This window comes from Paraburkholderia sp. BL6669N2, from assembly GCF_003387275.1.
GTDB lineage: Bacteria > Pseudomonadota > Gammaproteobacteria > Burkholderiales > Burkholderiaceae > Paraburkholderia.
In genome coordinates this window covers 2,352,904-2,466,214 of sequence record NZ_QUNA01000001.1, presented here as the reverse complement: position 1 = coordinate 2,466,214, position 113,311 = coordinate 2,352,904, and the positions used below count along the sequence as shown (strand labels likewise).

Genomic DNA, 113,311 nt, shown 5'->3' with positions numbered 1-113,311 from the left:
TGACGCGGCGCACTGTATACGAACTGCGCAAGGCGCGTGAACGCGGCCACGTGCTCGAAGGTCTGGCGGTTGCACTCGCCAACATCGACGAGTTCATCGCGATCATCAAAGCCGCGCCGACTCCGCCGATCGCCAAGCAGGAATTGATGGCGCGTCCGTGGGATTCGTCGCTGGTGCGCGAAATGTTGTCGCGCGCCGAGACGGAAAACGCGACCGCGGGCGGTCGCGAAGCCTATCGTCCTGACGGATTGAATCCGTCGTTCGGTATGCAGTCCGACGGCCTCTACCGTCTGTCCGACACCCAGGCTCAGGAAATTCTGCAGATGCGTCTGCAGCGCCTCACTGGCCTGGAGCAGGACAAGATCATCGGCGAGTACCGCGAAGTGATGGCGCAAATCGCCGACCTGCTGGACATTCTGGCTCGCCCGGAGCGCATTACGGCGATCATCGTCGACGAACTCACGTCCATCAAAGCCGAATTCGGCGACGCGCGCCGCTCGAAGATCGAGCTGAACGCCACCGAACTGAACACCGAAGACCTGATCACGCCGCAAGAAATGGTCGTGACCATGTCGCACGCCGGCTACGTGAAATCACAGCCGCTGTCCGAATACAGCGCGCAGAAGCGTGGTGGCCGCGGCAAGCAGGCCACGGCCATGAAGGAAGACGACTGGATCGACACGCTGTTCATCGCGAACACGCACGATCACATTCTGTGCTTCTCGAATCGCGGCCGTGTCTACAGTGTGAAGGTTTATGAAGTGCCGCAAGGTTCGCGGAACTCGCGCGGCCGACCGATCATCAATATCTTCCCGCTTCAGGAAGGCGAAAAGATTACGGTTGTTCTGCCGGTGAAGGAATTCTCGGCTGACAAGTTCGTCTTTATGGGCACCGCGTTAGGAACCGTAAAAAAGACGCCGCTTGAAGCCTTTGGCCGCGTGTTGCGCAAGGGTATTATTGCGGTCGGTCTGGATGACGGCGACTACCTGATCGGCGCCGCCATTACCGACGGCCAGCACGACGTGATGCTGTTCTCGGATTCCGGCAAGGCGGTTCGCTTCGACGAGAACGACGTGCGCCCGATGGGCCGTGAAGCGCGCGGCGTGCGGGGCATGCAGCTCGAGGAAGGTCAAAACGTGATCGCGCTGCTGGTGGCCGGCGACGAGCAGCAGTCGGTGCTCACCGCAACGGAAAACGGTTTCGGCAAGCGCACGCCGATCACCGAGTACACCCGTCATGGTCGCGGCACGAAGGGCATGATCGCGATCCAGACGTCGGAGCGTAATGGCCGAGTCGTGGCCGCGACGCTGGTGGATCAGGAAGCGCAGATCATGCTGATCACCAATACCGGCGTGCTGATCCGTACGCGGGTCTCGGAAATTCGAGAAATGGGACGCGCAACCCAAGGTGTTACACTCATCAGCCTTGACGAAGGGACCAAGCTTTCAGGTCTGCAACAGGTTGCTGAGGCCGAGGCAGAAAGTGATGCGGAAGGCGACGCCGAAGGTCCCGCGGAAGGTGACAACGGTGGCGAAGAGGGCGGTGCGGCCTGATTCGCATCAGCGCCTTACAGTCTCAGTGATTAGTTGAAAGCTGCGCCGGGAATAATGGCGTGTCGGGCTGATACGTGTCCCGCGCGGCTTGCTGCTCAAGTTCATTTCTATTAGGGAGTAATGATGCAAAAACGATTCAAACAACTGATGTTGCTGGCTGCCCTCGTGCCGACCTTTGCCATGGCTCAAGCGCTTCAGAGCTCGGCTCCGGCGGCTCCGGCTACTGCCGCAGCACCGGTTGATCCGGCCAAGCAGGCTGCAATCAAGGACCTGTTGGACGCAATCGACGCGCAGAAGCTCGTCGGCGCGATCGGCAACAGCGCCCAGATGCAAGCCAAGCAGCTGGTTCCGGCTATCCTGTCGGACGCATTGAGCGAAAACAAGACGATGACGGACAAGCAGAAGCAGGCTTCCGTCCCGACGCTGCAAAAGAATGCAGTGCCGAAGCTGGTTGACGGCGCAGGCCAGGTGTTCGCCACGGACAATTTCCGTCAGGACGCCATGCAAGCTCAGTACGACGCTTACGCGAAGTACTACAGCACGTCGGAAATCAAGGATCTGACGGCGTTCTACAAGAGCCCGACCGGCCGCAAGTTCATCCAGGTGCAAGACCAGGTTGGCCGCGACGTCGTGAACGGCTTGATGCAAAAGTACATGCCGCAATCGATCAAGGCAACGCGTGACCAGGCCGACAAGGAAGTCGCTTCGGTCAAGCCGGCCAAGTAAGTCTGGTCGACAGACAAAAGGTCGAAAGGCTGCGCTGACATCGCGCCGGCCGCCGCCCGGTAGGTTCGCCTCGTAGGCTGTATGGCGCGCCGGGTTTGGCGGCATTGCGTTGACAATGCGATAATGGCCGTTTGCGCACACGCGCAGACGGCCATTTTCTTTTTCGGCGCGAAATGGTCCGAAATCCGCGTTAGAAAATCGCGCCGGCAAAATTGCGTGGTCAGCGTCATGGCGGTTGTTTCCTCGGCTGCCAACTTCGCCGATCTTTGCGCGCTCTTCTTTTTTTGCGCCTGCTTCCAGGATCTCACGATGCGCGTCTTTAATTTCTCCGCCGGCCCTGCGGCCATGCCCGAAGAAGTGCTGCGTCAAGCCGCCGACGAAATGCTCGATTGGCAAGGTAGCGGCATGAGCGTGATGGAAATGAGCCATCGCGGGAAAGAGTTCATGTCGATCCACGAGGAAGCGCTCGTCGATTTGCGCGACTTGCTCGACGTGCCGGCAAGCCATCGCATTCTGTTCCTGCAAGGCGGTGGTCTCGGCGAGAACGCAATCGTGCCGATGAATCTGATGGGCGCGAAGCCGCGCGCGGATTTCGTCGTGACGGGTTCGTGGTCGCAGAAGTCGTTCAAGGAAGCGCAGAAGTACGGTACCGTGCATCTGGCGGCGAGCGGTCAGACGGCTGACGGTTTCACGCGCGCACCCGCCCGCTCCGAATGGCAACTGTCGGACGACCCGGCTTACGTGCATCTGTGCACGAACGAGACGATCCATGGCGTCGAGACATTCGAGATTCCCGATCTCGGCGATATTCCGCTCGTGGCCGACGCCTCGTCGCACATCCTGTCGCGTCCCATGGACATCGCCAAATACGGCGTGCTGTTCGGTGGCGCGCAGAAGAACATCGGCATGGCCGGCGTGACGGTGGTGATCGTGCGCGAGGACATGCTGGATCGTGCGCAATCGATCTGCCCGTCGGCGTTCGAATGGAAGACCGTCGCCGAGAACAATTCGATGTACAACACGCCGCCCACTTATGCGATCTACATCGCCGGGCTGGTGTTCAAGTGGTTGAAGAAGCAGGGCGGCCTGACCGCGATCGAAGCGCGGAATGTCGAGAAGTCGAAACTGCTGTACGACGCGATCGACTCGAGCAGCTTCTATCTGAACAAGGTCGAACGTGGCTCGCGCTCGCGGATGAACGTACCGTTCTTCCTCGCGGACGAGTCGCGCAACGAGGATTTCCTGGCCGGCGCGAAAGCGCGGGGAATGGTGCAGCTGAAGGGCCACAAGTCCGTCGGCGGCATGCGGGCGTCGATTTATAACGCCGTCCCGCTCGAGGGCGTCAAAGCGCTTGTCGAATACATGAAGGAATTCGAACAGCGCAGCGCCTGAGCCACACTGGCTAGCAGGCGCGCGCATCCTTTCCAGCACGCATTTTTGCAGCAGCTACCGGCAGGGCCGTTTTCACGCATGGACGACGAACTCAATACCCGACTCAAACCGCTTCGCGAACGCATCGACGCGCTCGACGCGCAGCTGATCGCGCTTCTCAATCAGCGCGCCGCCGTGGCGCTCGAAGTGGGCGAGGTCAAGAAGCATTTCAACGCGCCGGTGTTCCGCCCCGAGCGCGAGCAGCAGGTGATCGCGCGCCTGCAGGACATGAGCGAGGGGCCGCTCGCGAGCGAGCATATCAGCGCGATCTGGCGCGAGATCATGGCCGCGAGCCGCGCGCTCGAGAAGACCATCAAGGCCGCGTATCTCGGCCCGGTCGGCACTTATAGCGAACAGGCGATGCATGAGTACTTCGGTCAGTCGATCGAAGGCCTGCCATGTCCGTCGATCGACGAAGTGTTTCGCTCGGTCGAAGCCGGCGCCGCGGAATTCGGAGTCGTGCCGGTCGAGAATTCGACCGAAGGCGCCGTGTCGCGCACGCTCGATCTGCTGCTGCAAACGCAACTCACGATCGGCGGCGAACTGGCTTTGCCGATTCACCACAATCTGTTGACGCTGAACGGCGGGCTCACGGGCGTGACGCGCGTGTGCGCGCATGCGCAGGCGCTCGCCCAGTGCCAGCGCTGGCTGTCGACCAACGCGCCGCATCTCGAACGCCAGGCGGTGTCGAGCAACGCGGAAGCGGCGCGCATGGCAGCGGAAGATCCGAGCGTGGCGGCGATCGCCGGCGATCGGGCGGCGACCCATTACGGCCTGCAAGTCGCGTATGCGTTGATTCAGGACGATCCGCACAACCGCACCCGCTTCGTGATGATCGGCAAGCAGCCCGCCGGTCCGAGCGGTTACGACCAGACTTCGCTGATCGTGTCGGTCGTCAACGAACCGGGCGCGATGGTCAAGCTGCTGGAGCCGCTGGCGCGTCACAGCGTGTCCATGACGCGCTTCGAATCGCGCCCGGCGCGCGTCGGTACGTGGGAGTACTACTTCTACATCGACGTCGAAGGCCATCGCGACGATCCGGCGGTCGCCGCCGCGCTCGCCGAACTCGGCGAGAAGGCCGCGTTCCTGAAGATTCTGGGCTCGTATCCGCGCGCCCGCTAATGATATTCACGCGGCGGCCCGCGGCATCGCGCAGCGGCCGTCGCGCATTCAATTACTCATCGTCGTTCGGAGATTTTCATGACAGCGCCTTTCGGTCCTTCCTACGTGCGCGCAATTGCGCCTTACACTGCAGGCAAACCGATTTCGGAAGTGGCCCGCGAGTTCGGTCTGGACGAAGCGACCATCGTGAAACTCGCATCGAACGAAAATCCGCTCGGCATGCCGGAGTCGGCGCAACGCGCCATGGCGCGGGCCGCGAGCGAACTGGGCCGTTACCCGGACGCAAATGCGTTCGAATTGAAGGCTGCGCTGAGCGAGCGTTACGGCGTGCCCGCCGATTGGGTCACGCTTGGTAACGGCAGCAACGACATCCTAGAAATCGCCGCGCACGCGTTCGTGGAAAAGGGGCAGTCGATCGTCTATGCGCAGTACTCGTTCGCGGTTTACGCGTTGGCCACGCAAGGCCTGGGTGCGCGTGCGATCGTCGTGCCGGCCGTCAAATACGGTCACGATCTCGACGCCATGCTCGCCGCCGTCACCGACGACACGCGCCTGATATTCGTCGCCAATCCGAACAACCCGACCGGCACGTTCATCGAAGGCCCGAAGCTCGAGGCGTTTCTCGACAAGGTGCCGCGCCACGTGGTCGTCGTGCTGGACGAGGCGTATACGGAATATCTGCCGGAAGAGAAGCGCTACGATGCGATTGCGTGGGTGCGCCGCTATCCGAATCTGCTGGTGTCGCGCACGTTTTCGAAGGCTTTCGGTCTCGCGGGTTTGCGCGTGGGTTTCGCGATCGCGCGACCTGAGCTGACCGATTTGCTGAATCGCGTGCGTCAGCCGTTCAACGTGAACACGCTCGCGCAAGCCGCGGCGATCGCCGCGCTGAACGATAAGGCGTTTCTGGAAAAGAGCGCCGCGCTGAACGCGCAGGGCTATCGCCGTCTGACCGAAGCGTTCGACAAGCTCAACCTGGAGTATGTACCGTCGCACGGCAACTTCGTGCTGGTGCGCGTCGGCAACGACGACGCGGCCGGCAACCGCGTCAACGTCGAATTGCTGAAACAAGGCGTGATCGTGCGTCCGGTCGGCAACTACGGTTTGCCGCAGTGGCTGCGCATCACGATCGGCCTGCCGGAAGAAAACGAAGCATTCATCGCGGCGCTCGAAAAGACGCTCGCCGCCGCGTAAGCGGTAACCTTGGACCCGCGCGCCTCGTCGGCATGAAAGGCGCGCTTTATTTGTGACCGACGTGGCCGCGTTTTCATTTAACAAGCTGGTAATTTTCGGTGTCGGCCTGATCGGCGGATCGCTCGCGCGTGCGTTGCGCGAACGTGGCGAGGCCGACGGCGCGCGCAAGGTGATCGGTGTGGGGCGTTCGTCCGCGTCGACTGAGCGTGCTCTGGAACTGGGTGTGATCGACGACACGGCCGCGCTAAACGACGACGCCGCGCTCAGTGAAGCGCTTCGTGGCGCCGACTTCGTGCTGCTGGCCGCGCCCGTCGCGCAGACGCAGCCGCTGCTCGAACGCATCGCGCCGTTCCTCGATGCCGCGACGATCGTCACCGACGCGGGCAGCACCAAGTCGGATGTGGTCGGCGCAGCGCGCGCAGCGCTCGGCGCGCGCATCGGCCAGTTCGTGCCGGGGCATCCGATTGCCGGCCGCGAAGCCAGCGGCGTGGAAGCAGCCTTGCCCGACCTGTATGTCGGCCGCAATGTGGTGTTGTGCCCGCTGCCTGAGAATGCGCCGGCAGACGTGGAGCGCGTCGCGGCGATGTGGCGCGCCACCGGCGCGCTCGTGCGCAACATGGCGCCCGAGCAGCACGACCGCGTGTTCGCGTCGGTCAGCCATTTGCCGCACGTGCTCTCGTTTGCGCTGGTCGAGCAGATTCTCAATTCGCCCGACGCCGCGCTGAAATTCTCGTTTGCCGCGGGCGGTTTCCGCGACTTCACGCGCATTGCCGCGTCGAGCCCGGAAATGTGGCGTGACGTGTGCGTCGCCAACCGCGTCGCGTTGCTCGACGAACTTGACGCCTACACGGCCGTGCTCGCGCGTCTGCGCGCGGCCATCGAAGCCGCCGACGGCGCCGCCCTCGAAGCCGTGTTCGCGCGCTCGCGCGTGGCGCGCACCGAATGGCAGGAACAGCGCGCGGCCGGCGTCGCGAATAGCGACGCGTCGAAATAACCGGAACTGGACTCAATCATGGAATTCCTCGATCTCGGACCGTTTTCCCGCGCGTCCGGCACGGTTCGTCTGCCTGGCTCGAAGAGCATTTCGAACCGGGTGTTGCTGCTCGCGGCGCTCGCCGAAGGCGAAACGACGATCACGAACCTGCTCGACTCCGACGACACCCGCGTGATGCTCGACGCGCTCGAAAAGCTCGGCGTGCGTCTGAAGCGCGACGGCGACACCTGCGTCGTGACCGGCACGCGCGGCGCGTTCACGGCGCGCACGGCTGATCTGTTTCTCGGCAACGCCGGCACGGCGGTGCGTCCGCTGACGGCGGCGCTGGCGGTCAACGGCGGCGACTACCGCATTCACGGCGTGCCGCGCATGCACGAGCGGCCGATCGGCGATCTGGTCGACGGACTGCGCCAGCTTGGCGCGAAGATCGACTACGAAGAGAACGAAGGCTATCCGCCGCTGCGGATTCGCTCCGGGCGGATCAACGCCGACGCGCCCATCACCGTGCGCGGCGACGTGTCGAGCCAGTTCCTAACCTCGCTGCTCATGACGCTGCCGCTTCTGCGCACCGAAAGCGGCGTGAGCACCGTGCAGGTGGATGGCGAGCTGATTTCGAAGCCGTATATCGAGATCACGATAAAGCTGATGGAGCGCTTCGGCATCAAGGTCGAGCGTCACGAATGGCATCGGTTCGTGGTGCCGGCGGGGCAGCGGTATCAGTCGCCGGGCACGATCATGGTGGAGGGCGATGCGTCGTCCGCTTCGTATTTCCTCGCGGCCGGCGCGCTCGGCGGCGGCCCGCTGAAAGTGGAGGGCGTCGGCCGAGCCAGCATCCAGGGCGACGTCGGCTTTGCCGATGCGCTCATCAAGATGGGCGCGAACCTGCAGATGGGCGACGACTGGATCGAAGTGCGCGGCGTCGGCCACGACAGCGGCAAGCTCGAACCGATCGACATGGACTGCAACCTGATTCCCGATGCCGCGATGACGATCGCCGTCGCGGCGCTGTTCGCGGACGGCGCGACCACGCTGCGCAATATCGCCAGCTGGCGCGTGAAGGAAACCGACCGGCTCGCCGCGATGGCGACGGAGCTGCGCAAGGTCGGCGCCAAGGTGCAGGAAGGCGAGGACTACCTCGTGATCGAACCACCTGAAAAGCTGACTCCGAACGCCGCTATCGACACTTACGACGATCATCGCATGGCCATGTGCTTCTCTCTGGTGAGCCTCGGCGGCGTGCCGGTGCGGATCAACGACCCGAAGTGCGTCGGCAAGACGTTTCCCGATTATTTCGAGCGCTTTACCGCGCTCGCCCAACCCTGATTCGATTTCGAATCGATTGACGTGCGACTTTTTCGATGAAACCGACCCGTCCCTTTCACCAGACGCCCGTCATTACGATCGACGGCCCGAGTGCCTCTGGCAAAGGCACCGTGGCCGCGCTGGTGGCCGCGAGCCTCGGCTTCCACTTGCTGGACAGCGGCGCGCTGTACCGTCTCGCCGCGCTCGCCAGCCTGCGCTACGACATCGCGGCCGACGACGCCGACGCCCTTGTAAAACTGATCGACGACCTGCACATCACCTTCCGCGAGGGACTGGCGCAGCTCGATGGCGTCGACGTTTCTGCTGAGATTCGTGCCGAGGAAGTCGGCGCCCGCGCTTCGGCGATTGCCGTGCACGCACCGGTGCGCACCGCACTGGTGGCGCGGCAGCGGGCTTTCCGTAAGGAACCGGGACTGGTCGCCGACGGCCGCGATATGGGCACGGTGATCTTCCAGGACGCCGTGCTGAAGGTGTTCATGACAGCCAGCGTGGAGGCCCGCGCGGCGCGCCGGCATAAGCAATTGATCCAAAAAGGATTTTCTGCTAATATAGATGACTTGCTCCGGGATTTGCGTGAGCGCGATGAGCGTGACAGTCAGCGCGCAGCTGCGCCACTCAAGCCCGCGGCGGATGCAAAGCTGCTTGATACCTCGGCATTGTCGGTCGACCAGGCGGTCGAGCAAGTGGTGCAGTGGTATGAAGCTTTAGTCCCACATGCCTGATGAAAGTACGCGTTGTGCTTCAGGCGTGGGCGCAGTAGAAGTCCGTTGTCAGTAGGTGCTTCGCGATCGTCGTGAAGCGTTGTGTTTAACCCTATAACCCCGCGTGGCATTCGCACTCTAGCCGAAATTGCTGACCGTCCGGCCAGCCGGGCACCGCGAGAACCATGCAAATTTTGATTTTTATGTCCGACCTGCAAACCTCTACCCCGAATACCGAATCTTTTGCGGCTCTGTTCGAAGAGTCGCTGACCAAGCAAGACATGCGCGCCGGCGAAGTGATCTCCGCCGAAGTCGTGCGTGTTGACCACAACTTCGTGGTCGTCAACGCTGGTCTCAAGTCCGAAGCCTACATCCCGCTCGAAGAGTTCCTGAACGACGCGGGCGAGGTAGAAGTGCAGGCGGGCGACTTCGTTTCCGTCGCGATCGACGCGCTGGAAAACGGCTATGGCGACACGATCCTGTCGCGCGACAAGGCTAAGCGCCTCGCTTCGTGGCTGTCGCTGGAAAAGGCACTCGACAACAACGAACTCGTGACCGGCACGATCACGGGCAAGGTCAAGGGCGGCATGACCGTCATGGTCAACGGCATCCGCGCGTTCCTGCCGGGTTCGCTGGTCGACACGCGTCCGGTCAAGGACACGACCCCGTACGAAGGCAAGACGCTGGAATTCCGCGTCATCAAGCTCGACCGCAAGCGTAACAACGTCGTGCTGTCGCGCCGTGCTGTGATCGAAGCGACCCAAGGCGAAGAGCGCGCAAAGCTGCTCGAAACGCTGAAGGAAGGCGCGATCGTGGAAGGCGTGGTGAAGAACATCACGGATTACGGCGCGTTCGTGGACCTCGGCGGTATCGACGGCCTGCTGCACATCACCGACATCGCATGGCGTCGTGTGCGTCACCCGAGCGAAGTGCTGTCGGTTGGCCAGGAAGTCACCGCGAAGATCCTCAAGTTCGATCAAGAGAAGAACCGCGTTTCGCTGGGTATCAAGCAACTGGGCGACGATCCGTGGGAAGGCATCTCGCGCCGTTACCCGTCGGGCACGCGCCTGTTCGGTAAGGTCACCAACATCACCGACTACGGCGCATTCGTCGAAGTCGAATCGGGCATCGAAGGCCTGGTTCACGTGTCGGAAATGGACTGGACGAACAAGAACGTTGCACCGTCGAAGGTTGTGCAACTGGGCGACGAAGTCGAAGTCATGGTTCTGGAAATCGACGAAGACCGCCGCCGTATCAGCCTCGGCATGAAGCAATGCAAGCCGAACCCGTGGGACGACTTCAGCCGCAACTTCAAGAAGGGCGACAAGCTGCAAGGCGCAATCAAGTCCATTACGGACTTCGGCGTCTTCATCGGTCTGCCGGGCGGCATCGACGGTCTGGTTCACCTGTCGGACCTGTCGTGGTCGGAAACGGGCGAAGAAGCAGTTCGCAAGTACAAGAAGGGCGACGAAGTGGAAGCGATCGTTCTCGGCATCGACGTCGAGAAGGAACGCATTTCGCTGGGCATCAAGCAGCTCGAAGGCGACCCGTTCAGCAACTTCGTTGCCATGAACGACAAGGGTTCGATCGTCGACGGCGTGGTCAAGACGGTGGACGCGAAGGGTGCAGTGGTTCAGCTGTCGACGGAAGTCGAAGGCTACCTGCGTGCTTCGGAAATCGCACAAGACCGCGTGGAAGATGCTCGCAACGTGCTGAAGGAAGGCGACAAGGTCAACGCGATGATCATCAACATCGATCGCAAGTCGCGTGGCATCAACCTGTCGATCAAGGCCAAGGATTCGGCTGAGCAACAGGAAGCGATTCGTGGCCTGGCTTCGTCGGACTCGAGCTCGGCTGCCACCGGCACGACGAACCTCGGCGCGCTGCTGAAGGCCAAGCTCGACGGCCAGAACCAGTAAGTCTGAGAGGTCTGCTGCAGTATGACCAAATCGGAATTGGTCGCCCAACTGGCTGCGCGATTTCCGCAACTTGTCCTTAAAGATGCGGATTTCGCGGTGAAGACGATGCTCGATGCGATGTCGGAGGCACTTGCCAACGGTCACCGCATCGAAATTCGCGGCTTCGGCAGCTTCGGCCTTAACCGCCGTCCCTCCCGCGTCGGGCGTAATCCGAAGTCGGGCGAGAAGGTGCTGGTACCTGAGAAGTACGTACCGCACTTCAAGCCGGGCAAGGAATTGCGTGAACGGGTAGATCGTCGCGCGGGTGAGCCGTTGAAGGCCGAAGAGCCGGATGACGATCTGTAAATGCTTCGCTGTGCCGTTTGCAGCGTGGCATCGGTAGCGTCAGCGGCCAAAGCCAGTCGGCAAAAGACCAGAAAAAGCGCCTTCGGGCGCTTTTTTTTCGCCTGTATGTTGGCGTTTTGCTCGGCGGCGTTTCGCCCCGGGCCGGCGCATGGCCGACAAGCGTGGCGCGCGAGCACGCCCGCAGCTCGTGTTTATGCGTAACGCGCAAGTGCAGCAACGCTTGCGCGGCGGCACACGTACCGCGAGCGCGCAAGCCGGCGTGGCAAACATGTATGGCGCGCGAACAGGCGGACAGACGCCCTCGCAGGTAAGCAAGACCCACCGCACGCCGCCACGATGATCCACATGCAAGCACCGCGCTGCCCGCAAGCACGCAAGCCAGCACGGCCCGCGAACACAGCCGCCGAGCACTAACCCACCGCCGCACCCGCTCACCTCCCGCCCAAACAAGCCAACCTCCCATAACCCCTCAATCCCCCACTTCCTGCCCAGCCGCGAGGGCTTCAATTACAATACGGGTCACTTCGGCGCGGGCAACACCGTGGCGCGACGCGTCATCAAGCCGGCGTCACCCCGCAACTGCCGTCAAGAGACCTATTCATGAAATTTATCGTCTGGCTGATCCGTGTGCTGGTGTTCGTGCTGCTGCTGGTGCTGGCGCTCGCCAATACACAACCTGCTACGCTGAATTTCCTCGCGGGCTACGCATGGTCGGCGCCGTTGATCCTGATCGGCCTCGCGTTCTTCGTGGTGGGGCTGCTGGCCGGGCTGGTATCGTCGATGCCGGCCATGCTGCGCTTGCGCATGGAAAATGGCCGGCTCAAGCGCGAGTTGCGGGTGGCGCGCGAAACCCCGGTCGTGGTCGAACAACCGCCTATGCCGCCGCTGATCTGAATGCCTTGCGCCGCGCGTTTTAAGCGCGGCTTTCCGTCTTCGCTTTTCCGCACATTTGCATTAATCGCATGGATCTAGACTTCTGGTGGCTGCTCGTCATACCCGTCGCGTTCGCGTTCGGTTGGATGGCCGCGCGCTACGACCTCAAGACGCTGCTGTCCGAAAGCGCCAACCTGCCACGCTCGTATTTTCGCGGCCTGAATTTCCTGCTCAACGAGCAGCCGGACCAGGCGATCGACGCGTTCATCGAAGTGGTCAAGCTCGATCCGGAAACAGTCGAGTTGCACTTCGCGCTGGGTAATCTGTTCCGGCGCCGCGGCGAAACGGATCGCGCAATTCGCGTGCACCAGAACCTGTTGAGCCGCGCCGATCTGCCTGTCAGCGAGCGCGATCACGCGCTTTACGAGTTGGGGCAAGACTTCCTGAAAGCGGGTCTGCTCGATCGCGCGGAAGAAACGTTCCGCTCGCTCGAAACCGGCGACTACGCGTTGGGCGCGCAGCGTGCGCTCCTCACCATCTACGAAATCGAGAAGGACTGGGTCAAGTCGATCGACACCGCCCGTCATCTGGAAACGATGGGCGCCGAGTCGCTCGACAAGGAAATCGCCCAATTCCACTGCGAACTCGCCCAGGAAGCGCTACAACAGAAGAAGCCGGACGAAGCCCGCCGGCAGCTCGGCTTCGCGCTGAAGGCGAACCCCACCAACGTGCGTGCCACGATCCTGTTCGGCGATGTCGACGCGGCCGGCGGCGCGCCGGAAGCGGCCATCGCCCAATGGCGCCGGGTGGAAGAGCAGAATCCGGCCTATCTGCCGCTGGTCGCGGAAAAGCTGATGACGGCCTACGAGGCGCTCGGCCGTCCGCAAGATGGCGCCGATCTGCTGACCACGTGGGTGGACCGCTATCCGACCAACGATCTGCTCGATGTCGCCTATCAGCACGTCGCATCGCTGCGCGGACCTGACGCCGCCCACGCGCTGGCGCGCTCGCAAATGCAGAAGTCGCCGAATCTGGCGGGCATGACGCGGCTGCTCGAGGCGCAGCAAGCCGTCGCGGAAGAACCGCGGCGCAGCGAACTCGAACTAATGCGTACGCTGATCCGTCAGCGCACCAAAAATCTGCCACGGTATACGTGCCAGAATTGCGGTTTCAGGGCGCGGCTTTTCTACTGGCAGTGCCCGGGTTGCAGCGGTTGGGAAACCTATGCGCCGCGCCGCGTCGAGCCGATCACCGCATCGAACTGATGCTCGCGCGGCAACGACGGCAACGCCGGTTTCCGGCGCGCGGTCGCGCCGCCGCCCGGCGTATGGCAACCGCCCCTGCGCGGGCGGATTTCGCAATGTGTTTCTGACCGGCTTCATCGCCGGGAATCCTCACCGGAACCCTCTACCGGAAAGCGTATGAAAATCACCATTATCGGCACGGGCTATGTGGGTCTTGTCACTGGCGCGTGTCTAGCCGAGATCGGTCACGACGTTTTCTGTCTCGACGTCGATCCGCGCAAGATCGAAATCCTCAACAGCGGCGGCGTGCCGATCCACGAGCCCGGTTTGCAGGAGATGATCGCCCGCACGCGCGCGGCACGCCGCATCACGTTTTCCACGGATGTCGAAGCCAGCGTCGCGCACGGCGACGTGCAGTTCATCGCCGTCGGCACGCCGCCGGACGAAGACGGCTCGGCCGATCTGCAATACGTGCTCGAAGCGGCCCGCAATATCGGCCGCACGATGAACGGCTTCAAGGTGATCGTCGACAAATCGACGGTGCCGGTCGGCACCGCGCAGCGCGTGCGTACGGTGGTCGAAGAGGAACTGGCTAAACGCGGGCTCGCCGCCAGCGCGCAGCATCGTTTCTCGGTGGTGTCCAACCCCGAGTTCCTGAAGGAAGGCGCGGCGGTCGACGACTTCATGCGCCCGGACCGCATCGTGATCGGCATCGACGAAGACGAACCCGGCATGCGCGCGCGTGAATTGATGAAGCGTCTGTACGCGCCGTTCAACCGCAATCACGAACGCACTTTGTACATGGACGTGCGCTCGGCCGAGTTCACGAAATACGCCGCCAATGCCATGCTCGCCACGCGCATCTCGTTCATGAACGAGATGTCGAATCTGGCCGACCGCGTCGGCGCGGATATCGAAGCGGTGCGCCGCGGCATCGGCTCGGATCCGCGGATCGGCTATCACTTCCTGTACGCCGGCTGCGGCTACGGCGGCTCGTGCTTCCCGAAGGACGTGCAGGCGCTGATCCGCACGGCGAGCGAGAGCGGCCACAATCTGCGCATCCTCGAAGCGGTCGAGGAAGTGAATCACAAGCAGAAAGACGTGCTGGTGCACAAGATCACAAGCAAGCTCGGCGACGATCTGAGCGGCCGCACGTTCGCCGTGTGGGGCCTCGCATTCAAGCCGAATACCGATGACATGCGCGAGGCGCCGAGCCGTCGCCTGATCTCGGAACTGCTGGCGCGCGGCGCCCAGGTGCGCGCGTACGATCCGGTCGCGGTGACCGAAGCGCGCCGCGTGTTCGCCATGGACCTGCACGACGCACCGGACCAGTTCGCGCGTCTCACTTTCACGGCCACGCAGGACGAAACGCTCACCGGCGCCGACGCCCTCGTGATCGTGACCGAATGGAAAGAATTCAAGAGCCCGGATTTCGTTCATCTGAAATCGGTGCTCAAGTCGCCGCTGATTTTCGACGGCCGCAACCTGTATGAACCGGACGCGATGACCGAACTCGGCATCGACTACCACTCGATTGGACGCCCTTATGCCCAACCCTCTGAACTTCCGGCCGTTGCCTGAGACTGCGCCGTGCGCCGTGCCGAGCACGCCCGCACCGCAGCTCACGGTAGTGCCGCGCGAACAGCTCGCCGCCGCGCGCGTGCTGGTGGTGGGCGACGTCATGCTCGATCGCTACTGGTTTGGAGACGTGAACCGCATTTCGCCGGAAGCGCCCGTGCCGGTCGTGCACGTGCAGCGTCAGGAAGACCGCCTCGGCGGCGCGGCGAACGTCGCGCGCAATGCGGTCGCGCTCGGCGCGCAAGCCGGCTTGCTGTGCGTGGTCGGCCATGACGAACCCGGCGAGCGCATCGTGCAACTGCTCGATGAAAGCGGCGTGAAGCCGCATCTCGAACGCGATCCGGCGCTGCTCACCACGATCAAGCTGCGTGTGCTGTCGCGCCAGCAACAGTTGCTGCGCGTCGATTTCGAGAACTCGCCGGCGCATGAGGTGCTGCTCGCGGGTCTCGCGCGGTTCGACGAACTGCTGCCCTTGCACGACGTGATTCTGATGTCCGACTACGCGAAAGGCGGCCTGACCCACGTCACGCAGATGATCGCGAAGGCGCACGTGGCGGGCAAGCCGGTGCTGGTCGATCCGAAGGGCGACGACTGGGAACGCTATCGCGGCGCCACGCTGATCACGCCGAACCGCGCCGAGTTGCGGGAAGTGGTCGGCCAGTGGAAATCGGAAGAAGATCTGATCGCGCGCGTGACGAAGCTGCGCGCCGATCTGCAGTTCAAGGCGCTGCTGCTCACGCGTTCGGAAGAGGGCATGACGCTGTTCTCGGATGACGGCATCCTGCACGCCTCGGCGGTTGCGCGCGAAGTGTATGATGTCTCGGGCGCGGGCGACACCGTGATCGCCACGCTCGCCGCCATGCTCGGCGCGGGTCTTACGCTGGTCGATGCGGTCGGGCTCGCGAATCGCGCGGCCGGCATCGTGGTCGGCAAACTCGGCACCGCCACCGTCGACTACGACGAACTTTTTCACTGATGCGGCCCGCCGGGTCCCTCGCTGTGCTTCTGTGAACGGCGTGCAAATGGGATCCGGGCGGCGTCGACTGAACCTGTCGATCGGAGCGAGCGCCACGCGCTGACTCCGATCCAATGCCAAGCTCACTACCGCAGGATCATCAATCATGACCCTCATCGTCACCGGCGCGGCCGGTTTTATCGGCAGCAATCTCGTGAAGGCGCTCAACGAGCGCGGTGAACAGCGCATCATCGCCGTGGACAATCTCACGCGCGCGGACAAGTTCAAGAACCTGGTCGACTGCGAGATCGACGATTACCTCGATAAGACCGAGTTCGTCGAACGCTTCAAGCGCGGCGACTTCGGCAAGGTGCGCGCGATTTTCCACGAAGGCGCCTGTTCGGACACGATGGAAACCGACGGCCGCTACATGATGGACAACAACTTCCGCTACAGCCGCGACGTGCTCGATGTCTGCCTCGCGCAGAACATCCAGTTCCTGTATGCGTCATCGGCGGCAACGTATGGCGGCTCGAGCCGTTTCGTCGAAGAGCGCGAAGTCGAACAGCCGCTGAACGTGTACGGCTATTCGAAGTTCCTGTTCGACCAGGTGATCCGCCGCGTGCTGCCCACGGCGAAGAGCCAGATTGCCGGCTTCCGTTACTTCAATGTCTACGGCCCGCGCGAAACGCATAAGGCGCGCATGGCGTCGGTGGCGTTTCACAACTTCAACCAGTTCCGCGCCGAGGGCAAAGTCAAGCTGTTCGGCGAATATAACGGCTATGCGGCGGGCGAGCAGACGCGCGATTTTGTCTCAGTGGAAGACGTGGTGAAGGTCAACCTGTTCTTCTTCGACAATCCGGACAAGTCGGGCATCTTCAACCTGGGCAGCGGCCGCGCGCAACCGTTCAATGACATCGCCAGCACGGTGGTCAATACGCTGCGCTCGCTGAACAACGAACCGGCGCTGTCGCTCGCGGATCAGGTGCAGCGCGGGCTGATCGAATACATTCCGTTCCCCGACGCGTTGCGCGGCAAGTATCAGTGCTTCACGCAGGCGGATCAGTCGAAACTGCGCGCGGCCGGCTACGACGCGCCGTTCCTGAGCGTGCAGGAAGGTGTCGACCGTTACGTGCGTTGGCTATTCGGCCAGGTGTAAATAATTCGGATCCCTCTTTAAACTGGAATCTCCCGGTTGGTGATGGTCGCCAACCGGTTGTACGAGGGAGATTCCATATGTTTCGAAAAATTCTGGTTACCGCGGCCATGCTCGCCGCTTTTGGCCACGCTTATGCGGCGGTCGACGTCAACACGGCTAATGAGGATGCGTTGCGCGGCATCAAGGGCATCGGTCCTGCCAAAGCGAAAGCCATTCTCGACGAGCGTGCAGCGCATGGTCCGTTCAAGGACCCGGCCGACCTCGGCAAGCGCGTCAAAGGCATGGGCGGGCATACCGTCGAGCGCCTGCAGGCGGAGGGTCTCGCTGTCGGTCCGGCTGGCGCGGCTGCTAACCCGCAGGCTGCGGCGGCTGCACAGACCAAAGGCGCGGCCGTTCCGGCCGCCCCGAAGAGCAACCCCACGGTGGCAGTGAAGAAATAGCCTGGCGCGGACTCCGCGCGTGGGTTTCGTGACCCGCGCGCGGAGCCTGCTCCTTCGTTTCCCCTTCATGGTCGGAGTTGGCAATAACGCTCCTTCAGCTGTCATGCGGATGACTGGCTCCCGCGGTACTCAGCCGCGGGCTTTTTGCGTTGCGGGCGCTCGCAGACGGGCGCCTGCATCCATGCGGGCAGAAGGGCCGCACGGCAGCGGCGGGCACGGTGGTTTAGAATCGAACGATTGAAGACTCCGCGCATCGACAGCTCCAGACCGATATGGCTTACAAAACGATTGAAGACACGATCGGCAATACGCCGCTCGTACAACTCGTCCGGCTTCCCGACGACGAGATCCGCAGCCGCAATAACGTGATTCTTGCGAAGCTCGAGGGTAACAACCCGGCGGGCTCGGTGAAAGATCGCCCGGCGTTGTCGATGATCAAGAAAGCGGAAGCGCGCGGGCGCATCAAACCGGGCGACACGCTGATCGAATCGACCAGCGGCAACACCGGCATCGCGCTCGCCATGGCGGCCGCGGTCCGTGGCTACAAGATGGTCTTGATCATGCCGGAAGATCTGTCGGTGGAACGACGTCAGAGCATGGCCGCGTACGGCGCGCAGATCGTGCTCACGCCGGTCACGGGCGGCATGGAGTACGCGCGCGATCTGGCCGAGCAGATGCAGCGCGAAGGCAAGGGCATCATCCTCGATCAGTTCGCCAACCCGGACAATCCGGCCTCGCACGTCGAAGGCACGGGTCCGGAAATCTGGCGTGATACGGAAGGGCGCATTACCCACTTCGTGTCGTCGATGGGCACGACGGGCACGATCATGGGCGTGTCCACTTATCTGAAAGAACAGAATCAGGCCATCGAGATCATCGGCGCGCAACCGGAAGAAGGTTCACGTATTCCAGGCATCCGCAAATGGCCCGAAGCCTATCTGCCGAAAATTTTCGATCGCAGCCGCGTGGACCGCGTCGAGAACGTGAGTCAGGCCGCTGCGGAAGCGATGGCGCGCCGCATGGCGTCGGTGGAAGGGATTTTTGCCGGCATCTCGTCGGGCGGTGCGTGTGAAGTCGCGCTGCGCGTCGCGCGGCAAGTCGAGAACGCGACGATCGTGTTCATCGTTTGCGATCGCGGTGATCGCTACCTGTCGACGGGTGTGTTTCCCGCGTAAGCGCGTCGCTCAAAGTCCTGCTCGCCAACGAAAAGCGCCGGTTCGAGACCGGCGCTTTTTTTCATCTCGTCGACCCGCCAGGCGCACCCGGCGACCGCATGGAAATTATTGCGATGCCGCAGCCGGTGGCGCCGCGTTATTGCCCGCGTTCGTCGCGTCGCCGGCTTCCATCTGCGCCTTCACCCGCTGACCCAATTGATACACCGCGAGCGCATAAAAGAAGCTGCGGTTATAGCGCGTCAATACATAGAAGTTCTTCAAGCCCAGCATGAACTCGGTTCCGCGTCCCGGTGAAGGCAGGTCCACCACGGTCACCGGCGTGCCGGCTTCCGACGCCACATCCACACCCGGTTCGTTCAGCAGCAAGCCCGCGCGCAGCAATTGATCGAGCGGCCAGTGCGGTTCCGGTTGACCGTCCGCGGCCGCTTGCGCGACGCCCAGGCTGCCGGCGTCCGAGCCGATCTTCCACACCACCGGTCGGCCGTTTTCCCAGCCGTTCTGACGCAGATAATTCGCCACGCTGCCGATCGCATCCGCCTGGCTCGTGCGCAGATCGATCTGCTTGTTGCCGTCGTAGCTCACCGCGTATTGCACGATGCTGCTCGGCAGGAACTGCGGAATGCCGATCGCGCCCGTATAGGAGCCGAGCACCGTGGTCGGATCGATCTGCGAGTCGCGCGTCCACACCAGGTAGTCTTCGAGGTTCTTGCGGAAGGTCGCCTGGCGATCCGCGCGATTGGCGGTGCTCGGATAGTCGAAGCTGAGCGTGGTCAGCGCATCGAGCACGCGGAAGTTGCCCATGAAGCGCCCATAGATCGTCTCGACGCCGATGATGCCGACGATCACTTCCGGCGGCACGCCGAACTCTTCATAGGCGCGTTGCAGCGTGGCCTGATTCGCGCGCCAGAAGCGCACGCCGGCATTGATGCGGACCTGGTCGAGGAAGCGCGATTGATACACGCGCCAGTTCTTGACCGACGGCGAGGGCGACGGCGTCACGAGCTTGACCGCGGTGGCCGAATAACTGACGCGGGCAAAGAGCGAGTGCAGCGAGGCTTCGTCGAAGTCGTAGCGCGCGACCATGTCGTTGATGAACGCATTGACGTCGGCATTGTTCGCGTAGCGCTGCGGGATGATCTCTTCTTCAAACGTTTGCCCTTGCGGCACGGCGGGTTGCGGCTGGCCTTGCGCGAGCAGCACCGGCGGTTTTTTGCCGGCGCTTTGCGCGCTCGCCGGACTGGTTGCCATGAACATGCACGATGCGACGGACAGTGCGGCGGCCATGGTTCTGATACGTAGCCGGTTTCGTGCAGACAGAGCAAGCTTGACGGTCATAGTGAGCTAAAGGCGCGTGGCGCAGGAGACAAGGGAAAGACGGGGAAAAACCGATCGGGGCAGTATACCCGACGCCTCCGGCAAAACTGTGCCTGACGCGTCACAGCCGCATCGTGTGGTAACTTGATGAATGTTGGCGCGCCGAGGGCGCGCGCCCCTGGATGGAGACATGCCGCGCGCGCCTCGAAGGCGTGACGCCGCAGAAAGAGAATCATGGCAACAGGCTTCTATTCCCACGCCGACTGTCTGCTGCACGACATGGGGCAATGGCATCCCGAATGCCCCGCGCGTCTGCAGGCAATCGAAGATCAATTAATCGCGAGCCGCATCGACTCGCTGATCGAACGCGAGTCGCCGCCGCTCGCCGACGATGCCGCGCTGCTGCGCGTGCATACGCAAGCCCACGTCGACTATATCCGCAGCCGCTCGCCCATTGAAGGAACCGCCGAAATCGATCCCGATACGACGATGAACCCGCATAGTTTGCAAGCCGCGTTGCGTGCGGCGGGCGCCGCAGTCGCCGCGACCGATGCGGTGATCGAAGGCCGTTACGACAACGCTTTCTGCAGCGTTCGGCCACCCGGCCACCATGCGGAGCCGGCGCGCGCCATGGGCTTCTGTTTCTTCAACAACGTCGCGATCGCCGCGCGTCATGCGCTCGAAGTGCATGGCCTCGCGCGTGTCGCCATCATCGACTTCGACGTGCATCACGGCAACGGCACCGAAGCGGCTTTCTCGGGCGACTCGCGTGTGCTGATGTGCAGCATCTTCCAGCATCCGTTTTACCCGTTCACCGGTGCCGACAATCAGGCGCCCAACATGTGCAACGTGCCGATGCCGGCGCGCTCGAAAGGCATGGCGGTGCGCGAAGCGGTGGACCTGCTGTGGTTGCCGCGCCTGCATGAGTTCAAGCCGGAGATGCTGTTCATCTCGGCGGGCTTCGACGCGCATCGCGAGGACGACCTCGGCAACATGGGTCTCGTCGAGGACGATTACGCCTGGATCACCGATCAGATGCGCGAGATCGCCAAGCGTTATGCGCACGGACGGATCGTCAGTTGTCTCGAAGGCGGCTACAACCTGTCCGCGCTCGGGCGCAGCGTAGTCGCGCACGTGCGCTCGCTGGCGGGGATCTGAGGCGCTAAGTCGCGGCCATCCACTCTAAACGCGTTAGGACCGAGCCATGAATGCCGATGCGGGCAACGCTTCACTGATCGAGATCGAACACGGCGCGTACGGCGTGCCGGGCGTCGTGCGTGTGACGATGAACCGGCCCGATGCCTTCAACGCGCTCTCAGAAGCTTTGCTCGACGAGCTTCAGACGGCATTGAGCGAAATCGCGCGGTCGGATGCTCGGGTAGTCGTGATCACCGGCGCGGGCCGGGCGTTCTGCGCGGGACATGATCTGAAGGAAATGCGCGCGGCGCCGTCGCTGGCTTATTACCAGGCGCTGTTCGCCCGCTGCACGAAACTCATGATGACGATCCAGCGCTTGCCGCAACCGGTGATCGCGCGGGTGCAGGGCATTGCCACGGCGGCCGGCTGTCAGCTCGTCGCGATGTGCGATCTGGCGGTCGCGGCCGACACGGCGCGGTTTGCCGTTTCGGGGGTGAACCTCGGGCTCTTCTGCGCGACGCCTTCCGTGCCGTTGTCGCGCAACCTGTCGCGCAAGGCAGCGCTTGAAATGCTGCTCACCGGCGATTTCATCGATGCCGCCGCGGCAAAGCAGCAAGGTCTCGTCAACCGCGTGGTTCCAGCGGATGCACTTGACGCGGAAATCGTGCGGCTCGCCACCAGCATCTGCGCGAAACCCGTCGAAGCCGTGAGCGCCGGCAAAGGCCTCTTCTATCGTCAGTTGGAGATGGGTGTCGAGGCGGCTTACCAACTCGCCGGCCAGACCATGGCCTGCAACATGATGGACGAGTCGGCGCTCGAAGGCGTGCAGGCTTTCATCGACAAACGGCCGCCCGCCTGGAAGGCGTGACGCTAACTAGCCACGCGTGACTCAGGCTCTATCGGATCACCAGCCGTTTTTCAATCCACTCGATCAAGGCGCCGATCACCCGATCGCGGTCGAGGTCGTTCATCGTCTCGTGATAGCTGCCTTCGTGCAGCGTGAGCGTTTTGTCCGGCGAGCCTGCATGCTGGCCGAATTCGCGGCTGCCTTCGGGTTCGGTGAGCTTGTCGGCGGTGCCGTGATAGACCAGCAGCGGTACCCGTAAGCCCGCACGGCCGCGTTCGATGCGCGCCATCGCCAGCAGAAGTTCCGCGCCGGTGCGCGCGGGAATCGCGCCGTGATGCACGAGCGGATCGTTGCGATTGGCGTTCACCACGGGCTGAAGGCGTGAGAGCAAAGCCGCGTCGATTTTCATCGCCGGGAAACTGGGGTAGAGGCGGCTGATCACCTGGCTCAGCTTGAGCATCCAGCGCGGCACGTCGCGGCCGGGTGCGAGCGCCGGGCTCGACAGGATCAGGCCATTCAGGCGCCGGCCGCTCGCGTCGAGGCGTTCGATCGCATACAGCGCGGCCACAGCGCCGCCCATGCTGTGGCCCATCAGGAAGAGCGGGGCGCAGCTTGGCGCGGCGGCGTCGAGCAAAGCTTGCGCATCGAGCAGATAGTCGTCGAAGCGCTTCACATAGGCGCGCTTGCCGGGCGCGTGGCCGTGGCCGCGCAGATCGATCGCCACCAGTTCGATGCCGGCCGCGTTCAGCCGCGCAGCGAGCGCTGCGTAGCGGCCGGCGTGCTCGGCGAGACCGTGCAGCAGCGCGACCGTGGCGCGCAGTGGCGCGGTTGCCGCCCAGCGGTACAGCGGCAAGTCGACGCCGTCGGAGGTCGTCACCGAGGCGCGCTGCGGTTCGCCGGCGTTGCCGTTGCCGCTGCCGCTGCGTTTGCCCGCGCCGGGCCGCACGTCGCTGCTTTGGGATGATGTCTGCATAACCGCCGCTTATCCTGATCTGGTTCCGCCCGATCATAGTCGCAGCGACCATGCGGGCGCGAGGGTCTTGCACTGAGCATGCCTCTAATGCCCACAGGTTATGAAAAGATCGTAATTGATTATTAAAGGGAATGACGGCGCTGCGGTAGAATTGCGGGCTCAAATCCCAATAAAAGCAACGGCGGCCGCTTGTCGGGAGCACACAACGCTCGCCGGCAGACTCCGCCGTTTCGTTTTTCCATGATCGAAATACGCAATATCTCCCAGCGGTTCGCCGGGCCCCGGGGCTGGGTCGAGGCGCTGCACAACGTCAATCTGTCGATTCCGGCGGGCGAGGTGTTCGGCATCATCGGCCGCAGCGGCGCGGGCAAGAGTACGCTCGTGCGCACCCTGAACCTGCTGACGCGCCCGAGCGAAGGCAATATCGTCGTCAACGGCCGCGATCTGACGACGCTGCCCGCCGCGCAATTGCGCGAGGCGCGCCGCGAGATCGGCATGATCTTCCAGCACTTCAATTTGCTGTCTTCGCGCACGGTGTACGAGAACGTCGCGCTGCCGCTCGAACTCGCCGGCATGAAGCGCGACGAAATCGAAGCGAACGTGCTGCCGCTGCTCGAACTGGTCGGCCTGTCGGCACAGAAAGATCGCTATCCGGCGCAGATCAGCGGCGGGCAAAAACAGCGCGTCGGCATCGCGCGCGCTTTGGCCAGCAAGCCCAAGGTACTGCTCTCCGACGAAGCGACCTCCGCGCTCGATCCCGAAACCACGCGCGCGATTCTCGACCTGCTCAAGCGCATCAACCGCGAACTGAACCTGACCATCGTGCTGATCACGCACCAGATGGACGTGATCAAGCAGGTCTGCGACCGCGTCGCCGTGCTGGATGCCGGCCGTGTGGTCGAAGAGGGCAAGGTCATCGACGTGTTCCTGCAACCGCATCACGAAGTCACGCGCGCGTTGATCGGCGACGTGATCGCGCAGGAATTGCCGCCCGCCATGAAGGCGCGTGTCGCGGAACGCCTGAAGACCGGCAGCGGCCACTTGCTGAGGCTCGCCTTCACCGGCTCGGGCGTCGATCAACCGATCCTGTCGGAGACGATTCGCCGCTACGAACTCGATTTCAACATCCTGCACGGCCAGATTGACGAGATCCAGGGACAGGCGTTCGGCTCGCTCGCGGTGCTCGCGGGCGGCGAACCGGCGAAGGTGGCGCAGGCGCTGACGTATCTGCGTGAACAGGGCGTGGTGGTGGAGGAGCTCTCGTATGTTGAGTGAAATGTTCGATATGTTCGTCCAGTCGTTCTGGGAAACGCTCGTCATGGTGGGCATTTCCGGACTGGTCGGCGCCTTGGTGGGTTTGCCGCTCGGCGTGCTGCTGTATCTGACGGATCGCCAGGGCGTATTGCAGAACATCGCCGTGAATCGCGTGATGGGCGTAGTCGTCAATGCGGTGCGCTCGACGCCGTTCATCATTTTGCTGGTTGCGGTGATTCCGTTCACGCGTCTCGTTGTCGGTTCGTCGATCGGTACGGCGGCCGCCGTCGTGCCGCTGACGATCGCCGCCGCGCCGTTCATCGCGCGTCTGGTCGAGACGGCGCTGCGCGAAGTGGATCGCGGCCTGATCGAAGCGGCTCAGGCGATGGGCGCGACCACCAGCCAGATCGTCTTCAAGGTGTTGTTGCCGGAATCGCTGCCGGGCGTGGTCGCCGGCTTGACGATCACCTTCGTCTCACTGGTCGGTTATTCGGCGATGGCGGGCGCGATCGGCGGCGGCGGTCTCGGCGATCTCGGCATTCGCTACGGGTATCAGCGTTTCCTGCCGGAAGTGATGTTGACGGTCGTGGTGATTCTGATCGTCTTCGTGCAGTTGGTGCAGTCGTTCGGGGATTGGCTCGTGCGTCGTTTGAGCCATAAGTAAAACAACAAAGTCGACAGGTTTGGAAAGGTCCATCATGCAACGTCGTTTCATTCTTAAGCTGGCTGCCGCGCTCGGTGCCGCATCGCTCGTCGCCGCCAACGCGGCTTACGCCGAAGACACGATCAAGGTCGGCGTGACCGGCGGTCCGCACGCACAGATCATGGAAGTCGTGAAGACGGTCGCGGCGAAGAACGGTCTGAACATCAAGATCGTCGAATTCTCCGACTACGTGCAGCCGAACGCGGCGCTCGCCGGCGGCGATCTGGACGCGAACAGCTACCAGCACGACCCGTATCTGCAGGCGCAGGTGAAGGACCGCGGCTACAAGCTGATCCGTATCGCGGACACGGTCACGTACCCGATGGGTATCTATTCGAAGAAAGTGAAGACGCTCGCCGAATTGCAGCCGGGCGCGAAGATCGCGGTGCCGAACGATCCGACCAACGGCGGCCGCGCGCTGCTGTTGCTGCAAAAGCAGGGTCTGCTGAAGCTGCGCGCGGACGCGGGCCTGAAGGCGACGCCGCTCGACATCGTCGACAACCCGAAGAAGCTGAAGATCGTCGAACTCGATGCCGCGCAGATTCCGCGCTCGCTGAATGACGTGGACGCGGCTGCGATCAACACGAACTTCGCGATGGAGGCGGGTCTGAAGCCCAAGCAGGACGCCATCGCGATTGAAGACCCCAAGGGTCCTTACGTGAACGTCATCGCGATCCGCGAGGCAGATAAGAACAAGCCGTGGGTCGCCAAGCTGGTCGCGGCGTATCATTCGCCGGAAGTGAAGCAGTTCGTCGAAAGCAAATTCGGCGGAGCGGTCATCACCGCCTGGTGAGACGGCGGCCTGCAGAGCAAGCAGAACACGACGGCAATGCAAATTTAGAGTCGTAGGGCTTAACCCGGGGTTGTCGCCCGGGTTTTTTCGGGATTAAAATAGAACGACCGTTCGATATTGCCGTCACGCCATTGAGGAGCGATATCCTCCTGCTAAAGCACCCGCGACCGGGCTGCCGTGAGGGCAGTCGTTATAATGTTCGTTGGGTTGACGTATTCGTAACTTTGGAGCGTGTGCATGAAAATCCTGGTGCCAGTCAAAAGAGTGGTCGATTACAACGTGAAAGTTCGAGTCAAGTCGGACGGCACGGGCGTCGACATCGCGAACGTGAAGATGTCGATGAATCCGTTCGACGAAATCGCGGTTGAAGAAGCCGTGCGTCTGAAGGAAGCGGGCGTGGCGACGGAAGTGATCGCCGTGTCGGCGGGCGTGACGCAATCGCAGGAAACGCTGCGCACGGCGCTGGCGATCGGCGCGGATCGCGCAATCCTGATCGAGTCTTCGCAGGAACTGCAGCCGCTGGCCGTGGCCAAGCTGCTGAAGGCGCTGGTTGACAAGGAGCAGCCTTCGCTGATCATTCTCGGCAAGCAGGCTATCGACGACGATTCGAACCAGACCGGCCAGATGCTTGCTGCGCTGGCTGGTTTGCCGCAAGCCACGTTTGCATCGAAGGTGGTTGTTGCTGACGGCAAGGCGACCGTTTCGCGCGAAGTGGATGGCGGCGCGGAAACGCTGTCGCTGACGCTGCCTGCTGTCGTCACGACCGACCTGCGCCTGAACGAGCCGCGCTACGTCACGCTGCCGAACATCATGAAGGCGAAGAAAAAGCCGCTGGAAGTCCTCAAGCCGGAAGACCTCGGCGTCGATGTCACGCCGCGCCTGAAGACGCTGAAGGTTGTCGAGCCGCCCAAGCGCTCCGCCGGTGTGAAGGTGCCGGATGTGAAGACGCTGGTCGAGAAGCTGAAGACCGAAGCCAAGGTGCTGTGAGGGAGACAGAGCAAATGACGAATCTGGTAATTGCGGAACACGACAACGCGTCGATCAAGGCCGCGACGCTGAACACGATCGCAGCGGCACAGAAGATTGGTGGCGACATTCACGTGCTGGTGGCAGGGCACAACGCGCAAGCCGCGGCGGATGCAGCAGCGAAGATCGCAGGCGTGAGCAAAGTATTGCTGGCTGACGCGCCGCAACTCGAAGCGGGCCTCGCGGAAAACATTGAAGCGACGGTGCTGAACATCGCGAAGGATTATTCGCACATCCTCGCGCCGGCAACGGCCTACGGCAAGAACATCACGCCGCGTATCGCAGCGAAGCTCGACGTCGCACAGATCAGCGATATCACCGCGGTGGATAGCCCGGACACGTTCGAGCGCCCGATCTACGCCGGCAACGCCATCGCCACCGTGCAATCGGCTGACCCGATCAAGGTCATCACGGTCCGCACGACGGGTTTCGATGCAGTCGCAGCTGAAGGCGGCAGCGCAACGGTCGAGAAAATCGAAGCCGCGGCGGACAGCGGTATCTCGTCCTTCGTCAACCGCGAAGTGACGAAGCTGGACCGTCCGGAACTGACGTCGGCGAAGGTCATCGTCTCGGGCGGCCGCGGTTTGGGCAACGGCGAGAATTACACGAAGGTCCTCGAACCGCTGGCGGACAAACTGAATGCAGCACTCGGCGCATCGCGTGCCGCGGTCGACGCGGGCTTCGTACCGAACGACTATCAAGTGGGACAAACCGGCAAGATCGTCGCGCCGCAGCTGTACATCGCCGTCGGCATCTCGGGCGCGATCCAGCATCTGGCCGGGATGAAAGACAGCAAGGTGATCGTTGCGATCAATAAAGACGAAGAGGCGCCGATCTTCAGCGTCGCCGATTACGGACTGGTGGGCGATCTGTTCACGCTCGTGCCCGAGCTCGTTAGCGAACTCGGCTAAGCGCCGTAACGCCGCATAAAAGGCGTCTGGCAGCACAGGAAGGGCGCGGGACCGATCGAGTCCAGCGCCCTTTTTTTATATCAGAAGCGGGAGGAGAACTGAAATGAGCTATACGGCGCCCATCAAGGACATGCTGTTCGTGATGAAAGAACTGGCCGGTCTCGAAGACATCGCGAGCTTGCCGGGCTTCGAAGACGCGAACCTCGAAACGGCGCAAGCCGTCCTCGAAGAATCGGCGAAACTGTGCGGCGGCGTGCTGGCGCCGCTGAATGTCGAAGGCGATCGCAATCCGAGCAGCTGGAAAGACGGCGTGGTCACCGCGACGCCCGGCTTCAAGGAAGCGTTTCGCCAGTTCGGCGAAGGTGGCTGGCAAGGCGTGCAACATCCCGTCGACTACGAAGGCCAGGGCCTGCCGAAGCTGATCGCGACGCCGTGCGTCGAAATGCTCAACGCGTCGAACCTGTCGTTCGCGCTGTGTCCTTTGCTGACCGACGGCGCGATCGAAGCGCTGCTCACCGCCGGCACGGAAGCGCAAAAACAAACCTATGTGCCCAAGCTGATTTCCGGCGAATGGACCGGCACGATGAACCTGACCGAGCCGCAGGCCGGTTCCGATCTCGCGCTGGTGCGTACGCGCGCCGAGCCGCAGGGCGACGGTTCGTTCAAGCTGTTCGGCACGAAGATTTTCATTACGTGGGGCGAGCACGACATGGCGAAGAACATCGCGCATCTCGTACTGGCGCGCACGCCGAATGCACCGGAAGGCGTGAAAGGCATTTCGCTCTTCATCGTGCCGAAGTTTCTCGTCAACGAAGACGGTTCGCTCGGCGAGCGCAACGACGTGCATTGCGTGTCGATCGAACACAAGCTCGGCATCAAGGCGAGCCCGACCGCGGTGCTGCAATTCGGCGACCACGGCGGCGCGATCGGTCATTTGATCGGCGAAGAGAATCGCGGTCTCGAGTACATGTTCATCATGATGAACGCGGCCCGTTTTGCTGTCGGCATGCAAGGCGTCGGCATTGCGGATCGCGCTTACCAGAAAGCGGTGGCGTACGCGAAAGATCGCGTGCAAAGCCGTCCCGTGGATGGTTCCGCGAAGCAATCAGTCGCGATCATTCAGCACCCCGACGTGCGCCGAATGCTCGCGACCATGCGCGGCCTCACCGAAGCATCGCGCGCGCTGGCTTATGTGGCCGCGGCGCACTGCGACATCGCGCATCGTCATCCCGACGAAGCAAAGCGCGCGGAGCATCAGGCGATCTATGAATACCTCGTGCCGATCGTGAAGGGCTGGAGCACGGAGTTGTCGATCGACGTCACGAGCCTCGGCGTGCAGGTACACGGCGGCATGGGCTTTATCGAAGAAACCGGCGCCGCGCAGTACTACCGCGATGCGCGCATTCTGCCGATCTACGAAGGCACGACCGCGATTCAGGCCAACGACCTGATCGGCCGCAAGACCGTGCGCGACGGCGGCAAGGTGGCGAAGTCGCTGCTCGCCGAAGTGGCTGCGACAATCGAGGCACTCGGCGCGCAGCAAGGCCCGGCGTTCGACTCGATGAAGAAGTACCTCGCGCAGGGCCATCAATCGTTAGGCGCGGCGGTGGATTTCGTTGTCGCCAATACGAAGGGCGATTCGAACGCGGTGTTCGCCGGCAGCGTGCCGTATCTGAAACTCGCGGGCGTCGTGCTGGGCGGCTGGCAGATGGCGCGTGCGTTGCTGGTGGCGGCTCAAAAGCGCGACGAAGACCCTTCGTTCTACGGCGCCAAGATCGCGACCGCGCAGTTTTACGCCGAGCATGTGCTGCCACTGGCGTCGGCGTTCGAGGCGTCGATTGTCAACGCGAAGGGTGGAGAGAGTGTGCTGGCTTTGTCGGAAGATCAGTTCTGACGCGGCTTTTCACTACGCTTGAAAAAAACAAACGGCGCCTTGACAGTCGCCGTTTGTTTTTGTGGCGCTGGTTTGTGAGATCACGAACCAGCGCTACCGTTCTGGTGAAGCGTCGCTGCTAAAACTTAGGCATAAGCCGGGCGATGCGCGGCACCCACTTCGCCGAGATAGCGATGCACCGACAGATCGTCGGCCTTGATGGCCGGTTGCTTACCCGACATCACGTCGGCGAGCAGTTGGCCCGAACCACACGACATCGTCCAGCCCAGCGTGCCGTGGCCCGTGTTGAGGAACAGGTTCGGCACGGGAGTGCGGCCGACGATCGGCGTGCCGTCCGGCGTCATCGGGCGCAGACCGGTCCAGAAGGTCGCCTTCGACGTATCGCCGCCGCCCGGGAACAGATCGTTCACGCACAGTTCCAGCGTTTCGCGGCGCGCCTGGCGCAGCGATTTGTCGAAGCCGACGATCTCGGCCATGCCGCCCACACGAATCCGGTCGTCGAAACGCGTGATCGCGATCTTGTAGGTTTCGTCGAGCACCGTGGACACCGGCGCCGACGCTTCGTTGACGATCGGCGCGGTAATCGAATAACCCTTGAGCGGATAAACCGGAATCTTCACGAGACCGGACAGGAAGCCGGTCGAATACGAGCCCAGCGCGACAACGAACGAATCCGCGCGCACCAGTTCTTCGCCGCACTTCACGCCGGCGATGCGGTCGCCGGCCATTGCGAGTGCGTCGATCGGCGTGTTGTAGCGGAATTTGACGCCCAGTTCCTCAGCCAGCGCGGCGAGGCGCGTGGTGAACATCTGGCAGTCGCCGGTTTCGTCGCCCGGCAGGCGCAGACCGCCGGTCAGCTTGTGCGACACCGCGGCGAGCGCCGGTTCGGCCCGCGCGAGTTCGGCCGGCGACAGCAATTCATACGGCACATTGGCTTCCTGCAGCACGGCGATGTCTTTCGCGGCGCCTTCGAATTGCTGCTGGGTGCGGAACACCTGGAGCGTGCCGCCGGTGCGGCCTTCATATTGAATACCGGTTTCGGCGCGCAGCGCTTGCAGGCAGTCGCGGCTGTATTCGGCGAGGCGAACCATGCGCCCCTTGTTCACCGCATAGCGCGACGACGTGCAGTTCTGCAGCATCTGCCACATCCATTGCAACTGGAATTGCGTGCCGTCGAGGCGGATCGCCAGCGGCGCGTGTTTCTGGAACATCCACTTGACGGCCTTCAGCGGCACGCCAGGCGCGGCCCACGGCGACGCGTAGCCCGGCGAGATCTGGCCGGCATTGGCGAAACTGGTTTCGAGCGCCGGGCCGGCCTCGCGATCGATCACGGTCACTTCGTGTCCCGCGCGCGCCAGGTAATACGCGCTGGTCACGCCGACGACGCCACTGCCCAAAATGACGACTCGCATAGATGCTCCAGGTATTCAAATGAGGTCTGAGGACGGTGCGCTTGTCGATTCGGTGGAATTCGTTCGATTAACAAGGTGTATCGCGGATCGCCCAGTGTTAACCGCTATACTATTAACAGTCAGGCAGGTTTTGTTATTGTATTTTCAAGATTTTCAGCAAAAACACCATGCGTACACAGCGCCAACCGGTCCGGGCCCTCGACAAACTCGATCGCAAGATCCTGCGGCTGCTGCAGCAGGACGGCCGCATCGCCATGAAGGACCTGGCCGAACAGGTTGGACTGTCGGTCACGCCATGTATCGAGCGCGTCAAGCGGATGGAGCGCGATGGCGTGATCACCGGCTACCACGCGCGCGTGAATCCGCCGGAGTTGGGCGCGGCGCTGCTGGTATTTGTCGAGATCACGCTGGATCACAAGAGCGGCAACATGTTCGACCAGTTCCGCCGGGAGGTGCAGAAGATCCCCGAGGTGCTGGAATGCCATTTGGTGTCGGGCGATTTCGACTATCTGATCAAGGCGCGCATCGGCGAAATGGCCGATTACCGGAAGCTGCTAGGCGACATCCTGCTGCAACTGCCCGGCGCGGTGCAGTCGAAGAGCTACGTGGTGATGGAGGAGATCAAGGAAACACTGACGATTCCGGTAGGGGATTGATCCGCGCGACAGCACTCGGCGGGGCTCGACAAACGGCGTAAACACTGTATATTTGTACAGGTGTTTTGCGCCGTTTTTCCATTTTGCGTTTTTATGTGTTCCGGCCGTGACCGACTCCGACCCCCACTTCGTCAACGAATTTCCGATCGCGCCGCCCGCGCCTCGCAAAGGCCGTGGCGCGGTGACGAACCTGCAAGGCCGCTACGAAGTCGACCAGCGCGAAGCGGTGGACGACGGCTGGCTGTCGGCGCCGGAAGACGATGACGAGCCCAAGGTCTTGCGCACGCAGGTCTTCGAAGAACGTGCCAAGACCATTCTTACGCACAATGCGTCGCCGGATATTCCGTTCAGCGTGTCGTTGAACCCGTATCGTGGGTGTGAGCACGGCTGCATTTACTGTTTTGCGCGGCCCACGCACGCTTATCTGGGACTGTCGCCGGGCCTCGACTTCGAAAGCCGGATCTACGCCAAGATTAATGCGCCGGAGTTGCTCGAGCGGGAACTGTCGAAGAAGTCCTATGTGCCGGAGCCGATCGCGTTGGGCGTCAATACGGACGCCTGGCAACCCGTCGAGCGCGATCTGCGGCTCACGCGCAGGGTGATCGAAGTGCTCAGCGAACGTCAGCATCCGTTTGCGGCAATCACCAAGTCGTCGCTGATCGAACGCGATCTCGATCTGTTGGCGCCCATGGCGGCGCGCGGGCAATTCATGGCGGCCATCACCATCACCACGCTGGACGCCGAGATCGCTCGCACGCTCGAGCCGCGCGCGGCCACGCCGTCGCGGCGCTTGCGCGCTATCCGCATGTTGAGCGAGGCGGGCATTCCGGTCGGCGTCAGCATCGCGCCGGTGATTCCGTTCGTCACCGAACCGGACATGGAGCGCGTGCTGGAGGCCTGCGCGGAAGCCGGCGCGAGCAACGCGAGCTACATCGTGCTGCGTCTGCCGTGGGAAGTCGCGCCGCTTTTCAAGGATTGGCTCGCGGCGCACTTTCCAGATCGTGCCGATCGGGTGATGAGTCGCGTGCGGGACATGCGGGGTGGGAAGGATTACGACTCTTCGTTCTCCACGCGCATGAAAGGTGAGGGCTTGTGGGCGGATCTGCTCAAGCAGCGATTCCACAAGGCGGTGCGCCGTCTGGGGTTGAACCGCCGGGACCGCGGCATTCTCGATATGTCGCACTTTCGGCCGGTCGACGTGCCGCGTGCCGATAAGCCGGCACACGACGATCCTCAACTGAATCTTTTCTAGCGCGACGCGCGGCGGATCATTGCGAGAGCGCTTTGGCCGCCTGCACCTGGCTTTCGAAGTACGTCTGGAACGAAATGGCGAGACCTGTCATCAGCAGGAAGGCGCCGATCAGCAGCGAAAAGATCACGATGAAAATGACCGTCCAGCCGGAGCGGCTTTTGCGCTGGGTCTGGGCGTTGAATTGCGCGTCCCACTTTTCGTCCGGACGCAGCCCGTAGACGATCGCGGCAAGAAACGCGGCGAGCAGCGAGATCGCGCCGGGAAAGGCCAGCACCCAGCCGAGCATCGAAGCGCGTTCGCTCGCCACGAGGAGCATGGCCCCCGGAATGCCGATCAGCGTGCCGAGCACATGTGCCCATCCGAAGATGTCGCGCATGCCGTACAGATAGAACCGGTGAGCGCCGAGGCTACCGAAGAAGAACGCCAGTGCGGCGGTAATCGTCTTGGATCTGAAACGCGGGGAAGTCGAGACAAGGGTGGACATGTAGGCCAGAGCAGAGTGACAGGCGGTCGAAAGGAGCGGCGCGCAGCGCGCGCGGACCGACGCGCATTCTACGCCCGCCATGGGCCGCCGGTCACGTGACGGGTAGTCGCGGCAGGGTCGAAGGCGCTCTCTGCCGCAGGGTGAAGGGTAGGGCAGCCATGGGCGGGGCCGCGTTGACCACGAGTCCTAGGGGCGTGATTATGGCGGCGGTGCGGCGGCTGATCAGGCTGGCTTGGCGAGTGGCGTGACGAGCGCCGAACCCGGCCGGATAGGTGGCGTGGGTGCCGACGCTCGATTCTGGCCAGACTTCTCGAGCGCACGGCGTCTGACGCTGCTTGCCACGCGAAGCGGGCTACGGCGCCGAGTAGGTAACGCGATAGACAGCGCCGGCGTAGTCGTCGCTGATGAGTAGCGAACCGTCGGGCAGTGGCAGCACGTCGGCGGGACGTCCCCACTCGGTTTCGCCGGATTGCAGCCAGCCTTCGGCAAACACCTCCTGGCGGGCATTGCTGCCATCCGGATTCGTAACCACGTGCACGACGCGATAGCCGACCTTCTTGCTGCGATTCCACGAACCGTGCTCGGCGATAAAAATACTGTTCCGGTACGCGGCCGGAAACATCGGGCCGTCGTAAAAGCGCATGCCGAGCGCCGCGACATGCGCACCGAGTTTGACCGCGGGCGGCGTAAACGCGCTGCACGGATGGTCCTTGCCGAACTCGGGATCGGATGTGTCGCCGCCATGGCAGTACGGAAAGCCGAAATCCATCCCGGCACGCGGCGCGCGGTTGAGCTTGTCGTCCGGCACGTCGTCGCCAAGCAGGTCGCGGCCGTTGTCGGTGAACCACAGTTCATGCGTCGCGGGATGCCACGCGAAGCCGACCGAATTGCGGATGCCACGCGCCACGATCTCGTAGTGACTGCCGTCCGGGTCCATGCGGCCGATCAGCCCGAAACGGTTGCGATCTTTCAGGCAGACGTTGCAGGGCGCACCTTGCGGCACGTAGAGCTTGCCGTCCGGGCCGAACGCGATGAATTTCCAGCCGTGGTGCGTCTCCGTGGGCAAGGTGTCGATCACAACCACCGGTTTGGGCGGACCGTTCAGGTGAGTATCGATCGCATCGAAGCGTACAATTTTCGACACCGCGGATACATAGAGCGCGCCCTGGTGCCACGCGACACCCGCCGGCGTTTCCAGGCCCGAAGCGATCACGTGGCGGGCCGTCACACGTCCGTTCTGCAATTCGAGCGCGTAGACGTGGCCGTCGAGGCTGCCTATATAGAGAATGCCCTTCGGCGAGAGCGCCATGGCTCGCGCGCTCGGCACGGCATCCGACAAGACCTCGATATGGAAGCCCGGCGGCAATTTGATTCGGTCCACGGGTAGCGCGGCGAGGCATGGCAGGGCAGTTGCGGTGAGTAACACGGCCGTGCCCGTGCGAAGCGCCCGGCTTCGCAAATCGCGCGCCGAGGCGATGAATCGCGTGGCGGCGGTATAGAAAGCGCGCAAAAACACGGTTGGCGGCAGGAGTTTCACGGGCGCTCCGTCAGGTAATTCGGGCGTTTCGGCGTGGTTTCGGGCTCCCGCCTGTACGGCCGGCGCAACCCCGTCGTTCAGTTTATCCGGGTAAGTGTTTGTTATGGCGTCGGTTTCCCGCTATAATCGCGTGTTTCAGTCGTTCCGAACCCCGGTTTTCAAGGATTCTAGTATGGTCATCATCCGCTTGGCTCGTGGCGGCTCCAAGAAGCGCCCGTTCTACAACATCGTCGCAACCGATTCGCGTAACCGTCGTGACGGCCGCTTCATCGAGCGCGTTGGCTTCTACAACCCGGTCGCTACGAAGGGTGAATCCCTCCGTATCGCTCAGGACCGCCTGACGTACTGGCAAGGCGTTGGCGCACAACTGTCGCCGACCGTTGAGCGCCTCGTGAAGGAAGCTGCAAAGGCGCAGCCGGCTGCTTAATGGCGGCTAGCATGCGTATCGTCGTCGGTTCGCGCGATTTGCGTGAGCAGCGCGGTGCGCAAGGTGTTTTGCTGAAGCAGGCGTCGAAGCTGGCAGCGAGGTTCTCTTCAAGGTGTTTTTATGTCTGAACGTGATTCCGGCAGTTCAGGTCGCGTAAAGGCAGCAGCCCCGCGCGCGAAGACGTCTGGTCAGGCGCCGTTCGGTGCATTCGTCCGCAAGCCGGTCGAAAAAGCCGAAGGCAAGGCGAAAGCCCAAGTTGCAAACGCCGGGTCTGGTGCGACAGAAATGCGCATGGAAACGGTGGAAAGCTGGCCGGCCGACGCGGTCGAGGTCGGCGCAATCGTCGACGCTTACGGCCTCAAAGGCTGGGTCAAGGTGGCCGCGCACGCGGATGCCGGCCACGGCGGCGATGCGTTGCTGAGCGCGAAGCGCTGGTGGCTGATTAAAGGCCAGGAGCGCAAATCGGCGCCGTCGTTGCAGGCGAAAACGCATAGCGACAGTGTGGTTGCCCATCTGGGCGGCGTCACTGACCGCGATGTGGCGCTGGCACTGCGCGGCTCCCGCGTCTATATCAGCCGCAGCGAATTTCCGGCTCTCGAAGCCGACGAGTTCTACTGGGTCGACCTGCTCGGCCTGGATGTAGTGAACGTTGCAGGGGTCAATCTCGGCAAGGTTGCAGACATGATCGACAACGGTGCGCACTCGGTGTTGCGCATCGAATACCCGGATACCGACAAAAGCGGCAAGCCGGTCACCGGCGAGCGTTTGATCCCGTTCGTCGGCGTCTTTGTCAAAACGGTGGACCAGGCGGCGAAGCAGATCACTGTCGACTGGGAAGCTGATTACTAAATAATTTCGCTGAATGGAGAGAGCGATGCAGTTCGATGTCGTCACGCTCTTTCCTGACATGTTTCGCGCGCTGACCGACTGGGGTATCACCAGCCGTGCCGCGAAGCAGGAGCGCTACGGGTTGCGTACGTGGAATCCGCGCGATTTCACAACCGACAACTACCGCACGATCGACGATCGCCCGTACGGCGGCGGCCCCGGCATGGTGATGCTGGCGAAACCGCTGGAAGACGCGATCGGCGCCGCGAAAGCAGCGCAGGCGGAGCAGGGCATCGGCGCGTCGCGCGTTGTGATGATGTCGCCGCAAGGCGCCACGTTGAATCACGACCGCGTCATGCAGTTCGCGGCCGAGCCCGGTTTGATCCTGTTGTGTGGACGCTATGAAGCGATCGATCAGCGTTTGCTCGACCGTGTCGTCGACGAAGAAGTCAGCCTGGGCGACTTCGTGCTGTCGGGCGGCGAATTGCCGGCCATGGCCTTGATGGACGCCGTGGTGCGTCAGTTGCCCGGCGTGCTTAACGACTCGCAGTCGGCGGTGCAGGATAGTTTTGTCGACGTGCTGCTGGATTGTCCGCATTACACGCGCCCCGAGGAATACAACGGCGTGCGTGTGCCGGATGTGCTGCTCGGCGGCCATCATGCGGAGATCGAGGCGTGGCGCCGGCGTGAAGCCTTGCGCAATACGTTGAACAAGCGGCCCGATCTGATCGTGAAGGCCAGAAAGAACAAGATGTTGAGCCGTGCCGACGAGGCATGGCTTGCGAGTCTCGCGAAGGAAGAGTCGAAGGCGTAAAGCCTTGGGTCTTGCAAGCGGACATTAGGCGGCGCCGCGCATGCGTGCACGGTGCCAGATGTGAACCCATCCTCTATCGGGGCCGTAGCCAAGTGTTTTCACGAGGCAGGTACGAACGTCGACAAGATGGACTTAGGAGTCAGTGATGAATCTGATTGCAATTCTCGAGCAGGAAGAAATCGGCCGCGCTCTCGGCGAGAAAACCATCCCCGAATTCGCCCCCGGCGATACGGTGATCGTCAGCGTGAACGTGGTTGAAGGTACGCGTAAGCGTGTTCAGGCTTACGAAGGCGTCGTGATCGCCAAGCGTAACCGTGGTCTGAATTCGTCGTTCATCGTCCGCAAGATTTCGTCGGGCGAAGGCGTCGAGCGTACGTTCCAGACGTACTCGCCGCTGCTGGCAAGCATCGTCGTGAAGCGTCGCGGCGATGTGCGTCGTGCGAAGCTGTACTACCTGCGCGACCGTTCGGGCAAGTCGGCCCGGATCAAGGAAAAGCTGGTTGCGAAGAAAGATCGCAACGCTGCCGAAGCGTAAATGCTGTAAGAAAAAGCACCCCTCGCGGGTGCTTTTTTGTTTGCCAGGTCAAAATAGCGGCATGTCCCTATCCGCTCATTTCGAGAGACCCGTTGACCCGCCCCGTCTTTGAGCCTGAAACCCTGCCTGTCGAAGCGACAGGCGCCGATCTGCCGCCGGTGGCGGCCGACCGTCTCACGCCTGATGGCCTGCGCGCACGCTTCGAGCAACGCCTTCACTGGACCCCCGAGATGGTCGTCGATGCGCCTTGGCGCGATACGCATGCCGATCCGCGAGTCGCGGCGGTGCTGGTGCCGCTGGTGGTCCGCGAACACGGCCTGACCGTCCTGCTGACTCAGCGCGCCGACCATCTGAACGATCACGCAGGTCAGGTGAGCTTTCCTGGCGGCCGTCATGAACCCTTCGACGCCGACGCCACCGCAACCGCGCTGCGGGAAGCGGAAGAGGAGGTGGGCCTCGATCCCTCGCGTGTGGAAATTCTCGGCGCATTGCCCGACTATCTGACCGGCACCGGTTTTCGCGTGACGCCGGTGATCGGCCTCGTGCATCCGCCGTTCACGGTGAAGGCGGACGCGCTCGAGGTCGCCGAAGTTTTCGAAGTGCCGCTCGCGTTTCTGATGAACCCTGCGCACCACGAAGTGCGCGTGTTCCGCTATGAAGGCGGCGAGCGCCGCTTTTTCGCGATGCCGTATCCGCGCGCCGCATCGGCTGAAGCTGAAGGTGACGAGAGCAGCAGCGAAGTCGGTAGCCACCATTTCATCTGGGGCGCAACGGCCGCCATGCTGCGCAACTTCTATCGCTTCCTCGCGGCATGAGCCGCATGAGTTGTGCACTTGTCGGGTGTTTGTCGAGGTCGGCGCTCAGTGGCATCCGACCCTGTGCTATCGTTATAAAACAATCGTAAAACTCGAAAAGCACGGCGCATCGCATGACTTTTTTCTCCGTATTGCTGGCTCTGATCATTGAACAGATACGCGCGTTGTCGCCGAATAACCCGGTGTCCGCGTTGCTTCAATACCATGCGGAGTCGGCAGCGCACGGATTTGATGCCGGCAAGCCGAAGCATGGCCTGCTCGCCTGGCTCGTGGTGGTGGTGCCGTGGACGCTGGTCGTCGCGCTCGTCTACTACGTGCTGTATCACATTCACTTTGCGTTGGCGTTCCTGTGGAACGTCGCGGTGCTGTACTTCACGCTGGGCTTCCGCCAGTTCAGCCACTATTTCACTGACATCCACCTCGCGTTGAATAATGACGACGTGCCGCGCGCTCGCGAAGTCCTGAGCGAATGGACCGGGCTCGATACCGTCGACATGCCGGTCAGCGAGATCGTGCGTCACACGCTGATTCACGCGGTGGTCGCTTCGCATCGGCATGTGTTCGGGGTGTTCTTCTGGTTTCTGATTCCGGTCGGGCCGGCGGGCGCGGTGCTGTACCGGATTGCCGAGTATCTGGCGCGCACGTGGGCGCGGCCGGTCGACGATCGCACCGTCGCGTTTTCGAGCTTTGCGCAGCGTGCTTTCTTCGTGATCGACTGGGTGCCGGCGCGGCTGACGTCGATGGGTTTTGCGATCGTCGGTAATTTCGAAGACGCGATTTATGCATGGCGCAACCATGCGCGCCAATGGCCGGACGCGAACGACGGCGTGTTGCTGGCGGCAGGTAGCGGTGCGCTGGGCGCCCGTCTGAGCGGGCCGCTGGCTGAGCCGTCAAGCCTCGACGCGCTCGCCACTGGCGACGGCGGCCCGATGCAAGTCGGCGACGACTGCACGCCACGCACGCTGCAATCCGCCGTCGGCCTGGTGTGGCGCGCGGTGGTGCTGTGGATGATTCTGTTGCTGATGCTGACGATTGCGGTGTGGCTGGCGTAACGTCGCCAAGCCGACGCTACTAACTGTAAAGAAAGCGCAATCCGCTGTCAGTCTGTCGCCCAACCCTACGTTTCTTCGAAGCGTAGGGTTTCGCTTTTCAGGCATGGGGAAATCAATCGTGCAGGGGGGGCGCACCGCCCCTGGCCTTTTCCGTCCATGCCGCGGCGCCGTGCGCAATCCGCCGGTCGGCGATGAGCCGCGTCACCCATCCAGCGGATCGCGCGCCGTCCCGCACTGCCAGCAGACCGTAAACTGCGCCTCGAGTGCCTCGCCACACTGACGGCACGTCCATCCAGGCGACCCCGCCGCCGGACCATGCGAAGCCGCGGCGATCAGCCTACGCGCCATCGCCTCGTCGCGCTCATCGACGAGCCAAAGCTCCGGCGAACACTGATCCGCTGGAATATCCCCCAGCGCACCGTTCAGATAACGATTGTGCAATTCGCAAGCTATGCCGGCGGTGGCCAGCACATTGACCCAATGCTGGCCGATGATCAGATTCGGCGCGCGCATCAGTCTCATGTCAGCGCACGATCTGGCTGGCTTCGTGCACGAGTTGCGCGTACAACGCATGCCGTTCGCGGCGGATGCGGCCGTCCGCGACCGCTTCGAGAATCGCGCAACCGGGTTCCTGCAAATGATGGCAGTTGTAGAACCGGCAGTTCGGCAACAGCGGCCGGAACTCCGGAAACGCGCGCTCGAGGCGTCCTTCGGTCAAATGGTGCAGACCGAATTCCTGGAAACCCGGCGAGTCGATCAACGCGCCGCCTTCGCCGTCCGCGCTACCCGGCAATGGATAAAGACGTGTGAAGGTCGTCGTATGGCGTCCGCTGTTCAGTGCGGTCGAAATCTCGCGGGTGGCGACTTCGGCATCGGGAATCAGCAGATTCACGAGCGTCGATTTGCCCATGCCGGACTGGCCGAGCAGCAGTGTCGAATGACCCTGCAGATGTTCGATCAACGCCGCGCGCGCGGCTTCGGGCTGTGTCTTGATCGACACTTCCACGACCGTATAACCCAGCGCGCGATACGGCTCGAGCCGCTTGCGCGCGCCTGCGAGTTCAGCGGTGACGTCGGTCTTGTTCAGCACGATCAGCGGCTTCAACTCGTTCGCCTCAGCCGCGACGAGCGCGCGCCCGAGCAGGTCTTCGCTGAAATGCGGTTCGGTGGCCAATACGACCAATAGTTGATCGAGGTTGGCGGCGAACAACTTCGACTTGTACTGATCCGAGCGATACAGCAGATTGCGCCGTTCGCCGATTTCGACGATCACGCCCTGATCCGCCGAAGCCAACTCGTAAATCACGCGATCGCCGACCGCCACCTCGCTGCGCTTGCCGCGCGGGAAGCATTGGAGCATGGCGCTGCCGTCATCCGGCGCGACCAGATAGTGGCGGCCATGCGCGGCCACCACGAGGCCGCCTACGCGTGCGCTGGACGGCGCGCGCGGCGCTTTCGGGGAGCGGCCGCTCATGCGTGCCGCAGCAGGCGGTCGATCCGCTGCGACGCCGGCGGATGCGAATAGTAGAACGCGGTGTAGAGCGGATCGGGCGTCAGGGTAGACGCGTTGTCCTCGTACAGCTTGACGAGCGCGTTGACCAGGTCTTGCGCGTCGGTCTGCGTTGCGGCGAATGCGTCGGCTTCGAACTCGTGCTTGCGCGAGCTGAGGCTGCCGAGCGGCGTCACGAAGAACAGGAACACCGGCAGCGCGAGGAAAAACAGCACCAGCGCGAGGCCGCTATTACCGCCGATCAGCGACGGCCGCACGCCCAGTCCTTCATAGAACCACACGCACTGCGTGAGCCAGCCGAGCAGGGCGAGCATCGCGAGACTGATTGCGAAGGTGACGAGCATGCGTTTGATCACGTGACGGCGCTTGAAGTGGCCGAGTTCATGCGCGAGCACGGCTTCGATCTCGCTGCCCGACAGGCGCGCAAGCAGCGTGTCGAAGAACACGATCCGCTTGGCCGCGCCGAAGCCGGTGAAGTAGGCGTTGCCGTGCGCCGAGCGGCGGCTGCCGTCCATCACGAAGAGGCCCTTGGCGGCGAAGCCGCAGCGCTGCATCAGCGCTTCGATGCGGCTTTTCAGCGCTTCGTCCTTGAGCGGTTCGAACTTGTTGAAAAGCGGCGCGATAAACGACGGATACAGCACCAGCACGAGCATCTGGAAGGCGACCCAGACAATCCACGTCCATAGCCACCACAGGCTGCCGGCCTGGTTCATCAGCCACAGCACGACGAACAGCAGCGGCAGGCCGAACGCGGCGCCGAGCAGCACGCCCTTGATCCGGTCGACGAAGAAAATGCCTTTGCTCATGCGGTTGAAGCCGAAGCGCTGTTCGACCACGAACTGCCGGTAGTAATCGAACGGCAGGTCGATCACGCTGGTGATCGCGATCACCGCGGCGACCAGCGCGATCTGGCCGACGTAACCGCGGCCGAGCCAGTCGGAGATGCCCAGATCGAGCGCCTGCACGCCGCCGAGCAGCGTGAGGCCGATCAGCACGGCTGCGCTGACGACGATCTCGATCATGGTGAGACGCGTGCGCTCGACGGTGTAGTCGGCGGCGCGCTGGTGCGCGGTGAGCGCGATGGTGCCGGCGAACTGGCTCGGCACCTGCTCACGATGGCCGGCCACGAAGCGGATCTGCCGCGACGCGAGCCACAGTTTGGTGCCGACCATCGCCACGACGGCGACGACGAACAGAACGGTGAAGTACAGGGTAGGCATCCGGGGATTCCGTGGTATCTATGCGAGAATTATATGTTTCTTCCCGCCGCGCGGCGGGAACACGCTCAAACCAATCTCAAACGAACAATCGCCGTGGCAGGCGGGCTTGCATCAAGCCGTTTGCGCGGCCCTCAGGGTTGCCTTCATGACTGACATCCTCGCATCCACCGAACAGCCGCCGCTCGTGCGCAGCGACATGAATCTCGTCTGGCTGGACATGGAAATGACCGGGCTCGAGCCCGATTCCGACCGCATCATTGAAATCGCGGTGGTGGTGACGAATTCGACGCTCGACAGGCTGGTTGAAGGGCCGGTTCTGGCGATTCATCAGAGCGACGAGACGCTCGCCAAAATGGATCAGTGGAATCAGAACACGCATGGCCGCTCGGGCTTGATCGATCGCGTGAAGGCCTCGACGGTGAGCGAGGCCGACGCCACCGAACAGATCCGCGATTTCCTGAGCGTCTACGTGCCGCCGGGCAAATCGCCGATGTGCGGCAACTCGATCTGCCAGGACCGTCGCTTCATGGCGCGCTGGATGCCGGATCTGGAGCGCTTCTTCCACTACCGCAATCTCGACGTCAGCACGCTGAAGGAACTGTGCCGCCGCTGGCAGCCGACCATCTACAAGGGTTTCCAGAAGCGCGCGATGCACACGGCGCTGGCCGATATCCACGAGTCGATCGACGAACTGAAGTACTACCGCGAGCACTTTCTGATTCCGTCGGCACCGGAGAGCGCCAACGGCGCCGAATAAAATCGCCTAAGCCGGCCGGGGCGCGCGCTGCGCGTTCTTCGGCCGGAACGCCTTCACCACGTCGGCGTTGGTTTCCACATACGGCCCGCCGATCAGGTCGATGCAGTATGGCACCGCGGCGAAAATGCCCGGCACCTTAACCGCGCCGCCAGCTTCGGCGTCGCGCAGACCTTCGAGCGTTTCCTTGATCGACTTCGGCTGACCCGGCAGGTTGATGATCAGCGCCGCGTGCTCCGCCGTTTCGCGGATCACCGCGACCTGGCGCGACAGGATCGCGGTCGGCACGAAATTCAGGCTGATCTGCCGCATCTGCTCGCCGAAACCCGGCATTTCCTTGGTGGCCACGGCCAGCGTCGCCTCAGGCGTGACGTCGCGGCGCGACGGGCCGGTGCCGCCGGTGGTCAGCACCAGATCGCAGCCCACCTCGTCGACCAGTTCGGTCAGCGTGGCGGAAATGGTCGGCGCGTCGTCCTGAATCAGGCGCGTGACCACTTGCCACGGCGAAGTCAGCGCCGCGCCGAGCCATTCCTGCAAGGCCGGAATACCTTTGTCTTCGTACACGCCGGTGGACGCGCGATCGCTGATCGACACGAGGCCGATTACGATTTCGTCGTGGTGCCGACGTGCTGCCTTAGGCGTCGCGGTCGTCATCGTCGTCTTCGTCCAGGGCGTCGTCGGCGTCGGAATCGGTCTGCACGGACGGTCCGTCCGCGTTCTTGATCCACTGGAACAGTTCGCGGAAATAGCGCGGCGGCTTGCTCTGCTGCGCTTCCTTGCGGGCGTTGCGGATCAGCGTGCGGCCTTGTTGCGGGTCGGCGTTCGGATGCTGGCGAATGAAATCGGTCAGCGCGGCGTCGTCGGCGAGCAGCTTTTCGCGGGTGCGCTCGATCCAGTGGAGTTTGGCCGTTTCCGCCTTGTTGACGCCGTTATAGGTGTCGAGCGCGGTGCGCAGCGCGGCGGTTTCCTCGTCCAGCAGCGAGCGCATCACGCGGCCGACATATTGCACCTGGCGGCGTTTGCCTTCGTGATCGGTGATGCGGCGCGCTTCGCGCACGGCGTCGTCGAGCTTTTCGGGCATCGGCATGCGCTTGAGCGCGTCTTTAGGCAGCGCGATCAGCGCCGAGCCCAGTTCCTGCAGCTCGTGCATTTCGCGCTTGAGCTGGGACTTGCTGGGACGGTCGTAGCCGTTCTCGTCGACTTCCGGCTCGGCGGTTTCGATGGGTTGAATGCGGGTTTTGCGTGTCATGCCGATATTGTAACGTGCCGCGCCCACCGAACCCGCGGTGCCGCCGCGCGCAAGGACTCGCGCATTGCGAAGCGATCACAGTGCGGCGCTCTGGCAGCGCTCGGCCGACCTGACGCAAGGCGCAGCGAATGCCAGGTACGGCGTCGCGTACCTTGCTATGATCGCGGGATACGCAACCAGACACACGCGCCGGACAGACGCGCAGACACGGGCGTGCATGCAGGCGTCAGGCATGAGCGTGACCGGTGCGAACACAGCAAACACAGCGAATATAGCGAACCCACCCAGGGCCGCTCGGCCCCGAACAGGACGGCAACGACAATGGCAGCAGACATGGACGTCAAGCAGCGCTTTTTTCCGCATACCCAGGATGAACTGAAGGAAATCGCCTCGGACATCCTTCGTCACGCGAAGTCGCTCGGCGGCACCGACGCGGCGACCGAGATTTCCGAAGGCGACGGCCTGTCCGTCTCCGTGCGGCGCGGCGAAGTCGAGACGATCGAACACAACCGCGACAAGATGGTCGGCGTGACGGTGTTCATCGGCAACAAGCGCGGCAATGCGAGCACTTCGGACTTTTCTTCGCAGGCTTTGAAGGACACGGTCGCGGCGGCCTATAACATCGCCCGCTTCACGGCGGAAGATGATTGCGCGGGCCTCGCCGAAGCGGAACTGCTGGAAACGGCGCCGCGCGACCTCGATCTCTATCACCCGTGGAATCTGTCCGCGGACGAAGCGGTGGAAATCGCCCGCCGCGCGGAAGATGCCGCATTCGCGACCGATCCGCAGATCAAGAATTCGGAAGGCGCGAGCGTCTCGGCACAGCACTCGCAATTCGTGCTGGCCACCTCGCGCGGTTTCCTGGCGGGTTATCCGTACTCGCGCCACTACATCGCGTGCGCGCCGATTGCGGGCAGCGCCCGCAACATGCAGCGCGACGACTGGTACACCTCCACCCGCAGCGCGGAAGAACTGGCCGATCCGGAAGCGGTCGGCCGTTACGCGGCGCAACGCGCGCTGGCGCGCATCGGCGCGCGCGGTCTGGATACGCGCAAGGTGCCGGTTCTGTTCGAAGCGCCGCTCGCCGCGGGTATTCTCGGCGCATTCGTGCAAGCCACGAGCGGCGGCGCGCTGTATCGTAAGACCTCGTTCCTCGTCGACAGCCTTGGCAAGCCGGTGTTCGCGCCGCACGTGCAAGTGGTCGAAGACCCGCATGTCGCGCGCGCCATGGGCAGCGCGCCGTTCGACGAAGAAGGCGTGCGCACCAAGCAGCGTTCGGTGGTGAAAGACGGCGTGGTGGAAGGCTATTTCCTGTCCACCTATTCGGCGCGCAAACTCGGCATGCAGACCACCGGCAACGCGGGCGGTTCGCACAACCTGTCGCTGCGCAGCTCGAACACGCGTCCCGAGGACGACTTCGAAGAGATGCTGCGCAAGCTCGGCACGGGCCTGTTGCTGACCGAACTGATGGGGCAGGGCGTGAACTACGTGACGGGCGACTACTCGCGCGGCGCGTCGGGCTTCTGGGTCGAGAACGGCAAGATCCAGTATCCGGTCGAGGAAATCACGGTGGCGAGCACGCTGCAGGAGATGTTCCACCACATCGTCGCGATCGGCGCGGATACGATCACGCGCGGCACCAAGCAGACCGGCTCGGTGCTGATCGAACGGATGACGATCGCGGGGCAGTAAGCGGGTTTAGCCTCTGTCCGGCCAGCGTTTTTCAGCTGGCCCGTAAAAAGCAGAACGCCACGCAAGTCGCCGCGTGGCGTTTTTTATCCATGATCGGACGGCCGGCGCCGGCTGTTTGCTTTGCGCGCGGCGCTAACGTCGTCTCGAGCCAAAAAAACCTTTAAGCGCCTTTGCGCTTATATGTCACGAACGCGTAGTCGAAATCGTTCGGCGCATCCGCGCGATGCGTTTCATGCGCGACTTCTTCCCATTCGTTTTCGTCGAGCGCGGGAAACGTGGCGTCGCCTTCGAAGTCGGCGGAAATCTCGGTGATGATCAGCTTGTCCGCCTGCCGCAAACCTTCCGCATACAACTGCGCGCCGCCGATCAGAAACGCTTCCGGCGCCTGATCCTGAGCGGCGAGCTTGAGCGCGTCTTCGAGCGTGGTGGCCGCGTCGCAGCCCTGGAAACGCCGGGCGGCATCCCGTGTCACGACAATGTTGCGGCGTCCCGGCAACGGCCGGCCGATCGACTCGTGCGTCTTGCGTCCCATGATGATGGGCGCGCCCATGGTGGTGCGCTTGAAGAACGCGAGATCTTCGGGAAGTCGCCAGGGCAACTGGTTGTCGCGGCCGATCACGCCGTTGTTGGCGCGAGCGACGATCAGGGTGAGCGTCGTCATCGAATGGAAAGGGGAACGTAACCGGACTGATTCTACCTGACGCGCGGCTGCGCGCCGCAGCGACGGGTTTCGGCACGGCGGCCGTGTAGTCGGCCGGAACGCGCCCGGCAAGCCGCGCGCTCGCCGCAGTGGATGCGGCTGCCTGACCACCCAGGTTCACGCAGCGTCATACAGGTTCACGAAACGCCACCGGCCGCTCCGGCCCGCGCCGCCTCGTTCCGGCGCGCTATCGTGCGCGGCAGACGCCGCTTTCTCGTCGGTGGTCCTTTATTCGCGCAACCCATGCTGACCCATCAGCCGATACAGCGTCACACGCGAAACATTCAGGCGGCGTTGCCCTTGGCGGCGCGCGTCGCGTCGATCGGAATCGGTAAAGGCGCGGGCGGGGCGATCTCGTCCCATAGCGTCACGTTGTTGCCGCTGCCGCTGCCGCTGCCGCTGCCGCTGCCGCTGCCGCTGCCGCCGGTGCCGCGCATGAGCTGCGGTGTGGCGGCCACCATCACCATGCCGACCGCGCCGCCACCTTGCCGCGCGAGCGCCTGGTCGTCGAGCGAAAAATCGTTCACCGATGCAGCATCGGCCGGAATGCTCAGCGCGTTGGCGGCAAGCCGGGAGAACAGATTGGCGGCGCACGTCGTCGGATCGGGTGGGGCGAGTGTGGCGAGCGCGTCGCTTGGGAAGGCGGCGGATTCCGTCAGCGTGGCGGATAGAGCCTGTCCGGCTTCCTGTGCATTGGCGCCAATGGGCAGCATGGTCAGCGCGATGGCGGTGCAAAGTGCCGCGCATGGTGCAATGCTGCCCAGATCGATGCGGAAAGCGAGTTGCATGATGTGTCTCCCTGGTGCACGGCAATTAGCGAAACATGTGCCATCACGCGCAATCCATTGAGGGATGAGGATGCGAGTGAAAACGTGGAAGTCACAATTCGGAAATGGGACAAAAACGTTTCAACGCTGAAACGATAGGCAGGAAATACCTGTAATTCGTTAATTTGGCCGGTACGAACTACCTTGCGGTCTACACAAGGAGAAGCGCTTCCACTAATCTTTTATTCGTCGGCTGAATAACTGTTTATCGCCTGCGAAACCACACAGCGTAAGGAGTGCGCGATTAAATTCGCATAATTGTTTTCCAAGCGGCGCGCGTATAGTAAGCTCTCGAAAAAGAACTTCACATTTAAAAAAGCCCGCTAACGGGCCGTCTCAAACACACACGCCGCTTTCTTGGGGATCAGCTGTCCGCACGGAATGGAATGGCCGTTCGGTTTTTGCCATATCGCGAATCCCGAATGAGTCAGCGTGTCTGAACTCGTTTCAGGTGCGTGCGTCATCCTTAACGTTCGTTGACGAGAGGATCTGAATAATGGAACCCGCAACGCGGCAACTGATTTACGTTTCGCGCGATCCGAGCGCGGAGCTGAATACTCGGTTTCACCAGCGCGGCTGGCATGTCGAAGTCGTGGGGTCGGCGCGCGACGTGCGCCGGGCTGTTCGCGCCGGAATGGCGGCTGGCGGCCTGCTGGATCTGTCTAGCGAATTTCAGCCACACGAAATCGCTGCGTTCGAATCCTGCCTGACCATGCCGAATGTCGGCTGGGTCGCGGCCACCATGCCGGGACAACTGCAAGACGCCGCGTTGCGCCGGCTCGTGCGCGACTACTGTTTCGACTACGTCACGGTGCCGTATTCGGGCGACAGGATCGTCGATTCGGTGGGTCACGCCTACGGCATGATTTCCCTCGGCGAAACGGCTTCCAACGATGCATCGCAAGGCGCCGAAGGCGAAATGGTCGGCTCGTGCGACGCCATGCTCGCGCTGTTCCGTTCAATCCGCAAAGTGGCGATGACCGACGCGCCGGTATTCATCTCGGGCGAATCGGGCACCGGTAAGGAACTGACGGCGGTCGCCATTCACGAACGCTCGGCGCGGCGCAATGCGCCGTTCGTGCCGATCAACTGCGGCGCGATCCCCCCGCATCTATTGCAATCCGAACTATTCGGCTACGAACGCGGTGCGTTTACCGGCGCCAATCAGCGCAAGATCGGCCGGGTGGAAGCGGCGAACGGCGGCACGCTGTTCCTCGACGAGATCGGCGACCTGCCGCTCGAAAGCCAGGCGAGCCTGTTGCGCTTCCTGCAGGAGCGCAAGGTGGAGCGCCTTGGCGGACACGGCGCGATCGACGTCGACGTGCGCATCATCTCGGCCACGCACGTGGACATGACGGCGGCGATGATCGAAGGACGGTTCCGCTCCGACCTCTACCACCGTCTGTGCGTATTGCAGATCGATGAACCGCCGCTGCGCGCACGCGGTAAGGACATCGAACTGCTCGCGCGGCACATGCTGGAACGTTTCAAGAAAGATGCAAGCCGTCGCTTGCGCGGCTTCGCGCCGGACGCGATCGCGGCGCTGCATAACTACGGCTGGCCGGGCAATGTGCGCGAGCTGATCAACCGCGTGCGGCGCGCCATCGTGATGTCGGAAGGGCGTGCGATCACGGCGCGCGATCTCGAGCTTGCCGAGTACGTGGAGATCGTGCCGGTGTCGCTCGCGCAGGCGCGTGAAGCGGCCGAACGTCAGGCGATCGAGCTGGCGCTATTGCGTCACCGCGGGCGTCTCGGCGACGCCGCCCAGGAACTCGGCATCTCGCGCGTTACGTTGTACCGGCTCCTGTGCTCACATGGCATGCGCCATATGGAAGGGGAGCCGCTCGCCACGCCGCACGGCGAATTGCCGGCTTCGGTGCCGCATCTGTAAATCGTTTGACGGGCCTCGCGGGTCTCGTGGGCCGGTAAACGATTTCAAGAGCGGATTCCAGCAGCGGATTCCGGCAGCGCGTTCAGCACCTTTCGAGCAATCCTGCGACCGGCCGTGTGCCGTTCGCTCGCGCCAAAGTCGCAACACTTCGCCTCACCTTTTCCCTTGATATTTTCGATGCCGCGCGCCACGACCGGGCGTCGTCCCGCCGCGCTTGTTAAAATCGGGTTTTCCGCTCAATCTCCGTGGCGCCCGGATCGACTCGCACGCGCCTCGAAGGAACCCGAATGAAACAATACCTCGACCTCGTCCGCACGATTCTCGACACCGGCACGTGGCAGGAGAATCGCACTGGCATCCGCACCATCAGCATGCCGGGAGCGATGTTGCGCTTCGACCTTCAGCAAGGTTTTCCCGCGGTCACCACGAAGAAACTGGCGTTCAAATCGGCGGTGGGCGAACTGGTCGGGTTCCTGCGCGCCTCGCGCAGCGCCGCGGATTTCCGCGATCTCGGCTGCAAGGTGTGGGACGCGAACGCGAACCAGAATCCGCAATGGCTCGCCAATCCGTATCGCCAGGGTCCGGACGACCTCGGCGACGTATATGGCGTGCAGTGGCGCCAGTGGCCGGCCTACAAGGTGCTGGACGCGAACGCGGGCGCGCAGCTGGCCGACGCGACCGCACGCGGCTTCCAGGTGGTGACCGAATTCGAGGAAGACGGCACTAACAAAATCCTGTTGTACAAGGCGATCGACCAGCTGCGCCAATGTCTGGACACGATCATGCAGAACCCTGCGGACCGGCGCATTCTGTTTCATGCGTGGAACCCCGCTGTGCTCGACCAGATCGCGTTGCCGGCTTGCCACCTGCTGTATCAGTTCCTGCCCAATGTGGTGACGAAGGAGATTTCGCTGTGCCTGTACATTCGCAGTAATGACATCGGGCTCGGCACGCCGTTCAATCTGACCGAAGGCGCGGCGTTGCTGCATCTGGTCGGACGACTGACGGGTTACACGCCGCGCTGGTTCACCTATTTCATCGGCGACGCGCACATCTACGAGAACCAGCTCGACATGTTGCAGCAGCAGCTCAAGCGCGAACCGTACGAAAGCCCGGCCTTCGCGATCTCGGAGCGCGTGCCGGAGTATGCGAAGACCGGCGTGTACGAGCCGGAATGGCTCGAAAAGATCGAGCCGTCGGATTTCTCGCTGGTCGGCTACCGGCATCATGAGCCGCTCACGGCGCCGATGGCCGTTTGATCGTCGGGCGGGTCGGCAAGCCGCCCATTCGCATAAAGAAAAACCGCCGCGATGCGAATCGCGGCGGTTTTTTTACGCTCCGTGCCGATTCGCCGGCGGGAGGCGCTCAGCCTTTGCGATGCTCGTCGTGGTTGCCGCCGCCCGAATGCTGGTCGCCGTGCTGCGGCTGTGCCTGAGGACGCGGCTGCTGCGCCTGCTGCGGATGCGGCTCCTGACGCGGTTGCTGTTGCGGCTGCGGATGAAACTCCGGCCGGGGCTGCTGTTGCACCTGCTGCTGGCGCGGCTGCTGTTGAGGCTGCGGCTGCGGATGGAACTCCGGCCGGGGTTGCTGCTGCACCTGCTGTGGACGCGGCTCCGGACGCGGTTCCTGGCGCGGCGGCTGCATCGGTTGCTGCGCGGGCTGCGGATGATATTCCTGACGCGGCTGTTGCTGTGCCTGGATTTCTGCCGGACGCGGCGCCCGCGGCTCAGGCTGACGCTGCGGTTGGGCCTGCTGCGGCGGTTGCGGTTGGGGGCGAATCTCCTGCTGACGGGGCTGCTGCTGTTGCTGCTGGACCGCCGGATTCTCCCCGGGACGCGGCGCACCGTGCTGCTGCGCGCCGGGCTGTTGCGCCGCGAACTCCGGCCGTCCTGTCTGCGGCTGCGGGCCGCCGTGCTGCTGGGCTTGCTGCGCCATCGGCGTGTGCGGCTGGGTCCAGGCGGGCTCGTGACGCTCGTTTAAACCCGGGTTCGCGCCTGGCTGCTGACCCGCCTGCGGCGGCATACCCCGCTGCCGCTGCTGCTGTGCAAACCCCGCCGGATTGCCGCTGTTCGCTTGCGGCGGACGCGGCACACCGTTCGACGGATGACCCGCCTCGCCAGCCTGCGGCCGCTGGTTGGCCATCTGCGGCGGCATGCCTGGCCGCGCTTGCGGTTCGCCGCTATGCGGTGCTTCGCCCGGCCGCTGAGCGGCCTGTTGCTGCATGGCGCCGGCTCCACCCGGCGCGCCCGGCGGCACACCTGGATGCGCTTGCTGCTCTGCGCCGCGCGGTGCTTCGCCCGGTCGCTGCTGCATCCCATTCGGTCCACCCGGCGCACCGGCTGCCATCCCCGGCGCACGTCCGGCGATATGCGATTGCACGACCCGCACGTTCTGCACCGGCAGCGCGCCCGGTCCGCCCGCCATGTGCGCCGGCACCGAGGCCCGCACGATAGGCTGACCGCCGCCCGGCACCCGTCCGCCGCTTTGCGCGAAACGCTGCGCGAGGCTGTCGTGGTAGGCCGCCGGCATCGCCGGACTACGCGTTGCCACCACCGGACGTGTCATCACCGCCGCCGGCGGCCGGTAATTCGCGTTGCGCTGGCCCGGCCCGAAACTCTCCCGCACCGGCGCGATGCCCGGACCGCCCGGGTTGATCTGCGCGTTGCGCCATTGCCGCGGATCGACCTTCTGGGCAAAGCGCCCAACCGGCTGTCCGTGCACGAAGGCCGTCGCCGGCACTGCGGTCACGGCGCCCGGCGCGCGGTAGTTGATGTATGTGTTGTGAATGTTGGTCACATTCACGTTGCGGTTGTAGTTGTTGACGATCGTCGTCCGGTTGACGCGGTTGTAGTAGCCGGGACTCCAGTGATCGTGACCGCCCCAATGCGGATGCCACGGCTCGCCCGGCCCGAGCGGGAACCACGCGACGCCGGCGGCGACCGCTCCGCCGATCGCCAGATCCACCCCCCAGTTCACGCCGCCGCCACCGCCGCCCACGAAGGCAACGAGGGCCGGCGCGTAGACGGGCGGCTCGCTGACCGCGACCGGTCCCGGCACCCACGCCCACGAGTCGTCGACCTGAGCCCAGCGGCCGTAGTGGTAGGGCGCGAAGCCCCACGGCGCGTCGTCGACCCAGGTCCAGCCCCACGGCGCCTGCCACACCCAGTGACCGTCGCGGTACGGCGCCCAGCCGGCGGGCGTGCCGCGCGGCACCCAGACTTCGCCGTATTGCGGCGAGCTTTGCCACGTGCCGTTGGCGTCGAGGTCCTGGTAGCCGGGAATGTCGCGCGACACGTAGCGCGCCGACACCGAGCGGTCTTCCGCGGCGTCGCGGCCGGCCGCCCATTGGTCGAAGGCGTCGAGGCCAGGCGCGCCATTGTCGGCGAGCTGTTGCAGGTTGGTGCCGCCAATGCGGATCTGCTGGCCGGCCGCGACCGGCACCTGGCCGCCGTCGCCGTATACCGTGGCGCCGCCGCTGCGCACGGTGACGGTCGTGCTGCTGCCGTCGGGTGCGACATCGACGCGATAGTCGCCGGGGCCGTTCAGGCCGAGCGCGAGATTGGGCGTATCGATCTCGTAGGACGAGCCCGGTGCGAGTTCGCGCACGCGCGCCGACAATGTGCCTTGCGCGACTTTGAGTTGCGCGCTGTTGTCGTCGAGGTTGAGCAGATCGAGGCTGGTGGACGGTCCGAGGCGCACCGCAGTCGAGCCGATGTGCAACTCCGAGCGCGCGTTCTGATCGTTCCACAACTGGTCGCCGGTGGTGAGCGGGCGATTGACCTGCGCGTAGGACCAGTCGGTGGCGCCGGCCGGTTCGGTGGTCACGGCGCCCGCCGTGTAGTTCAGACGCGCGACGCGGCCAGGCGGATCCGTGTTCTGCGCGGCGGCGGCGCTCTGCGGCGCCTGTTCGATTTCCTGAGCAAAGGTGGCCTGGCCTGCCAGCAGGAAGGTGGCGGCTGCGATCAGCGTACAGCCGACAACGCGGCGGTTCGAATAGCGGTGTGGGATGACTGTTCTCATGATTTGGCTCCGACGGACGCGGCATCGTGCGGCATCCGTGCAGTCACTGTACCCGCGGCGTTTGTTTCAAGACCCCCACTTTTGTAAGGCCGGCTCACCAGCGTGTAACAAAAGGTCTCGATAAGGCGATTCGTAAGCTGGTTGCCGATTTCCTGTAACCGAGTCACGCACTCAAGGGCGCCTCACGCGGCGAGAAACGCGTCGAAATGACGATGCCCAGCCGGCGTGATGCGCAGAATTCGCGGCCGCTCGGCGCGCTCGACCCAGCCGTGCGAAGTCCACGAATCGAGCAGCGCCGCGCCGAGGGCGCCGCCCAGGTGCGGACGCCGTTCGCTCCAGTCGGGGCAGGTGCAGGCAAAGCGCCGGCGCCGGCTTTTCTGGGCCGACGTGTCGATGCCCCAGTCGGCGAGGCGGGCAATGCCGTCGGCGGTCGCTTCCAGCGACGTGCCATGCAGCGTCAGCAGACCGCCTTCGACCAGCCGCTCAAACACGCGCACCGACAATTCGCCGGCCATGTGGTCGTAGCAGGTGCGCGCGTAACGCATGTCGAGCGGCACGGTGCGCACGGGGCGCGGCACGGGACGCTGCGGCGCGCTGACTTGCGCGACGTTGGCGAGCGCTTCGATCGACGCGGCGATATCCGGCGAGGCGATCCGGAAATAGCGATGCCGGCCACGCACTTCGAGCGCGAGCAGGCCGCCGTCGGTCAGGCGCGCGAGATGGGCGCTGGCCGCCGACGGCGAGAGCCCCGCGATCATCGTCAGTTCGCCGGCCGGGCGAGCGCTGCCGTCCATCAGTGCCCACAGCATGGCGGCGCGGCCGGGATCGGCGAGCAGTGCGCCGATGCGGCTCAAGCCGGGGAAATGGTTCTGGTTCTGTTCGTCTGCGAAGATGGCAGGCATTTGATGTCTCCGGAGAGCGGCGCGTCTGTCGCGCCATGTAGGCCACTGTATCGGGCTGCGCGATTCGATGTTTCAGCTTAGCGTGAAGTGTCGGATGCAGCAGCTACGAAAACCTGGCAGGCGGGTAGCGTGTCGCGGGTTGGGTGTTGGCCCCCGAGCCGCGCTCCGGTGCCACCCAAGACCGCCAGGCTAGAATCGAAGCCTGTCCTAGCAGGAAACACGCAGCCATGAAAACTCTCCTTGCCGTCGTTGCCGCGGCATTGCTGCTCGGCGCATGTGCGCAGGGCGGCGGCGCGTCGGGCTCAGGCGCGGGCACCGGCAGCATCACGATGTACGGCACCATCGACGAAGGTATCTCGGTCCGCAAATAGGCGAGCGGCCGGCCACTGATCACGCGTGGCAGAAATTGATGCATCATTGGCATTTCTGCCACCGGCATTCATGTGACGATCGGGTCATCTCACTTCCGCCGCCTTGGACCTTTCGATGCCACCGTCCGCCGCTTCCACGGTTCCCGCCCATTCAACCGGCGTGCGCGACACCGATCCGCACGACCGGCGCGCCGCGCGCGTGCTGGCCGTGTGCCAGGCGCTGTACACCTCATCGGTATCGATCGATCTGACGCTGACCGGTCTGGTCGGCTACACACTCGCCGACGATAAAGCGCTCGCCACGCTGCCGTTCTCGCTGATCACCGTCGCCGCCGCGCTCACGACCATCTTCGCGTCGTTCCTGATGGCGCGCGTCGGCCGGCGTGCCGGCTTCGTGCTCGGCGCGGGCGTCGGCGCGCTCGGCGGCGCGGTGTCCGTATGGGCGATCTTTCATCAGAGTTTCTGGGCTTTCTGCGCCGGCACGGCGACTGTTGGCGTGTTCCAGGCGTTCGCGCAGTACTACCGCCTCGCCGCCGCCGACGCGGTCGGCATCGACGACAAAAGCCGCGCGATTTCGACCGTGCTGGCGGGCGGCGTGGTGGCCGCCGTCTGCGGACCGCTGCTTGCAGCGTGGAGCAAGGACTGGCTGGCGCCGGTCGCATTCGCGGGTTCGTATGCGCTGGTCACGGGCTTCGGGCTTTTATCGATTGCGTTGCTGACACTGCTGTATCGCGACAAGGCGCCCATCGCGAGCACCGTCGCCGCCCGCGAGGCGGCGCGGCCGCTCGGCGAGATCGTGCGGCAGCCGATCTTCGCGGCGGCGCTCGCCAACAACGCGCTCGGCTACGCCGTGATGATGTTCGTGATGACCGCGACGCCGATCGCCGCAGTCGCCTGCGGCCACACGATCGGCGACGGCGCGCAGATCATCCAGTGGCACCTGGTCGGCATGTTCGCGCCGTCGCTCTTTTCCGCGCGGCTGATCAAGCACTTCGGCGTGCTGCGGGTGATCGGCGCGGGCATTGCGCTGTCTGCGCTGTGCGGCGTACTCGCCTTGCGTTCGACCGATCTGCCGCATTTCTATGCGGCGCTCGCCTGTCTCGGCGTGGGCTGGAATTTCATGTTCGTCGGCGGCTCGACGCTGCTCGCGCAATCGTACCGGCCGTCGGAGCGGGCCAAGACGCAGGCCACCAGCGAGTTCACGACGTTCGCGTTTTCCGCGCTGGGTTCGCTGTTTGCCGGTCAATTGCTGGCCCGTTTCGGTTGGGCGACGATCAATGCCGCGATATTTCCGCTGCTCGCGGCGGCGGCGCTGGCCACGCTCGGGTACGCGTGGTCGCGCAAGCGGCAGTTAATGGTGGAGGTGTCCTGATGGCGGTGCGTCATATCGTGTTCGCGGTCGCACCGGATCTGGTGCTGCTCGACGCCTGCGGACCGCTGGAGGCGTTCTGGCGTGCGGAGTTGACGGTCGCCGGGACGGTCGGCGCTGGAGTCGCCCAAGCTCTGGACAGAGACAAGGGAGTTAGCCGCGACGCGGGCCGAACGGGCCTATCGGTCAGTTCGGCCAATTCGGCTGATGCAGGTAGCTCGGCTAGTTCGGACGACGCGGCTAATCCGTACAGCGCGGCTAGTGCAGCCGGTTCAGCCAATTCGGCCAGTTCACCCAGCCCCAGTCGCCGCGTGCCGCAACCCGTGGCCTACCGCACGACAGTGGCCTCGATCGACGGCGGCATCTTGCAGACCTTCCCAGGCTTGCCGATCGTCACTGAACGGCTCGATTCACTCGACGATCAACCGATCGACACCCTCATCGTTCCCGGCGTCCCCGTCGACGAACACTGCACGTTGCAGCCGGAACTCGTCGCGTGGATCCGGCGCCATGCGCCGCACGCGCGGCGCGTGTGCTCGGTGTGCACCGGCGCGTTCTATCTGGCGGCGGCGGGCCTGCTCGACGGCCGTCGCGCGACCACGCATTGGCGCGAAGCGCCGCGCCTCGCGCAGCGGTTTCCCAACGTCCACGTGGATGCCGATCCGATCTTTATCCGCGATGCCGGGCGCGGCGAAGGCGATGGCGTCGTGTGGACCTCGGCGGGCGTGACGGCGGGCATCGATCTAGCGCTGGCGCTGATCGAGGAGGACGTCGGCCACGCGGTCGCGATGCAGGCTGCGCGGCGGCTGGTGGTCTTCATGAAGCGGCCGGGCGGCCAGTCGCAGTACAGCGCGGCGCTGGCGGCGCAGGCCTCGGCGAACGGACCGTTCGAGGCGCTGCATAGCTGGATGACGGCGCATTTGCGCGACGACCTGTCGGTCGAGCGGCTCGCTGAACGAACCCGGATGAGCCCGCGCACCTTCGCGCGGCGCTACGTCGACGAGGTTGGCCGCACGCCGGCTAAAACCGTCTCGGCGCTGCGACTGGAGGCGGCTTCGCGCGCGCTCGCCGAATCGCGCCGGCCGCTCAAGCGGATCGCGCTCGACTGCGGATTCGGCAGCGAACAGAACTTGCGACGGGCTTTTCTGCGGCGTTTCGGCGTGCTGCCGCTCGATTATCGCGAGCGCTTCATGTCGGCGGCCGCGCCGCAAAACGCGGCCGTTTCCGAAGCCGCCTCTGAGATTGCCGAGGCGGGTTGAACGCGCAACCGCAGCGAAAGCTCCCCGAAAGTCAAACTCGCGCTCCCGCAGGACTTTTCTCGCGCGCTGCATGCCCAGCTACGACGGGTCAATATTGCGCTCGTATAATCGCCTCCTTTCAATGCATCCGATTGACCGGAGTCAAGATGAGCAACCCTTCCGTAGCGCCGCTGGACCGTTCCGAAACCACTTTCCGCTTTCTGGCCGAGCCGAGCTCGGTCAACTTCGGCGGCAAGGTGCACGGCGGCGCGTTGATGAAGTGGATCGACGAAACCGCGTACGCGTGCTCGGCGGTGTGGTCCGGTCGCTATTGCGTGACGGTCAGCGTAGGCAATATCCGTTTTCGCCGGCCGATTCTCGTCGGTAACCTGGTCGAGCTGCGCGCCCGGGTGGTGGCCACGGGCCGCACCAGCATGCACATTCATGTTTCTGTCCACGCGGGCGACCCGAAAGGCGGCGAACTGCTGCAAACCACGGATTGCCTGATCGTGATGGTCGCCGTCAACGAGAACGGTCAGCCGGTGCCCGTGCCGGCCTTCGTACCGGAGACGGATGAACAGAAGCGCCTCGCCAGGTACGCGATGGACGTGAAGGAAGCGCTCGACGCGATCGTCGAACTGAAGCCGGAAGAGGTGGCCCAGGGGAAGGTTTAAGCGACGCCTGAAGGCGCCGCTCGCGGGCCGCGCGAAGCTGAAATCCGCGCGGACTGCTGTCGTTTTGAATCATGCTGCTCGGCGAAGCACGCGGCCAGCTAGGCCAGCCGCCCCGCGCGTGATCACACGCATTCGCTTAGCTTGCCGAATTGCCGACCATATCCTTCGGCTGCACCCATTCATCGAATTGCTGCTCGGTGACGAAACCGAGCGCCAACGCCGCGGCCTTCAGCGTGGTGCCTTCCTTGTGCGCCTTCTTGGCGATCTTCGCGGCCTTGTCGTAGCCGATGTGCGGATTGAGCGCCGTCACCAGCATCAGCGATTCGTTGAGCAAGGTCTCGATGCGTTCGTGATTCGGTTCGATGCCGACCGCGCAGTTGTCGTTGAAACTGCGCGCGCCATCGGCGAGCAGACGCACCGATTGCAGCACGTTATGCGCGATCATCGGCCGGAACACGTTCAGTTCGAAATTGCCGCTCGCGCCGCCGATATTCACCGCGACGTCGTTGCCGAATACCTGCGCGCACAGCATCGTCAGCGCTTCTGACTGGGTTGGATTGACCTTGCCCGGCATGATCGAGCTGCCCGGCTCGTTCTCCGGAATAGACAGTTCGCCGAGACCGCAGCGCGGGCCGCTTGCCAGCCAGCGGACGTCGTTGGCGATCTTGTTCAGACTCGCCGCCACAGTCTTGAGCCCGCCGTGCGCGAACACCAGCGCATCGGCCGCGGCCATCACTTCAAATTTGTTCGGCGCCGACACGAACGGCAAACCGGTCAGCTTGCCGATCGCGGCCGCCACCTTGTCGGCGAACTGCGGATGCGCGTTCAAACCGGTGCCGACCGCGGTGCCGCCCTGCGCCAGTTCGTACAGATGCGGCAGCGCCGATTCCACGTGACGACTGCCATGATCCAGTTGCGCGACGTAGCCGGAAAACTCCTGACCGAGCGTGAGCGGCGTGGCGTCCTGCAAGTGCGTGCGGCCAATCTTGACGATGCCGGCGAACGCCTTCGCCTTGCCGTCGAGCGTATCGCGCAGCGTCTTCAGCGCCGGCAGCAGATGCTTGACGATCGCATACGCCGCGGCCACGTGCATGGCGGTCGGAAACACGTCGTTCGACGATTGCCCGCGATTCACGTCGTCGTTCGGATGCACTTTGCGCGCTTCGCCGCGCTCGCCGCCGAGCAGCTCGCTGGCGCGATTCGCGATCACCTCGTTGAGGTTCATGTTGGTCTGCGTGCCGGAGCCGGTTTGCCACACGGCGAGCGGAAATTCATCCGGATGCTTGCCCTCGATGATCTCGTCGGCGGCCTGCATGATCGCCTTCGCTTTGCTTTCGTCGAGCACGCCGAGGCCCAGGTTGACTTCGGCGGCGGCGCGCTTGATCACGGCCAGCGCGGTGATCAGTTCGGGCGATTGCTTCTCGGTCGAAATGCGGAAATTCTGCAGCGAGCGCTGGGTCTGCGCGCCCCATAGACGCGCGTTCGGCACGGCGATTTCGCCGAATGTGTCGCGCTCCATTCGTACGTCTTCAGTCATGTTCCACTCCGCTGATCAAAGTTCTGCGTTGACGGGCAATAGGGAGAATAGACCTGTTAGCGCATTCCGGTACAAGCCGGCCTGCGGATCGAAAATGTAGGTGCGGCGCGCGCCGTTTTCGACGTCGGTCCACACGAGCGGCGAGAGCGGCGCGCCGATCGAGCGCAGGTAGGCGAGTTGCGCGTCGTCCGCGAGCGTGACGCGATAGCTTTCCTCGGGCCCGGTGGCGCGCTCGAAAATTCCCGCGACCTGTTCGGCGAGCGGCGGACTGTGGATCACCAGCGCCAGTTCGGTGTTCAGATTGGCCGAACGCGGGTCGAGATTCATCGAGCCGATCACCAGAATCTTGCGATCGATCACATAGGTTTTCGCGTGCAGACTGGCGCGCGAACGCGAGCCGGCGACGCCTGCGGTCGGCGTGTCCTGCTGCGGCTTGAATTCGTATAACTCGATGCCCTGTTTCAGCAGCGGCACGCGAAACGGGCTGTAGCCCGCCTGCACGGCGACCGCGTCGGTGGCGGCGAGCGAATTGGTCAGCACGGCGATGCGAACGCCGCGATGCGTCAGTTCGCCGGCCGCCTTGACGCCCGAATCGTGCGGCACGAAGTAGGGCGAAATGATCAGGAAGTCCTTCTGCGCGTCGCGCATCAATTCGCCGAGCCGCTGCATTGGCGGACTCACATAATCCGGCGACGGATGCACGATCTTCTCCGGCAAGTCCGCTTTGAACTCGGCCGGCGCCCAGGTCAAGCCGAGCTGGTCGTTGGCGATCTGCGCGGCGAGCGGCGTCGCGTTCAGCGGCTTGGCGTTGTACGGATCGGCGTTGGTGCGCCAGTGCTGACGCAGGTCGTCGCGCGTCTGGTCCAGTTCCTTCGCGTCGAACTTCTGCTTGTTCAGCACGCGCAACGGATAGGCAATGCTGCTGTTCCAGTAGTCGTCGAAACTCGCGGAGATGTCGGCGGTGATCGGGCCGGCGGCCAGCACGTCGAGATCGCGGAACTGCAGCGTTTCGCTCGCGCTGAAATATTCGTCGCCGAGATTGCGGCCGCCCACGATCGCGATCTGGTTGTCCGCGATCATCGCCTTGTTATGCATGCGGCGCGTGAAATGGCCGATCTGCGTGAACACGTTGGTCGTGCGTTCGAATACGCCTTGTTGCGCGCTGCCAAACGGATTGAACACGCGAATCTCGATGTTGTCGTGCGAGTTCAGGCCCGCCATCACGCGGTCGATGTCCTTGAAGTTCAGATCGTCGACCAGCATGCGCACCCGCACGCCGTGGTCGGCCGCATAAAGCGCGGCGCCGAGCAGCAGCTTGCCGGTGGTGTCCTCGTTGGCAATGTAGTACTGCATGTCGAGGGTTTTGGTCGCGGCGCGTGCGAGCGCGATGCGCATCTGCAAGGCGTCGGTGCCGCTTGCGAGCACACGGAAACCGGATTGATCCGGATGCGCGGCTTCGAGCGGCGCGAGCGCCGTGTGCAGCGGTGTCGTTTCCGTGGCGGGGAGTGCGTGGGTGAGCTGACGGTCGAATGCGGTGGCGGGCGGTCGGCTCGCGCAGGCAGTCAAAAATGCCGTTGCGCAGCACAGAAGGAAGAAATGTCTCGTTGTCCCCAAGGCGGACTTTCTTTGAGTCATGCCGGACTCGCCTATGCGTTGCAGTGCGGCCCGGCTTTGATCTTGATGCGACGGCACGCTTTTCCCCTAGTTTGCAGACTTGTCATGGCGGCAGCGGGCGAATGGCTCACGCTGCCGAGAAATCCATTCTAAGGGGAATCAGGCTGATGGGCTTTTGATCTTGCAGATGGTTGCGGCGGCGCGCTTTCGTCTTGAAGCACGCGCGTTGCGGGCTCCGCGGTTACGCCGTGGAGACAACCGCAGAAACTGTGATTGAACGCCGATCGTGCAGGCCGCGCGCATCGGGCCGTGAACAGGTGCGACGCGCGCGGCTCGCCTGTTATCCGCGTTCGGCGTTCAACACTTCTCCGCCGTCCACATGCGTCGAACCTTTCGCGGGACGTCCTGCCCAGTACCCCGCGAGCAGCGAGCCCGACAGGTTATGCCACACCGAAAACAGCGCGCCGGGCAAGGCCGCGATCGGCGTGAAGTAGAGCTTGCCGAGCGTCGCGGCGAGGCCCGAGTTCTGCATGCCCACTTCGATTGCGAGCGTGCGGCACACGGCTTCGTCGAAACCAAGCAGACGGCCGCCCCAGTAGCCGCCGAGCAAACCGATCCCGTTATGCAGCACCACGCCCAGCATCACCACGAGGCCGACTGACGCGATGCTCTTTTGCGTGCCGCCCACCACCGCGCCGATGATCAGCACGATCGCGACCATCGAGATCAGCGGCAGGATCGGTTCGATCTTGCGCACGAACTTGCCGAACAGATGATTGACGATCAGGCCGACCACGATCGGCAACGCGACGATTTGCAGAATGCTCATCAGCATGCCGTGCACGTCGACGGCGATCGACGCGTCCACATACAGACGCGTAAGCAGCGGCGTCGCGAAGACGCCGACGAGCGTCGACAGCGCGCTGATCGTGACTGACAACGCGACGTCGCCGCGCGCCAGATAGATCATCACGTTCGACGCCGTGCCGCTTGCCACGCTGCCCACCAGCACCATGCCGGCGGTGAGATCGGGCGGCATGCGCAGCGCCTTGGCGATCACCCAGGCGGCAAGCGGCATGACGAGATAGTGCAGCACGATGCCGGCGATCACCGGCGCGGGCCGCGTGAAGACGCGCTGGAAATCGGCCACGGAGAGCGTGACGCCCATCGCCAGCATGATGATCGTCAGCAGCGTGGTGACGTGCGGCGCGACGCCGGCGAACGAGGCGGGCGAGAAGTACGCGGCAATCGAAACGAGCACGGCCCAGAGCGGGAAAAGACGGGTGACGCGGGCAAGCATGACGGGTGGTCCTTGATTATGTTTTATCGCGAGAAGCAGGGTTGGTCGAGCGGCGCGCCACCGGCGGCGCGCTTGCGGGAGTCTGCCGCGTGAACGCGGCAAGCCTTGTCGGCGGATGATGGGCCTTCGGGCGGCGCTGGCCTTTTTGAGGCGCGCGAGCGGGTTTTTGGCGTGAGGCGCGGGTGCGCGTCTTTCAGCCGGAACACGATATTTTACCGTTCGCGGCGCACTGCACGTGCGTCGATGGTTGCACGCGCAACCAGGTGCGCATCGTTCCACCGGACTCGGGCGGCGGCGTGCTGAGCGGGGCAGTACCGCGTTGCAGGTTAGGCTTCACGCGGATTCGGCCGACGACCGGCCGCGCGTTGTCCGATGGCGCCGCGAGTGTAACTTCGCGCGTGATTGATCGGCGACCCGGCGGGCTCGGGCAACACGGCGCCTTTAACTCGGCGTCAAACGGGCTTGACCGGCGACCCGCCGGGCGCGGCCAGCGCGCGCCTCTAACCCAACGTCAAACGGGTTTGACCGGCGGCGACCCGCCGGACATTGCCGGCACGCGCCGAAGGCTCAGTTTGTGAAAGCGCAGCGTCATCAGCAGTGCGACGCTGGCGAGGCCGGCCGCTAGCCCCCACCACAACCCGCGCGCGCCGAGGCCGAAGTGAAACGCCAGCGTGTAGCCGGTCGGAAAACCGATCACCCAGTAGCCGAAGGCGGCCGCGATCATCGGCACACGTGTGTCTTTCAAGCCGCGCAGACAGCCGGAGCCGACCGTCTGCATGCCATCGACAATCTGGAAGATTGCCGCCACGCCGAGCAGCGAGCTCGCGAGCTTGACCGTGGCCGCATTGGCCGGATCGTCGAGATGCAGATAGAGGCCGACGATCCAGTGCGGCGCGGCGATCAGCACGAGGCCGGACAGCGTCATGAAGGCGACGCCGAGCGCGAGCGCGACGAAACCTGCGTGGCGCGCGGCGAGCGGCTGGCCGGCCCCGGACCAGAAGCCGACGCGCACGTTGGCCGCCTGACCGATCGCGAGCGGCACCATGAAAGCCACCGAGGCCACATTTAGCGCGATCTGATGCGCGGCCAGTTGCGACTCGCCGAGCAGGCCGACCATCAGGCCGGTGGCGAGAAACAGTGTCGACTCGACGCCGTAGGTAATCGCGACCGGCCAGCCGATGCCGAACAGTTCGCCCATCAGCGGCACATTCGGCCGGGTGGCGACGACGAAGTGCCGATAACGCGGCCGCAAATGCAACAGCGCCATCAACACCAGCGCGCTCAGCCAGACGGTGATCGAGGTCGCGGCCGCCGAACCGAGAAAGCCGAGCCGCGGCAGGCCATAGGCGCCGTGGATCAGGCCGTAATTGAGAAAACCGTTGACGCCGACGCTCGCCAGCGACACCCACAAGAGCCGCTTCGCCGCGCCGATCGCCGGCAGGAACGAACGCATCAGGCCCACGCCGATCAGGCTGCCGAGCGCGCCCCAGCGCAGCACCGCCGCATATTCGCCGACGTTGTGCGCAAGCAGCGCGGGTTCGCCGAACGCGAGCAGGACCGGCGTGGCGAACGAGAGGAGGAAGAACGCCGGCACCGACAGCAGCACCGACAACACCAGGCCGGTCCAGTAGATGTGCGACACGCGGCCTTCGTCCTGGGCGCCGCGTGCGTGCGACACGCTCACGCTGACCGAGGTCAACACGCCCTGCAGCAACGTGACCACCACGAAAAACAGATTCGCGCCGAGGCCGCCGGCCGCGAGCGCGTCGGGGCCGAGCGAGCCGAGCAGGATCGTGTCGGTGACGCCCATCGCCATTTGCGAAAGTTGCGCGATGGCGAGCGGCGCGGCGAGCCGCGCGGTGTCCGCGGCGTGGCGGGTCAGGGTCGGCGGCCGGGCGGCCACCCGGGTGATGCCGGATTGAGTCATGGAGCGCCTGGCGGCGGAAGTGGCGACAGCGCGACGGCGGGCGCGACGAGCGCGCGGGCGGTGGCGAGGGCAGCGGCTCGATGAGCCTCGGCGAACGCTCGAGGCAGCCGCCGGCCGGTGTGTCAGCCGATTGTTGGTCTGTTGAAACTGACAGCTTATTGCTTAGGCGCGGCGATGTCGACGGAAGAGGCACGATTTTGGTGCGCGCGCTCCTCCGAGTTTTCGGACCGCGGGGTGACAGGCCCGTGTTTTAGCTCCGCTTATTAGCTTCGCCGGTTAGCCGGTGTATCAGGCCTCGTGGACCGCAATCCGCGTGTCGCCGAGCAGGACGACCTGACCCGCGCGGATCTTGCACGTTTTACGCGTTTCGACCCGCCCGTCGACGGTGACAGCACCGTCCGCCACCATCATTTTTGCCGAGCCGCCGCTGTCCGCCAGCCCCGTTATCTTCAGGAGATTGTGCAGTTCGACGTAGTCGCCGGTAAGCGTGAAATCGAGGTTGGGCATGGCGTTTGCACCTTCAGGCAAAGGGTTCGCATCATAAGCCAGAAGCTTGCCCTGGATGAAGTTCGCGGTGCGCGCCGCCGTCGTGTGAGCATCTGCAAGCAGATGTTATGCGTTTGTCAGAAAGTGAAACGTTCCGTAACGGTGGTCGTAAAACATAAACTCCACTCGTAAAGTGCAGGTCAGTAGGGAAAGCCTGCTGGATTTTTATCTGGCAGCGAGCAGACCGGGCGAGGCATGCAGACCGCGCTCATGAGCGCTGAAATGCGCAGAGCCGGACCGGTCGCCCGCGTCACGACAACCTTAGAGAGGATTAGCCATGACCCAGATTCGTACGCTTCTGATCGGTACCGCCTTCACGGCCCTTGCTTCCACAGCCGCGTTCGCACAGACCGCGCAACCGGCAGCGGGCGCGGAAGGCCAGCCGCAGGTTCAGATGCAAGTCAATGACGCCGCGCCCGCCGCGCAGGGCGTGCAGCCGGTGACCCCGGCGCCGACGCGTCTGACGGCGTCGGGCTCGACCGACCCGCTGGTGCAGAAGCGCGACGCCAACGCGAAGGCTAACGCCGAATATCGCGCGTCGAAGAAGGCATCCAAGGCGGAGCTGAAGGATCAGCAGAAGGCTGCCAAGCTCCAGTACAAGGAGCAGGTGCGCGACGCCAAGATCAATCAGAAGGCGGATAAGCAGACCGCCAACAACGAAATGAAGATGAACATGCAAGGCCAGACGGGCGACCAGTCGGACGGTGCCGACGTCAAGCATTGAGGCTGAGTTTCGATCGAGCGGCGCGGCGGCGCGGTTTGCCGCCGCGGCCGCTGCGTTACCGGGCTTTTGAGTCCGGGCATCTCGTTTCAACGGAGGTATCGCATGAGCATCGCAAATTCCACGAAGACCACGCTTGTCGCCGCGTTGATCGCGGGCTGCCTGTCGTCCGCTGCATTCGCGCAGGCTAGCGATCCGGCTGCGGCGCCGGTCACCCACGCCGACAAGAAGGCGGCCAAGGAACAGTCGAAGGCGGACAAGAAAGCGTCCGTCGCGCAGGCCACGGCCGACAAGAAGAAGACGGATGCGCAGGCCGACGCCGATAAGGCCGCCGCGGACGCAAACGTCAAGGACGCGAAGAAGCAATAGCAGACTTCGCGCCTCAGGCCGACGCCGGGCGCGCGGACGTCTCGATGTTCTGCCTGCGAAAAATGGCCCGTGTGCACTCGTGCGACGGGCCATTTTTTTGTGCTCGTGTTCGCCCGCGCGGCCCACATGAAATGCAGACCTCGCATCCGGCTAAAAAAGGGTCGCTTGTCGGCGTAGGTTGTATGGATATACAGTATGCGTCGCCGCTCTGAATCCATCCAACGCCTAAACAATCGTGCTCCCAGTCGCCGAACCCGCGCCTTCCCCGACGTCGCCGACGTCCGACACCGCCGCCTGGCTGGCGAAGCTCAACGACGCGCAGCGCGAAGCCGTCGACTACGGCGCCGACACGCCCGTCGCACCGCCCGGCGCGCTGCTGGTGATTGCCGGCGCCGGCTCTGGCAAGACCAATACGCTTGCGCACCGGGTCGCCAATCTGGTGGTAAAGGGCGCCGATCCGCGCCGCATCCTGCTGCTGACCTTTTCGCGCCGTGCGGCGCTCGAAATGACCCGGCGCGTCACGCGCATCGCCGGCGCCGCGCTCGGTGCACGAGCCGCGCTCGCGCAAGGGCTGACGTGGTCGGGTACCTTCCATAGCGTCGGCGCGCGGTTGTTGCGCGAATACGCGGATCTGATCGGTCTTGCGCCGGCCTTCACGATCAACGACCGCGAGGATTCCGCCGATCTCATGAACCTCGTGCGCCACGAACTCGGCCTGTCGGCGAAAGAGCGGCGTTTCCCGGCCAAGGGCACGTGCTTTGCCATTTACTCGCGCGTCGTGAACACCGGCGCGTCGCTCGGCCAGGTGCTGGACAAGGCGTTCCCGTGGTGCCGCGAATGGGAAGCCGACCTACGCATGCTGTTCGCGTCTTACGTTGAAGCGAAGCAGAAGCAGAGCGTGCTCGACTACGACGACCTGCTGCTCTACTGGTCGCACATGGCCGCCGAGCCGGCCATCGCCGCCGACCTGTCGGGACGCTTCGATCATGTACTGGTCGACGAATACCAGGACACCAATCGCCTGCAGGCGTCGATCCTGCTCGCGTTGAAACCGGACGGCCGCGGCCTGACCGTGGTCGGCGACGACGCCCAGTCGATCTATTCGTTTCGCGGCGCGACCGTGCGCAACATTCTCGATTTCCCCGCGCATTTCGATCCGCCGGCCAAACAGGTCACGCTGGAGCGCAATTACCGCTCGAGCGCGCCGATCCTGGCGGCGTCGAACGCGGTGATCGAATTGGCCAGCGAGCGCTACACGAAGAATCTGTGGACCGACAAGGCCTCCGCTCAGCGCCCGCGTCTCGTGACCGTCGCCGATGAGGCGGATCAGGCGCGCTACATCGTCGAGCAGGTGCTGGAAGCGCGCGAGCAGGGCATGAAGCTCAAGTCGCAAGCGGTGCTGTTCCGCGCCGCGCACCACAGCGCCGCGCTGGAGATCGAACTGACCCGGCGCAACATTCCGTTCGTGAAGTTCGGCGGGCTGAAGTTTCTCGATTCGGTGCACGTGAAAGACGTGCTTGCCGTGCTGCGTTGGGCGGAAAATCCGCGTGATCGCGTGGCCGGGTTTCGCGTCGTGCAGTTACTGCCCGGCGTGGGACCGGCTACCGCGGCAAAGGTGCTCGACGAGGTCGCCGCGCGCGCGGGCAGCGGCAACCCCGCCGACACCGCCGGCGGCGCGCTGGCCGCCTTCGCCGCGCCGGCTCGGACGCAGGAAGACTGGCATCCGTTCGTCAAGCTGATGTCGAGCGTGTACGGGCGCCAGACACCGTGGCCCGCCGAGTTCGAAATGGTGCGCCGCTGGTATGAGCCGCATCTCGAGCGCAATCACGAGGACGCGGCGATCCGTCACGCGGACGTGTTGCAGATGGAGAGCATCGCGGGCACGTATCCGTCGCGTGAACGGTTTCTGACCGAGTTGACGCTCGACCCGCCCGACGCCACCAGCGACGAATCCGGCGTGCCGCTGATCGACGAGGACTACCTGATCCTGTCCACGATCCATTCGGCGAAAGGGCAGGAGTGGCGCAACGTGTTCGTGCTGAACGGCGTGGACGGGTGCATTCCGTCCGATCTCGGCACCGGCAGCGAGGAGGAAATCGACGAGGAGCGCCGCCTGCTCTATGTGGCGATGACGCGCGCGAAAGAGGACCTGCATATCGTCGTGCCGCAGCGCTTTTACGTGCACAACCAGACGCACATGGGCGACCGTCACGTGTGGGCCTCGCGCACGCGCTTCATTCCCGCGCATCTGATGCCATTGTTCGATGCCTATGCATGGCCGCGCGTCCCGGTTCCGAGCGCGCCCACGGCGGCCGGGCTGGCCGCGGCGGCGCAGGCGAAGATCGAGATCGGCGCGAAACTCAGGAAGATGTGGGATTGAGAGCGCGACGACGCGCTTTGATGCCGCGCATCTGATCCCGCCGTTGGCTACCGCGACTCAGTGGTGGCTTCCTGGGCTCTTTAGCCTCAGCGCGGCTGCGACTGCCGCTGCTGTTGCTGCGGCGCCGGACGCGGCGGCACGAAGAAATTACGCAGCCAGGCCGCCATCCGCGAAAACACGTCGTACGGCTCTTCCACGAAGATTTCCGGCTTGAGCAGGCGCAGGAACTCCATGATCTGCTGCGCTTCCTGCTTCTGGAACGAGCCGTGCGAAATACCCAGTCGCAGCAGCCCGCGCAGTTCGCCGAGCTTTTCACGCGCGGTGCTGCCCACGCTCGTTTCGCACGCCACCTTGGCCTCGTAGACGCGCTGGCGCAGCGATTCCACCAGCCGCCACGCCGGCGTCTGCATGACTTCCTCGAGCGCCTGAATGTCTTGCGCCGCGCTCTTGATCTGCGCCGCGAGCGGGTCGATCAGCACGGCGTCGCCTTCCGCTTCCTTGACGATGGCCGCCGCCCAGTCGCGGCACTGCTTGGCGAGTTCCTCCGGCGTCCATTCCGAGCGGGCCGCGAAGCCGAAGCCGAACTCGCCCGCCTGCCGCATCAGAATCGCGACGACATCCGGAAACTCCTTGTCCAGTGTGCGTTTCGCCCAGGCGTACTGGCCGCCCTGCAACATCCGCTGAACCGCGTGTTCGGTCAGCGGCACCATGTTGTCGAGCAGCTTGGCGCGCAAAAAATCCTCAAACGACGGCGTCGCGAACTGCGGATCGAGCTTCAGCGATACCCGCAGGAAAGCGTCGAAATCCTTGCGCAGCGTCGCGATGGTCTCGTCTTTGAGCGTGAGGGTGATTTGACCCATGTGTTATCCCGTTTGGTCCTGCCGCGCGGCCTCGCCACGCCGCCTGGCCGCGCGGGCCTTGGGAGACGCGGCGTTCGATGCCGGCGCGCTTGATTCCTGCCTGATGCCGCATAACCAGCGGGACGTATCCCGACGAGCGGACCTCGACTGCATAACGGCGGATCGGCGGGAAACTTAAGGGAGCGCGGGGCGGGCGCGCCCGCTTTAGAGGGAAGCGTCGCCTGGCTTGCGCGGGCGTGGCGCGAGCCGGCCGACGCTGTCGCTGCCTTGAAAGCGGCGTGTGTCTATTTCAGCACGACGCATTGCCAGACAAAAAAGACCGTCAGCCCGACGGCGATGGTCAGCAGCGGCCGCCGCGTCAACGCGCTGACGAGCACCGCGGCCAGCGCGCCGACCAGTTGCGGATTACGCCAGGTCAGCTCGGCGTCGCCGCCGTGCGGTGCAACCGCCATCGGCACGATGATCGCGGTCAGCACGGTGACCGGCACGAAGCCGAGCGCCGTGCGCACCAGCGGCGGAAATACCAGCCGGTCGCCGAGCACGAAGACGGCGGCGCGGATCACCCACGTAATCGCCGCCATGCCGAGAATCAGGACGACGTAGTTCATCGCGAGGCCTCCACGGTTTTGCCGTTGCCGCGCAGGTTGGGCCGCGACGTCGACAGCAGGACGCCGATCGCCACGCCCGCGAACACCGCGCCAAGCAAACCAAGCTTGTAAGGCCACGCCTGCCAGAAGAAGGCCAGCATGCCCGCGGTGACGGCCGCCGCGATATAGCGCAGCGCGACGAGTTGCGGCACGACGATCGTGATGAACGTGGCGACCATCGCGAAATCGAGGCCGAGCGATTGCAGGCCGGGGAAAGCCGCGCCGAACAGCAGGCCGCCGACGGTCCAGAGCTGCCAGTTCAGGTACATGGCCAAGCCGGCGCCGAAGAAGTAGTGCGGGCCCACCGTGCCGGGCTCTCGGTGCCGGTAGTGTTCCCACGCGACGGCGAAGACTTCGTCGGTGAGCAGCGCGCCGAGCGCCCAGCGCCAGCGTGCCGGCAAATGCGCGACGTGCGGCGCGAGCGTGGCGCTGTACAGCACATGGCGCAGATTGACGACGAGCGTGGTCGCCCAGATGACGGCAAAACTCGCATGTCCGGCAATCAGGCCGAGCGCGATGAACTGCGCGGAGCCGGCGAACACGACGAGCGACATCAACTGCCCATGCCAAAGATGCAGCGGGCCGGATGCGACGAGCGTGCCGAAAATGACGCCGAAGGGCGCCGCGCCGACCATCATCGGGATGATGTCGCGCGCGCCGGCGGTGAACTCTTTGAAATGGCCTGGGTTTGTGGGCCGGCCTGCGGTGGGATGGGTCAATCTGGCCTCCTTGATTCGGGAAGCATAGCGGCGGTGGCTGGACGGGGCTTGTACGTTCTTGCGGATGGCCAATGGTTCGATGCGGCGGCGCGCACGCCAGGCGATGTCATGCCGCCGGAATGAGCAAATAAGATGGCACGCCGGGTCGCCAGTAATGTAGACGCTGGCATCGTGTCTGCCGGTTGGATTGGTCGGGGCCGCAGCGCGTAGGCGGCAACCGTTCGCGTACTGGCGAGCACATGGAGTGGTCGAGGCAGCCGGGCAGGCAGGCCGTGGGCAAGAGTACCCACTTGCGTCTTGCGGTGCGGCTGGAGTGCTTGAGGCAGCAGGACGCGCAGCTCGCCGGCAACGCACGCACCCGCGCCGCGTCACAAGCCCTGCCAGCGCCCGGGCGGCACGCCGAACATGCGCCGGAAGTGTCGCGTGAAGTGGCTCTGGTCCGTGAAACCGCTGGCGGCGGCGACCTCCGTGACAGAAACTCCCGCGCGCAGTGGCGCGAGCGCGCGCTGCAAGCGCACCTGATTGCGCCACGCGTGGGGCGGCAGGCCGGTCGTCTGGGTGAAAAGACGCGCCGCGTGGAACGGCGAGAGTCCCGCTACCTGGGCCATTTCAGCGAGCGTGACGGGCTCGACGAGGTCGCCTGTCAGGCGCTCCTGCATGAGCGTCACACGAGCGTCGTCGGTGGGGAGGCGCGAACGCGCCGGTTGGGTTTGCGCGTAACGCACCAGCAGCGTGGACAAGGCGTCGAGCATGGCGGCTTCGGCGGCGAGCGCGTCGTCGCCCGCCTCCAGCAGACGATGCGCATGTGCCAGCCGCGTGGCCAGATCCGGATCGCGGATCACACCCGGCGCAAACCAAGGCAACGCCTGAGGCCTGCCGCTGACCTCATTGGCAAGGGCGTGGATGAAATCCACCGGCGCATACATCACGCGATACCGCCAACCCGCCTCGACCGCCTTCGAGCCGGTGTGCAACTCGCCGGGATTGATGATCGGTACGCTGCCGGCTTCGGCGACATAGTCGGAGCCGAGATACCGATACCCCTCGGCGCCCGCCACGATCACCGGAATCGTGTACGCATCGTGCCAATGCGGCGTGAACTCGTGATTGTGATATTCGGCCGTGAGCAGGTCCGCGCCGGGTAGAAGCGGCGTGCGCCAGTAGCGGGCGGAATCCTGGAAACGATGGGCGGCGGTCACGATGAAATTCCAGCTGGGCCGGTCAGTGTAGCGCGTCGCGACCCTGCCGCGTCACGCGCCGGCGTGCCGGCCGACTGCGTTTTGCCGTAGGGCGGCGTTCACTTGACCGGGATCGTTGTTCCGGCCGGCATCGGCACGGCGCTCACGCTGTTCTTCGCGCTGCCGCTGACCACCCGGTCGCTGTAGGTGAGATACACCAGCGAGTTGCGCTTCGCGTCGACCACCCGTACCACATGCAGCGACTTGAAGACGAACGACATGCTCACCGAGAACACGTCGGCCTGTTTCTTCACCGGGCCCGTGAAGTGAATTTCGCCGACCTGGCGACAGGCGATCGACGCCTCGGTGGGATCTTCCGCGATGCCGAGCGTACCCTTGACGCCGCCGGTACGCGCCCGCGACACGTAGCAGGTCACACCCTGAACCGCTGGATCGTCATAGGCCTCGACGACCACGCGGTCGGAGCCCGTGACGCGGAAATTGGTATTGACGCTGCCGACTTCTTCGCCGTGCGCCGAAGGCAGCAGGAGGGCGGCGGCCGCCACAAGCGAGATGCGCAACAAAGTGGTTTTCATGGAATGTGCTTGCCGGAAATTGAGCGCCTAGGTTGGGCGCGGGGCGTGCGCCGGGATTGCCATCGTATAACGGCCGGCGGTCACGGGCGACGCGGGCATGGCATCGACCAGGGCGGGGTGACGCGGTTCGGCGGCGTGCGGCGCGCAAAAAGAAAAAGGCCCGCACGAATGCGGGCCTTCCAAATTTTTTGGCTCCTCGACCTGGGCTCGAACCAGGGACCTACGGATTAACAGTCCGGCGCTCTACCGACTGAGCTATCGAGGAACAGCAGTACAACTTAACCTACATAAAAAAGCCCGTCTTGGTTAACGGGCTTTTGCAATTCTTGGCTCCTCGACCTGGGCTCGAACCAGGGACCTACGGATTAACAGTCCGGCGCTCTACCGACTGAGCTATCGAGGAACAGAACAACAAACAGCAGAGAAACGAAATTGTAGGAGCAGCTTAAGCGCCTGTCAATACCTTGTGTTCATCTCGATTTCATTCGAATCCGGCGATGCACGCCACAGGCAGCGAGGCTCAGCGCACGAGCAGCTCGAGCTTTTCCTTCACGTCCTTGAACTCGTCCGCTTCCGGCAGCGGTGCCTTGGTCTTGGTGATGCTCGGCCAGTTCTTCGCGAGATCGGCATTCAGTTCGATGAAGTTCTGCTGGTCGCCCGGCACGTCTTCTTCGGCATAAATGGCGTTCACCGGGCACTCGGCCACGCACACGGCGCAGTCGATGCATTCATCGGGGTCGATCGCGAGGAAGTTGGGACCTTCGCGAAAGCAGTCCACCGGGCACACATCGACACAGTCGGTATAGCGGCACTTGATGCAGCTTTCGGTCACAACGTGAGTCATTCAGGCAGCTCCTGCATGCGGTATCTGGGGAGGCGGAAACGCCAAAAGCGCTATTGTATCGTAACGTCAAGAGGCGCATGCGGCATCGCGCGACACCGTTTATACGTTTTCGTGATTAGTTTATGGCGTGCGCCGTATGGCTCCCTTGAGCGCCCGGTGCGAGCGTCTGGCGGCGCGCTGAATGCCGACGCATTCGGGTAACATGCGTCAGGTCGGTACGCACGGGGCGTGCCGTCGCGCATGGGTGAGTCGGCTTTCGTGGCAGGCCTTCCGTTTTCCGCAGTCCAGTTCGCACCATCATGATTATTACTTCGCTGCTCGACACCGATCTGTACAAGTTCACGATGATGCAAGTGGTGTTGCATCACTTTCCCGCGGCGAATGTGGAATATCGCTTCCGCTGCCGTACGCCGAATGTCGATCTCGTGCCGTACATCGGCGAAATTCGCGACGAAGTTCGCAAGCTCTGCCAGCTGCGCTTCACTGACGACGAGCTCGACTACCTGCGGCGCATGCGCTTCATCAAGGGCGACTTCATCGAGTTTCTCGCGCTGTTCCATCTGAACGAAAAATACATTTCGATCGAAGCGTCGCCGAAGGGCAATGGCGAAATCGATATCGAGATCAAGGGGCCGTGGCTGCACACGATCCTGTTCGAGATTCCGATGCTCGCGATCGTCAATGAAGTCTACTTCCGCAACACCCAGCAAATGCCGGACTACAGCGAAGGGCGCGGGCGCCTCGTCGACAAGATTCAACTGCTCGGCGCGCGTCCGGAATTCGCCGACTGCAAGATCGCCGACTACGGCACACGGCGCCGCTTCTCGAAGCAATGGCACGAGGAAGTGATCCTCAAGCTCAAGGAAGGCCTCGGCGAGCAGTTCGCCGGCACCAGCAACGTGTTCTACGCAATGAAGCACAGCCTCACGCCGCTCGGCACGATGGCGCACGAATACCTGCAGGCGTGCCAGGCGCTCGGTCCGCGGCTGCGCGACTCGCAGATCTTCGGCTTCGAAATGTGGGCCAAGGAATACCGCGGCGACCTGGGCATCGCGCTCTCCGACGTGTACGGCATGGAGGCGTTCCTGCGCGACTTCGACATGTACTTCTGCAAACTGTTCGACGGCGCGCGCCACGATTCCGGCGATCCGTTCGACTGGGGCGAACGCCTGCTCAAGCACTACGAAGCGAACCGCTGCGACCCGCGCACCAAGATCCTCGTGTTCTCCGACGCGCTCGACATTCCCAAAGTCCTGCAACTCTACGAGCGCTTCCGCGGCCGCTGCAAGCTGGCCTTCGGCGTGGGCACGAATCTGACCAACGACCTCGGCTACAACCCGCTGCAGATCGTCATCAAGATGGTTCGCTGCAACGGTCAGCCGGTGGCGAAGCTGTCGGACTCGCCGGGCAAGAACATGTGCGAAGACAAGGCTTACCTCGCTTACCTGCGCCAGGTGTTCGGCATTGCGCAGCCCGAGGAAGAAGCGGCGAAGTAACGCGGTTCATCGCTAGCTGCCGGTAGCTTATGCCGCGCGTGCGATGCGCGGCAATAGACCGTTCGGCCAGGGTGTTCGCGCGCAGGGTGGCCGGTATAATTCTCGCCATATCGCACGGCTGTCGACACGAGGATTTCGCACATGGACACATCGATTGCACGCCGCAACATCCTGGCGCGCATCCGCGCGGCGCAAGGGCGCGAGCCCGAGCCGTCCGCTTCCGAGCACGAGGCCGCGGCGGACTATCTCGCGCGTCATCCTGCCGGCCCGCGTCCGGACATGCCTGCCGACCTCGTTGCACACTTCATCGAAGAAGCGCAAAAATTGGCGACCACGGTGGACTCGGTTGAAGCACTGAGCGACGTGCCGGCCGCGGCGCACCGCTATCTCGCGCAGCATGCGTTGCCGCTGCAGGCCATCGCCTGGCAAACGCTGCGAGATCTGCATTGGGCCGAAGCCGGCCTCACCGTCGAATTTCGCAAGCCGCAAGACGGCGACGTGGTCGGTCTCACCGGCTGCTTCTGTGCGACCGCAGAGACCGGCACGCTGGTGCTGCTGTCGGGGCCGGAAACTTATGCTTCGGCGGGTCTACTGCCGGAAACACACATTGCCATCGTGCCGGCTTCGCGCATCGTCTCAGGTCACGAAGAGGCGTTCGCACTGATCCGCAAGGAACGTGGCGAACTGCCGCGTGCGGTCAACTTCGTCTCCGGGCCTTCGCGTACCGGCGATATCGAACAGACCATCGTGCTCGGCGCGCATGGGCCGTACCGGGTGCACGTGATCGTCGTGCAGGGCGCCTGAGCAGCAAACGCGCCCGTGCATCAGGACGCATGCTCCGCTGTGCGGCCTTAAGCAATAACAAGGACTTCAAATCTATGAAACAACGTGCCGCCTGGACGGGCATGGGGTTCGCAGCTGCATTGACGCTGGCTGGCTGGCCGGAGTTGGCATCTGCCGCAACGCTCGACGGCGCGGCTTTGTCGGCGCTGTGGGGGCTGCCGTTCGCGGGCGTGCTGCTGTCGATCACGGTATTTCCCATGATCGCGCCGGCGTTCTGGCATCACCATTTTGGCAAGATTGCGGCGGCGTGGGCGCTTGTGTTTCTCGTGCCGTTCGCCGTCAACTACGGAAGCAGCGTCGCATTCGGCACGCTCGTGCACGCGCTGCTCGAAGAATACATACCGTTCATCGTGTTGCTGACGGCGCTCTATACCGTGGCGGGCGGCGTCTGCGTACGCGGCAATCTGCATGGCACGCCGCGCCTGAACGCGGCGATCCTCGCGCTCGGCACCTTGCTCGCCAGCGTCATGGGCACGACGGGCGCGGCGATGCTGCTGATTCGCCCGCTGCTGCGCGCCAACGATAATCGCAAGCACGTCGTTCACGTGGTCGTGTTTTTTATCTTCCTCGTGGCCAACGCGGGAGGGTCGCTTTCGCCGCTGGGTGACCCGCCGCTCTTTCTCGGCTTTCTGCAGGGCGTGAGTTTCTTCTGGACCACCGTGCATCTCGCGCTGCCGATGTTGTTCGTCTGCGGTGTGCTGCTGATCGCGTTCTATGCGCTGGACTCGTATTACTTTCATCGGCGCGAGGAAGAGCGTTCCCTTTTTCTCGATCCGACACCCGACACACCGCCACTCGGCATCGACGGCAAAATCAATTTCGTGTTGCTGGCCGTGGTGATCGCGCTCGTGCTGATGAGCGGCCTGTGGAAACCGGGCGTGGAGTTCGACGTGTTCGGCACGCAGGTGGCTTTGCAGAGCGCCGTACGCGATGCCGCGCTGATCGTCGTCACCTTGCTCTCGCTGGCACTCACGCCGCGCGCGGCTCGCGCGGGCAACGACTTCAACTGGGCGCCGATCGAAGAAGTGGCCAAACTGTTCGCCGGCATCTTCGTGACGATCGCTCCGGTCATCACGATTCTGCGCGCCGGCGAGGCGGGCGCGTTCGCGGGCATCGTTCATCTGGTCAAAGACGCCTCGGGCCAGCCGCACGATCTGATGTACTTCTGGGCGACCGGCCTGCTATCTTCGTTTCTCGACAACGCGCCGACTTACCTCGTGTTCTTCAACCTGGCCGGCGGCGACGCGCAGACGCTCATGACCACCGGCGCCACCACGCTCGCGGCGATCTCGGCGGGCGCGGTGTTCATGGGCGCGAACACGTATATCGGCAATGCGCCGAACTTCATGGTGAAGGCCATCGCGGAATCGCGCGGCGTTCGCATGCCGGGTTTTTTCGCGTATATGGGCTGGTCAGCCGCCGTGTTGTTGCCGCTTTTCCTCATCACCGGCTGGCTCTTTTTTTGACGCCGAGGCAATCGAACTCGACGCGTTTTACGGAGAATTGAAATGCAGAAGATCCTCGTCGCCCGGCCGATCTTTCCCGATGTGATCGAACGGCTCAAACAGTATTTCGACGTCGACTGGAATCAGGGCGACGTGTTGCCCGCCGACCAACTGAAGCGTCGTCTCGCGGATAAAGACGGCGCGCTGACCGCGGGCGATCCGGTCGGCGCCGCCGAACTCGCCGCGGCGCCGCGTCTGCGCGTGGTGTCGAATATGGCGGTGGGCTACAACAACTTCGACATGGCAGCCTTCAACGCGGCCAACGTGCTCGGCACCAATACGCCGGACGTGCTCAACGAATCGACCGCGGACTTCGGCTGGGCGCTGATGATGGCGGCGGCGCGCCGCATCACCGAATCGGAGCACTGGCTGCGCGCGGGCCAGTGGCAGAAGTGGGCGTACGACGCGTTTCTCGGCAGCGATCTGCACGGCTCGACGCTCGGCGTGATCGGCATGGGCCGTATTGGCCAGGCGCTTGCGCGTCGTGCGAAAGGTTTCAACATGCAGGTGATTTATCACAACCGTTCGCAGGTGGCGCCGGAGATCGAGGCCGAGCTGAACGCGGAGTACGCATCGAAGCAGGATCTGTTGCGGCGCGCTGATCACGTTGTGCTCGTTCTGCCGTACACGAAGGAGAACCATCACACGATCGGCGCGGCAGAACTCGCGCTCATGAAGCCGAGCGCGACGCTCACCAATATCGCGCGCGGCGGTATCGTCGACGACGCGGCGCTCGTCGAGGCGTTGCGCTCGAAGCAGATTGCCGCCGCCGGTCTCGATGTGTTCGAAGGCGAGCCGAATCTGAATCAGGATCTGCTCAGCGTCCCGAATGTCGTGCTCACGCCGCACATTGCCAGCGCCACTGAAGCCACGCGCCGCGCCATGGCGAATCTCGCCGCTGACAATCTGATCGCGGGTCTGGGCGAAGGTCCGCGCGCGGGGCGGCCGCCGAATCCGGTCAACCCCCAGGTCATCGGCAAGGCGCGTTCATGACAATGTATCTGGTGGCGGCCGTTGCCCTCCTGGCGGTCGCATTGGTTATCGCTCTGGTTTTGCTGATGCGTGCTCATGGCCGGGCGGAGGACAACGAGCAATTCGAGTTGCTCAACGAACGCATGGACGCCACGGCCGACGCGCAAGCGCACGCCTACGAGCGGCTTGAGCGGCAACTGCGCAATGACATCACCGAGACGGCGCGCGTGTCGCGTACCGAACAGAGCAGCGGTTTCGCGCATTTTCAGCAGACGCTGGCCGCGCAGTTCAGCAGCATGACGACGGTGCAGGGCGGCAAGATCGACGGTTTCGCCCAGCAGCTCGACGCCGTGCGCCACAGTCTGCAGGCGCAGGCCCAGCAGGCGCGTGACGAACAAGGCCGCTCGCTCAAGCAGTTCGGCGATACGCTGAGCCTGCAGTTGGGGCAACTCACCGAGGCAAACGACCGCCGCTTCGCCGAAGTGCGCGCGACCATCGAGCAGCGGTTGAAGGATATCGAGGCGAACAACTCGCTCAAGCTCGACGAAATGCGCCGCACCGTCGACGAAAAATTGCACGCTACGCTTGAACAGCGTTTGGGCGAGTCGTTCAAGCTGGTGTCGGACCGGCTCGAACAGGTGCACCGCGGACTGGGCGAGATGCAGACACTGGCCGCCGGCGTCGGCGATCTGAAAAAGGTTCTCACGAATGTGAAGACGCGCGGCACGTGGGGTGAGGTGCAGCTCGAAGCGTTGCTCGAACAACTGCTCACCGCCGACCAGTACGCGAAAAACATTGCGACTGTCCCGAGAAGCGCGGAGCGCGTCGAGTTCGCGATCAAGCTGCCGGGACGCGCGGAGCAGGGCGCTGCGGCCACACCGGTGTGGCTGCCCATCGATGCCAAATTTCCGCGTGAAGACTACGAGCGTCTGATCGAAGCGCAGGAGCGCGCCGATCCGGTCGCGGTGGAGGACGCATCGCGTGCGCTCGAAGCGCGGATTCGTGCCGAGGCGCGCATGATCGCGCAGAAGTACGTGTCGCCGCCGCACACCACCGACTTCGCGCTGCTGTTTCTGCCGACCGAAGGGTTATATGCGGAAGTATTGCGCCGGCCGGGCTTGACGGACCTGTTGCAACGCGACTATCGCGTGACGATTGCGGGGCCGACCACGCTGACCGCCTTGCTCAATAGTTTGCAGATGGGTTTCCGCACGCTCGCGATCGAGAAGCGATCGAGCGAGGTATGGCAGGTGCTCGGCGCGGTGAAAACGGAGTTCGGCAAATTCGGCGATGTGCTGGCCAAGACGAAGGCGCAACTGGAGACGGTGACGCGCTCCATTGAAGCGGCGGAAACGCGCACGCGCGTCATGAGCCGCCGATTGCGCGACGTCGAGGCGTTGCCGGGCGAAGAGGCGAGCGGGTTGCTCGGCGATGCGCTGTCGGGCGTGGATCCCGACGAGCAGTGATGGAGTGCAGCTAGCGGTGGGCTAGTCGCGGCGGCGTGGCAAGTTGGCTCCGCGAAAAGCAACGCAAGAACACGCCTGGCACTCGCTCAGGCGCCTGCGCCCGCCGCCAGCTGTTCCAGCGCCTCACCTGTCAGACGCACCACACGCCAATCCGGCATGACAGTCGCGCCCATCTTTTCATAGAAGCTGATGGCCTGCTGGTTCCAGTCCAGCACGGTCCATTCGAACCGCCCGCATTGTCGTTCCACCGCCAATGCGGCAAGACGCTGCAACAACGCGGTGCCAAGACCGCCACCGCGTTGCGAGGGTTGCACGTAGACGTCTTCGAGATACAGTCCGCGCTTGCCGACGAAGCTCGAGTAATTGTGGAAGAACAGCGCATAGCCGACGATGCGGCCTTCGTTTTCCGCCACCAACGCCTCGATTGAAGGCCGCGCCCCGAACAGCGCGTCGCGCAAGCCGTCTTCGGTTGCGACGAACACGTGCGTGAGGCTTTCGAACTGCGCGAGTTCGTACGTCAGCGCGAAGATGGCGCCGGTGTCCGCGGGCGTGGCGGCGCGAATCCTCGCGGGCATTACGCCTCTTCCGGTGCGTCGGTCAGATGGATTTCAATGCCGCCGAAGCGCGACGCCACCCAGTTGTACGCGTGGCATGCGATCCACAGCAGGATGAAACCGAGAATCGCATTCAGCAGCAGCGCGCTGAACACCGTGCTCAGTTCCACCGAGCCATAGCGCACGAACGCGACCAGCACGCCCAGCAGCACGATCGGCACCGAAAACGTCAGGTACACGAGGATGAGTGCTTTGGCCGTCTGTCCCGGTGCAATGAACGAGATCTGTTTTTTCATGTAAGTCAAACCCGTGTGTCGTAGTAGTAGTGGGTAAAGCAGCAAATGAGCGCCGGCGGGTGCGTTGCCTCAGCCCGCGTCAGCGGTCAGATGAGTCCGTCGAACAGCATGATGGCGACGCGCTCACCTTCGGCGATCTCGCCTTCATCGTGCCTGAGCACGATGAAGCAATTAGCTTCGCTCATCGAACTCAGCACGCCGGAGCTCTGCGAACCGGTCGGCGTGACGTGCCATTGTCCATGCGCGTCCTGCTCGGCCAGACCGCGCTGGAATTCGGTGCGCCCGGCGCGTTTGTGGATGGCCCGCCGGCTCATGGCGTGAATGACCGGCAGCGGTTGCGGCGTGGCGCCCGACATCAGCAGCAGCACTTCGCGCACGATCTGATAGAACGCCACCATCACGGCGACCGGATTGCCCGGCAAACCGAAGAATAACGCGGGACGCCCGACACCCGGCCGCTCGCCGGACCAGACGCGGCCGAAGGCGAGCGGTCGGCCCGGGCGCATGGCGAGGCTCCAGAACGCGACGTCGCCAAAAGTTTGCAGCAGTTGCCTGGTGAAATCCGCCTCGCCGACCGAGACGCCGCCCGAGGTCAGCACCACGTCGGCATTCGCCGCGGCGCTGCGCAAGGCGTCTTCCATTGCGGCGGGCTCGTCGCGCACTACGCCGAGGTCGAGTGTGTCGATATTCAGGCGCCGCAGCATGGCGAACAGCGTGTAGCGGTTGCTGTCGTACACGCAGCCTGGATCGAGCGGCTCGCCGAGCGAGCGCAATTCGTCGCCGGTCGAGAAGAAAGCGACGCGCAAACGCCGCCTGACATTGACTTCGCCGATACCGAGCGAGGCCAGCAACCCAAGGTCCGACGCACGCATGATGCGGCCCGATCGCAGCGCGGCATGGCCGCGCGCGAGGTCTTCGCCGGCGAGGCGCCGATTTGCGCCGGCCGTTACGGCGTTGGCCGCAAAGCGAATTGAAACGGAATCGGCGCCGCGCTCGACGAGCTCTTGCGGGACGACGGTGTCGCAGTCGGCCGGCATGCAGGCGCCGGTCATCACGCGCACGCATTGCGAGGCCTCGACGCGGCCCGCGAACGGATGCCCGGCCAGCGCCTTGCCGACGATCGCCAATTCGACCGTGGCCGCGCCCGTGGCGAGTGCCGCACGGTTGAACGCGTAGCCGTCCATGGCGGAATTGTCGTGCGAGGGGACGTCGATCGGCGACACGATATCGGCCGCGAGCACGCGGTCGAGCGCGTCGCGCAAGGCCACGCGTTCAATGGCCGTGACCGGCGCGGCCCACTGGCGAAACAATTGCCTGTGCGGCCGGGACAGGCAGCGCGTGAGGATCGTACTGCGCGACGCAGCGGGAAAATTCGTTAGGCGTGGTCATGAAGAGCTGAGCGTCGCGACCGGCGGCGGAAGCGGCGGTTGCCGTGCGGCCGGAGCGGGATTTCAACCGTGGCCTCAATCACGCTGGAGGTCGGCGAGTTCCTGTAGCGAATTGATATTGTAAAACGCGCGCTCGTCGGTAAAGACGACTTCCACCGTCTTGTGGCGCGCGTACCACGCGCGCACTTTACGCTCGCCGGCTTCGAGGAAGGCCGAGAGATCGTCGGCGAGACTCGTGCGCACAAGCGCGAAGACCGGATGCAAGGACGTTTGGCCGTGCGCGTCGATGGTGGTGACCGTGGCGACGTCGGCTCCGTGCGAGTCCAGCGCGTGCGCGAGGCGTTCGGCCAGGTCGGCGGGCAGCCACGGTGAGTCGCAGGGGGCACTGAGTAGGTAATTGCCATCGGCTGCGCGTAAGCCGGCGAGCAAGCCTGCCAGCGGGCCCGGAAAGTCGGCCAGGGTGTCCGCCACTACCGTGGCGTCGAATGGCGCGCCGAGCGCGTTGTAGGCCTCAGGGTGACGATTGGCGCTGATCAGCAGGGCGCCGGTTTGCGGCGCGAGGCGCTTGAGCACATGGACGGCGAGCGGCTCGCCATGCAGCATTTGCAGACCCTTATCGGCGCCGCCCATGCGCATGCCGCGGCCGCCCGCAAGCAACAGTCCGGTGATGTGGTCGCGCGTCGGCTTCACGTGCCGCCGCTCAGCCGCCGATGTACGACATCTCGACGCGGCGGCCATCGCGCACGAGCGACTCGGCGGCGTTGCTGCCGCGCAGTTGCGAATAGCGGTCGCCGCGCTCCTGCCAGATTTCGGCGATGGCGGTGGCGATGTCGGCGTCGCTCGCGCCGTTGCGCACCAGCGCGCGCAGGTCGTGCCCCGACGAGGCGAACAGGCACAGGTAGAGCTTGCCTTCGGTCGACAGACGCGCTCGCGTGCAACTGCCGCAAAACGCGCGCGTCACACTCGAAATCACACCGATCTCGCCGCCGCCGTCCACGTAACCCCAGCGCTGCGCGGTCTCGGCGGCGCTGTGTGCTTCGAGCGGCGCGAGCGGGAAGTGTTCGGCAATGCGCGTGACGACGTCGGCGGACGGCAGCACTTCCATCATGTTCCAGCCGTTCGACGTGCCCACGTCCATGTATTCGATGAAGCGCAGCACCGCGCCCGAGCCTTTGAAGTGACGCGCCATCGGCACGATTTCGCTGTCGTTGGTGCCGCGCTTAACGACCATGTTGACCTTGACCGGCGCGAGGCCGACCGCGTGCGCCGCGGCAATGCCGTCCAGCACGTCGCCGACGGCGAAGTCCGCGTCGTTCATGCGGCGGAACAGCGTGTCGTCGAGCGCGTCGAGGCTCACCGTGACGCGGGTCAAACCGGCGTCTTTCAGGCTGCGCGCCTTGCGTTCCAGCAGCGAACCGTTGGTGGTCAGCGTCAGATCGAGCGGCCGGCCCGCCGGCGTGGTCAGTTGCGCGAGGCGTTCGATCAGGAATTCCAGATTCTTACGCAATAGCGGTTCGCCGCCCGTCAGACGGATTTTCTCGACGCCGTGTGCGACGAACAGTCGCGCCAGCCGTTCAATCTCCTCGAAGCTCAGCAAGGCGCTGTGCGGCAAAAACGTGTAGTCCTTGTCGAACACCGCGCGAGGCATGCAATAGACGCACCGGAAATTGCAGCGATCCGTGACCGAAATGCGCAGGTCGCGCAACGGCCGCGCAAGCGTGTCGTGCAGCGCGCCACTGGGCGTCTGCACGGGGCCGGCGATGACCGGCACAGCGCTGAGATCGGCAACAGGGATGATGCGTCGGGACATGAATTGCTTCGATGAATGCGTCGGTTTGTGCTTGAAATTAGAGCTAGATATTCATTCTATCGGAAATGCTTCAGGCGGCAGGGGTACCCCAGGCCGTGTCGGGGTATACGGGGAGTGGCTTATCGCGGCGCGTTCGAGCTGCGGCGCGCGCCCATAAAAAAAGCCCGCCGGTGAGGGCGGGCTTTTTGAGTGCGGCGGGGCGGCTTACTGCGGGTGGCCGCCTGTTTCCACCTGTTGCATCGGCGCGCTGTCGAGCGGCGGCAGCGGTTTGCGTTCGCGCACCACACGAGCCGGCTTGACGGTCTGCGAAGCAGCTTCCTGAGCCGCGCGCAGCTTGTCGGCGTCGGTGTTCACCCAGACGAGGCCGGCTTGTTCCAGCACCGGCTGCAGGGCTTCCGCCGACACGGCGGCCTGACGCGGCGCTTGCTGCGCAGCTTGCGGTGCGACGGCGACGGGCGCCGGTTCGATCGCTGCCGATTCGGCTGCCGGTGCTACCGCTGCCACGACCGGCTGCGGTTCGACGATCTCAGCCTGCGGTGCAGGTTGAGCAGCGGGCGCTTGGACCACCACAGCGGGAGCCGCGGTTTCGACCGGAGCCGGAGCAGCGGCTTGCGCTTCGGCAACCGGCGCAACTGCCGGCGCTTCAACCTGCGCTTGAGCCGGGGCTTGGGCACGTGCGACCGGTTCGACCAGCGAAACCGTTTCGCTAGCGGCCGGCGCAGCTTGCGTTGCTTCGACCGGCTCCGCAGCGGCTTGCGCCACCGGCGTTTCGGCGACCGGCTCGACGGCGGCTGGCGCAACCGGCGCTTGCGCGACCGGTACCACCGTTTCCGTCTTCGCAGCCTTTTCGACGGCCAGAGCCGGCGTTTCGCTTGCGGCGTGCAACTCCGTGACCACGACGGTTTCCGTTGCGACAGCAGCCACCACCACTTCCACCGGCGTCACGTCCTTCGCCTCGACAACTTCCGGCTTGCGTTCGACCGGCTGATGCGCCGTGCGCACCGGCGCTTCGTCGGTTGCGCTCGCGTTGTCGCCTTCAGCTTCCGCCACGTCCGCCGCCAGATTGCCGTTCACGTCCTCTTCACGCTCACGACGGCCACCGCGACGGCCGCGACGGCGACGACGACGCTCTTCGCCTTCACGCGCCACAGCTTCCTGATCGATCGGCGCGCCGTTTTCGCCCAGAGCGGTCTGGTTTTGCACCAGTTCTTCCGCCGTTTGCGCTTCGCTTTGCGTCAATGCGTCCGCGGTTTCTCCTTGCGGCTTGCGGCGTTCGCCACGTTCAGCACGCTCGCCACGCTCACGGCGCTCGCCGCGTTCCGGACGTTCGCCACGCGGTGCGGCTTCCGCCGTTTCCGCGCGCTCGGTGCCGCGATTGTCGCGGTCACGGTTTTCACGACCCTCGCGCGGCTCACGAGCCTCGCGAGCCTCGCGCGGTTCACGGCCTTCGCGGGCTTCACGCGGCTCCCGATTGCCACGCGGTTCGCGCGGTTCACGTGCTTCGCGCGGCTCGCGGCCTTCGCGTGCTTGCACCTCACGGCCTTCACGCGGCTCGCGCTCTTCACGGCGTTGCGACGGCTGCTGACCTTGGCCTTGACGGCCACCAGTCGTGCCTTCGCCACGGCCCGCTGCGTCGCGAGTGCCTGTGCCGGTACGGCGATTACGGTTGCGATCGCCGCCGCGTTCGCCGGTGCGCTCACCGCGCTCCGTGCGTTCGCCGCGTTGCGGACGTGCCTGCTTGTCAGTCGGCGCCGGTGCGACAGGCGCCGGAGCGGCGGGCTGCACGCCGAACAGATTCTTCAACCAGCCGATGAAGCCGCCGCTTGCCGGCGTGACCGCGACCGGAGCCGGGGCGGCGACCGGGCGAACCGGCGCGCTCGGCGCCGGCTTTTCAGGCGTGATGCCCTTGACCGCCGCTTCCTGCTTCGGCTTCACTTCTTCGGTGCGCTTGCTGTAACCGGTTTCCGATTCCAGTTCGCGGGCCGCTTCTTCGGCCATCTTCCACGAAGCGCGCGGATCGTCGAGGCGCGCGTCGTCGTGACGCAGACGCTCGAGTTTGTAATGCGGCGTATCGAGGTGCTTGTTAGGGATCAGCACGACGTTGACCTTGAAACGCGATTCGATTTTGTTGATCTCGGCGCGCTTTTCGTTCAACAGGAAGGCGGTCACTTCGACCGGCACCTGGCAATGGATTGCCGCGGTGTTTTCCTTCATCGCTTCTTCCTGAATGATCCGCAGCACTTGCAGTGCGGACGATTCGGTATCGCGGATATGGCCCGTGCCGTTACAGCGCGGGCAGGTCACGTGGCTGCCTTCCGAGAGGGCCGGACGCAGACGCTGACGCGACAGTTCCATCAGGCCGAAACGCGAAATCTTGCCCATCTGGACGCGCGCACGGTCGTGCTTGAGCGCGTCTTTCAGGCGCTGTTCGACTTCGCGCTGGCTCTTGGCCGATTCCATGTCGATGAAGTCGATCACGATCAGACCGCCCAGGTCGCGCAGGCGCAACTGGCGGGCGACTTCGTCCGCGGCTTCGAGGTTAGTGCGTGCGGCCGTTTCCTCGATGTCGGCGCCCTTGGTGGCGCGTGCCGAGTTCACGTCGATCGCGACCAGTGCTTCGGTGTGGTCGATCACGATCGCGCCGCCCGAGGGCAGCGGCACGGTGCGTGAGTACGCCGTCTCGATCTGGTGTTCGATCTGGAAGCGCGAGAAGAGCGGCACGTCGTCGTGATACCGCTTCACCTTGCTGACATTATCCGGCATCACGATGTCCATGAAGGCGCGGGCCTGGTCATGGATTTCGGTGGTGTCGATCAGAATTTCGCCGATGTCCGGCTGGAAGTAATCACGGATCGCGCGGATCACGAGGCTCGACTCGAGATAGATCAGCATCGGCTGACCGCTCGAACCGCTTTGCGACGCGGCTTCGATCGCGCGCCACAGTTGCATCAGGTAGTTCAGGTCCCACTGCAGTTCTTCGGCGCTGCGGCCAATGCCGGCCGTGCGCGCGATGATGCTCATGCCTTCCGGCAGTTGCAGTTGCGCCATGGTTTCGCGCAGTTCCTGCCGGTCGTCGCCTTCGATCCGGCGCGACACGCCGCCGCCGCGCGGATTGTTCGGCATCAGGACCAGATAGCGGCCGGCGAGCGAGATGAACGTGGTCAGGGCCGCGCCCTTGTTGCCGCGCTCTTCTTTTTCGACCTGAACGATCAGTTCCTGGCCTTCACGCAGCGCGTCCTGGATGCGCGCGGAGCGCATGTCCACGCCGTCGCGGAAATACTGGCGGGCGACTTCCTTGAACGGCAGGAAGCCGTGGCGGTCTTCGCCGTAGTTGACGAAACAGGCTTCGAGCGACGGCTCGATGCGGGTAATGATGCCCTTGTAAATGTTGCCTTTGCGCTGTTCGCGCCCGGCGGTTTCGATGTCGATATCGATGAGTTTTTGCCCATCGACGATGGCGACGCGCAGTTCTTCCTGCTGCGTCGCGTTGAACAACATTCGTTTCATTGAACGGCTCCAGAGCGGCTTAGCCTGCCCCTCCGCCGCGCGGTTGTCAGTCGCGAGGGCGAAGCGGGCAGCGGCATGCCGCGCCTTATTGTGTTTTCACAAGCACGCTGGAGCGGGAAAGCTGGTGGGAGAATTGCCTGAGAGGGCCCGGCCCATAAATGGGCACGGTGCCGCAGGGCACATGCGAACACGGCTTCAAATAACGACCCGACACGCCGCGGGTTCTGCCGGCCGACCTTCATAAGCCTTCGTCCACTCGCGCCGGTGCGCCAACTGGGCGCGTGACCGGAGGGTCGAAGGCTGCGGTCGTGCCGCAGCGGGAAGTTCGCGCAGTCGGCGCGTCTTTTCCTGCTGGGGGTGTCTCGCCTCATTTTGACGTCGCCATGTCTTGCATTTTCTACAAGACGCCTTGGGCGCACGCCGTATTTTCGCAACCTGCAGCTTCGTACAGCAGGGCGTCAGACCGCCCGATACCGAAGCTGAAAGTTAAATTCTTTTTTACCAAAATTCCGTTACCGTCGAAGCCGACCTTGACCGAACGCGCCTGTGGGCGCCGTCCCTGCCGGGTGCTGACCTCGTGCGTGCAACTTGTTGCATCTCATTTTCAGGGTGAGCAACCAGACCCCGGCGCAAGTAAAATAACGGTTTATCGCTTGCACCTGCGCAATCCGCCCGAATTCCGGACACTGCGCCGGCCGCCGCAGACTGCTGGGCAAATTATATTCAGAATGAAAGAGTTAGGCAAAATATCCCAGAAATCGGTCGCAAGCGACCAGGTCTCGATGATCGAAATCGATGACAGCGCGGCCGGACAGCGCATCGACAACTTTTTGTTGCGCGTCTGTAAAGGCGTGCCCAAAAGCCATATCTACCGCATCCTGCGCAGCGGGGAAGTGCGTGTGAATAAGGGCCGGATAGACGCGCAGTACCGTCTCGAACTGGGAGATCTGGTACGCGTGCCGCCCATCCGCGTCGCTCAGCCGAGCGAAACGGCCTCCCAGGCGCCGGTCCCGGCCGCCCATTTCAAAATTGTTTTTGAAGATGACCACATGCTGGTCATCGACAAACCGGCCGGCGTCGCGGTGCATGGCGGCAGCGGTGTCGCGTTCGGCGTGATCGAGCAGATGCGCGAGGCCCGTCCGCAGGCAAAATTTCTCGAACTGGTGCATCGGCTGGATCGTGAAACCTCCGGCATCCTGATGCTCGCCAAGAAGCGTTCGGCACTCGTCAATCTGCACGAGCAGATTCGCGAGAACAAGATGGACAAGCGCTACTATGCTTGCGTTCACGGCGACTGGGCGAGCGACTGGGGCCGCCGCCGCGCGGTCAAGGAACCGCTGCACAAGTACTTGACGGCCGACGGCGAGCGCCGCGTGCGCGTGCAACCGGACGGTCTTGCGTCGCACACGGTGTTCAATCTGATCGACCGCTGGCCGGAATACGCGTTGCTCGAGGCGGAACTGAAGACCGGGCGCACGCATCAGATCCGGGTCCACTTGCAGCATCTGGAACTGCCGATCGTCGGCGACGCCAAGTACGGCGACTTTGCGCTTAACAAGGCACTGGCGCGTGCCAACGCCAAGCCGGGCCTGAAGCGCATGTTCCTGCACGCTTACCGGCTGAAGCTCGCGCATCCGGCGACCGGCGCGCCGCTGCAGTTCGAGGCGCCGCTGCCGGCCGAATGCCGCAGCTTTATCGCGCAACTCAACGAACTAAGAAATGGGTCACACCCGGAGACGACACCGCATGGCTAGAGAGCAATTTGATCTGATCGTCTTCGACTGGGACGGGACGCTGATGGATTCGACCGCGCACATCACGCGCAGCATCCAGTCGGCGTGCCGCGACCTCGGTCTTCCGGTTCCCGCCGACGAGGCGGCCAGCTATGTGATCGGCCTAGGTTTGCGCGACGCGCTGCAGATTGCCGCGCCCACGCTCGATCCGTCGGACTATCCGCGGCTGGCCGAGCGTTACCGCTTCCATTATCTGGTGAAGGACCAGACCACCGAGCTGTTCACCGGCGTGCGCGAGATGTTGCAGGAACTGCGCGATCAGGGCTATTTGCTGGCCGTGGCGACGGGCAAGAGCCGCGTCGGGCTAAACCGCGCGCTGGATCAGTCGCGCCTGACGAGCCTGTTCGACGGCACGCGCTGCGCCGACGAAACGTTCTCGAAGCCGCACCCGGCGATGCTGCACGAATTGACGCGCGAATTGGGCCAGGACAATGCGCGCACGGTCATGGTCGGGGATACGACGCACGATCTGCAAATGGCGATCAACGCGGGCGTCGCGGGTATCGGCGTCACGTATGGCGCGCATCCTGCGGATTCGTTGAACGCGTTGTCGCCGAAGTTCGTGGCGTCGAGCGTCAGTGTGCTGTCCGGCTGGCTGCGAGAGAACGCATGAGCACCGCTGCCACGCAAGCGCCGGAGGAGGCGGTTCGCGTCTGCGCATCGGACGAACTGCTGGACGGCGGCGCGGGCGTGCGCCGTGCAGCGAAGTTCGGTGGCGGCGACGTCGTCGTGTTTTTTGTCCGTTACGATGGCCGCGCTTACGGCTACCTGAACCGCTGCGCGCACGTTCCGATGGAACTGGACTGGGCCGAAGGGCAGTTCTTCGAATCGTCCGGTTTATACTTGATGTGCGCTACACATGGCGCGATTTACGCGCCTGATACGGGCAAATGCGTCGGCGGTCCGTGCCGCGGCGGCAGGTTGCGGCCGGTTCAGGTGGACGAACGCGATACGCCGGAAGGCCGAGCCGTTTTCTGGCTGCCGGACGGCGAACTGCGCCCGGCCACACCCTGATTTTTTCTCTTCTTCGATCTTTCCACTGCACCGCATGTCCGACAATTTGACTCCCGAGCCGAAGGAACCGTCCCTGAATGGCCGCCCCCGTACGCCTGCCGATGAGCCGGGCTGGGAACGCGCCGCGCTCGAGCGTATCGCGCTCGCGGCGATCAATGAGCAGCGCGCGGCGCGGCGCTGGAAGATTTTTTTCCGCTTTGTTTTTCTGGTTGTCGTGCTACTGGCGGTATGGGTGGCCATCGACGTCTCCGGCGACAAGGTAGCCGCCACCGGCCGGCACACGGCTATGGTGACACTTGATGGTGAGATATCGGCGGATAGGAACGCAAACGCGGAAGATATCAACACAGCGCTGCAGAGCGCGTTTGATGATGCGGGCACGGCCGGCGTGATCTTGCGCTGCAATAGTCCGGGCGGCAGCCCGGTGCAGGCGGGCATCATCTACGACGAAATTCGCCGTTTGCGCGCGAAATATCCTTCAATTCCGCTCTATGCGGTCGTGGGCGACATGTGCGCGTCCGGTGGCTACTATGCGGCCGCAGCCGCCGACAAGATTTATGTCGATAAGGCAAGCATCGTCGGTTCGATCGGCGTGCTGATGGACAGCTTCGGCTTCACCGGCCTGATGGATAAGCTCGGGATTCAGCGGCGCTTGCACACATCCGGCGAGAACAAGGGATTTTTCGATCCGTTCTCGCCTGAAACGCCGAAGATGGACGAACACGCTCAGGATATGCTCGATCAGATCCACGCGCAGTTTATCGACGCGGTGCGTCAGGGACGCGGCAAACGCCTGCATGAAACGCCCGACATGTTCTCCGGCCTTTTCTGGACTGGCCAGAAGAGCGTGGAGCTAGGCCTTGCCGACGGTTTGGGTGACGCGGATTATGTGGCCCGCGACCTGTTTAAAGCGCCGGATATCGTCGATTACACCGTAAAAGAGAGCATTACGGACCGCGTTGCGCGCAAGTTCGGCGCGGCGGTTGGTAGCGGCGCGGTTCACGCCATGGCACTCGGTGGGAAGATGAATTTGCGGTGAATTACTGGTGACAGTTAAAGAGGCGCCGCGCGGTCACCGTTTCGACGGTCGCGCGGCGCTTTTTTTGCGTGTCGTTGTTCGACCCAATCAAACGGCCAGGATCAGGAAAATAGCCGGACGCTTGTGCAGATCGATCGCCGGTTTTTTCTTCCAGTCGGCCACGGTGCGGCTGGCGATCGTTTCCGTTTCCAGCGTTAGGTCCACTGCCACGCAAACGAGCGTGGACGGCGCGCAAGTCGCCAGCAGGGTGTCGAGCAGGGCGCGGTTGCGGTACGGCGTCTCGATAAAAATTTGCGTTTGCTTGCCTTTGCGCGACTGCTGCTCCAGATCTCGCAGACGCTTGGCCCGCTCCGTGGCGTCAACCGGCAGGTAACCATGGAACGCAAAGCTCTGACCGTTGAGCCCCGACGCCATCAACGCCAGCAGAATCGAACTCGGGCCAACGAACGGCACGACCTTCACGCCGCGTTCATGCGCGCGGCGCACCAGCAGGGCGCCGGGGTCGGCGACCGCCGGGCAGCCCGCTTCGGAAACAAGACCCGCGTCGGTGCCCGCCAGAAGCGGCGCAAGCAGCTTGTCGATCTCGCCGGCCGGCGTATTCACGTTCAGTTCGCGAATCTCGATTTCCTGGATCGGCCGTTCCGTGCCGACTTTTTTCAGGAAAGCGCGCGTGGTTTTCGCGTTTTCGCCAATGTAATAGTGAAGCGACGCGGCACGGGCGCGGACCGGCGCGGGCAGGACGGCGTCGAGAGCCTCGGTATCGCCTTCGCCTAATGTATTTGGAATCAGATAGAGCGTACCGCTCATTGAGCCCCCAATAACGGATAGCCCACTGCGAGCAGCATGCGCGACAGTGTGATCAACGGCAGGCCGACGAGCGCGGTCGGATCGTCGGAATGGATGGCTTCGAGCAAGGCAATGCCGAGCCCCTCGGATTTGGCGCTGCCGGCGACGTCGTACGGCGTTTCCGCCAGCAAATAGGCTTGCAGAGCGGCATCCGGCAGATCGCGGAAATGCACGCGGGTGATCACGTCGACGGCTTGCACGGTGCCGGAGCGACTGTCGAACAGGCACAGCGCACTATGAAACAGCACTTCGCGGCCGCGCATCGCCTGCAATTGCGCGAGCGCCTTGGCGTGCGAGCCGGGCTTGCCGATCTGCAGGCCGTCGTAAGTGGCGACCTGGTCGGAGCCGATCACGAGCGCGGCTTCGCTGGCGCCGAGTCCGCCGGCGACCGCGCGCGCTTTGGCTTGCGCAAGCCGCAGCGCGGTGACTTCCGGCGTTTCGCCGGCGAGCGGCGTCTCGTCGATTGCGGGCACGACGACATCGAACGGCACGCGCAGGCGTTCGAGCAGTTCGCGGCGATAAGGCGAACTTGACGCCAGAATCAGGCGTGGCGGGCGATTGGGAGAATCAGACATGGGTTGATCAACGGCTAGGGAGGCGGGGCGTACAAGCTTGCGCGAAGCTCGCGCGCGTACGGGCTTAAGTGTTTGACTCGAAAAGACAAAACGGATATGATTTTGGGCTTTTCATCGGTATGCTTGCGCTAGGCGAGTCTCGGTGCCTGCCGTGCAGTGATCACTGCGGGCAAACACATGGGCCTCACGGGCTGTCTCGCAAATCGGTTATACCTCGCGGTTATATACGGCGAAATCCTTGCCGACGCAGGAGCGCACATGACTCAACATCCTGGCAACCCTGCAGGTCTGTCCGACCCGCACGATATCGATCTGTTCGAATTCGCGCGGAGTGGGCGTCAGGCCGCGGGAGTCGTGCGCGTCTTGCAACTGCCGCGCATGTTAAACGAAGTCCCGGCAGAAGCGCCAGACCGCGATACCGCGTTCACCTGGCAAGCCGAAGGGGCGACGCAGCCGGAATTGCAGGACGACGGCACCGAGGGTCCCCAGCCTTATTTGCGGATGGCGATTCACGGCGCTGCATGGCTCGAATGTCAGCGGTGCATGACACCGTACCAGCAGGCATTCAACGTCGATGCAACTTACCGGATCGTCAACACTGAGGCGGAAGCCGAAGAGTTTCCGCTCGACGAGGATGAAGTCGAAGTGATCGTGGGTTCGAACCATTTCGATCTCATCGACTTGATCGAGGAAGAATTGCTGCTTTCCTTGCCGCTCGTGCCCAAGCACGAGATGTGTCCCGAAGTGCACGAGAGCCTCGTCTCTGGTGTGGCCGGTGCCGAAGGCGAGGGCGACGAGGGCGCACTGGACGAAGCAGGTGAGGGCGGCGAGCCCGAACGGCCCAATCCGTTTGCGGCGCTCCAGAGTCTCAAGCGCGGCGAGCCGGACAAGAAGCACTGAACAGTTGCATTGGAGCGCGATGCGGGCGCATTGGCCACTCGGCCAGTGGCGGACACCGAGTCGGGCTGTGTTAGAATCCGAAAAATTTTTAGGAGTTAGTCATGGCAGTTCAACAAAACAAGAAGTCGCCGTCGAAGCGCGGCATGCACCGTTCGCACGATTTCCTGACGGCAGCGCCGCTGGCCGTGGAACCGAGCACGGGCGAAGTGCATCTGCGTCACCACGTTAGCCCGAACGGCTACTATCGCGGCAAGAAAGTCGTCAAGACGAAGAACGACTAATCGTTTCACTGCGTTGCGCCTTGTGGCGTTTCGCGTGGCGATCGGCTCGCTTGACATTTTCCCGGCTCGGCAAAAAGGCGGCATTCAATTGCCGCTTTTTTGTGTCGATCGCAGTTGGCGCTCCGGCGCTTGCTATGATCCCATGCAGGGCGTCTGAAATTCGTCGCACTCCATGACAGTAAAGCTCACGATAGATTGCATGGGAGGCGACCACGGCCCGTCCGTGACCGTTCCCGCTGCCGTCAACTTCGTTCGATCGCATCCCGATGCTGAGCTGCTGCTCGTCGGCATCGAAAGTGCGATTCGTGCGCAGCTGAAGAGGTTGAAGGCTCAGGACCTGCCGGCGCTGACCGTCGTACCCGCTTCCGAGATCGTCGCCATGGACGATTCGGTCGAAGTCGCGCTGCGCAAGAAAAAAGATTCCTCCATGCGCGTGGCGCTAAACCGCGTCAAGGAAGGCGAGGCGCAAGCCTGCATTTCCGCCGGCAATACCGGCGCGCTGATGGCGGTTTCGCGTTACGTGCTGAAAACGCTGTCGGGCATCGAACGCCCGGCCATCGCGTCGGCACTGCCCAATCCCAATGGCTACACGATGATGCTCGACCTGGGCGCCAACGTCGATTGCGAGCCGCAGCATCTGCTGCAGTTCGCGGAGATGGGGCACGCGCTCGTGTCCGCGCTCGAGGGCAAGGATCGGCCTACCATCGGCCTGCTCAACATCGGCGAAGAAGTCATCAAGGGCAATGACACCATCAAACGTGCCGGTGAACTGCTGCGCGCGAGTACACTTAACTTTCACGGTAACGTTGAAGGCAACGATATCTTCAAGGGCACGGTCGACGTGATCGTCTGCGACGGTTTTGTCGGCAATGTCGCGCTGAAGACGTCGGAAGGCCTCGCGCAGATGTTGTCCAACATCATCAAGGAAGAGTTCGGCCGTTCGTGGCTCACCAAGGTGATGGCGGTGCTCGCCTTGCCGGTATTGATGCGCTTCAAGAAACGTGTCGATCATCGGCAATACAATGGCGCTGCGTTGCTCGGCCTGCGCGGGCTGGTGATCAAAAGCCACGGTTCGGCGGATGCTTACGGGTTTGAGTGGGCTATCAAACGCGGGTATGATGCCGTCAAAAACGGCGTGCTGGAACGCCTTGCGCGAGCGATGGAAGAGAACGCGGGTTCTCTCGAACAGGCGGCGCGCGACGCGAGCGGTGCGGGCCACGCAAGCCCGATCGCCGGCCAGCCAGCCGAGCCCTACGCTGCGCAATCCTCGAAGGCATAATGGCTCAATCGACAATTTATTCCCGCGTGCTGGGCACCGGCAGCTATCTGCCGCCCGACCGCGTCACCAATCAGGATCTGGCCGAACGTCTCGCCAAGCAAGGTGTCGAGACGAGCGACGAGTGGATCGTCGCCCGCACGGGCATTCATGCGCGCCACTTTGCGGACCCTGATGTCACGACTAGCGATCTCGCGCTCATCGCTTCGCAACGTGCGATCGAGGCAGCGGACGTCGACCCGCAGTCCATCGATCTGATCATCGTCGCCACCTCCACGCCGGACTTCGTGTTTCCGAGCACGGCGTGCCTGCTGCAGAACAAGCTCGGCATCAAGAACCACGGCGCGGCATTCGACGTGCAAGCCGTCTGTTCCGGGTTTGCCTACGCGGTGGCCACGGCGGACAGCTTCATTCGCAGCGGTCAGCATCGCACGGCGCTCGTGATCGGCGCGGAAACCTTCTCGCGCATCTTGGACTTCAACGACCGCACTACCTGCGTGCTGTTCGGCGACGGCGCGGGCGCGGTGATCCTGCAGGCATCCGAACAACCCGGCGTGCTGGCCAGCGCATTGCACGCCGACGGCAGCCACTCGAACATTCTCTGCACACCGGGCAATGTGAACGGCGGTGTCGTGGCGGGCAGCGCGTTCCTGCATATGGACGGGCAGGCCGTGTTCAAACTCGCCGTCAACGTGCTCGAAAAAGTCGCGGTCGAAGCGCTCGAGAAGGCCAATCTGTCGGCTGAACAGATCGACTGGCTGATTCCGCATCAGGCGAATATCCGCATCATGCAAAGCACCTGTCGCAAGCTCGGTTTGCCGCAGGAACGCATGGTCGTCACGGTGGGCGAGCACGGCAATACGTCGGCTGCGTCCATTCCGCTCGCATTCGACGTCGCGGTGCGCGACGGCCGCATCAAGCGCGGCCAGAACGTGCTGATCGAAGGTGTCGGCGGCGGCTTCACGTGGGGCGCGTCGGTTATCCGCTACTAATGGCGGCGACGTTGCGGCGAGCGCTATTCGCAGCGCTCGGCTGCATATGAGCGCGCTCGCCGTCAACCGGGCGCGCCACCCACATCTGACTAAATCGATTTTGGGGACGATATGAAATTTGCGTTCGTTTTTCCTGGGCAAGGTTCGCAATCGGTCGGCATGCTCAACGCATTCGCCGATCACGCGATCGTGCGTGAGACGGTTCAGGAAGCCTCCGATGCGCTCAACCAGGATCTCGGCAAACTGATCGCCGAAGGCCCCGTCGAAGATCTGAACCTCACCACCAACACTCAGCCGGTCATGCTGACCGCCGCTTACGCGATGTATCGCGCGTGGCTGCAGGCAGGCGGCCCGAAGCCCGCGATCGTCGCGGGCCATAGCCTCGGCGAATACACCGCACTGGTCGCGGCGGGCGCGATCGCGTTTCGCGATGCCGTGCCGCTCGTGCGTTTTCGCGCGCAAGCCATGCAAACGGCGGTGCCGGTCGGTGAAGGCGGCATGGCCGCGATTCTCGGTCTCGACGATGACGCAGTGCGCGCGGTGTGCGCCGAGGCGTCGGTCGCGGGCGTGGTCGAAGCGGTGAATTTCAATGCGCCGGCGCAGGTCGTGATCGCAGGAAACAAGGCTGCGGTTGAAAAGGCCTGCGAAGTGGCGAAGGCGAAGGGCGCCAAGCGCGCGTTGCCGCTGCCGGTCTCGGCGCCGTTCCACTCGTCGCTGCTTAAGCCCGCGTCGGATCAGTTGCGCGAGTATCTGGCGAGCGTCGAGGTGCGGGTGCCGGCGATTCCGGTCATCAACAACGTCGATGTCGCGGTGGTCAATGAGCCGGCCGGGATCAAGGACGCGCTGGTGCGTCAGGCGGCCGGCGCGGTGCGTTGGGTCGAAAGCGTGCAAGCCATGTCGGCTCAAGGCGTCACGCACGTGATCGAATGCGGGCCGGGCAAGGTCCTTGCGGGTTTGACCAAGCGTATCGACGGCAATCTGGTCGGCGCTTCGATCTTCGATCCGGTTTCGCTTGAAGAAACGCTCAAACTCGTGAAGGCAGGCTGAACGCAACGTCGCGTCGCGCCTGGCAGCAGGCGCTCCGCGACGGCGGCAGGACTTCGCATCAGAATCAATCAGCCCTCCGAAGGGCATCCGGACTGACAGATGGAAAAGACTCTCGACAAGCAGATTGCAATCGTCACTGGCGCCTCGCGCGGCATTGGCCGTGCGATCGCCATGGAGCTGGCGCGCCAGGGCGCGACGGTGATCGGCACGGCGACCAGCGAAAGCGGGGCGGCCGCCATCAGCGAAGCGTTTAACGCGGCTGGCGTGAACGGTCGCGGTGCAGTGCTGAACGTCAACGACGCGGCTGCGGCGGAAGCGCTGATCGACGGCACGGTGAAGGAATTCGGCGCGCTGCACGTGCTGGTGAATAACGCCGGCATCACGCAGGATCAGCTCGCCATGCGCATGAAGGACGACGATTGGGACGCGGTGGTCGACACCAACCTCAAGTCGGTATTCCGTCTGTCGCGCGCGGTGCTGCGCCCCATGATGAAGGCGAAGGGTGGCCGCATCATCAATATCACGTCGGTGGTCGGCTCGGCCGGCAACCCAGGGCAGATCAATTACGCCGCCGCGAAAGCGGGCGTGGCGGGCATGACGCGCGCGCTCGCACGCGAGATCGGCAGCCGCGGCATCACGGTCAACTGCGTCGCGCCGGGTTTCATCGACACCGACATGACCAAGACTCTGCCGGAAGAGCAGCAAACGGCGCTGAAGACGCAGATTCCGCTGGGCCGCCTCGGCAGCCCGGAAGATATCGCGCACGCCGTGGCGTTTCTGGCATCGCCGCAAGCCGGCTATATCACTGGCACGACGCTGCATGTGAACGGCGGAATGTACATGTCGTAACCAAATTCGGTTACTATCCGCGCCTTGATGCGTTTGTAAATGCGTAAGGCGTATGCCTTGACAGCAACCCGATGCGCCGCTTTTTTGCCGGGTCAAACCTGATAAAATGCGCGCACCTGTATTTTTGAACTTCTTTTCCCTTGGAGGGGTAATGGACAATATCGAACAGCGCGTCAAGAAGATCGTCGCAGAACAACTGGGCGTTGCAGAAGCTGAGATCAAGAACGAAGCTTCGTTCGTGAACGACCTCGGCGCCGACTCGCTCGACACCGTTGAACTCGTGATGGCCCTCGAAGACGAATTCGGCATGGAAATTCCGGATGAAGAAGCCGAGAAGATCACCACCGTTCAGCAAGCGATCGACTACGCTCGCGCGAACGTCAAGGCCTAAGGTCATTCGCGCCCGCGTTTCTGCGTTGGCGGCGTATGACGCCCTGCCGTGTCGGTTGCCGACGCCAGCAGGGGTGGTGCTTTTTGCCGCGCGTTTTGCCAAGCAGGAGCCAGCGATGTCGACAGCGCAAGTTTTCGCGCGATTGCCGAGTTAAACAGCCACAGGGCATACAGGGCAGGTTCCTGTGGCCGCTGTGGCTTTTGCTTTTGTCATCTATGAAAAAGGGGTTACCGTGAGCCGCCGTCGTGTTGTTGTTACAGGCCTGGGGCTGATTTCGCCTGTTGGCAATAATGTTGCCGACGGCTGGGCCAATCTGGTCGCCGGCAAGTCGGGTATTGCCAATATCACGAAGTTCGATGCGTCGAACTTCTCGACTCGTTTCGCCGGCGAGGTGAAGGGCTTCAATATCGAGGACTACATCCCCGGTAAGGAAGCGCGCCACATGGATACGTTCATCCATTACGGCGTGGCTGCAGGCATCCAGGCGATGCAGGACAGCGGCCTCGAAGTCACCGACGAGAATTCGGAGCGTATCGGTGTGGTGGTGGGTTCGGGCATCGGCGGCTTGCCGATGATCGAAGTGACGCAAACCGAACTGCTCAATCGCGGCCCGCGCCGCATTTCGCCGTTCTTCGTGCCGGCGTCGATCATCAACATGATCTCTGGCCATCTGTCGATCAAGTTCGGCATCAAAGGTCCGAATCTGGCGATCGTGACGGCGTGTACCACCGGCCTGCACTGTATCGGCGAGGCTTCGCGCCTGATCGAATACGGCGACGCCGACGTGATGATCGCGGGCGGCGCGGAATCGACCGTGTCGCCGCTCGGTATCGGCGGCTTTGCGGCGGCGCGCGCGCTGTCGCAACGCAATGACGATCCGGCAACCGCGAGCCGTCCGTGGGACAAGGATCGCGACGGTTTCGTGCTGGGCGAGGGTGCGGGTGTGATGGTGCTCGAAGAGTACGAACACGCGAAAGCACGCGGCGCGAAGATTTACGCCGAAGTCAGCGGCTATGGGATGAGCGGCGACGCCTATCACATGACCGCGCCGCTGGAAGACGGCGACGGCGCTCGCCGCTGCATGCTGGCCGCGTTGAAGAACGCGGGCATCAACACGGATCAGGTGAATTATCTGAACGCGCACGGCACCTCCACGCCGCTCGGCGACCTGGCTGAAACCACCGGCATCAAGCGTGCGTTCGGCGAACACGCCAAAGACATGGTGGTGAACTCGACCAAGTCGATGACGGGTCACCTGCTGGGCGGCGCCGGCGGTCTGGAGTCGGTGTTCACCGTGCTGGCCGTGCATCATCAGGTGTCGCCGCCGACCATCAACATCTTCAATCAGGATCCGGCCTGCGATCTGGACTACTGCGCCAACACCGCGCGGGAGATGAAGATCGACGTCGCGCTGAAGAACTCGTTTGGGTTCGGCGGCACGAACGGCACGCTGGTCTTCAAGCGCGCCTGATCGCCCGATAGTTGGTGACGCGTCAGTCAACGGCGCCGGCTGTGCCGGCGCTTTCCCCTGAATCGGCCCAGCCCGACGGAGCGCCGCAGCGGATTTCGCTGCGGCGCTCCGTCGCCGTCTGGGCTGCGTTAGGGGTTTTCGTTCTGACGGCGACATCGGCCGTCTTTGCTTGTCTCGCGTCGCACCTGGGCACGTGGCAGGCCGTTCCGTTGACGCTCGCCGTGTGGGCATGGCTCGCGCTTTGCGCGCTTCGGTACGAGCGCGCGCAGCCTGTCGCGTTGAAAATCGGGCCGGACGGATTGTCTGTCTGGGGCCGGACGGGTGCGCTGCTGGCGCAGGGGCGTATTGCCGGATGTTCGCAATGGAGCGGCCGCTTGCTGATTCTTGCGCTGATGCCGGAACGGGGCCGTACGCGCACGGTACTGCTTGCCGCCGACGCGCTCCCAGCGCCGGTTTTCCGGGAACTGGCCGTGCTGGGCCGGCGTGGCGCCGGCGTCTGACTGTAACGACTGTAACCGCTGTTACCGGCGTAACGTGCCCTCATGACGGGAACGCTACAATGGTGCCCCGCCATGCGCCCTATAGTTAACGGATTTATCAGGTGAGCGAAAAAGAAATTGATCAGGTGCTGGTCGAACGCGTCCAGAAGGGCGACAAGGCCGCGTTCGAGCTACTGGTCTCCAAATACCACCGCAAGATTCTCCGGCTGATCTCGCGTCTCGTGCGGGACCCCGCCGAGGTAGAAGACGTCGCTCAGGACGCCTTTATCAAGGCGTACCGGGCGTTGCCGCAGTTTCGCGGCGAATCGGCCTTTTATACGTGGTTGTACCGGATTGCCGTGAACACGGCAAAGAACTACCTTGCCACCCAAGGGCGACGCGCGCCGACCTCGACCGAAGCAGATGCTGAAGAAGCTGAAACTTTCTCGGACGCGGACCAACTAAGGGATATCAACACGCCTGAGTCGATGTTGATGAGCAAGCAGATCGCTGAGACGGTCAATGCTGCGATGGCGGTTTTACCGGAAGAGTTGCGCACCGCCATTACTCTTCGTGAAATTGAAGGTTTGAGTTACGAGGAAATCGCTGAGATGATGGGTTGCCCAATCGGCACAGTCAGATCGCGAATTTTCCGCGCTCGCGAAGCCATTGCGGCAAAATTGCGTCCGTTGCTTGACACACCCGAAGGCAAACGCTGGTAAACCACCAGCGCTGCTAGATGGGGCGCGGGTGCAATATCTGGATTAGTGGTGTCACTACGGGGTATTTGTAAGATGGGGAGCATCATGGGGTCGGTCTCGATGCAATCGCAAGTCAGCTCGCGCGGCGAGCGTCTGTCCGCTTTTGTCGACGGTGAGCTGTTCGGCGAAGAGCATCTGAATCTGGACACATTTTTTTCTGGGCTGAACGGCGAGGATCGCGCCGCCTGGTCGAGCTATCACCTGATCGGCGACGCATTGCGTTCCGACGATCTGGCGATCAGCCCGGCGGCGAGCAGCGCGTTTCTCAGCGGTTTCGCCGCGCGCCTCGACAACGAACCGCACGTGCTGGCGCCTGCCGCCATGCCGGTTGCGCGTCGTTTGCTGGCGTTGCGTCGCCGGGTCGTGCCGGCGTTTGCCGTCGCGGCGGCGGCCGCCACGCTGACGTGGATCGTCGTGCCGCAACTGCAAGGTGTGCCGGGCGGTCCGGGCGCGTCGCAAATCGCGTCGGTTCAGCATGGCGACTCGCTGCAACGCGTGGCCATGGCGCCTGCGCCGACAGCGACGGTCCAGCCGGTCGCGCAAGACGCCAACATTATTCGCGACGCCAGTCTCGACCAGTATCTGGAAGCTCACCAGCAATTCGCGCAACAACCGGTCATGCCGGGCTCGATGCCGCTGATTCGCGCTGCCGCCGTTTCTACGCAAGGCCAATAGTTTGATGCAGACTCCGCGGTTGAATAAAACGACTATCTGGGGGCGGCTGCCGGCATTTCTGTTCTGCGCAGCCGTATTGTTGTCCGCTACACCGCGGGTCTTTGCACAAACTGACGACCCGCTCGTTGCCCGTCGCACGGCCGCGGATCTGCTCGATCGCATCCATCAGGCAGCGCAACAGCAGAATTACGAGGGCGCGTTCGTCTACCAGCGCGGCAATTTCGTTCAGACGTCGCGGATCGCGCACTACGCGACCCGTGCGGACGGTGAATTCGAGCAACTCGAAAGCCTCGACGGCAAGCCGCGAAAAATGCTGCGTCATAACGACGAGCTCTACACGTTCGTGCCGGAGCGGCACTTGTGCGTCGTCGAGAAGCGTCAGAATAAGGATTCATTTCCAGCGCTGCTGGCCGTGAGCGGCGAGCAGGTGCTATCGGTTTACGAGCCCAAGCTGCTCGGCGACGACCGCGTCGCGGGCGTCGACAGTCAGGTGATCGAACTCGATCCGAAAGACGCGTATCGCTTTGCGTACAAGCTGTGGGCCGACAAGAAAACCGGCCTGCTGCTGCGTGCCCAGACGCTTGATCCGAATGGTCAGGTGCTCGAGCAACTGTCGTTTTCCCAGATTCGCATCGGCGTGCCGGTCGACAAGGCCGGCATCGTCAACGGTATTCGTAACACGGCGGGGTGGACCGTGGTGCGTCCGCCGGTCGAGCCGGTCGACATGGCCGCGCAAGGCTGGCAGATCACGCCGACGGTGCCGGGCTTCCGCAAGATTCGTGAACTGCGCCGTCCCATGGCCGCGCGCGATCCGGGTCAGCCGACCATTCCGGTGGACCAGGCGGTGTTCTCCGACGGCCTCGCAGCCATTTCGGTATTCGTCGAACCGGTCGAAAACAACACGCGCAAGGAAGGCGCGGGCAGCAGCGGCGCCACACACGTGCTCGTCAAGCGTCGCGGCGACTTCTGGATTACTCTGCTTGGTGAAGTGCCCCAGGCCACATTGCAGCAATTTGCGTCTGCCATAGAATACAAAGCTCCGAAGTAATCCTCCGAATCCTGAATCCCTCGGCTTGCTACGATATGACGACTTTCTCGGTGCGCAAATTCCTCGCGGCCGCGGTGGTGGCGGCTTGTTTGCCGCTCGTACCGCATACGGCGTCGGCGGCTCCGGCCGCCAATCTGCCCGACTTCACTGATCTGGTCGACAAGGTCGGCCCGGCGGTCGTCAACATTCGCACGACTACACGCGTGTCGAACAGCGGTGCTCGCGGCGGTTTGCCGCCGGGTATGGACGACGGCGACATGTCGGAGTTTTTCCGGCGCTTCTTCGGCATTCCGTTGCCGCAGTCGCCGCAATCCCCCGGTGCACCCGGTTCGCCGCGTGGTGGCGACAACGGCGGCAGCGGCGGCAGCCAGGACTTGCCGGATAACAGCGATGCCGAGCAGAACAGCGGCGTCGGCTCGGGCTTCATTCTGTCGGCGGACGGCTACGTGATGACCAACGCGCACGTCATCGACGACGCGGACACCATTTACGTCACACTCACCGACAAGCGCGAGTTCAAGGCGAAGCTGATCGGCGTGGACGATCGGACCGACGTTGCCGTCGTGAAGATCAGCGCCGCCAATCTGCCGACCATTACGATCGGCGACTCGAACAAGGTGCGCGTGGGCGAGTGGGTCGTGGCAATCGGGTCGCCGTTCGGTCTCGAGAACACGGTGACGGCCGGCATCGTCAGCGCCAAGGGGCGCGATACGGGCGATTATCTGCCGTTCATCCAGACCGACGTGGCCGTCAATCCGGGCAATTCGGGCGGTCCGCTGATCAACATGCAGGGCGAGGTGATCGGCATCAACTCGCAGATCTACAGCCGCACGGGCGGTTTCATGGGCATCTCGTTCGCGATTCCGATCGACGAAGCCATGCGCGTGGCCGATCAGCTGAAGGCGTCGGGTAAGGTCGTGCGCGGGCGGATCGCGGTAGCGATCGGCGAAGTGACCAAAGACGTGGCCGACTCGCTCGGCCTGCCGAAGGCGCAGGGCGCGCTGGTCAGCAGCGTCGAACCGGGCGGCCCGGCGGACAAAGCCGGCGTGCAGCCGGGCGACATCATCCTGAAGTTCAACGGCCATTCGGTCGATACGGCAACGGACCTGCCGCGCATGGTCGGCGACACCAAGCCGGGCACCAAGTCGACGATCACGATCTGGCGCAAGGGCCAGACGCGCGATCTGCCGGTGACGATCGCCGAGATGCAGCCGGACAAATCGGCCAAGGCGGATCAGAAGAAACCGCAGCCGCCGAAGCAGCGCGCCACCAACGCGCTGGGTGTGGCCGTCAGCGATATCCCCGCCGACCAGTTGAAGGCGCTGAAGCTGCGCAACGGCGTGCAGATCGACGCCGCGGACGGTCCTGCAGCGCGCGTCGGCTTGCAGAAGGGCGACATCATCCTGCGGGTGGGCGATACGGACATCACCAGTGCGAAGCAGTTCGACGAGGTGAGTTCGCACCTCGATCCGCAGAAGATGGTCGCGCTGCTGGTTCGCCGCGGCGAGAACACGCAGTTCGTGCCGGTCCGGCCGCGCAGCGTGCAGAAATGACGAAAGCGGCGCCGCTCACGCTCTACGGGCGCGCGTGGTGCCACCTTTGCGACGACCTGCGTGCCGCGCTCGAGCCCTTGCTGGCCGAATTCGGCGCACAGGTCCAGGTGATCGACGTCGACACCGATCCCTTGCTGGAAGCGCGTTACAACGAACTGGTGCCGGTTCTGGTCTGCGACGGCGTCGAACTGTGTCACTATCGCCTCGACGAAGCGCGGGTTCGTGCCGCGCTCGCCGCCCGGGTTGCGGCCAGGCCTTGAGTTCGACTCAAGGGTTCGAACACAGCGCCAGCGCCGCGCCGTTCACATCGAGCTTCACGTCTCTCCTGTCGACCCGAGTTGTCGCCTTAGCGCCTTACTCTGGTCCCATGCAACCCGGTTGCTGAGCCGTCTTTTCCGCCCGAGCTTCGCAAGATGCGCCGGGCGATAGCCTTTTCGGCTAAAATAGATAGGTTTTTCACCTACTTACAAGGCGTGCTCCGCTATTGTCCGAGCGCGCCTTTTTTGCTTGATCGGCACTGAATGGATCATATTCGTAACTTCTCGATCATTGCGCACATCGACCATGGCAAGTCGACGCTCGCCGATCGCATCATCCAGATTTGCGGCGGCCTGTCCGACCGCGAGATGGAATCTCAAGTGCTCGATTCGATGGATCTCGAACGCGAGCGCGGCATCACCATCAAGGCCCAAACCGCCGCACTGACATACAAAGCCCGTGACGGGCAAGTCTACAACCTGAACATGATCGACACGCCGGGCCACGTTGACTTCTCGTACGAAGTCAGCCGCTCGCTGTCCGCATGCGAAGGCGCGCTGCTGGTCGTGGACGCGAGCCAGGGCGTGGAAGCGCAAACCGTGGCCAACTGCTACACGGCGATCGAACTTGGCGTCGACGTGATTCCGGTGCTCAACAAGATCGATCTGCCGGCCGCGAACCCTGAAAACGCGATCGCCGAAATCGAAGACGTGATCGGCATCGACGCGACCGACGCCACGCATTGCAGCGCCAAGACCGGCCTCGGCGTCGAAGACGTGCTCGAAGCGCTGATCGCCAAAGTGCCGCCGCCCAAGGGCGATCCGGAAGCGCCGCTGCAGGCGCTGATCATCGACTCGTGGTTCGACAACTACGTCGGCGTTGTGATGCTGGTGCGTATCGTCAACGGCACGCTGCGTCCCAAGGACAAGATCCGCATGATGGCGACCGGTGCGCAGTATCCGGTCGAGCATGTCGGCGTGTTCACGCCGAAGTCGAAGAATCTCGAATCGCTGTCGGCCGGGCAGGTAGGTTTCATCATCGCCGGCATCAAGGAATTGGCTGCGGCGAAGGTGGGCGACACCGTCACGCTCGTGAACCGTCCGGCCGCCGAGCCGCTACCGGGTTTCAAGGAAGTGAAGCCGCAGGTGTTCGCCGGTCTCTATCCGGTCGAAGCAAACCAGTACGACGCGCTGCGCGATTCGCTCGAAAAGCTGAAGCTGAACGACGCCTCGCTGATGTACGAGCCTGAAGTGTCGCAGGCGCTCGGCTTCGGTTTCCGTTGCGGTTTCCTGGGGCTGCTGCACATGGAGATCGTGCAGGAACGACTGGAGCGCGAGTTCGATATGGACCTGATCACCACGGCGCCCACCGTGGTGTACGAAGTCCTGCAGCGCGACGGCACGACCATCATGGTCGAGAATCCGGCCAAGATGCCGGAGCCGTCGAAGATCGAAGAGGTGCGCGAACCGATCGTCACCGTGAACCTGTACATGCCGCAAGACTACGTCGGCTCGGTGATCACGCTTTGCACGCAAAAGCGCGGCACGCAGATCAACATGCAATATCACGGCCGCCAGGTGCAGTTGACCTACGAAATCCCGATGGGCGAAGTCGTGCTCGATTTCTTCGATCGTCTGAAGTCGATTTCGCGCGGCTACGCGTCGATGGATTACGAGTTCAAGGAATACCGCGCGGCAGACGTCGTGAAGGTCGACATGCTGATCAACGGCGACAAGGTGGACGCGCTGTCGGTCATCGTGCACCGCTCGCAAAGCCAGTACCGCGGCCGCGAAGTGGCGTCGAAAATGCGTGAACTGATTCCGCGCCAAATGTACGACGTGGCGATTCAGGCCACCATCGGCGCGAATATTATTGCGCGCGAGAACATTAAAGCGTTGCGTAAGAACGTGCTGGCAAAATGCTACGGCGGCGATATCTCGCGTAAGAAGAAGCTGCTGGAAAAGCAAAAGGCAGGCAAGAAGCGAATGAAGCAGGTGGGATCGGTCGAGATTCCGCAAGAGGCTTTCCTCGCGATCCTGCGTGTCGAAGACAAATAAGACGAACAACGAAGACGAACAACGGAACTCTATGAATTTTGCGCTGATTCTTTTTGTGCTCGTCATTTTGACGGGCGTCGCATGGGTCGCAGACAAACTGGTTTTCATGCCGCAACGGCGCCGCGCGGCGGAAGCCGCGGTCACCGAGTTCGACCGCCAGCAGGCACGCATCGGCGAGCGTTTCGCCGACGAAAACGCGGCGCAAACGCGCGCGCGTCTGCGTGACGACAAGCTGCGCCAACCGTGGTGGCTCGAGTATTCGGCGAGCTTTTTCCCGGTGATTCTGGTGGTGTTCGTGGTGCGCTCGTTCGTGGTCGAGCCGTTCAAGATTCCTTCCGGTTCGATGGTGCCGACGCTGCTGGTGGGCGACTTCATTCTCGTGAATAAATTCGACTACGGCATCCGTCTACCGATTACCAACACGAAGATCACCGAAGGCCGTCCGCTGCAACGCGGCGACGTGGTGGTGTTCCGTTACCCGAAAGACGAATCGGTCGACTACATCAAGCGTGTGATCGGCTTGCCGGGCGACACCGTCGCCTATCAGGACAAGCAGCTCACGATCAACGGCAAGCCGGTGCCGGAGACACCGCTGCCCGATTACCTCGACGACGAACGCATGGGTTACGCGAAGCAGTTCGAAGAGGATCTAGACGGCCGCAAGAACGCGATTCTGAACAATCCCGCCGTGCCGCCGTTCATCGTCGGCGCCGAAGATTATCCGTATCGCGACAACTGCACGTACAACGCACGCGGCGTGATCTGCAAGGTACCGCCGGGCAACTACTTCATGATGGGCGACAACCGCGACAACAGCGCGGATAGCCGCTACTGGGGTTTCGCGCCGGACAAGAATGTCGTCGGCCGCGCGTTTTTCATCTGGATGAACTTCAGCAATCTGAAACGCATCGGCTCGTTCAACTGAGTTCGTGTGCATTGATTGCACGACACGCCGCGTGGTTGACTCGCAGTTGGCCTTCACCAGGCCACACGAGCCGCGGCGTGTTATCACGCTACTTTAAGATCCCGCGGTAACGTCGCTACACCACGCTTTTTCCGCTGGCCGCCCCGCGTTTTCGCCGGGTCTGGCGCCCGCGTTATACTCTGCCCATGCCCCTATCTCCGTTGGAAAGCCGTCTGCGCTACGAATTTCGCAATGCGGAATTGTTGCGCCAGGCTTTAACGCACCGCAGTCACAGTTCCACGCATAATGAACGGCTCGAGTTTCTCGGCGATTCTGTTCTAAATTGCGCGGTGGCTGCGCTTTTGTTCCAACGTTTCGGCAAACTGGACGAGGGCGACCTGTCGCGCGTCCGTGCCAATCTGGTCAAACAGCAGTCGCTTTACGAAATTGCTCAAGCCCTGAATATTTCAGAAGGCTTGCGACTTGGAGAAGGCGAGCTGCGCAGTGGCGGCTTCCGCCGGCCCTCTATCCTCGCTGACACGCTCGAAGCGGTGCTGGGCGCAGTGTTCCTCGACGGTGGCTTCGACGCCGCCCAGACGGTCATCAAGCGCCTTTACGTGCCGATTCTGGATCACATCGACCCGCGCACGTTGGGCAAGGATGCCAAGACGCTGCTGCAGGAGTATCTGCAAGGCCACAAGATCGCGCTGCCCACCTATACGGTCGTCGCGACGCATGGTGCGGCGCACAATCAGCAATTCGAAGTCGAATGCACGGTGCCTAAGCTGGAGGTGAAAGTCTCTGGTTCCGGCGCCAGCCGCCGCGCGGCAGAGCAGGCGGCGGCCAAGAAAGCGCTCGACGAGGTCATGGCTGCGGCGCCCGCCGTGGTCGCCAAGCCCAAGCGCTCGAAAGGCGCTCGCGCGGCGAAGCACGCCGAGCCGGAGATCGTGCCCGGTGTAACGGGCGTGCAAGCTGCGCTGGATTTGCGTAGTCCGGATCGCAAGAGCGAGCGCGGAGCGGGGCGCGGTGAATCGCGCGCACAGGCTGCCGCGGCGGAACCGATGCCAGAACGCCCCGCGTTCGCGGCCGCACTCGCGCCGCTGGCGGTGATTCGCGCCGCGCACGTGGAGTACAGCGGACAGGACAAAGCCGAGCGCGCCGAGAAGGCAGACAAGACGGCCGCTGACGCGAGCGACAGACCGGCAGACAAAACTGTCGAGAAGGGTGAAGCCAGGCTGCCGGATACGAAGGCCGCCGACGCCAAACTCGCCCAGGCGAAATCTGCCGAAGCCAAACCCGACGTGCAGCCGGAAGGCAAACCGGAAGCCAGGCCAGAAACCGCCGCCGTCCGTAGCGTCGACAAACACCGCGGCCGCGAGGCGACCCCCGGTTCCGCCGCGCCCGTGCCGAGCGCGGCGGCGCCGACCGAACACGAACCCGGCGTAGCCGACGCGGTGCAAACGCGCGTCGCCGACGCGGGCCATTGATTGCCATCGGCGCGCCATTCCCGCGCGTCGAGCCGAACTTGCCGTAGCCCGATATGAACACTCCCACTCCCACTGGTTTTCGCTGCGGCATGGTCGCAATCGTCGGCCGCCCGAACGTCGGCAAATCCACGCTGATGAACGCGCTGGTCGGCCAGAAAGTCAGCATCACGTCGCGCAAGGCGCAGACCACGCGCCATCGCATCACCGGCATCCACACGCTCGAAGACGCGCAATACATTTTCGTCGACACGCCGGGTTTTCAGACCAAGCACAGCGGCGCGCTGAACCGTTCGCTAAATCGCGCGGTCACGTCCACTCTGACTTCCGTCGACGCGATCCTGTTCGTGATCGAAGCCGGCCGTTTCGGCCCGGACGATCAGAAGGTGCTCGACCTGATCCCGCCGTCGGTGCCCACGCTGCTGATCGCGAACAAGCTCGATCGCGTGACGGATAAGGATTCGCTGTTTCCGTTCATGCAGCAGGTGAGCGCGCTGCACAAGTTCGCCGAAATCGTGCCGCTGTCGGCGAAACATCCCGACGACATCAAACGTCTGATGGCGACCGTCAAGCCGTTCCTGCCGGAAGGCGCGCCGATCTACGGCGAAGACGACCTGACCGATCGCAGCGAGCGCTTCCTTGCCGCTGAAATCCTGCGCGAAAAAGTGTTTCGCTGGACCGGCGACGAACTGCCGTACACGAGCACCGTATTGATCGACAAGTTCGAAACCGAGGGGCGTCTGCGCCGCATTTTCGCGACCATCATGGTCGACCGCGACACGCATAAGGCGATGATCATCGGCCAGAAGGGCGCCAAGCTGAAACAGATCAGCACCGAAGCGCGCCTCGATATGGAAAAGCTTTTCGACGGTCCGGTGTATCTGGAAACCTTCATCAAGGTGAAGAGCGGCTGGGCCGACAACGAAGCCGGACTTCGTGCGTATGGGTACGAATGACGCGTGGATGACGCTGAATTCCGACGCGGACCCGGACGATTCGGAGCCGGCTGCGCCGGCACGCGAGCCGTCCAAACCCGCGCGTAGCACCCGAAAATCTTCATCGACCAAAAGCGCGCAGGGCGCCGAGGGCGAGCCACGTAAAGCGCCGCCACGCCGCGCGCCGCGCACCTCCGCGTCCGACTACCGGATCGCGGAGCAACCCGCCTTCGTTCTCCATAGCTATCCGTATCGCGAGACCAGTCTGATCATCGACGTGCTCTCGCGCGATCACGGCCGTCTCGCGCTCGTCGCGAAGGGCGCGAAGCGTCCGCACTCCGCGCTGCGCGGCGTGTTGCAGACGTTCCAGCCGCTCGCGCTGTCGTGGTCGGGCAAGTCCGAGGTGCGTACGCTGACCGGCGCCGAATGGGTCGGCGGCATGTTGCCGCTGGCCGGCGACGCGCTCCTGTGCGGCTTTTACGTGAACGAACTGCTGGTCAAGTTCTGCGCGCGCGAAGATCCGCATCCGCAACTGTTCCATCACTACGTCGTTACGATGACACGTCTCGCGCACGACGAGCCGCCCGTGCAGGTGCTGCGTTCGTTCGAGCGCGTGCTGCTGCGCGAAACCGGCTACGCAATGGCGCTGGATCGTACCGTCGCGCGCAAAGCGGTGCTGGCCGAAGGCCGCTACGTGTTCGATCCGGAGCGCGGCGTGCGCGAAGCCTCCGACGATCTGCCAGCGCTTTGGCCGGTGATCGCGGGTCAAACCTTGCTCGACATGGAGCAGGACGATTACCATCGAGCGCAGACCGTGGCGCAAAGCAAAACGCTGATGCGCTTTCTGCTTAACACTTACCTTGGCGGCACGCCGCTCGCGACGCGCCAGATCTTGATCGACTTGCAGAACTTATGAGCTTCTTTCTTACGTCGCCGAATGTGATTGATCTGGGCGTGAACATCGATCACGTCGCCACGCTGCGCAACGCGCGCGGCACCTCGTATCCCGATCCGATTCGCGCCGCGCTGATGGCCGAAGAGGCCGGTGCGGACGTCATCACGCTGCATCTGCGTGAAGACCGTCGCCATATCGTCGACGCCGACGTGCGCAAGCTGCGCCCGCTCCTGAAGACGCGCATGAATCTCGAATGCGCGGTCACGCAGGAAATGCTCGACATCGCCTGTGAAGTGCAGCCTCACGACGTGTGCCTCGTGCCGGAAAAGCGTCAGGAACTGACCACGGAAGGCGGACTCGACGTCGCCGGCCAGTTCGAAGCCGTGCGCGCCGCGTGCAAGCAACTTGCCGACGCGAACTCGCGCGTGTCGCTCTTCATCGATCCGGACGAAACGCAGATTCGCGCCGCGCACGAAGCCGGCGCGCCGGTGATCGAACTGCACACCGGCCGCTACGCCGAAGCCCACGATCCCGCCGAACAGCAGCGTGAATTCGAGCGCGTGGTGCGCGCCGTCGAATTCGGCAGGACGCTCGGCATCAAGGTCAATGCCGGCCACGGTCTGCACTACACGAACGTGCAGCAGATCGCCGCGATCGAGGGCATCGACGAACTGAATATTGGCCACGCGATCGTCGCGCACGCGATCTTCGCCGGCTGGGATAACGCAGTGCGCGAGATGAAGGCGATCATGGTCGCCGCGCGTCTCGGCGCGCGCGCGTAGTACGGCGGCCCGCCCATGGCAATCTACGGCATCGGCACGGACATCGTCCAGGTCAGCCGCGTAGCCGCGGTCATGACGCGCACCAACGGCCGCTTCGCGGAAAAGGTGCTCGGTCCGGACGAACTGCGTGTCTATCACGCGCGTCATGCGCGTTCGGCGGCGCGTGGTCTCGCGTTTCTCGCCACGCGGTTCTCGGCGAAAGAAGCGTTTTCGAAAGCGATCGGCCTCGGCATGCATTGGCCGATGACCTGGCGCGCACTGCAAACGCTCAACAAGCCGAGCGGCGAACCGATGGTGGTCGCGTCCGGCGAACTGGCCGAGTGGCTCGACGCGCGCGGCATCACGGCGCGCGTGACGATCAGCGACGAACGTGACTACGCGGTGTCGTTCGTGATTGCGGAAACCGCGCAAGCGGGTGCGCCCGACGCCGCCGCCGAATAACAAATACCTTGAACGCGGCGAGAGTCTGCCGCGTCTCTCCTTGCTCCAAAGCTTTTTTCCAACGCAAATCGATGAAAACCATTCCCGGACCGGTGATGCTCGACGTGGTCGGCACAACGCTGAACGACGACGACAAGCGCCGCCTTGCCCATCCGATGACCGGCGGCGTGATCCTGTTCGCGCGCCACTATGAGAGCCGCGCGCAACTGATCGCGCTGACCGATTCGATCCGCGGCATTCGCGACGATCTGCTGATCGCCGTCGATCACGAAGGCGGGCGCGTGCAGCGTTTCCGCACCGACGGTTTCACCGTGCTGCCCGCAATGGGCAAGCTCGGCACGTTGTGGGACAGCGATGTGCTGCACGCGACCAAAGTGACGACGGCCATCGGCTATATCCTCGCAACGGAACTGCGCGCGTGCGGCATCGACATGAGCTTTACGCCGGTACTCGATCTGAACTACGGCCAATCGCAGGTGATCGGCGACCGCTCGTTCCACCGCGATGCGCGCGTGGTGGCATTGCTTGCCAAGAGCCTGAACCACGGGCTCGCGCTGGCCGGCATGAGCAATTGCGGCAAGCATTTCCCGGGGCACGGTTTCGCACAGGCGGATTCGCATGTCGCCATGCCGGTCGACGACCGTCCGCTCGAGGCGATTCTGCGCGACGACGTGGCGCCGTACGACTGGCTCGGCCTGTCGTTGGGGTCGGTGATTCCCGCGCATGTGATCTATCCGCAGGTCGATTCGAAACCGGCGGGTTTCTCGCGTGTCTGGCTGCAAGACATTTTGCGCGGCAAGCTGCGCTTCGAAGGCGCGATTTTCAGCGATGATCTGTCGATGGAAGCCGCGCGTCAGGGCGGCACCTTGACCGAAGGCGCCACCGCCGCGCTGCAGGCCGGTTGCGACATGGTGCTGATCTGCAATCAGCCGGACGAAGCGGAGAAGGTGCTGGATGCGCTGCGCTTCACGCCGTCGAAGGAATCGCAACGGCGCTTGCAGCGCATGCGGCCGCGCGGCAAGGCGTTGAAGTGGAGCAAGCTGGTCGCCGATCCGCAATATCTGCAAGCGCAGGCGCTGCTGCGTAGCGCGTTTGCATAAGGCAGCTTAGCCACCCGGCAAGCGCCGCAAGGAAAAACGGCGCCTTCATGTTTGAAGGCGCCGTTTTTCTTGCTCAAAGCGAACGGCAAACGATCGCTGCCGCTGCTAGTTCAAACGCATGCGTTGCAGCTTGTTGTACAGCGTCTTCGGACTGATCCCCAGCAGCGACGCCGCCCGGTGACGCGTGCCGCCGACGGCATCGAGCGTGGCGCGAATCAGCATTTCCTCGACGTCCGCGAGCGGCGTGCCCACGGTGACCTGCACGCGGCTGCCGTTCAGATCGCGGCCATTCGCCGAGCCGGCCTCGTCGGCACGCAACGATTCCAGCACGTCGCCGGACGCGTGATAGGCGCGCCGCACACGCTCCTGCAACTCACGCACATTGCCTGGCCATTCATAAGCGAGACACTCGCGCAGGAAATTCGGCGCGACCTGCTTGGCAATCTCCGCCGTGCCGCGCGTCAAGCCTTCGTGATTCAACTCGTCGACGACCGCCTGGGCGATCAACGCCGGATCCTCGCCGCGTTCGCGCAGCGGCGGCAGCGTGACGGCGGCGGCTTCGAGGCGCAGCGACAGGTCT

General features: G+C 63.6%; 108 protein-coding genes, 2 tRNA genes and 1 pseudogene (2 of these 111 running past the window's edge). 75 read left to right on the top strand and 36 right to left on the bottom strand.

The window, feature by feature from the left end; all coding sequences use genetic code 11:
* From gyrA to cysM, 17 genes are all read left to right on the top strand, one after another.
* Window positions 1–1,553, top strand: the 3' portion of a protein-coding gene (gene gyrA / locus B0G80_RS11220) for a DNA gyrase subunit A (RefSeq protein WP_116118031.1). The gene continues 1,084 nt to the left of window position 1, outside the view; the window shows 1,553 of its 2,637 coding nt (coding positions 1,085–2,637); its start codon lies beyond the left edge, outside the window; the stop codon is at window positions 1,551–1,553.
* 123 nt (window positions 1,554–1,676) lie between these two features.
* Entirely contained in the window at window positions 1,677–2,279 is a 603-nt protein-coding gene (locus tag B0G80_RS11215) for a DUF2059 domain-containing protein (protein WP_106283267.1), read from the top strand.
* 309 nt (window positions 2,280–2,588) lie between these two features.
* Window positions 2,589–3,671: a 3-phosphoserine/phosphohydroxythreonine transaminase gene (gene serC, locus B0G80_RS11210; RefSeq protein ID WP_116119628.1), complete on the top strand. Its 1,083-nt coding sequence runs from the start codon at window positions 2,589–2,591 to the stop codon at window positions 3,669–3,671.
* Between the two features lie 78 nt (window positions 3,672–3,749).
* A complete protein-coding gene (pheA, locus tag B0G80_RS11205; RefSeq protein ID WP_106283266.1) occupies window positions 3,750–4,832 on the top strand; it encodes a prephenate dehydratase in 1,083 nt (360 codons plus the stop codon).
* A gap of 78 nt (window positions 4,833–4,910) precedes the next feature.
* Window positions 4,911–6,023 (top strand): histidinol-phosphate transaminase, encoded by a 1,113-nt coding sequence (gene hisC / locus B0G80_RS11200; protein WP_116118030.1) that lies wholly within the window; start codon window positions 4,911–4,913, stop codon window positions 6,021–6,023.
* A gap of 52 nt (window positions 6,024–6,075) precedes the next feature.
* Entirely contained in the window at window positions 6,076–7,017 is a 942-nt protein-coding gene (locus B0G80_RS46810; RefSeq protein ID WP_258878879.1) for a prephenate dehydrogenase/arogenate dehydrogenase family protein, read from the top strand.
* An 18-nt stretch (window positions 7,018–7,035) separates the two neighbouring features.
* A complete protein-coding gene (aroA, locus tag B0G80_RS46805; protein WP_258878878.1) occupies window positions 7,036–8,340 on the top strand; it encodes a 3-phosphoshikimate 1-carboxyvinyltransferase in 1,305 nt (434 codons plus the stop codon).
* A 35-nt stretch (window positions 8,341–8,375) separates the two neighbouring features.
* Complete coding sequence (cmk, locus tag B0G80_RS11190; protein WP_116118029.1) at window positions 8,376–9,062, top strand: (d)CMP kinase; 687 nt, start codon at window positions 8,376–8,378, stop codon at window positions 9,060–9,062.
* A gap of 164 nt (window positions 9,063–9,226) precedes the next feature.
* Window positions 9,227–10,960, top strand: a complete 1,734-nt coding sequence (rpsA, locus tag B0G80_RS11185) for a 30S ribosomal protein S1 (protein WP_106283263.1) — start codon at window positions 9,227–9,229, stop codon at window positions 10,958–10,960.
* A gap of 21 nt (window positions 10,961–10,981) precedes the next feature.
* Window positions 10,982–11,305 carry an integration host factor subunit beta gene (locus B0G80_RS11180; protein ID WP_012433973.1) on the top strand — a complete coding sequence of 108 codons (324 nt, stop codon included), beginning with the start codon at window positions 10,982–10,984 and terminating at the stop codon, window positions 11,303–11,305.
* Window positions 11,306–11,905: 600 nt separating this feature from the next.
* On the top strand, window positions 11,906–12,199 hold the full coding sequence (locus tag B0G80_RS11170; RefSeq protein WP_012433972.1) for a lipopolysaccharide assembly LapA domain-containing protein: 294 nt from the start codon (window positions 11,906–11,908) through the stop codon (window positions 12,197–12,199).
* A 68-nt stretch (window positions 12,200–12,267) separates the two neighbouring features.
* Window positions 12,268–13,443: a lipopolysaccharide assembly protein LapB gene (lapB, locus tag B0G80_RS11165; protein ID WP_116118027.1), complete on the top strand. Its 1,176-nt coding sequence runs from the start codon at window positions 12,268–12,270 to the stop codon at window positions 13,441–13,443.
* A 156-nt stretch (window positions 13,444–13,599) separates the two neighbouring features.
* On the top strand, window positions 13,600–15,003 hold the full coding sequence (locus B0G80_RS11160) for a UDP-glucose/GDP-mannose dehydrogenase family protein (protein ID WP_106283261.1): 1,404 nt from the start codon (window positions 13,600–13,602) through the stop codon (window positions 15,001–15,003).
* The gene (gene rfaE1, locus B0G80_RS11155) at window positions 14,969–15,976 is read left to right on the top strand and encodes a D-glycero-beta-D-manno-heptose-7-phosphate kinase (RefSeq protein ID WP_116118026.1); all 1,008 of its coding nucleotides are present in this window, start codon (window positions 14,969–14,971) and stop codon (window positions 15,974–15,976) included. The genes B0G80_RS11160 and rfaE1 overlap by 35 nt, the downstream gene beginning before the upstream one ends.
* Before the next feature lie 145 nt (window positions 15,977–16,121).
* On the top strand, window positions 16,122–17,114 hold the full coding sequence (gene rfaD, locus B0G80_RS11150) for an ADP-glyceromanno-heptose 6-epimerase (protein WP_106283259.1): 993 nt from the start codon (window positions 16,122–16,124) through the stop codon (window positions 17,112–17,114).
* A 77-nt stretch (window positions 17,115–17,191) separates the two neighbouring features.
* Entirely contained in the window at window positions 17,192–17,554 is a 363-nt protein-coding gene (locus B0G80_RS11145) for a helix-hairpin-helix domain-containing protein (RefSeq protein WP_116118025.1), read from the top strand.
* Window positions 17,555–17,826: 272 nt separating this feature from the next.
* On the top strand, window positions 17,827–18,729 hold the full coding sequence (gene cysM, locus B0G80_RS11140) for a cysteine synthase CysM (RefSeq protein WP_106283257.1): 903 nt from the start codon (window positions 17,827–17,829) through the stop codon (window positions 18,727–18,729).
* 105 nt (window positions 18,730–18,834) lie between these two features.
* On the opposite strand, the gene mltB is transcribed toward cysM, so the two are convergent.
* Complete coding sequence (gene mltB, locus B0G80_RS11135) at window positions 18,835–20,013, bottom strand: lytic murein transglycosylase B (protein ID WP_408967700.1); 1,179 nt, start codon at window positions 20,011–20,013, stop codon at window positions 18,835–18,837.
* 264 nt (window positions 20,014–20,277) lie between these two features.
* Here mltB and B0G80_RS11130 point away from each other — a divergent pair, with 264 nt between their 5' ends.
* Window positions 20,278–21,201 carry a histone deacetylase family protein gene (locus B0G80_RS11130; RefSeq protein WP_116118023.1) on the top strand — a complete coding sequence of 308 codons (924 nt, stop codon included), beginning with the start codon at window positions 20,278–20,280 and terminating at the stop codon, window positions 21,199–21,201.
* A gap of 46 nt (window positions 21,202–21,247) precedes the next feature.
* Window positions 21,248–22,048, top strand: coding sequence for an enoyl-CoA hydratase (locus B0G80_RS11125; RefSeq protein ID WP_116118022.1), 801 nt, complete (start codon window positions 21,248–21,250; stop codon window positions 22,046–22,048).
* Between the two features lie 28 nt (window positions 22,049–22,076).
* On the opposite strand, the gene B0G80_RS11120 is transcribed toward B0G80_RS11125, so the two are convergent.
* Window positions 22,077–23,000: an alpha/beta hydrolase gene (locus B0G80_RS11120; protein WP_116118021.1), complete on the bottom strand. Its 924-nt coding sequence runs from the start codon at window positions 22,998–23,000 to the stop codon at window positions 22,077–22,079.
* Between the two features lie 240 nt (window positions 23,001–23,240).
* On the opposite strand from B0G80_RS11120, the gene B0G80_RS11115 reads away from it, so the two are divergent.
* The 6 genes from B0G80_RS11115 (at window position 23,241) to B0G80_RS11090 (ending at window position 29,581) form a co-directional block, all read left to right on the top strand.
* Window positions 23,241–24,275, top strand: coding sequence for a methionine ABC transporter ATP-binding protein (locus tag B0G80_RS11115; protein WP_012433961.1), 1,035 nt, complete (start codon window positions 23,241–23,243; stop codon window positions 24,273–24,275).
* Complete coding sequence (locus B0G80_RS11110; RefSeq protein ID WP_106283251.1) at window positions 24,265–24,918, top strand: methionine ABC transporter permease; 654 nt, start codon at window positions 24,265–24,267, stop codon at window positions 24,916–24,918. Before B0G80_RS11115 ends, B0G80_RS11110 begins: the two co-directional genes overlap by 11 nt.
* Before the next feature lie 34 nt (window positions 24,919–24,952).
* Window positions 24,953–25,750: a MetQ/NlpA family ABC transporter substrate-binding protein gene (locus B0G80_RS11105; RefSeq protein WP_116118020.1), complete on the top strand. Its 798-nt coding sequence runs from the start codon at window positions 24,953–24,955 to the stop codon at window positions 25,748–25,750.
* A 237-nt stretch (window positions 25,751–25,987) separates the two neighbouring features.
* Window positions 25,988–26,737, top strand: a complete 750-nt coding sequence (locus B0G80_RS11100) for an electron transfer flavoprotein subunit beta/FixA family protein (RefSeq protein WP_116118019.1) — start codon at window positions 25,988–25,990, stop codon at window positions 26,735–26,737.
* A gap of 14 nt (window positions 26,738–26,751) precedes the next feature.
* Window positions 26,752–27,687, top strand: coding sequence for an electron transfer flavoprotein subunit alpha/FixB family protein (locus B0G80_RS11095; RefSeq protein ID WP_116118018.1), 936 nt, complete (start codon window positions 26,752–26,754; stop codon window positions 27,685–27,687).
* A 103-nt stretch (window positions 27,688–27,790) separates the two neighbouring features.
* Complete coding sequence (locus B0G80_RS11090) at window positions 27,791–29,581, top strand: acyl-CoA dehydrogenase (RefSeq protein WP_116118017.1); 1,791 nt, start codon at window positions 27,791–27,793, stop codon at window positions 29,579–29,581.
* A gap of 125 nt (window positions 29,582–29,706) precedes the next feature.
* Here the strand turns inward: B0G80_RS11090 and B0G80_RS11085 are convergent, their stop codons facing one another.
* Window positions 29,707–30,993: a D-amino acid dehydrogenase gene (locus B0G80_RS11085; protein WP_116118016.1), complete on the bottom strand. Its 1,287-nt coding sequence runs from the start codon at window positions 30,991–30,993 to the stop codon at window positions 29,707–29,709.
* Window positions 30,994–31,160: 167 nt separating this feature from the next.
* Here B0G80_RS11085 and B0G80_RS11080 point away from each other — a divergent pair, with 167 nt between their 5' ends.
* Both B0G80_RS11080 and B0G80_RS11075 read left to right on the top strand, forming a co-directional pair.
* Window positions 31,161–31,649 (top strand): Lrp/AsnC ligand binding domain-containing protein, encoded by a 489-nt coding sequence (locus B0G80_RS11080; protein ID WP_116118015.1) that lies wholly within the window; start codon window positions 31,161–31,163, stop codon window positions 31,647–31,649.
* 106 nt (window positions 31,650–31,755) lie between these two features.
* Window positions 31,756–32,901: a PA0069 family radical SAM protein gene (locus tag B0G80_RS11075; RefSeq protein WP_116118014.1), complete on the top strand. Its 1,146-nt coding sequence runs from the start codon at window positions 31,756–31,758 to the stop codon at window positions 32,899–32,901.
* 16 nt (window positions 32,902–32,917) lie between these two features.
* On the opposite strand, the gene B0G80_RS11070 is transcribed toward B0G80_RS11075, so the two are convergent.
* Together B0G80_RS11070 and B0G80_RS11065 are read right to left on the bottom strand one after the other, a co-directional pair.
* The gene (locus B0G80_RS11070) at window positions 32,918–33,385 is read right to left on the bottom strand and encodes an NINE protein (protein WP_116119627.1); all 468 of its coding nucleotides are present in this window, start codon (window positions 33,383–33,385) and stop codon (window positions 32,918–32,920) included.
* Between the two features lie 352 nt (window positions 33,386–33,737).
* A complete protein-coding gene (locus tag B0G80_RS11065) occupies window positions 33,738–34,922 on the bottom strand; it encodes a sorbosone dehydrogenase family protein (RefSeq protein ID WP_116118013.1) in 1,185 nt (394 codons plus the stop codon).
* Between the two features lie 172 nt (window positions 34,923–35,094).
* Between B0G80_RS11065 and rpsP the strand changes: the two genes are divergently transcribed.
* The 6 genes from rpsP (at window position 35,095) to B0G80_RS11035 (ending at window position 39,393) form a co-directional block, all read left to right on the top strand.
* The gene (gene rpsP / locus B0G80_RS11060; RefSeq protein ID WP_007180912.1) at window positions 35,095–35,349 is read left to right on the top strand and encodes a 30S ribosomal protein S16; all 255 of its coding nucleotides are present in this window, start codon (window positions 35,095–35,097) and stop codon (window positions 35,347–35,349) included.
* Between the two features lie 120 nt (window positions 35,350–35,469).
* Window positions 35,470–36,198 (top strand): ribosome maturation factor RimM, encoded by a 729-nt coding sequence (rimM, locus tag B0G80_RS11055; protein WP_116118012.1) that lies wholly within the window; start codon window positions 35,470–35,472, stop codon window positions 36,196–36,198.
* A gap of 25 nt (window positions 36,199–36,223) precedes the next feature.
* A complete protein-coding gene (gene trmD, locus B0G80_RS11050; protein WP_106283810.1) occupies window positions 36,224–36,991 on the top strand; it encodes a tRNA (guanosine(37)-N1)-methyltransferase TrmD in 768 nt (255 codons plus the stop codon).
* A 145-nt stretch (window positions 36,992–37,136) separates the two neighbouring features.
* A complete protein-coding gene (gene rplS / locus B0G80_RS11045) occupies window positions 37,137–37,526 on the top strand; it encodes a 50S ribosomal protein L19 (protein ID WP_106283809.1) in 390 nt (129 codons plus the stop codon).
* Window positions 37,527–37,618: 92 nt separating this feature from the next.
* Window positions 37,619–38,341: a CoA pyrophosphatase gene (locus tag B0G80_RS11040; RefSeq protein WP_116118011.1), complete on the top strand. Its 723-nt coding sequence runs from the start codon at window positions 37,619–37,621 to the stop codon at window positions 38,339–38,341.
* A 113-nt stretch (window positions 38,342–38,454) separates the two neighbouring features.
* Entirely contained in the window at window positions 38,455–39,393 is a 939-nt protein-coding gene (locus B0G80_RS11035) for a CobD/CbiB family protein (RefSeq protein ID WP_106283807.1), read from the top strand.
* A gap of 201 nt (window positions 39,394–39,594) precedes the next feature.
* On the opposite strand, the gene B0G80_RS11030 is transcribed toward B0G80_RS11035, so the two are convergent.
* From B0G80_RS11030 to B0G80_RS11020, 3 genes are read right to left on the bottom strand one after another with little or no spacing between them, the layout of a single operon-like run.
* Window positions 39,595–39,915, bottom strand: a complete 321-nt coding sequence (locus tag B0G80_RS11030; RefSeq protein WP_106283806.1) for a putative signal transducing protein — start codon at window positions 39,913–39,915, stop codon at window positions 39,595–39,597.
* A gap of 1 nt (window position 39,916) precedes the next feature.
* Window positions 39,917–40,867, bottom strand: a complete 951-nt coding sequence (rsgA, locus tag B0G80_RS11025; protein WP_106283805.1) for a ribosome small subunit-dependent GTPase A — start codon at window positions 40,865–40,867, stop codon at window positions 39,917–39,919.
* Complete coding sequence (locus tag B0G80_RS11020) at window positions 40,864–42,123, bottom strand: M48 family metallopeptidase (RefSeq protein WP_106283804.1); 1,260 nt, start codon at window positions 42,121–42,123, stop codon at window positions 40,864–40,866. The genes rsgA and B0G80_RS11020 overlap by 4 nt, the downstream gene beginning before the upstream one ends.
* A gap of 145 nt (window positions 42,124–42,268) precedes the next feature.
* On the opposite strand from B0G80_RS11020, the gene orn reads away from it, so the two are divergent.
* Complete coding sequence (gene orn, locus B0G80_RS11015) at window positions 42,269–42,880, top strand: oligoribonuclease (protein ID WP_116118010.1); 612 nt, start codon at window positions 42,269–42,271, stop codon at window positions 42,878–42,880.
* 6 nt (window positions 42,881–42,886) lie between these two features.
* Here orn and mog read toward each other — a convergent pair whose 3' ends face one another.
* Window positions 42,887–43,531, bottom strand: a complete 645-nt coding sequence (gene mog, locus B0G80_RS11010) for a molybdopterin adenylyltransferase (protein WP_116118009.1) — start codon at window positions 43,529–43,531, stop codon at window positions 42,887–42,889.
* Entirely contained in the window at window positions 43,512–44,126 is a 615-nt protein-coding gene (yjgA, locus tag B0G80_RS11005; RefSeq protein WP_116119626.1) for a ribosome biogenesis factor YjgA, read from the bottom strand. The genes mog and yjgA overlap by 20 nt, the downstream gene beginning before the upstream one ends.
* 321 nt (window positions 44,127–44,447) lie before the next feature.
* On the opposite strand from yjgA, the gene pmbA reads away from it, so the two are divergent.
* The gene (pmbA, locus tag B0G80_RS11000; RefSeq protein ID WP_106283801.1) at window positions 44,448–45,818 is read left to right on the top strand and encodes a metalloprotease PmbA; all 1,371 of its coding nucleotides are present in this window, start codon (window positions 44,448–44,450) and stop codon (window positions 45,816–45,818) included.
* Window positions 45,819–45,978: 160 nt separating this feature from the next.
* On the opposite strand, the gene B0G80_RS10995 is transcribed toward pmbA, so the two are convergent.
* Window positions 45,979–46,479 carry a dihydrofolate reductase gene (locus tag B0G80_RS10995; RefSeq protein WP_106283800.1) on the bottom strand — a complete coding sequence of 167 codons (501 nt, stop codon included), beginning with the start codon at window positions 46,477–46,479 and terminating at the stop codon, window positions 45,979–45,981.
* A 323-nt stretch (window positions 46,480–46,802) separates the two neighbouring features.
* Window positions 46,803–47,306: a hypothetical protein gene (locus B0G80_RS10990; RefSeq protein WP_116118008.1), complete on the bottom strand. Its 504-nt coding sequence runs from the start codon at window positions 47,304–47,306 to the stop codon at window positions 46,803–46,805.
* A gap of 535 nt (window positions 47,307–47,841) precedes the next feature.
* Here B0G80_RS10990 and B0G80_RS10985 point away from each other — a divergent pair.
* Complete coding sequence (locus tag B0G80_RS10985; RefSeq protein ID WP_106283797.1) at window positions 47,842–49,236, top strand: sigma-54 dependent transcriptional regulator; 1,395 nt, start codon at window positions 47,842–47,844, stop codon at window positions 49,234–49,236.
* A 287-nt stretch (window positions 49,237–49,523) separates the two neighbouring features.
* Window positions 49,524–50,495, top strand: coding sequence for a thymidylate synthase (locus tag B0G80_RS10980; RefSeq protein ID WP_116118007.1), 972 nt, complete (start codon window positions 49,524–49,526; stop codon window positions 50,493–50,495).
* A gap of 106 nt (window positions 50,496–50,601) precedes the next feature.
* Here B0G80_RS10980 and B0G80_RS10975 read toward each other — a convergent pair whose 3' ends face one another.
* Window positions 50,602–53,256, bottom strand: a complete 2,655-nt coding sequence (locus B0G80_RS10975) for a DUF6600 domain-containing protein (RefSeq protein ID WP_116118006.1) — start codon at window positions 53,254–53,256, stop codon at window positions 50,602–50,604.
* A gap of 182 nt (window positions 53,257–53,438) precedes the next feature.
* Window positions 53,439–54,158, bottom strand: a complete 720-nt coding sequence (locus B0G80_RS10970; protein WP_116118005.1) for a helix-turn-helix transcriptional regulator — start codon at window positions 54,156–54,158, stop codon at window positions 53,439–53,441.
* 227 nt (window positions 54,159–54,385) lie between these two features.
* On the opposite strand from B0G80_RS10970, the gene B0G80_RS45800 reads away from it, so the two are divergent.
* From B0G80_RS45800 to B0G80_RS10955, 4 genes are all read left to right on the top strand, one after another.
* Window positions 54,386–54,529, top strand: coding sequence for a hypothetical protein (locus B0G80_RS45800; RefSeq protein WP_181196635.1), 144 nt, complete (start codon window positions 54,386–54,388; stop codon window positions 54,527–54,529).
* 115 nt (window positions 54,530–54,644) lie between these two features.
* On the top strand, window positions 54,645–55,901 hold the full coding sequence (locus B0G80_RS10965; protein WP_116118004.1) for an MFS transporter: 1,257 nt from the start codon (window positions 54,645–54,647) through the stop codon (window positions 55,899–55,901).
* The gene (locus B0G80_RS10960; protein ID WP_116118003.1) at window positions 55,901–57,157 is read left to right on the top strand and encodes a GlxA family transcriptional regulator; all 1,257 of its coding nucleotides are present in this window, start codon (window positions 55,901–55,903) and stop codon (window positions 57,155–57,157) included. Before B0G80_RS10965 ends, B0G80_RS10960 begins: the two co-directional genes overlap by 1 nt.
* Window positions 57,158–57,303: 146 nt before the next feature.
* The gene (locus tag B0G80_RS10955) at window positions 57,304–57,810 is read left to right on the top strand and encodes an acyl-CoA thioesterase (RefSeq protein WP_106283791.1); all 507 of its coding nucleotides are present in this window, start codon (window positions 57,304–57,306) and stop codon (window positions 57,808–57,810) included.
* Between the two features lie 136 nt (window positions 57,811–57,946).
* Here the strand turns inward: B0G80_RS10955 and fumC are convergent, their stop codons facing one another.
* The 5 genes from fumC to B0G80_RS10930 all read right to left on the bottom strand — a co-directional run bounded on the left by fumC (window position 57,947) and on the right by B0G80_RS10930 (window position 64,695).
* Window positions 57,947–59,347 (bottom strand): class II fumarate hydratase, encoded by a 1,401-nt coding sequence (fumC, locus tag B0G80_RS10950; RefSeq protein WP_116118002.1) that lies wholly within the window; start codon window positions 59,345–59,347, stop codon window positions 57,947–57,949.
* 15 nt (window positions 59,348–59,362) lie between these two features.
* A complete protein-coding gene (locus B0G80_RS10945; protein ID WP_116118001.1) occupies window positions 59,363–60,982 on the bottom strand; it encodes a phospholipase D family protein in 1,620 nt (539 codons plus the stop codon).
* Window positions 60,983–61,301: 319 nt separating this feature from the next.
* Complete coding sequence (locus tag B0G80_RS10940; RefSeq protein WP_116118000.1) at window positions 61,302–62,261, bottom strand: bile acid:sodium symporter family protein; 960 nt, start codon at window positions 62,259–62,261, stop codon at window positions 61,302–61,304.
* Window positions 62,262–62,772: 511 nt separating this feature from the next.
* Window positions 62,773–64,188, bottom strand: coding sequence for an MATE family efflux transporter (locus B0G80_RS10935; protein WP_116117999.1), 1,416 nt, complete (start codon window positions 64,186–64,188; stop codon window positions 62,773–62,775).
* A gap of 288 nt (window positions 64,189–64,476) precedes the next feature.
* Window positions 64,477–64,695 (bottom strand): RNA-binding S4 domain-containing protein, encoded by a 219-nt coding sequence (locus tag B0G80_RS10930; protein WP_011489423.1) that lies wholly within the window; start codon window positions 64,693–64,695, stop codon window positions 64,477–64,479.
* Between the two features lie 316 nt (window positions 64,696–65,011).
* Here B0G80_RS10930 and B0G80_RS10925 point away from each other — a divergent pair, with 316 nt between their 5' ends.
* From B0G80_RS10925 to B0G80_RS10915, 3 genes are all read left to right on the top strand, one after another.
* Window positions 65,012–65,458: a hypothetical protein gene (locus B0G80_RS10925; RefSeq protein ID WP_116117998.1), complete on the top strand. Its 447-nt coding sequence runs from the start codon at window positions 65,012–65,014 to the stop codon at window positions 65,456–65,458.
* A 102-nt stretch (window positions 65,459–65,560) separates the two neighbouring features.
* Window positions 65,561–65,824, top strand: a complete 264-nt coding sequence (locus tag B0G80_RS10920) for a hypothetical protein (protein ID WP_116117997.1) — start codon at window positions 65,561–65,563, stop codon at window positions 65,822–65,824.
* Between the two features lie 235 nt (window positions 65,825–66,059).
* Complete coding sequence (locus B0G80_RS10915) at window positions 66,060–68,204, top strand: ATP-dependent helicase (protein ID WP_116117996.1); 2,145 nt, start codon at window positions 66,060–66,062, stop codon at window positions 68,202–68,204.
* Between the two features lie 86 nt (window positions 68,205–68,290).
* On the opposite strand, the gene B0G80_RS10910 is transcribed toward B0G80_RS10915, so the two are convergent.
* The 8 genes from B0G80_RS10910 to fdxA form a co-directional block, all read right to left on the bottom strand.
* Window positions 68,291–69,064 carry a DUF4088 family protein gene (locus B0G80_RS10910; RefSeq protein WP_116117995.1) on the bottom strand — a complete coding sequence of 258 codons (774 nt, stop codon included), beginning with the start codon at window positions 69,062–69,064 and terminating at the stop codon, window positions 68,291–68,293.
* A 284-nt stretch (window positions 69,065–69,348) separates the two neighbouring features.
* Window positions 69,349–69,672, bottom strand: a complete 324-nt coding sequence (locus B0G80_RS10905; RefSeq protein ID WP_106283783.1) for an AzlD domain-containing protein — start codon at window positions 69,670–69,672, stop codon at window positions 69,349–69,351.
* Window positions 69,669–70,430, bottom strand: coding sequence for an AzlC family ABC transporter permease (locus B0G80_RS10900; protein ID WP_116117994.1), 762 nt, complete (start codon window positions 70,428–70,430; stop codon window positions 69,669–69,671). Before B0G80_RS10900 ends, B0G80_RS10905 begins: the two co-directional genes overlap by 4 nt.
* A gap of 368 nt (window positions 70,431–70,798) precedes the next feature.
* Window positions 70,799–71,629, bottom strand: a complete 831-nt coding sequence (locus tag B0G80_RS10895) for an AraC family transcriptional regulator (protein WP_116117993.1) — start codon at window positions 71,627–71,629, stop codon at window positions 70,799–70,801.
* Window positions 71,630–71,727: 98 nt separating this feature from the next.
* Window positions 71,728–72,204: a CreA family protein gene (locus B0G80_RS10890; protein ID WP_116117992.1), complete on the bottom strand. Its 477-nt coding sequence runs from the start codon at window positions 72,202–72,204 to the stop codon at window positions 71,728–71,730.
* A gap of 189 nt (window positions 72,205–72,393) precedes the next feature.
* Window positions 72,394–72,469: transfer RNA gene (locus tag B0G80_RS10885), tRNA-Asn, on the bottom strand.
* 62 nt (window positions 72,470–72,531) lie between these two features.
* Window positions 72,532–72,607 (bottom strand) — tRNA-Asn (locus B0G80_RS10880).
* 117 nt (window positions 72,608–72,724) lie between these two features.
* A complete protein-coding gene (fdxA, locus tag B0G80_RS10875; protein WP_064268471.1) occupies window positions 72,725–73,048 on the bottom strand; it encodes a ferredoxin FdxA in 324 nt (107 codons plus the stop codon).
* A 299-nt stretch (window positions 73,049–73,347) separates the two neighbouring features.
* Here fdxA and pncB point away from each other — a divergent pair, with 299 nt between their 5' ends.
* From pncB to B0G80_RS10850, 5 genes are all read left to right on the top strand, one after another.
* Window positions 73,348–74,544, top strand: coding sequence for a nicotinate phosphoribosyltransferase (pncB, locus tag B0G80_RS10870; protein WP_116117991.1), 1,197 nt, complete (start codon window positions 73,348–73,350; stop codon window positions 74,542–74,544).
* Between the two features lie 141 nt (window positions 74,545–74,685).
* Window positions 74,686–75,348: a lactate utilization protein C gene (locus B0G80_RS10865; RefSeq protein ID WP_116117990.1), complete on the top strand. Its 663-nt coding sequence runs from the start codon at window positions 74,686–74,688 to the stop codon at window positions 75,346–75,348.
* A gap of 74 nt (window positions 75,349–75,422) precedes the next feature.
* Window positions 75,423–76,853 carry a sodium:proton antiporter gene (locus tag B0G80_RS10860; RefSeq protein ID WP_116117989.1) on the top strand — a complete coding sequence of 477 codons (1,431 nt, stop codon included), beginning with the start codon at window positions 75,423–75,425 and terminating at the stop codon, window positions 76,851–76,853.
* A 42-nt stretch (window positions 76,854–76,895) separates the two neighbouring features.
* On the top strand, window positions 76,896–77,885 hold the full coding sequence (locus B0G80_RS10855; protein ID WP_116117988.1) for a D-glycerate dehydrogenase: 990 nt from the start codon (window positions 76,896–76,898) through the stop codon (window positions 77,883–77,885).
* Window positions 77,882–79,330, top strand: coding sequence for a DNA recombination protein RmuC (locus B0G80_RS10850; RefSeq protein ID WP_116117987.1), 1,449 nt, complete (start codon window positions 77,882–77,884; stop codon window positions 79,328–79,330). Before B0G80_RS10855 ends, B0G80_RS10850 begins: the two co-directional genes overlap by 4 nt.
* An 86-nt stretch (window positions 79,331–79,416) precedes the next feature.
* Here B0G80_RS10850 and B0G80_RS10845 read toward each other — a convergent pair whose 3' ends face one another.
* From B0G80_RS10845 to B0G80_RS10820, 6 genes and pseudogenes are all read right to left on the bottom strand, one after another.
* A complete protein-coding gene (locus B0G80_RS10845) occupies window positions 79,417–79,905 on the bottom strand; it encodes a GNAT family N-acetyltransferase (protein ID WP_116117986.1) in 489 nt (162 codons plus the stop codon).
* Window positions 79,905–80,180: a hypothetical protein gene (locus tag B0G80_RS10840; protein ID WP_106283775.1), complete on the bottom strand. Its 276-nt coding sequence runs from the start codon at window positions 80,178–80,180 to the stop codon at window positions 79,905–79,907. The genes B0G80_RS10845 and B0G80_RS10840 overlap by 1 nt, the downstream gene beginning before the upstream one ends.
* 86 nt (window positions 80,181–80,266) lie before the next feature.
* A pseudogene (gene glp, locus B0G80_RS10835) lies at window positions 80,267–81,569 on the bottom strand (gephyrin-like molybdotransferase Glp).
* Between the two features lie 74 nt (window positions 81,570–81,643).
* Window positions 81,644–82,306, bottom strand: a complete 663-nt coding sequence (gene mobA, locus B0G80_RS10830; protein WP_408967699.1) for a molybdenum cofactor guanylyltransferase MobA — start codon at window positions 82,304–82,306, stop codon at window positions 81,644–81,646.
* The gene (gene moaA, locus B0G80_RS10825; RefSeq protein WP_116117984.1) at window positions 82,269–83,378 is read right to left on the bottom strand and encodes a GTP 3',8-cyclase MoaA; all 1,110 of its coding nucleotides are present in this window, start codon (window positions 83,376–83,378) and stop codon (window positions 82,269–82,271) included. The genes mobA and moaA overlap by 38 nt, the downstream gene beginning before the upstream one ends.
* Before the next feature lie 204 nt (window positions 83,379–83,582).
* Entirely contained in the window at window positions 83,583–86,885 is a 3,303-nt protein-coding gene (locus B0G80_RS10820; protein ID WP_116117983.1) for an Rne/Rng family ribonuclease, read from the bottom strand.
* Window positions 86,886–87,613: 728 nt separating this feature from the next.
* On the opposite strand from B0G80_RS10820, the gene B0G80_RS10815 reads away from it, so the two are divergent.
* From B0G80_RS10815 to B0G80_RS10800, 4 genes are read left to right on the top strand one after another with little or no spacing between them, the layout of a single operon-like run.
* The gene (locus tag B0G80_RS10815) at window positions 87,614–88,639 is read left to right on the top strand and encodes an RluA family pseudouridine synthase (RefSeq protein ID WP_116117982.1); all 1,026 of its coding nucleotides are present in this window, start codon (window positions 87,614–87,616) and stop codon (window positions 88,637–88,639) included.
* Window positions 88,632–89,291, top strand: a complete 660-nt coding sequence (locus tag B0G80_RS10810; protein WP_116117981.1) for an HAD-IIIA family hydrolase — start codon at window positions 88,632–88,634, stop codon at window positions 89,289–89,291. Before B0G80_RS10815 ends, B0G80_RS10810 begins: the two co-directional genes overlap by 8 nt.
* Window positions 89,288–89,692 carry a Rieske 2Fe-2S domain-containing protein gene (locus B0G80_RS10805; RefSeq protein WP_116117980.1) on the top strand — a complete coding sequence of 135 codons (405 nt, stop codon included), beginning with the start codon at window positions 89,288–89,290 and terminating at the stop codon, window positions 89,690–89,692. The genes B0G80_RS10810 and B0G80_RS10805 overlap by 4 nt, the downstream gene beginning before the upstream one ends.
* 34 nt (window positions 89,693–89,726) lie before the next feature.
* On the top strand, window positions 89,727–90,731 hold the full coding sequence (locus B0G80_RS10800; protein WP_116117979.1) for a S49 family peptidase: 1,005 nt from the start codon (window positions 89,727–89,729) through the stop codon (window positions 90,729–90,731).
* An 87-nt stretch (window positions 90,732–90,818) separates the two neighbouring features.
* Here B0G80_RS10800 and B0G80_RS10795 read toward each other — a convergent pair whose 3' ends face one another.
* Entirely contained in the window at window positions 90,819–91,538 is a 720-nt protein-coding gene (locus B0G80_RS10795; protein WP_116117978.1) for an SAM-dependent methyltransferase, read from the bottom strand.
* Window positions 91,535–92,152: a Maf-like protein gene (locus B0G80_RS10790; protein ID WP_116117977.1), complete on the bottom strand. Its 618-nt coding sequence runs from the start codon at window positions 92,150–92,152 to the stop codon at window positions 91,535–91,537. Before B0G80_RS10790 ends, B0G80_RS10795 begins: the two co-directional genes overlap by 4 nt.
* Before the next feature lie 258 nt (window positions 92,153–92,410).
* Here B0G80_RS10790 and B0G80_RS10785 point away from each other — a divergent pair, with 258 nt between their 5' ends.
* The 22 genes from B0G80_RS10785 to nagZ all read left to right on the top strand — a co-directional run bounded on the left by B0G80_RS10785 (window position 92,411) and on the right by nagZ (window position 112,731).
* A complete protein-coding gene (locus tag B0G80_RS10785; RefSeq protein WP_106283765.1) occupies window positions 92,411–93,052 on the top strand; it encodes a DUF177 domain-containing protein in 642 nt (213 codons plus the stop codon).
* A 101-nt stretch (window positions 93,053–93,153) separates the two neighbouring features.
* Window positions 93,154–93,333 (top strand): 50S ribosomal protein L32, encoded by a 180-nt coding sequence (gene rpmF / locus B0G80_RS10780; protein ID WP_006051932.1) that lies wholly within the window; start codon window positions 93,154–93,156, stop codon window positions 93,331–93,333.
* 172 nt (window positions 93,334–93,505) lie between these two features.
* Window positions 93,506–94,612 carry a phosphate acyltransferase PlsX gene (gene plsX / locus B0G80_RS10770; RefSeq protein WP_106283764.1) on the top strand — a complete coding sequence of 369 codons (1,107 nt, stop codon included), beginning with the start codon at window positions 93,506–93,508 and terminating at the stop codon, window positions 94,610–94,612.
* Entirely contained in the window at window positions 94,612–95,601 is a 990-nt protein-coding gene (locus B0G80_RS10765) for a beta-ketoacyl-ACP synthase III (protein WP_116117976.1), read from the top strand. Before plsX ends, B0G80_RS10765 begins: the two co-directional genes overlap by 1 nt.
* A gap of 111 nt (window positions 95,602–95,712) precedes the next feature.
* Window positions 95,713–96,648 (top strand): ACP S-malonyltransferase, encoded by a 936-nt coding sequence (gene fabD, locus B0G80_RS10760; protein ID WP_116117975.1) that lies wholly within the window; start codon window positions 95,713–95,715, stop codon window positions 96,646–96,648.
* Window positions 96,649–96,747: 99 nt separating this feature from the next.
* Window positions 96,748–97,497, top strand: a complete 750-nt coding sequence (gene fabG / locus B0G80_RS10755; RefSeq protein ID WP_064268451.1) for a 3-oxoacyl-ACP reductase FabG — start codon at window positions 96,748–96,750, stop codon at window positions 97,495–97,497.
* A 151-nt stretch (window positions 97,498–97,648) separates the two neighbouring features.
* Window positions 97,649–97,888 (top strand): acyl carrier protein, encoded by a 240-nt coding sequence (acpP, locus tag B0G80_RS10750; RefSeq protein WP_004197638.1) that lies wholly within the window; start codon window positions 97,649–97,651, stop codon window positions 97,886–97,888.
* Window positions 97,889–98,120: 232 nt separating this feature from the next.
* Complete coding sequence (gene fabF, locus B0G80_RS10745) at window positions 98,121–99,359, top strand: beta-ketoacyl-ACP synthase II (RefSeq protein ID WP_116119625.1); 1,239 nt, start codon at window positions 98,121–98,123, stop codon at window positions 99,357–99,359.
* Window positions 99,360–99,373: 14 nt separating this feature from the next.
* On the top strand, window positions 99,374–99,859 hold the full coding sequence (locus B0G80_RS10740; RefSeq protein WP_309568753.1) for a hypothetical protein: 486 nt from the start codon (window positions 99,374–99,376) through the stop codon (window positions 99,857–99,859).
* Between the two features lie 101 nt (window positions 99,860–99,960).
* Window positions 99,961–100,560 (top strand): RNA polymerase sigma factor RpoE, encoded by a 600-nt coding sequence (gene rpoE, locus B0G80_RS10735; RefSeq protein ID WP_006051939.1) that lies wholly within the window; start codon window positions 99,961–99,963, stop codon window positions 100,558–100,560.
* Window positions 100,561–100,644: 84 nt separating this feature from the next.
* On the top strand, window positions 100,645–101,274 hold the full coding sequence (locus B0G80_RS10730) for a sigma-E factor negative regulatory protein (RefSeq protein ID WP_116119623.1): 630 nt from the start codon (window positions 100,645–100,647) through the stop codon (window positions 101,272–101,274).
* A 4-nt stretch (window positions 101,275–101,278) separates the two neighbouring features.
* On the top strand, window positions 101,279–102,322 hold the full coding sequence (locus B0G80_RS10725) for a MucB/RseB C-terminal domain-containing protein (RefSeq protein WP_106283832.1): 1,044 nt from the start codon (window positions 101,279–101,281) through the stop codon (window positions 102,320–102,322).
* Between the two features lie 35 nt (window positions 102,323–102,357).
* A complete protein-coding gene (locus B0G80_RS10720) occupies window positions 102,358–103,875 on the top strand; it encodes a DegQ family serine endoprotease (RefSeq protein ID WP_106283760.1) in 1,518 nt (505 codons plus the stop codon).
* Window positions 103,872–104,135, top strand: coding sequence for a glutaredoxin family protein (locus tag B0G80_RS10715; protein ID WP_106283759.1), 264 nt, complete (start codon window positions 103,872–103,874; stop codon window positions 104,133–104,135). The genes B0G80_RS10720 and B0G80_RS10715 overlap by 4 nt, the downstream gene beginning before the upstream one ends.
* A gap of 261 nt (window positions 104,136–104,396) precedes the next feature.
* Window positions 104,397–106,190: a translation elongation factor 4 gene (lepA, locus tag B0G80_RS10710; RefSeq protein WP_106283758.1), complete on the top strand. Its 1,794-nt coding sequence runs from the start codon at window positions 104,397–104,399 to the stop codon at window positions 106,188–106,190.
* Window positions 106,191–106,221: 31 nt separating this feature from the next.
* Window positions 106,222–107,115: a signal peptidase I gene (lepB, locus tag B0G80_RS10705; protein ID WP_116117974.1), complete on the top strand. Its 894-nt coding sequence runs from the start codon at window positions 106,222–106,224 to the stop codon at window positions 107,113–107,115.
* Between the two features lie 185 nt (window positions 107,116–107,300).
* Window positions 107,301–108,581, top strand: coding sequence for a ribonuclease III (gene rnc / locus B0G80_RS10700; protein ID WP_116117973.1), 1,281 nt, complete (start codon window positions 107,301–107,303; stop codon window positions 108,579–108,581).
* Window positions 108,582–108,634: 53 nt separating this feature from the next.
* Window positions 108,635–109,534, top strand: a complete 900-nt coding sequence (era, locus tag B0G80_RS10695; RefSeq protein WP_116117972.1) for a GTPase Era — start codon at window positions 108,635–108,637, stop codon at window positions 109,532–109,534.
* Window positions 109,521–110,429, top strand: a complete 909-nt coding sequence (gene recO / locus B0G80_RS10690) for a DNA repair protein RecO (protein WP_116117971.1) — start codon at window positions 109,521–109,523, stop codon at window positions 110,427–110,429. The genes era and recO overlap by 14 nt, the downstream gene beginning before the upstream one ends.
* Window positions 110,426–111,190, top strand: coding sequence for a pyridoxine 5'-phosphate synthase (gene pdxJ, locus B0G80_RS10685; protein WP_106283753.1), 765 nt, complete (start codon window positions 110,426–110,428; stop codon window positions 111,188–111,190). The genes recO and pdxJ overlap by 4 nt, the downstream gene beginning before the upstream one ends.
* Window positions 111,191–111,205: 15 nt before the next feature.
* Complete coding sequence (acpS, locus tag B0G80_RS10680) at window positions 111,206–111,631, top strand: holo-ACP synthase (protein WP_116117970.1); 426 nt, start codon at window positions 111,206–111,208, stop codon at window positions 111,629–111,631.
* A gap of 71 nt (window positions 111,632–111,702) precedes the next feature.
* A complete protein-coding gene (gene nagZ, locus B0G80_RS10675) occupies window positions 111,703–112,731 on the top strand; it encodes a beta-N-acetylhexosaminidase (protein ID WP_116117969.1) in 1,029 nt (342 codons plus the stop codon).
* Between the two features lie 105 nt (window positions 112,732–112,836).
* On the opposite strand, the gene B0G80_RS10670 is transcribed toward nagZ, so the two are convergent.
* A protein-coding gene (locus B0G80_RS10670; protein ID WP_116119622.1) for a sigma-54 dependent transcriptional regulator crosses the window boundary here: on the bottom strand, window positions 112,837–113,311 show its end. The gene runs 908 nt beyond the window's last position; 475 of the gene's 1,383 nt are visible here — the last part of the coding sequence; its start codon lies beyond the right edge, outside the window — the gene reads right to left on this strand; the stop codon is at window positions 112,837–112,839.

Bases quoted from the DNA above. Each gene is read 5' to 3' on its own strand.
- B0G80_RS11215 (WP_106283267.1), top strand. From the start codon at position 1,677: ATGCAAAAACGATTCAAACAACTGATGTTGCTGGCTGCCCTCGTGCCG.
- serC (WP_116119628.1), top strand. From the start codon at position 2,589: ATGCGCGTCTTTAATTTCTCCGCCGGCCCTGCGGCCATGCCCGAAGAA.
- pheA (WP_106283266.1), top strand. From the start codon at position 3,750: ATGGACGACGAACTCAATACCCGACTCAAACCGCTTCGCGAACGCATC.
- hisC (WP_116118030.1), top strand. From the start codon at position 4,911: ATGACAGCGCCTTTCGGTCCTTCCTACGTGCGCGCAATTGCGCCTTAC.
- aroA (WP_258878878.1), top strand. From the start codon at position 7,036: ATGGAATTCCTCGATCTCGGACCGTTTTCCCGCGCGTCCGGCACGGTT.
- cmk (WP_116118029.1), top strand. From the start codon at position 8,376: ATGAAACCGACCCGTCCCTTTCACCAGACGCCCGTCATTACGATCGAC.
- rpsA (WP_106283263.1), top strand. From the start codon at position 9,227: ATGCAAATTTTGATTTTTATGTCCGACCTGCAAACCTCTACCCCGAAT.
- B0G80_RS11180 (WP_012433973.1), top strand. From the start codon at position 10,982: ATGACCAAATCGGAATTGGTCGCCCAACTGGCTGCGCGATTTCCGCAA.
- B0G80_RS11170 (WP_012433972.1), top strand. From the start codon at position 11,906: ATGAAATTTATCGTCTGGCTGATCCGTGTGCTGGTGTTCGTGCTGCTG.
- lapB (WP_116118027.1), top strand. From the start codon at position 12,268: ATGGATCTAGACTTCTGGTGGCTGCTCGTCATACCCGTCGCGTTCGCG.
- B0G80_RS11160 (WP_106283261.1), top strand. From the start codon at position 13,600: ATGAAAATCACCATTATCGGCACGGGCTATGTGGGTCTTGTCACTGGC.
- rfaE1 (WP_116118026.1), top strand. From the start codon at position 14,969: ATGCCCAACCCTCTGAACTTCCGGCCGTTGCCTGAGACTGCGCCGTGC.
- rfaD (WP_106283259.1), top strand. From the start codon at position 16,122: ATGACCCTCATCGTCACCGGCGCGGCCGGTTTTATCGGCAGCAATCTC.
- B0G80_RS11145 (WP_116118025.1), top strand. From the start codon at position 17,192: ATGTTTCGAAAAATTCTGGTTACCGCGGCCATGCTCGCCGCTTTTGGC.
- cysM (WP_106283257.1), top strand. From the start codon at position 17,827: ATGGCTTACAAAACGATTGAAGACACGATCGGCAATACGCCGCTCGTA.
- mltB (WP_408967700.1), bottom strand. From the start codon at position 20,013: ATGGCCGCCGCACTGTCCGTCGCATCGTGCATGTTCATGGCAACCAGT.
- B0G80_RS11130 (WP_116118023.1), top strand. From the start codon at position 20,278: ATGGCAACAGGCTTCTATTCCCACGCCGACTGTCTGCTGCACGACATG.
- B0G80_RS11125 (WP_116118022.1), top strand. From the start codon at position 21,248: ATGAATGCCGATGCGGGCAACGCTTCACTGATCGAGATCGAACACGGC.
- B0G80_RS11120 (WP_116118021.1), bottom strand. From the start codon at position 23,000: ATGCAGACATCATCCCAAAGCAGCGACGTGCGGCCCGGCGCGGGCAAA.
- B0G80_RS11115 (WP_012433961.1), top strand. From the start codon at position 23,241: ATGATCGAAATACGCAATATCTCCCAGCGGTTCGCCGGGCCCCGGGGC.
- B0G80_RS11110 (WP_106283251.1), top strand. From the start codon at position 24,265: ATGTTGAGTGAAATGTTCGATATGTTCGTCCAGTCGTTCTGGGAAACG.
- B0G80_RS11105 (WP_116118020.1), top strand. From the start codon at position 24,953: ATGCAACGTCGTTTCATTCTTAAGCTGGCTGCCGCGCTCGGTGCCGCA.
- B0G80_RS11100 (WP_116118019.1), top strand. From the start codon at position 25,988: ATGAAAATCCTGGTGCCAGTCAAAAGAGTGGTCGATTACAACGTGAAA.
- B0G80_RS11095 (WP_116118018.1), top strand. From the start codon at position 26,752: ATGACGAATCTGGTAATTGCGGAACACGACAACGCGTCGATCAAGGCC.
- B0G80_RS11090 (WP_116118017.1), top strand. From the start codon at position 27,791: ATGAGCTATACGGCGCCCATCAAGGACATGCTGTTCGTGATGAAAGAA.
- B0G80_RS11085 (WP_116118016.1), bottom strand. From the start codon at position 30,993: ATGCGAGTCGTCATTTTGGGCAGTGGCGTCGTCGGCGTGACCAGCGCG.
- B0G80_RS11080 (WP_116118015.1), top strand. From the start codon at position 31,161: ATGCGTACACAGCGCCAACCGGTCCGGGCCCTCGACAAACTCGATCGC.
- B0G80_RS11070 (WP_116119627.1), bottom strand. From the start codon at position 33,385: ATGTCCACCCTTGTCTCGACTTCCCCGCGTTTCAGATCCAAGACGATT.
- rpsP (WP_007180912.1), top strand. From the start codon at position 35,095: ATGGTCATCATCCGCTTGGCTCGTGGCGGCTCCAAGAAGCGCCCGTTC.
- rimM (WP_116118012.1), top strand. From the start codon at position 35,470: ATGTCTGAACGTGATTCCGGCAGTTCAGGTCGCGTAAAGGCAGCAGCC.
- trmD (WP_106283810.1), top strand. From the start codon at position 36,224: ATGCAGTTCGATGTCGTCACGCTCTTTCCTGACATGTTTCGCGCGCTG.
- rplS (WP_106283809.1), top strand. From the start codon at position 37,137: ATGAATCTGATTGCAATTCTCGAGCAGGAAGAAATCGGCCGCGCTCTC.
- B0G80_RS11035 (WP_106283807.1), top strand. From the start codon at position 38,455: ATGACTTTTTTCTCCGTATTGCTGGCTCTGATCATTGAACAGATACGC.
- B0G80_RS11030 (WP_106283806.1), bottom strand. From the start codon at position 39,915: ATGAGACTGATGCGCGCGCCGAATCTGATCATCGGCCAGCATTGGGTC.
- rsgA (WP_106283805.1), bottom strand. From the start codon at position 40,867: ATGAGCGGCCGCTCCCCGAAAGCGCCGCGCGCGCCGTCCAGCGCACGC.
- B0G80_RS11020 (WP_106283804.1), bottom strand. From the start codon at position 42,123: ATGCCTACCCTGTACTTCACCGTTCTGTTCGTCGTCGCCGTCGTGGCG.
- orn (WP_116118010.1), top strand. From the start codon at position 42,269: ATGACTGACATCCTCGCATCCACCGAACAGCCGCCGCTCGTGCGCAGC.
- mog (WP_116118009.1), bottom strand. From the start codon at position 43,531: ATGACGACCGCGACGCCTAAGGCAGCACGTCGGCACCACGACGAAATC.
- yjgA (WP_116119626.1), bottom strand. From the start codon at position 44,126: ATGACACGCAAAACCCGCATTCAACCCATCGAAACCGCCGAGCCGGAA.
- pmbA (WP_106283801.1), top strand. From the start codon at position 44,448: ATGGCAGCAGACATGGACGTCAAGCAGCGCTTTTTTCCGCATACCCAG.
- B0G80_RS10995 (WP_106283800.1), bottom strand. From the start codon at position 46,479: ATGACGACGCTCACCCTGATCGTCGCTCGCGCCAACAACGGCGTGATC.
- B0G80_RS10990 (WP_116118008.1), bottom strand. From the start codon at position 47,306: ATGCAACTCGCTTTCCGCATCGATCTGGGCAGCATTGCACCATGCGCG.
- B0G80_RS10985 (WP_106283797.1), top strand. From the start codon at position 47,842: ATGGAACCCGCAACGCGGCAACTGATTTACGTTTCGCGCGATCCGAGC.
- B0G80_RS10980 (WP_116118007.1), top strand. From the start codon at position 49,524: ATGAAACAATACCTCGACCTCGTCCGCACGATTCTCGACACCGGCACG.
- B0G80_RS10975 (WP_116118006.1), bottom strand. From the start codon at position 53,256: ATGAGAACAGTCATCCCACACCGCTATTCGAACCGCCGCGTTGTCGGC.
- B0G80_RS10970 (WP_116118005.1), bottom strand. From the start codon at position 54,158: ATGCCTGCCATCTTCGCAGACGAACAGAACCAGAACCATTTCCCCGGC.
- B0G80_RS45800 (WP_181196635.1), top strand. From the start codon at position 54,386: ATGAAAACTCTCCTTGCCGTCGTTGCCGCGGCATTGCTGCTCGGCGCA.
- B0G80_RS10965 (WP_116118004.1), top strand. From the start codon at position 54,645: ATGCCACCGTCCGCCGCTTCCACGGTTCCCGCCCATTCAACCGGCGTG.
- B0G80_RS10960 (WP_116118003.1), top strand. From the start codon at position 55,901: ATGGCGGTGCGTCATATCGTGTTCGCGGTCGCACCGGATCTGGTGCTG.
- B0G80_RS10955 (WP_106283791.1), top strand. From the start codon at position 57,304: ATGAGCAACCCTTCCGTAGCGCCGCTGGACCGTTCCGAAACCACTTTC.
- fumC (WP_116118002.1), bottom strand. From the start codon at position 59,347: ATGACTGAAGACGTACGAATGGAGCGCGACACATTCGGCGAAATCGCC.
- B0G80_RS10945 (WP_116118001.1), bottom strand. From the start codon at position 60,982: ATGACTCAAAGAAAGTCCGCCTTGGGGACAACGAGACATTTCTTCCTT.
- B0G80_RS10940 (WP_116118000.1), bottom strand. From the start codon at position 62,261: ATGCTTGCCCGCGTCACCCGTCTTTTCCCGCTCTGGGCCGTGCTCGTT.
- B0G80_RS10935 (WP_116117999.1), bottom strand. From the start codon at position 64,188: ATGACTCAATCCGGCATCACCCGGGTGGCCGCCCGGCCGCCGACCCTG.
- B0G80_RS10930 (WP_011489423.1), bottom strand. From the start codon at position 64,695: ATGCCCAACCTCGATTTCACGCTTACCGGCGACTACGTCGAACTGCAC.
- B0G80_RS10925 (WP_116117998.1), top strand. From the start codon at position 65,012: ATGACCCAGATTCGTACGCTTCTGATCGGTACCGCCTTCACGGCCCTT.
- B0G80_RS10920 (WP_116117997.1), top strand. From the start codon at position 65,561: ATGAGCATCGCAAATTCCACGAAGACCACGCTTGTCGCCGCGTTGATC.
- B0G80_RS10910 (WP_116117995.1), bottom strand. From the start codon at position 69,064: ATGGGTCAAATCACCCTCACGCTCAAAGACGAGACCATCGCGACGCTG.
- B0G80_RS10905 (WP_106283783.1), bottom strand. From the start codon at position 69,672: ATGAACTACGTCGTCCTGATTCTCGGCATGGCGGCGATTACGTGGGTG.
- B0G80_RS10890 (WP_116117992.1), bottom strand. From the start codon at position 72,204: ATGAAAACCACTTTGTTGCGCATCTCGCTTGTGGCGGCCGCCGCCCTC.
- fdxA (WP_064268471.1), bottom strand. From the start codon at position 73,048: ATGACTCACGTTGTGACCGAAAGCTGCATCAAGTGCCGCTATACCGAC.
- pncB (WP_116117991.1), top strand. From the start codon at position 73,348: ATGATTATTACTTCGCTGCTCGACACCGATCTGTACAAGTTCACGATG.
- B0G80_RS10865 (WP_116117990.1), top strand. From the start codon at position 74,686: ATGGACACATCGATTGCACGCCGCAACATCCTGGCGCGCATCCGCGCG.
- B0G80_RS10860 (WP_116117989.1), top strand. From the start codon at position 75,423: ATGAAACAACGTGCCGCCTGGACGGGCATGGGGTTCGCAGCTGCATTG.
- B0G80_RS10855 (WP_116117988.1), top strand. From the start codon at position 76,896: ATGCAGAAGATCCTCGTCGCCCGGCCGATCTTTCCCGATGTGATCGAA.
- B0G80_RS10850 (WP_116117987.1), top strand. From the start codon at position 77,882: ATGACAATGTATCTGGTGGCGGCCGTTGCCCTCCTGGCGGTCGCATTG.
- B0G80_RS10845 (WP_116117986.1), bottom strand. From the start codon at position 79,905: ATGCCCGCGAGGATTCGCGCCGCCACGCCCGCGGACACCGGCGCCATC.
- B0G80_RS10840 (WP_106283775.1), bottom strand. From the start codon at position 80,180: ATGAAAAAACAGATCTCGTTCATTGCACCGGGACAGACGGCCAAAGCA.
- mobA (WP_408967699.1), bottom strand. From the start codon at position 82,306: ATGGCCGCCGCGTCGAGATGTCGTACATCGGCGGCTGAGCGGCGGCAC.
- moaA (WP_116117984.1), bottom strand. From the start codon at position 83,378: ATGTCCCGACGCATCATCCCTGTTGCCGATCTCAGCGCTGTGCCGGTC.
- B0G80_RS10820 (WP_116117983.1), bottom strand. From the start codon at position 86,885: ATGAAACGAATGTTGTTCAACGCGACGCAGCAGGAAGAACTGCGCGTC.
- B0G80_RS10815 (WP_116117982.1), top strand. From the start codon at position 87,614: ATGAAAGAGTTAGGCAAAATATCCCAGAAATCGGTCGCAAGCGACCAG.
- B0G80_RS10810 (WP_116117981.1), top strand. From the start codon at position 88,632: ATGGCTAGAGAGCAATTTGATCTGATCGTCTTCGACTGGGACGGGACG.
- B0G80_RS10805 (WP_116117980.1), top strand. From the start codon at position 89,288: ATGAGCACCGCTGCCACGCAAGCGCCGGAGGAGGCGGTTCGCGTCTGC.
- B0G80_RS10800 (WP_116117979.1), top strand. From the start codon at position 89,727: ATGTCCGACAATTTGACTCCCGAGCCGAAGGAACCGTCCCTGAATGGC.
- B0G80_RS10795 (WP_116117978.1), bottom strand. From the start codon at position 91,538: ATGAGCGGTACGCTCTATCTGATTCCAAATACATTAGGCGAAGGCGAT.
- B0G80_RS10790 (WP_116117977.1), bottom strand. From the start codon at position 92,152: ATGTCTGATTCTCCCAATCGCCCGCCACGCCTGATTCTGGCGTCAAGT.
- B0G80_RS10785 (WP_106283765.1), top strand. From the start codon at position 92,411: ATGACTCAACATCCTGGCAACCCTGCAGGTCTGTCCGACCCGCACGAT.
- rpmF (WP_006051932.1), top strand. From the start codon at position 93,154: ATGGCAGTTCAACAAAACAAGAAGTCGCCGTCGAAGCGCGGCATGCAC.
- plsX (WP_106283764.1), top strand. From the start codon at position 93,506: ATGACAGTAAAGCTCACGATAGATTGCATGGGAGGCGACCACGGCCCG.
- B0G80_RS10765 (WP_116117976.1), top strand. From the start codon at position 94,612: ATGGCTCAATCGACAATTTATTCCCGCGTGCTGGGCACCGGCAGCTAT.
- fabD (WP_116117975.1), top strand. From the start codon at position 95,713: ATGAAATTTGCGTTCGTTTTTCCTGGGCAAGGTTCGCAATCGGTCGGC.
- fabG (WP_064268451.1), top strand. From the start codon at position 96,748: ATGGAAAAGACTCTCGACAAGCAGATTGCAATCGTCACTGGCGCCTCG.
- acpP (WP_004197638.1), top strand. From the start codon at position 97,649: ATGGACAATATCGAACAGCGCGTCAAGAAGATCGTCGCAGAACAACTG.
- B0G80_RS10730 (WP_116119623.1), top strand. From the start codon at position 100,645: ATGGGGTCGGTCTCGATGCAATCGCAAGTCAGCTCGCGCGGCGAGCGT.
- B0G80_RS10725 (WP_106283832.1), top strand. From the start codon at position 101,279: ATGCAGACTCCGCGGTTGAATAAAACGACTATCTGGGGGCGGCTGCCG.
- B0G80_RS10720 (WP_106283760.1), top strand. From the start codon at position 102,358: ATGACGACTTTCTCGGTGCGCAAATTCCTCGCGGCCGCGGTGGTGGCG.
- B0G80_RS10715 (WP_106283759.1), top strand. From the start codon at position 103,872: ATGACGAAAGCGGCGCCGCTCACGCTCTACGGGCGCGCGTGGTGCCAC.
- lepA (WP_106283758.1), top strand. From the start codon at position 104,397: ATGGATCATATTCGTAACTTCTCGATCATTGCGCACATCGACCATGGC.
- lepB (WP_116117974.1), top strand. From the start codon at position 106,222: ATGAATTTTGCGCTGATTCTTTTTGTGCTCGTCATTTTGACGGGCGTC.
- rnc (WP_116117973.1), top strand. From the start codon at position 107,301: ATGCCCCTATCTCCGTTGGAAAGCCGTCTGCGCTACGAATTTCGCAAT.
- era (WP_116117972.1), top strand. From the start codon at position 108,635: ATGAACACTCCCACTCCCACTGGTTTTCGCTGCGGCATGGTCGCAATC.
- recO (WP_116117971.1), top strand. From the start codon at position 109,521: ATGGGTACGAATGACGCGTGGATGACGCTGAATTCCGACGCGGACCCG.
- pdxJ (WP_106283753.1), top strand. From the start codon at position 110,426: ATGAGCTTCTTTCTTACGTCGCCGAATGTGATTGATCTGGGCGTGAAC.
- acpS (WP_116117970.1), top strand. From the start codon at position 111,206: ATGGCAATCTACGGCATCGGCACGGACATCGTCCAGGTCAGCCGCGTA.
- nagZ (WP_116117969.1), top strand. From the start codon at position 111,703: ATGAAAACCATTCCCGGACCGGTGATGCTCGACGTGGTCGGCACAACG.